Source organism: Stenotrophomonas sp. CCNWLW57 (assembly GCF_037203925.1).
Taxonomy (GTDB): Bacteria; Pseudomonadota; Gammaproteobacteria; order Xanthomonadales; family Xanthomonadaceae; genus Stenotrophomonas; species Stenotrophomonas rhizophila_A.
This window is the reverse complement of record NZ_JBBCBJ010000005.1, coordinates 113728-229070: the sequence shown is the minus strand read 5'-3', so window position 1 is coordinate 229070 and position 115343 is coordinate 113728. Positions and strand designations below refer to the sequence as shown.

Here is a 115343-nt window from a genome sequence, read left to right as displayed (position 1 = left end):
CGATCTCGCGCGACGGCCTGATTCCGAAGCTGTTCGGCAAGGTCCACCCGCGCTTCCGTACCCCGTACTGGGCCACGATCGTGGTGGGCGTGCTGGCCGCTGCGCTGGCGGGCCTGATGCCACTGAACGTGCTGGGCGAGCTGGTCTCGATGGGCACCCTGCTGGCCTTCGCCACGGTCTGCATCGGCGTGCTGGTGCTGCGCTACACGCGCCCGGAGCTGACCCGGCCGTTCCGGGTGCCGCTGGTGTGGGTGATCTGCCCGGTGGGCGCGCTGTCGTGCCTGTTCCTGTTCTGGCAGGCGTTCGTGGTGCATTGGCACCTGTTCGTGGGCTGGACGGTGCTGGGCCTGGTGATCTATTTCGGCTACGGCATCCGCCACAGCAAGCTCAACAAGGTGTCGTGATCCCATGCTGAAGCAACTGTGGGCCACCAAGCACCCGCACGCCGCCCATGAAGATGCGAACGGGCTGAGCCTGAAGCGCACGCTGGGGCCCTGGGGCCTGACCGCGCTGGGCATCGGCGCGGTGATCGGCGGCGGCATTTTCGTCATCACCGGGCAGGCGGCGGCCAACCATGCGGGCCCGGCGATCATGCTGAGCTTCGTGCTGGCGGCGATCTGCTGCGCGTTCTGCGCGATGGCGTATGCGGAGTTCGCGTCGATGGTGCCGGTCTCCGGCAGCGCCTATACCTATACGTATGCGACCTTCGGCGAGCTGGCGGCGTGGTTCATCGGCTGGATGCTGGTGCTGGAATACGGGGTGTCGGCGTCGGCGGTGGCGGTCAGCTGGACCGGATACTTCCTGAGCCTGCTGAGTCATTTCGATATCTACCTGCCATCGGCGCTGGTCAGTGCGCCGCTGGATGGGCAGCTGCGCCCCACCGGGGCGATCGCGAACCTGCCGGCGGCGATCCTGGTGCTGCTGCTGACATGGCTGTGCTATGTGGGCATCAGCAAGTCGTCGGCGATGAACATGGCGATGGTGGTGCTGAAGACAGGCCTGATCATTCTGGTGATCGTGGTCGGCTGGAAGTACGTGGACCCGGCCAACTGGACGCCGTTCATTCCGGCCAATGAGGGCCCGGGCAAGTTCGGGTTCGAGGGCGTGCTGCGCGGTGCGGCGATGGTGTTCTTCGCCTATATCGGCTTCGAGGCGGTGTCGGTGGCGGCGCAGGAATCGCACCGGCCGCAGCGCGACATGCCGATCGGCATGCTGCTGTCGCTGGTGATCTGCACGATCCTGTACATCGCGATGGCGGCGGTGATGACCGGGCTGGTGCCGTACACGCTGCTGGGCACGGACGAGCCGGTGGTGACGGCGGTGGCGGCGCACCCGACGCTGGGCTGGTTGCGGGTGGTGGTGGAGATCGGTGCGTTGATCGGGCTGTCGTCGGTGGTGCTGGTGATGGTGATCGCGCAGCCGCGCATCTTCATGATCATGGCCAACGACGGTCTGCTGCCGAAGGTGTTCACGACGATCCACCCGAAGTACCGCACGCCGCACATCAACACGGTGATCACGGGCATCGGCATTGCGCTGCTGGCGGCGCTGTTCCCGCTGGACGTGCTGGGCGAGCTGACCTCGATGGGGACGCTGATCGCGTTCGCGGCGGTCTGCGCGGGCGTGCTGATCCTGCGCCGCACGCAGCCGGACCTGCCGCGCCCGTTCCGCATTCCGGCGGCCTGGCTGATCTGCAGCCTGGGCGTGCTGAGCTGCCTGGCCCTGCTGTCGGCGATGACGATGCACAACTGGATGCTGATGGGGATCTGGACCGTGATCGGGTTCGCCATCTACTTCGGCTACGGCTTCAAGCACAGCCGCCTGCGCGGCTGAACGCCCGAGCTGACTGCAAAGGCCAGAGCCAGAGCGTTGGCTCCGCCTTTACCGTCGGTTTGGCGGTGCGGTGGGGGTTTGCGGGGGACGCCGTAAACCCATCCATGGGGGCTTGGTCGCGGCATCCATGCCGCTCACACCCCCGCAAACCCCCACCGCCCCACCCTTCGACACGCTACGGGTGACGGTGCCAAAGGCAAAATCGGGGTCCGGCGGCCTTTTTGCCGCCCGGGCCTGCGCTCGGAACCTGCTTTTAACGCGCTGCGCCGTTAAAATGCCCGCCATGAACGACACCCCTTACGACACGGCTCGTCTGAGCGAACTGGCCCAGGTGCTGATCGACAACATCCGCGAACTGGCGCAGGCCGGGTGGACGCCGGCGACCAGCAGCAATTTCTCGCACCGGCTGGATGACCGGCATGCGGCGATCACGGTGTCCGGCAAGGACAAGGGCCGGCTGATCGAGGACGACATCATGGTGGTGGACTTCGACGGCAAGGCCGTCGGCCGGCCGCTGCGTCCGTCTGCCGAGACGCTGCTGCATACGCAGCTGTATCGCCGGTTCCCGGAGATTGGCTGCGTACTGCATACCCATTCGCCGGTGCAGACCATTGCCTCGCGGCTGTATGCGGCCAATGGGCATATCCGGTTGGAGGGGTATGAGCTGCTGAAGGCCTTCCATGGCAACAGTACCCATGAAACCGCCGTGGACGTGCCGGTGTTCGCCAACACCCAGGACATGGACGAGCTGGCCGCCAAGGTCGAGCAGAAGCTCGACGAAGGCTGCATGTGGGGCTATCTGATCGACGGGCATGGCCTGTACGCCTGGGGCCGGGACATGGCCGAAGCACGCCGCCACATGGAGGCGTTCGAGTTCCTGCTGTACTGCGAGCTGGAGCTGCGTAAGCTGCGCGGGCCCTGAGCTACATACTCCAGCGTCATCAGGTCGCGCCCCCATTCAGGGCCGGCCGCTGATACTCTTTGAGGTCCCCCTCGCCGTTCAAGCTGCCGCCATGAGCCGACTGCGCATTTACGATCACGATGAACCCCAATCCCCGCTGCTGGATACCCAGGACGGCGCGCTGATTGCCGCCGAGCTGGAGAAGATCGGGGTGACCTTCGAACGCTGGCAGGCGGCCCATGAGGTTTCGCCGGGCGCGAGCCAGGACGAGGTGTTCGCTGCCTACCGCAGCGACATCGACCGGCTGGTGGCCCAGCACGGCTTCAAGAGCGTGGACGTGGCCTCGATCGCGCCGGACAACCCCAACCGCGCCGAGCTGCGGAAAAAGTTCCTGGACGAGCACTTCCACAAGGAAGATGAGGTCCGTTTCTTCGTGGCCGGCTCGGGGCTGTTCACGCTGCACGTGGACGACAAGGTCTATGAGATCGAGTGCGTGAAGAACGACCTGATCGCGGTGCCGGATGGCACCACGCACTGGTTCGACATGGGCGATGAGCCCAGCTTCGTGGCGATCCGCTTCTTCACAGAGCCGGATGGCTGGGTCGGGCACTTCACCGGCACGGACATCGCCCAGAAATTCCCCCGTTACGTTCCGACCAAGGCGTCCTGATCCATGCCCCACCCCACTGTCATCCTCACCGACATCGAAGGCACCACCAGCAGCATTTCGTTCGTGAAGAACGTGCTGTTTCCGTATGCGCGCAAGGCGCTGCCGGCGTTTGTCGCCGCGCATGGCCAGCAGCCGGAGGTGCGTCGCTGGCTGGATGCGGTGGCGGTGGAGATCGGCGGTGCCTGCCAGGACAGCCTCATCGTGGAAACCCTGCAGGGCTGGATCGACCAGGATCGCAAGCACACGGCGCTGAAGGCGCTGCAGGGCATGATCTGGGAAGATGGCTACCGCAACGGCGAGTACAAGGCGCACTTCTATCCGGAAGTGGCGGCAGTGCTGAGCGGCTGGCATGCCGAGGGCAAGCCGCTGTATGTGTACTCCTCCGGTTCGGTGCCGGCGCAGAAGCAGTTCTTTGGCTTCAGCGAGGCCGGCGACCTGACCGGGCTGGTGTCGGGCTGGTTCGACACCGAGATCGGCGGCAAGCGCGAGGCGGAAAGTTACCGCAACATCGTAAAGGCCATCGGCGTGCCGGCCGGGCAGATCGTGTTCCTGTCGGACGTGGTGGAAGAGCTGGATGCAGCCCGTGAAGCCGGCCTGCAGACCCGCCTGCTGGACCGCTTGGACGATTACCCGCTGCCGCGCACCGGCGAAGCCACGCACGGCCACGACCGCGTGGAAAATTTCCAGCAGATCACGCTGTAATCCAGGCCACGCGATCAGTATCGGAATATCGCACGAACGATTTCGGTAGGGTCGGTTCCCAAACGACTGCCGATAGCGGTCGTGACTTCTTTAACGCATGACCTCCGGCGAAAACGTCTCTCCGTTTGAGGTCATGCGTCCCAGCGCCGATCATCGTTACGTGCAGTCGTTTGGGAACCGACCCTACCGATCCCCAGCCCCAAATCCATCACGCCGCCCATCCCGCACGATGCCGGATGGTCACTGAACCGCCATCGCGTCGGCTACTGAGCGGATCCGCAGCGCGTTGCGCAGCGTTTCGAGTTCGGCATCGGCCTTGACCTTGATCCGCACCGGTTCACCCGGCACCAGGTCGATGGCGTTGTCGTCCAGGGTGGCGTCCATTCCATCGAAATCCACCCACACGCCGCGGGCCAGCTGCGCCGCGCGCAGCTCCAGCACGATGTCATCGCCGTCCTGGATCCAGCGGCTGTCGATCTGCACCTTTGGCAGCTGCATATCCTTGGCCGCCGCGAAGTAGACCACCTGGCGCGACCGCACACGCTTACCTTCCAGCAGTTCCACCACCGCGACCGTACGCGCGGGATCGGCCCTGCCCAGCAGCTGCGCGTCGGTGAAACGCCCGACGTCCAGCGCCGACAGTGCCGGCACCGTCACCGCATGCTGTTGTTGCGAAACCTGGCGACCATCCACATCCATCACCCGCAACCGCCACCGCGCTTCCAGCGGCTGCTGCAGGTCATTGAGCAGGCTGACGCGGGTGACGCCCTCATCGCGCAATGCCGCAACCGCATGGTCCGCAAAGAACCGTTTCGCATGGAAATGCAGCGCCTTCCAGCGCCCGGCGTAATCGATGCTGGACCAGGACGCACCCGGCCACACGTCATTGAGCTGCCAGTACAGCGAACCCATCGTGTACGGGCGTGAGGCACGGTGGTGCAGCGCGGCCAGCGCGATGCCTTCAGCCTGCATCACCTGGCTCAGGTAAACGAAATCAGCGAAGTCGCGCGGCGTGCCGAATTCCCGCTCGACGTACTGGAGCAGGCGCTGGTTGCCCTCGCCTGCCATGAATTTCTGGTGGGCCTTTACGGTAGCGCTGTCGACCTTCCGTTCGCCCGCGGGAATGATGCCGTCCAGCGTGCGCAGCACCGGCCACGCCTGCAGGCCGTATTCGGACATGAAACGCGGGGTCTCACGCAGGTAGGCCTGCACCGGCAGCGCCGGATTGCCCCATACCTGCCAATAGTGCTTGTCGCCGCGGGTGGAGTCGTTGGCCACGGTATCGAGGTCGTTGCTCGGCGAGCTGGACCAGTACGGCACGCCCAACCCTTCCTCGGCCACCACCTTGCGCAGGTCGTTGCCGAACAGGTCTACGTAACCCTGCCAGACACGTTCGGCAAATGCCGGATCGGCCGCCTTCAGGTCGCGGCCGTGGCCCCAGTCCTTCCACGCGGTCTCTTCTTCGTTGTTGCCACACCACAGCACCACGCTGGGATGCGCACGCAGCCGACGCACGTTGTCGCGCGCCTCGGCCACGACGTTGGCGCGGAACGCCGGGTCGTAACCCGGCTGCATGCCGCCGCCGAACATGAAGTCCTGCCAGACCAGCAGGCCCAGTTCGTCGGCGATGTCGAAGAACACCTGGTCCTCGTAATAACCACCGCCCCAGTTGCGCAGCATGTTCATGTTGGCGTCGCGCGCGGCGGTCAGCTCGCGGCGGATGCGCGCCGGATCGACCCGCGCGGGGAACATGTCGAACGGAATGACGTTGGCGCCCTTGGCGAAGATCGGCACGCCGTTGATGACGAAGGCGAAGCCCTGCCCGCCCTTGGCGTCGTTCTCCCGGCGCAGCTCCACCGTGCGCAGCCCGGTGCGCATGCGGTATTCGACCTCATCGGTGGTTCCCGCGTCGGCAACGACGCGCACGGTGTAGCGCGCCTGTTCGCCATGGCCTGCCGGCCACCAGCGCCGCGGCCGGTCCAACGTCACCGGCACCGACAGCACCTGCTGGCCTGCACGCAGCAACGCCGTCTGCTTCACCGTCGCCGCCACCTGCCCATCCGGATCAATCAGCGACACACCGAGAGGCAGGTTGCGCGCTGCCGCGCTGTCCACCTCCACCGCCACCGTCAGATCCGCGCGGCGCGCATCCAGCGCCAGCGTCTGCACGGCCACGTCGGTGATCCTCTGCGCGTTCCAGCTCTCCAGCTGCACCGGGCGCCAGATCCCGGCGGTCACATAACGCGGGCCCCAGTCCCAGCCGAAGTGGTACCCGGGCTTGCGCACGAAGTTGCCGACCATCGCATCGCGCGGCTCATCGCCATACGGCGACGGGTAATTGCCGGCGATCCTGTGCGGCATCGCCTGCACGCCGGGCAGCAGCGTGGTGATCGGCGAACGGAACACGATCCGCAATACGTTGCCGGTGGCCTTCAGTTGACCATCCACCCGCGCCCGCCAGGTGCGGTGGCTGTTGTCAGCGCGCAGCAGCGCCCGATCGTTGAGGCTCACTTCCGCAAAGGTATCCAGGCCTTCAAATGCCAGTTCGGCATGCGCGTCGGCCAGGGTGGCGGCGTCCACGTCGAAACGCGCCTGGTACTCCCAGTCGGCCAGCCCGATCCACTGCAGTCCGGCTTCGGGCGCACCGGCGTAAGGGTCCGGAATGAGTTTGCTCGCCAGCAGGTCGGTATGCACCGACCCCGGCACCGACGCGGGCCGCCATTGGCCTGCCTCGGGATGCGCCTTGAGCTGCGCGTTGACCGGCAGCAGCCGGAACGACCATTGCGCACGCAGCTGCGCCGCGCCCGCGGGGAGCGCATGAAGCGCAAGCAACAGAACCAATCCAACGCTCCACGCCCAACGCTTCATGCATCGCCTCACTGTAAGGTCAACTCAACGCACCACGTTGAGTACTTCGTAGCACGCGCCCATGGTGTGGTAGTCGGTCTTGCCGGCCGGGCTCTTTTCGTTGCTGTACTTGCGGTTGTCCGCATCCAGGATGCGGTACCACGCGCCGTACTGGTGGTCGATCATGTGCTGCCAGGCGTACGCCCAGAGCTTGTCGTACCAGTCCCAGTAGACCGCGTCACCGGTACGCGCGGCCAGCAGCGCGGCGGTGGCCAGCGATTCGGCCTGCACCCAGAAGTACTTGTCGTCATCGCACACCGTGCCATCCGGCGCGAAGCCGTAGTACAGGCCGCCGCGCGCCTGGTCCCAGCTGCGCGCCACGGCGGTATCGAACAGGTGGCGCGCGGTCGGCACCAGCCAGTCGGCCTGCACATGGCGGTCCAGGATCAGCAGCAGCTTGGCCCACTCGGTCTGGTGGCCGGGCTGGAAGCCCCACGGGCGGAACAGGTGCTTGGGGTTGTCGAGGTTGTAGTTCCAGTCGATCTGCCACTGCCGGTCGTAGTGCTCCCACACCAGCCCCTCGCCCTGCGCGGCCTGGCGGCGCGTCATGTGGTCGGCCAGCAGCAGCGCACGGTCGCGGTAGCGGGCTTCGCCACTGGCCTCGAAGGCGGCCAGCATCGCTTCGCACATGTGCATGTTGGCGTTCTGGCCGCGATAGTCGCTGAAGTTCCAGTCGGCGTCCGCTTCGTCCTTGTACAGGCCGAATTCGGGTTCCCAGAAGCGCGTTTCCAGCAGGGCCCAGGTTTCATCCATCCACGCACGGGCTTCGCCGATGCCGGCCTTCAGCGCGCAGCTGTAGGCCAGCAGCACGAAGGCCACGCCGTAGCAGTGGTTGGTGGCATCTTCGACCACGCCGTCGCGCAGGGTCCAGGCGTAGCCGCCGGTGGCCGGGTTGCGGTGCACCTCGCGCAGGTAGCGGATGCCGTGTTCCACCGCCTTCAGGTCGTCCGCCTTGCCGAATTCGCGGTAGGCCATGGCGTGGTTGAACACGAAGCGGGTGCTGCTCACCAGGTGGCGGTGGCTGGCGTCGTAGACCGTGCCATCGTCCAGGTAGTAGTGGAAGAAGCCGCCGTTGGGGTCGATCTCGTGCGGCTGGTAGAACGCCATGCTCTGCGCGATGTGCGCGCGCAGGAATTCCGGCGAGCGGAAATCAGGCTGGGCGGGAATGGCGGTAGTCATGCGGCGGTTTCCTGTTGTTGCTGCAGCAGTGTCTGGACATCGGCCAGGCTCGGCATCGCGGCGAACGCGCCCTTGCGGGTCACGGCCAGCGCGCCGACGGCGGCGCCGAAACGGATGGCGTCCTGCAGCCTGGCCGCGTCGCGGCAGAAGTCGACGAACGCATCGCCATCGGCACCGCGCTCACCGAGCGCGAACAGCAGCCCGCCCACGAACGCATCGCCTGCGGCGGTGGTGTCCACGGCAGGCACCTGGAAGCCGGTGACCACGCCGCTGCCATGGCGGGTGTGCCAACGCATCGGGGCGGCGCCATCGGTGACCACCACGGCCTGCGCATGGGCCGCCAGCAGGCGCTGGATGACCACGGCATTGCCGTCGGCGCCCAGCGGCGCGGCCAGGTATTCAAGTTCCTCGCGCGAGAGCTTGACCAGGTCGGCCAGCACCAGCGCTTCCCACAGCTGCGCGGTCGGGTCGACATCGGCCGGCCACAGCGCCGGGCGCAGGTTGAGGTCCAGGCTGACCATCGCGCCGGCGGCGCGGGCGCGCTGCATGCCGTCGAGCGTGGCCTGGGCGATGGCCGCTTCAGTCAGGCTGTTGGAGCAGACGTGGAAGCTGCGGGTGCCGTCGAAACAGGCCGGGCTGAAGTGCTCGGCGCGGAACAGCAGGTCCGCGGCCGGCGGCCGGTAGAAGCTGAAACTACGCTCGCCGTGCGCGTCGAGTGCCACGAACGCCAGCGCGGTCTTGGCCGCGTCGGTGCGCACGATGCAGTCGGTGGCGACCCCGGCACCGGCCAGGCTCTCGGCAAGGAAGTCGCCGAACATGTCCTGGCCGAGCATGCCGGCGAAATGGGTGTCTGCCCCCAGCCGCGCGGCGGCCACGGCGACGTTGGCCGGGGCACCGCCGGCGTACTGCAGGAACGCGCGAGGCGTGTCCGGCGTGGCCGGCGGCTGCGCAAGTAGATCGATCAAAATTTCGCCGAAACAAACAATCTTGGTCATGACGCGCTCAGCCCCCCTGGCTGAAACCGGCGCGCGGGCGCGAGCCCCACACGCCGTAGAAGAGGATGTAGCCGTAGCACAGCAACGGCAGGATGAAAGACAGGTGCAGGCCGATGCGGTCGGCCAGCAGGCCCTGCAGGAACGGGATGATCGCGCCACCGACGATGGCCATGATCAGCAGGCTGGAGGCCTTGTTGGTCAGCGCGCCCAGGCGCTCGATGCTGAGCGCGAAGATGGTCGGGAACATGATCGAGTTGAACAGGCCGATGGCCACCACCGAGTACATCGCCACCTGCCCTTCGCTGGCCATGGTCACTGCCAGCAACACGGCGTTGGCGGTGGCAAACAGGGTAAGCAGGAGGCGCGGGGAGAAGCGGGTCATGATCGCCGAACCGGCGAAGCGGCCGATCATCGCCATCGTCCAGTAGGCCGACACGTAGCCGGTGGCCTGCTGTTCGGTCAGGCCGCCGATGTTCGGCATCGACAGGTAATTGACCAGGAAGCTGCCGATCGAGACTTCCGCACCGACGTAGAAGAAGATGCCCAGCACCCCGAAAGTCACATGGCGGTGGCGCAGCGCATCCATCAGGGTGTGCTTGACCGGGTCGGCCTGTTCGGTGGTTTCATTCAACGCCGGCAGGCGGAACAGGTAGACGAACACCGCCAGCAGCGCCAGCGCGATCGCCAGGCCCACGTAAGGGCCCTGCACCGACTGAGCTTCCTGGGTGCGGTAGGCCAGCTGTTCGGCCGCGCCGAGTGCGGCCAGTTCATCGGCACTCTTGACCGTGTTGCCGAGGATCAGCAGGCCGCCGAAGATCGGCGCGATTGCCGTACCCAGCGAGTTCAACGCCTGCGCCAGGGTCAGGCGGCTCGAGGCGGTCTGTTCCGGGCCAAGCAGCGCCACGTACGGATTGGCCGCCACCTGCAGCACGGTGATGCCGGTGGCGAGCACGAACAGCGCGCCAAGGAAGGCTTCATACACCCGCAGTTCGGCGGCCGGCCAGAAGCCGAGCGCGCCAACGGCGGCGATGGCCAGGCCGGCCACGATGCCCTTCTTGTAGCCCAGGTGCGCCACCAGCCGACCGGCCGGCAGCGACATCAGGAAGTACGCGCCGAAGAAGGTGAACTGCACCAGCATCGCCTTGGCGTAGTTCAGTTCGAACACCGCCTTCAGGTGCGGAATCAGGATGTCGTTGAGGCAGGTCAGGAACCCCCACATGAAGAAGATCGTGGTGGCCACCGCCAGCGCCATGCGCGTGTTGACCACGGGCGCGGTGGATGACGATGTGGGCAGGCGATGCGTTGGGGAAATGGGCATGCGTAACGCGCCTCAGTGTGCGGGCAGGTGAAAGGGAACGGAATCAGCCGACGGCGGGGCCGCTGCTGTCACGGATACGGAGCTGCACCGGGGCCACGGTATGGCGCGGTGCGGCGGTGGGATCGTCCAGCCGCTGCAGCAGCAGTTCGGCCGCCTGGCGGCCGCGCTCGCGCGGATTGACGGTAAGCGTGGTCAGCGGCGGCAACGCCACCGCTGCTTCGGAAATATCATCGAACCCGGTCACCGCGAAATCGCGGCCCGGCTGCACACCGCGCGACGCCAGGCCCAGCATCAGGCCCAGGGCCACCGTGTCGTTGTAGCAGACCGCTGCGGTGGGCACGTCGCCGGCGAACAGTTCGCCCGAACGCGCTGCGGCTTCCAACCGGTTGGGCGCCGATTCAATGAGCCAGTCCGGCTTCACCGACAACCCCGCCTCTGCCAGGGCCTGCGCGTAGCCAGTACGGCGCTGGTGGCAGGAGCTGGACTCAGCATGGCCGCCGAAGAAGGCGATGCGGCGATGGCCCTGCTCGATCAGGTGGCGGGTGGCCAGGTAAGCGCCCTGCTGGTTGTCCAGGGTGAGGAAATCCCAGTCGCCGCCCTTGAGCTCGCGGTTGAACAGCAGCACGTTGGCATAGCCCACGGCTTGGCGCACTTCGGTGGCATCGCTGCCTTCGGCCGGCGACAGGATCAGGCCGGCCGGGGTGTGTTCCATCAGCGTGGTCAACACCGCCTGCTGCCGCACCGGCGATTCGCCGGTGCTGCCCAGCAGGGTCACGTAGCCCTTCGCGCCAAGCGCCTCGTCTACACCGGAAGCGAATTCGGCGAAGAACGGGTTGGACAGGTCGTTGATGACCAGTGCCACGCTGGTCGAGGTCCGGCGGCGCAGGTTGGCTGCGCCGCGGTTGTACACATAGCGCTGCCGGCGCAGTTCGGCTTCCACCCGCGCGCGGGTGTCGACATTGACCAGCGGGCTGCCCCGCAGCACCAGCGACACCGTGGCGCGCGACACGCCGATGGCATCGGCGATGTCGGTCACGGTGACCGCACGTGCGGCGCCGGCACGGGGCGTGCTGGCGCGGGTTCCCTTGGCAGCGGAAGTGTCCTTTTTCATCGTGGCGTCGGCGTCCTCATGGTCCTGCAAGCCTAAACGATCACATCGGTCAACGGATCGCGGCCGGCGGGCTCATTCCAGCGCGGCCCCCGGGGTGGCGCAGTACGACACCGGCAGGGCGTCTACCTGGGTACCCCAGCCGGTTTCCGGTGCCGTGTCGCCCAGGGTGTAGGCGATGGTGCCGCCCTGCTGCAGGCGGTTCCAGTCCAGCCAGACCGGGGCATGCGCCTGGCCATCGACCTGCACGCCCTGCACGTACTGCAGCTTGCGGCCGTCGGCACCCGGGGCCTGCAGACGCAGCGTGCGGCCCTGGCCGAGGTCGACCTCGACCTTGGCAAAGCGCGGGGTATGCAGCAGGAACTCGCCGCTGCCCGGCACCGCCGGGTACAGGCCCAGCGCACTGAACAGGTACCAGGCCGACATGGTGCCCAGGTCATCGTTGCCGGTGACGCCATTGGGCGCGTTGGTGAACAGCTGCTGCGCGGCGCGCACCACCGTGGCGGTCTTCCACGGCTGGCCGATCAGGGTGTACATCCACGGCGCATGCAGGTCCGGCTCGTTGTTGGGGTTGTAGCGGTACTGGTTGTAATAGCTGTACGGGCCCACCACCCATTCCTTGCGGGCGGCCTGCAGCGGCGACTGCAGCAGCGCGTCGTAGGCGAAGAACGCATCCAGGCGCTTGCCGGCGTTCTCGCGGCCGTGCATGGCCTGGACCAGGCCGGGGATGTCCTGCTGGGCCAGCCACTGGTACTGCCACGCCGTGCCTTCATGGAACCCATGGTGCGAGCGCGGGCTGTAGTGGCCGTCGGCCGGCAGGTACCACTTGCCATCGTCCATGCGCGGGCGCGGGAAGCCGCTCATGCCGGTTTCCTCGTCACGCACGCTCGGGTCCCACACCTTCTGCCAGTTGCGGCCGCGCTGGCGCAGCACGCCGGCATCGTCGGCATGGCCCAGGCCATCAGCCATCTGCGCCAGCGCGCAGTCGGCCAGGGCGTACTCCAGGGTGGCCGAGCCGCCGTGGTGCGGATCGACATCCATGCCCTTGGACGGGAAGGCGCGGTCGTAGGCGACGTAGCCGTTCTCCACATAGCCCGGGTTGCCCGAGCGGCCGGCATGCCGCGAGTTCATCGGCGGCAGTTCGAAGGCATTGCGGCGCAGTGCGGTGTAGGCCTCGCCTTCGCGCCCGGCCAGCGCGCCGAAGCGCCACAGGTCCACCATGAAGGGGGTGACCGGGTCGCCGGTCATGATGTTGGTTTCGAAGTTCGCGTAGCCCCAGCGCGGCAGCCAGCCGCCCTGCTCGTTGATCGCCAGCAGGCTGCGGCCGATATCCCTGGTCACCTGCGGGCGGGTCAGCGCCAGCCACTGGTTCTGCGCACGGTAGGTATCCCACAGCGAGAAATACTCGTAATAGGTCCAGCCCTCGGCGCGGTGGATGTTGTCGTCGTAGCCACGGTAGCGGCCGTCGGCATCGCTGCCGGTCAGCGGCTGCAGCAGCGCGTGGTACAGCGCGGTGTAGAGCACGGTGCGATCGTCGGCATGCTTGCTGTCCACGCGCACGGTCGACAGTTCCTTGCGCCACTGCTGCTGCGACAGGCTGCGCATGCGCTCGAAGCCAAGCAGGCGGCCATCCTGCATGCCATCGCTGCGCAGGTTGGCGCGTGCGCCTTCGGCATCCACGTGCGAAATCGCGCTGACCGCGGTGACCGCGCGGCCCTTGGACAGGTCGAAGCTCAGCCACGCGCCGCTGGGCTTGAGCTCGCCTTCCATGCCATGGCGGGCGCCGGGCAGGCCACCGCCCTCGCCCCAGGTGCCATGGGCCTTGAACGGGCGGTCGAATTCGATGCGGAACCAGGTGGTGTACTGGTGGCCACCGCAGAAGCTCTTGGTGACCAGCTTGCCTTCGACCACGCGGTCGCCAACCACGTCGATCACGCTGCCGATCACCGAATGGCGCTCGTTGGCCTGGCCCACGTTGACCAGCACGTGGCCGGTCCCGGCGTCGGCCGGGAAGGTGTAGCGCTCGGCGGCGGCGCGGGTGCGTGCGGTAGCTTCGGCGTCGATGCCGCCGTAGCTGGTGAGGCGCACCTTGTAGTAGCCGGCCTGGCCGACTTCGCCTTCGTGGGTGTAACCGGAGGCGTAGGCCTTGTGGTCGAAGCTCTTGGCGTTGTCGGTATCGAAATCACCGCCCGGGCCGATGGTGCCGGTCACCGGCAGCACCGAGACCTGGCCGCCCTGCTCCCAGCAGCCGGCGCCGGACAGGAAGGAATGGCCGAAGCCGCGGATCTTGGGATCGTCATAGCGCCAGCCGGCATAGTGTTCGCCGATGGGGCTCACCTGGATCAGGCCGAACGGGGCCGAGGCGCCCGGGAACGTATTGCCGTCATCCTTGCTGCCGATGAAGGTGTTGACCTCCCGCTCGAGCGCGGCCGGGGCGGCCTGCAGGATCGGGGTGAAGGCCAGCACGGCCAGGCAGGCCAGGCCCGCCAGCGGGCGGCGCAGGGGCGGAAGGGCAAGGCGGGACGGCAATCGGCGCATGCAGTGGGTCCTATGGTTTGGATCGCTCCAAAGTCACGACGACGTGAATTTAGATCGATTTAAGTAAACCATGGACAAATTGCGGGATGCATTCTGCGGCGCAACATAACAAACCACCCACCAGGGGCCATAGGCACATCTGCCCCCTGCCCGTCCATATTGCGCAGCAGCATGCGTCCCGCGCCCGGCCGTGTTAAAAATTCGCCGCCAGCGGTTTAGATCGATCCAACTCCAAACCGTCACAGAACCGGCCACGGCGGGCGTGGAACCCTGTAACCCCACGCCATTCGGCCTCCGAATTTAGATCGATACAACGTGTCAGCCATACGCTTCAATCCAAGGGAGAGAGTGGAATGAACCAGATGTCCCGCAAACACGGCCGCGACGCGTTGTCGGCCGCCATCACCTTCGCATTGGCCGCCGCCGCCTTCGTGCCGGCCGCCGCGTTCGCCCAGCAGGCCACCACCCCGTCCGAGACCCCCTCGGCGACCACGCTCGACAGCGTGCAGGTGACCGGCTACCGCTACGCCATCGAGAAGAGCCTGCAGCAGAAGCGCGACGCCAACGCCGTGGTCGAAGTGATCACGGCCGAAGACGTGGGCAAGTTCCCCGACAAGAACGTCGCCGATTCGCTGCAGCGCGTGCCTGGCGTGGTGATCACCCGTGACGGCGGCGAAGGCAAGAGCGTCAGCGTGCGCGGCCTGGACCCGGACCTGACCCTGACCCAGTTGAACGGCAATTACATCGCCACCTCGGAAACCAATGACGAGGCGAGCCGTTCGTTCAATTACACCCTGCTGCCGTCGAACATGCTGTCCAGCGCCGAGCTGTTCAAGTCGCCCGAAGCGCGCATCGACGAAGGCGGCATCGGCGGCACGGTCATCCTGCACACCCGCCGCCCGCTGGAGATGGAGTCCAACTCCGGCTACGTGACCCTGGAAGGCACCTCCTCGGACAACAGCCGCGACGTCGACCCGCAGGCGTCGGCGCTCTACTCCTGGCACAGCGACGACGAGCGCTTCGGCGTGCTGGTCGGCGTGACCCAGCAGAAGCGCACCAGCCGCACCATGGAAGCCACCACGGAAAACTACCAGTGGTATGGCACCGACACCACCGCGCGCGACGTGTTCGGCAATGACATGAACCAGGGAGGTGTCAACTACTGGTGGGGCAACTCGGGCTTCAACGACCAGAACGGCCGCAACTACACCGACTTCTACATGCCGACCTCGGTGAACTTCGCGGTCAAGGAAGAAGAGCGCCAGCGCAAGGGCGGTCAGCTCACCTTCCAGTTCAAGCCGACCGACAACGTAACGCTGACGGCGAACTACTTCCGCTTCGAGTTGGAGGGTGATTACACCCAGAACATGCTCAAGATTCCGGAATGGAACATGGCCCGCTACAACCAGGACGGCAACTGGGCCGGCGGTCGCCTGCTCAACGGCCTGACCATGGATCCCAGCGGCTCCATCGTCACCGGCGCGCAGTTCGAGAAGATCCCGGGCAAGACCTACTACTGCAGTGAAGACGAAGCTGCCGCCGCCGGCCTGCCGCCGGGTGGCTGGGGTCCGGACGATTGCACCATCCCCACCCCGCAGCTGACCGGCGATTACAGCCGCGAAAAGGCGCTGTCGCAGACCGCCGACCTGAGCGTCGACTGGGACATCAGCCCGCTGTGGAAGGCGTCCTTCAGCGGCGGCCGCACCTGGTCCGAAGGTGGCCCGTCGATGAAGTTCCGCATGTCGGCCAAGCCGCGCCGCCGTGTCGATGGCGTGTGGCAGACCGGCAACCAGTACTCGGCATGGGACCTGACCGGCACGCCGTCGGCCACGTTCTCGCCCGACCTGCAGCAGCAGCTGATGAACGGCATTGCTGAAGTGGACACCGGCTCGACCGATTCGTCCTGGATGCAGACCGAGATCAAGCAGAACCACTTCCAGGCCGACTTCACCAAGCTGTTCGAGACCGGCTGGCTGGATTCGTTCCAGTTCGGCGCCAAGTACAGCGATGGCAAGGTCCACCGCAATACCGGCAACACCTACTGGGTCTGCCCGGGCACCGACCCGGCGGACTATGACAACAACCGCTACCAGGCGGGCTGCGACAACACGGCCGGCATTGCGCAGCCGGGCTTCTTCCTGTCCAACCCGATCAGCGGCATCAACGGCGGTTTCAACGCCAACGTGTTCCCGGGCATCAACTACCCGGCGTACATCAACTACCTCAACGACCGCTACGGCGGTTCGCACAACCGCACCGAAGAAGATTTCGTCTACAACGTCAACGAGAAGGTCTACGCCGGCTACTTCCAGGCCAACTTCCGTACCGACCGCCTGCGCGGTAATGTCGGCCTGCGCGTGGTGCGTACCGAGCAGTTCGCACAGTCCAGCGATGCGATCGAACGCTTCAACGACTACTTCCTCGACAACGCGTCCGGTGCACCGATGTCGTGTACCGACCCGGCGGCGGCAGCGTTCCCGACCTACGGTTGCGAAAGCGGCTTCGTCCGCCTGCCTGACAGCCTGGCGCGGCAGAAGTCGTTCGAGCTGATCGGCACCGACAAGACCTACACCGACTTCCTGCCGAGCTTCAACATCGCCTGGGACATCACCGAGAACCTGGTGCTGCGCGGCGCGGCGTCGAAGGTGATCGCGCGCCCGAGCTACACCAGCATTGCCGCACCGGGCGCACTGAGCTATTACAGCGCCGAGTACGTCAATGACCGTCGCGTCGCCGGTGGCGCGCCGCAGGAAGGCTGGCAGGGCCACGGCAGCAACAAGGACCTGGAGCCGTTCGAGGCCACCCAGTTCGACGTGGGCCTGGAGTGGTACTTCAAGCCGGGCGCGGTCGCGGGTATCGGCCTGTTCCGCAAGAACGTGGACAACTTCACCGTGCCGGTGGTGCGTGACGTGCAGATGGTGGTCGGCGGCGAGTCGGTCACGGTGCAGGATTACGAGACCCAGGCCAATGGCCGCGATGGCGTGTCGCAGGGCGTGGAGCTGTACGGTCAGTACACGTTCGACATGGGCTTCGGTGTGCAGGCCAACTACACCTACAACGACACCAACCTGGCCTCGATCGTGCTCGACGGTGAAAGCATCGGTTCGTCGCCGCTGGTCGGCAGCGCCAAGAACCAGGCCAACGTGACGGTGTTCTACGAGAACGAGAAGTTCCTGGCACGTGCCTCGTACAACCGTCGCGGTGAAGTGGTCGGTGGCCTGAACGGCGGCATGACCGAGTACACCGAGCCGTACGCACAGCTCGACCTCAACGTGGCCTACAACTTCACCGACGCGCTGACCTTCACCGCCTCTGTGTTGAACGCCACCAAGGAAGAACAGCGCATCCACCTCGGCAACGATACCGATGCCCGTCTGATCTCCAGCCTGTACTCGGGCCGCCAGCTGTACTTCGGCGCGACCTACAAGTTCTAAGCGTCAACCCACCCCTGCCTTCGGGCAGGGGAAACGCTCCTCCACGGCAACCGCGCTGTCATAGGCGGTTGTCGTTTTTTTTGGGGTTTGATGTAGAGGCCAAAGCCGAAGCCGAAGCCAACGGAACAGCCAAAGCAAAAGCCGTCGTTTGCCCGGGTACGCGTGCAGGGCCGGCGGGTGTGGGGGTACGGGGGGCGCCGTGAACCCTTCCATGGGGGCTCTTACCAAACATCCATGTTTGGTAAAGCCCCCGTACCCCCACACCCGCCGACCCTCTGACAGTGTGTTGGTGGCCATCGGAAAGGCAACGGCAACTGCGTAGAGCCACGCCCTGCGTGGCTGCTTCTTCCAACCGCACACGCAATCCGTCGGGGAGGCAGGCGGGTGGCCCCTGTAGGGACTGTCAAAAACATGGATGTTTTTGCCAAGCCCCCAAGGATGGGTTTACGGCGTGTCCCGTAAGGGGCTGCCCGACTGCCTCCCTGCTCGTAGCATTGAAGACGCTGCTGTTGCTGTTGCCTTACGAGACGAAACCGTCCAGCGCAGCGCGCAACCCAGCCACGATGTTGGCATCCGTTTGCGTCCAGTCGTTGTCCAGGCCACGCAGGTCGTCATTGCGATAACGCATGCCCGAGACGCGGACCGCCTTTGCAGAGGCGTGCAGTTCACGGCATCCGGTAGCCGTGGCAATGCCCGCAACGTTGCCCGGACCAATACCCGCGCCCGCCATCACTGAAAGGCGATCACGTGCCTGGGCGACCAGCCTGGCCAGCATGTCACTGCCCGCTTCGGCGCTGGACTGGCCACCGGAGCTCAGCACCCGCTGGCAGCCCAGCGCGATCACCTGCTCCAACGCGGTGGGCAGGTCACGCGCAGCGTCGAACGCCCGGTGGAAGGTGACGCCCAGCGGGCCGGCAGCGGCGACCAGTTCGCGGCACAGCGCGGTGTCGATGTTGCCGTCGGCATCCAGCGCGCCGATCACCACCCCGTCGCACCCCAGCTGCCGGCACTGTGCGATATCGCGCAGCATGATGTCCGTTTCGAGGGCGTCGTAACGGAAGTCGCCCGGGCGCGGGCGGATCAGCACGAACAGCGGAATCCGTAACCGATCCCTCGCCACCGCGATGCTGCCGTGGGACGGCGTGGTGCCGCCCTCTGCCAGGTTGTCGAACAGTTCGATGCGGTCGGCACCGCCCTGCTGCGCCGCCAGGGCCGATGCAACGGAGTTCGAGGCGATCTCGAGGGTGCGCCGCTGCATGCTCAGGTCTGCTCGCTGGTGTATACCGAGGCCGAATCGCGCAGGTCGTCCTGGCGGTCCTTGTCGCATACCGCGTAGACGAAACCGCGATGCAGCGCGTACGCGCCGACCTCACCATTGCGGTCCAGCGCCAGGAAACAGACCTGCAGCGTCCTGCTGGCTTCGGGGCGCTTGCGTACCACCCGTGCGATCGCTTCGCGGCAGGCTTCTGCCGGAGAGCGGCCCTGGCGCATCAGTTCCACCACCAGGAATGACGCTGCGTTGCGGATCATTTCCTCGCCCACGCCCGACGCGGTTGCCGCGCCTACCTCGTTGTCCACGTACAGGCCGGCACCGATGATCGGGCTGTCACCCACCCGCCCATGCAGCTTCCACGCCATGCCGCTGGTGGTGCAGGCCCCGGCCAGCTGGCCCTGCGTATCCATGGCGAGGATGCCGAGCGTGTCGTGGTTGCTGCTGTCGCCCGGCCGCGTGCGCCGTTCGGCGTTGATCTCGGGGGTGTACTGCGCGGTCTTCAACCACTCCCGCCAGGCTTTTTCCGCGGCCGGAGTGAGCAGTTTTTCGCGCTTGAAACCCTGCTGCACCGCGAACTGCTGGGCACCCTCGCCTACCAGCATCACGTGCGGGGTCTGTTCCATCACTTTGCGGGCCACCGATACCGGGTGCAGGATCTCGCTCAGTGCCGCAACCGAACCACAGCGGCCGTCGCCGGCCATGATGCTGGCATCCAGGCTCAGCACCCCGTCGCGGTCGGGGTTGCCGCAGCGCCCCACGGTCGGATTGCACAGTTCGCTTTCCGCCCAGCGCGCTCCGGTTTCCACCGCATCCAACGCACTGCCGCCGGCGGACAACACCTTCCACGCGGCCTGGTTGGCGCCTACGCCGAAATCCCAGGTGGACACCACCCGCGCGCGCCCGCTGGCCCGGGCCTGCACGCGCGGAAACGCCATCACGCCTGCGGCCAATGCACCGGCCTGTAGGAACTGTCTACGATCAGTCACTGGTTGCTCTCCCAACGCCGTGAACCAGCCCGGGAGGGCCGGGAAAATGCTTATGCGGCCGCGCAGCGATGTTCGGCGTGCCATACGGCCGCGCCCACCACGCCCAGCTCGCCATGTTCGACCCGCCACACCGGCACCTGCTCCAGCACCCGGCGCATCACGCCCTTGGCCAGGAAACGGGTGCGGAAATGGCCATCGTCGAGGAAACGGGCCACGTGGCTGGAGATGCCGCCGGCCAGGTACACCGAGCGCGCCCCGAAGGTCACCGCCAGGTCACCGGCCAGGCTGCCCAGCCAACCGCAGAACACCTCCATCGTCTCGACCGCCAGCGCGTCGTCGCCCGCGTGCGCGGCGGCGATCAAGGCTTCCGGCGTGGTCCACTGCGGTTCCGCCCCGCGAATGCCGCACAGGCAGGGATACAGGTTCATCAGGCCGCTGCCGGACAGGATGCGTTCGTTGTCCACGTGGTCCCAGCGCGCCAGCATCTGCTGCAGCACCTGCAGTTCCAGTGCGGTGCCGGCGCCGAGCGCGGCATGTCCGGCCTCGCTCGCCAGCACCGCGCGTGCACCGGCCTCGAAGCGCAGTGCGCCGCCCAGCCCCGTGCCCGGGCCCAGCACCAGGGCGGGCCAGCGGTTGCCGTCGGCCGGCTCGCCGTTCAACGCCACCAGGGTTTCCGCTGCCACGTGCGGAATCGCATAGGCGACGGCTTCGAAATCGTTGATCAGGTCCAGCGTGGCGAGCCCTGCGTCCCGGCGCGTGTCCGCCACCGAGACCGGCCACGGCAGGTTGGTGTTGACCAGGTGGTCGCCTTCCAGCAACCCGGCAATGGCGACCACGGCGCTGGCCGGCGCCAGGTGCTGCGAGGCCCGGAACGCGGCGAGGATGGCGGCCAGGCTGGGGAACTCGGCGCAGGCAAAACGACGCAGGTTGCGGATGCGCGGCGCCTGGCCGGGCACTACGTCGGCCAGGGCGAGGCGTGCGTAGGTACCGCCGACATCGGCGACGATCAACGTGTCGCCTTGGGAACCCGGGCGCGGGTGGACCGGATGCGCGTCCGGGAACGGTATTGCAACGCTCACGCGCAGGCCTTGGGTGGATTCGATGTCATTGCCGGGATTTTCGGTGATCGTGCTGGCTTTGCAAAGCCGGGGTTTGCCGTACCCGGGCGTATTGCGGTGTGCGTGCTGGACCGTTACGGGTTGGCTACCTGCAGACGGTAGGTGGTGCTGGCCGTTGCCGTGGGGCCGTCGGCGTGGACGGCGCGGACGTCCACCTTGTGGGCGCCAGCGGCCAGATCCGTCGGCAGCGCGCCCCGCCAGAGGTGCGGCGAGGGCGTGGCTTCGGGCGAGCGGTCGAAACCGCGCAGGCGTTCGGCGGTGTCGTCAGCGACGTTCTCGACCACCAGGCGGGGGTCCGGCTGCTCCACCCGCTTCATGCTCTGCCACGCGCCATCGTCGACGCGATACTCCACGAGCGTGTCGGCCTGGCCCATGAACACATTGGCGTACACGCCCCAGGCCGGGTAGGCGCCCTTGCGCAGCACCTTGGGCGCGTGCAGGGCGATCTGGTAATCATCCGGCGCGCGCGCCACGTAATAGCGCAGGCCGTACTCGCCACCCGGCTTCACCGAGAGCACTGCGTACCCATTCGGGGTGCCGTCGCTCATGGTCGCATCTGGAATGCCGCTGCTGTCTTTTACGCCTGACCAGAACGCACCGCAGGCCGCGCCCACGTTGTACTCATGCAGTGGCTTGCTGCCCTCCCAGCCTTCGGCCACACCGTGGTAGTAGTGCTGCTGGGTGTGGCTGTGCCCACTGAGAACCAGCACGTTCGGGAAATCCTTGAGCAGGGCGAACAGGCGCGCGCGGTCGGCGTGGCGGAAGGTCTCGCGGCCCGGCGCGGCATCGAACAGCGGAATGTGCATGCCGAGCACCAGCAGGCGGTCACGCGGCACGCTCTTGAGGTAGTTGGCCAGGAAGGTGAACTGGTCCGGGCGCAGGCCGCCGACGTACTTCGGCTTCGCAGCCGGGTCATACACCACGTCATCCAGGAACACGAAGCTGGCGCCGCCCTCCTCCACCGCATAGGTGTCGGGGCCATAGACCGCGCGCCAGCTGTCCAGCGAATGGCGGTCATCGCCGGCATCCATGTCCAGGTCGTGGTTGCCCGGCACATGGAACCACGGCACCTGCAGCTGTGCGGTGGCTTTGTTGATCTGCGGGTACAGCGACAGATCGTCGTTGACGATGTCGCCCAGCGTGGTGCCCAGCCGCGCCGGATGCTTGCCGATGATCGGTTCGACGATGGCGCGATGGTAATAGCCTACGTCCTGGCGGCTGGCGGTCTGCGAATCGGTGAATACCAGCATCTCGAAACCGGCGCGTGCGGCGTCGGCGTCCTTGACCGGCTCCAGCGCGAAATCCCAGTTGCGCACATTGCCGCCGGTGGCAGCGATGCCGTCGTACTTCAGCCGCGGCGACCCCTGCGGGGCGTAGTGCCGCCAGTAGCTGGGCATGCCGTTGGCGGCGGCCGGGAAGCGGAATTCGTCGGGCTTGATCACGAACACGGTCTGGCCATCGCGCACCGGCAGGCTGTAGCTGCCGTCGGCGGCGGTGCGCACGATCTGCTCACCGTTGGAGACCTGCACCCCTGCCAGCGCCGGGTCGGTAGGGCCGCGGCCGGGCTTGCCGTCGCGCTCCTGGTAGACCTTGCCGGTCACGGTGGCCTCGCTGGCCCAGGCAGGTGCGGACATCAACAGCAGGCAGGCCAGCCAGGCAGCAGTGCGGGTCATCGAGGCGTTCCGTTGGAGGTGGGCGATTGTAAAGCCGCACATCATCCCCTGTGGCCCGTTTCAACGACGTTAAATGACGTGCTTCCCGCTCAACCGGCGTGGCGGGCCACCAGCACGCCCACCGCATCCTGCAGCGACAGCCCACGGGCGCGCAGCAGCACGGTGAGGTGGAACAGCAGGTCCGCCGATTCGCCAAGCAATGCGCCGTCGTCCTGCACCACGCCGGCCAGCGCCGTCTCCACGCCCTCTTCGCCCACTTTCTGCGCGATCCGGCGCAGACCCTGCTCGAACAGGGTGGTGGTGTAGCTGTTGGCCGGGCGCTGCTGTTCGCGTTCGCGTACCAGCGCGTCGAGGCGACCGAGGAAATTGCCGGGCGCCTGGGCGAAGCAGCTTTCGCTGCCGGTATGGCAGGTCGGGCCGGCCGGGCGCGCGCTCACCAGCAGGGTGTCGCGGTCGCAGTCCACGCGCACGGCCACCACCGCCAGCACGTTGCCGGACGATTCGCCCTTGGTCCACAGCCGCTGCTTGCTGCGGCTGTAGAAGGTCATGTGCCCGGTTACCAGGGTCAGGGCCAGCGATTCGGCGTTGGCGTAGCCCAGCATCAGCACCGCGAGCGTATCGGCGTCCTGCACCACCACCGGCAACAGCCCATCGCCCTTGGCCCAGTCCAGCTGTTCCAGCGACTCACGGGAGGGCAATACTTCAATAGACATCACGAACCTCGATCTGCTGCTCGCGCAGGAACTGCTTGAGCGCGGGAATGGCGATGGCGCCACTGTGGAACACGCTGGCGGCCAGCGCACCGTCGACATCGGCCTGGTCGAATACATCGGCGAAGTGCTGCATGTCGCCGGCACCGCCGGAGGCGATCAGCGGCACGCTGCACAGCGCCCGCGCCTGGCGCAGCTGGGCCACGTCGTAGCCGCGGCGCACGCCGTCGCTGTCCATGCAGTTGAGCACGATCTCGCCGGCGCCACGGCGCTGGGCTTCCACCAGCCAGTCCAGGGTCCGCACCGGCACCGCCTGGGTCTTGTCCGGGTCGCCGCTGAAGCGGCGCACTCGCCACTCGCCATCGGGCTCCCGTACCGAATCGATGCCGACCACCACGCACTGCACGCCGAAGGCATCCGCCAGCTCTTCGATCAGCGCGGGGCGGCCCAGCGCCGGCGAGTTGATCGAGATCTTGTCCGCGCCGGCGTACAGCACGCGGCGGGCGGTCTCCACTTCGCTGATGCCACCCGCCACGCAGAACGGAATGTCGATCAGCCGCGCGATGCGCTCGATCCAGCCCACGTCCACCGCGCGCCCTTCCGGGCTGGCGCCGATGTCGTAGAACACCAGCTCGTCGGCGCCCTGGTCGCGGTAGCGCAGCGCCAGTTCGGCGATGTCGCCCATGTCCACGTGATCGCGGAACCGCACGCCCTTGACCACGCGGCCATCGCGCACGTCCAGGCACGGAATCAGCCGGCGGCTCAACATGCCAGCGCCTCCTGCAGGGTCATGCGGCCTTCCAGCAGCGCCTTGCCCAGGATCGCCCCGCCGCAGCCGACCGCCTTGGCGTCGGCTACGTCAGCGGCACTGCGTACCCCGCCCGAGGCCTGCACCGCTACGCCAGGCAGCAGCTTGGAGAGATGACGGTAGAGGCCGATGTTGGGGCCGGACAGCATGCCGTCGCGGGCGATATCGGTGCACAGCAGGTGGCGCATCCCGGCCTGCGCATAGCGCTGGGCCAGCTCGTCCAGGGTCACGTCGGCAGTTTCAGTCCAGCCATGTACCGGCAGCAGCCAGCGGCCGTCGTCGGCCTGGCGCGCGTCCAGGGCGATGGTCAGGCGGTCGGCGCCGAACGCCTGCAGCCAGCCGATCACGGTCTCCGGCTCGCGTACCGACACCGAGCCCACCACCACGCGCGCCGCGCCGGCATCCAGCAGCCGCGCCACATCGTCGCGGCGACGGATGCCGCCACCGGTCTGCACCTTCAGGCCACTTTCGCTGGCAATTGCGTTGAGCAGCGGGGCCAGGGTGTAGCCGCCGGCACGCGCGGCGTCCAGGTCGACCAGATGCATCCAGCTCGCGCCCGCTGCAGCGAACGCCTTCGCGCGCGGCAGCGGATCGTCGCCGTAGGTGGTCTGCTGGGCGTAGTCGCCCTGCAGCAGGCGCACCACGCGCCCCTCACGGATGTCCAACGCGGGATAGACGGTGAAACTCATGCGGGTTCGTTCTCGAGGAAGTTGCGCAGGATCCGCGCGCCGGTGGCGGCGGAACGCTCGGGGTGGAACTGCGCGCCGCTGTGGCGGCCGCGCTGCACCACCGCGGCGAACAGGCCGCCGTGATCGCAGGCGGCCACGGTGTGTTCGTTCAAGGGGGCGGCATAGCTGTGCACGAAGTAGGCGCTGGCGCGGTCGGCAACGCCGTCCATCAACGCGGCCTGGCGCAGCGGGAGCAGCCGGTTCCAGCCCATGTGCGGGACGCGGATGCCGGTCGCCGGGTGCAGGTGGCGGACCACGCCCGGCAGCAGGCCCAGGCATTCCACGTTGCCCTCTTCGGAGTGTTCGAACAGCAGCTGCATGCCCAGGCAGATGCCCAGCAGTGGGACCTGCAGCTCACGCAGCGGCTGCACCAGGCCCTGCGCATGCAGGCGTGCCATGCCGTGCGGCGCCGCGCCCACGCCGGGCAGGATCACCCGCGATGCGCCGCGCAGGCCCGCCGCATCTCGCACCAGTTGCACGCGTGCCCCCAGTCGCTCCAATGCGTAGCGCACCGAGCCGAGATTGGCGCCGCCGGCATCGATGAGGGCAATGTCAGTCACAGCGCCCCCTTGGTGCTGGGCAGCGCCGTGCCCTGCCGCGGCAGCGCCTGGCGCAGTGCGCGGGCCAGCGCCTTGAAGCAGGCCTCCACCTTGTGGTGGTCGTTGTCGCCGCGCACGCTCAGGTGCAGGTTCAGGCCCGAGGCATCGCACAGCGAGCGGAAGAAGTGCGGCACCAGCTCGGTCGGCATGTCGCCTACGCGCTCGCGCTTGAACTCGCCTTCGAACACGAAGTACGGGCGGCCGCTGAAGTCCAGCGCAGCGCTGGCCAGGGTCTCGTCCATCGGCAGGGTGAAGCCGTAGCGGCCGATCCCGCGCTTGTCGCCCAGTGCTTCGCGCAGGGCCTGGCCCAGCGCCAGCCCGGTATCTTCGATAGTGTGGTGCTCGTCGATGTGCAGGTCGCCTTCAGCCTGCACGCTCAATGCAAAACCGCCGTGCTTGCCGATCTGCTCCAGCATGTGGTCGAAGAACGGTAGCCCGGTGTGCGTCTGCGGTTCGGCGGTGCGGTCCAGGTCGACCTCGACCCGGATGCGGGTTTCCTTGGTGTTGCGCTGCACGGTGGCGCGGCGTGGCGCATCGGCCAGTTCATGGGCGATGCCGTTCCAGTCCCACTCACCACCAAACTGTCCGGTGCGCAGCTGGAAGCCACGGATGTTCATGTTCTGCGCGAACTGGATGTCGGTCGGGCGGTCACCGACCATGGCCGAGCGCGCCCAGTCGATGCTGCGGTCCTGCAGGTACGGCAGCATCATGCCGATGCCGGGCTTGCGCGTGGGCGCGTTGTCGTGCGGCCAGGTGCCATCGATCAAGACGTCACGGAACACGATGCCTTGGCTGGCGAAGATCTGCAGCATCAGGTCGTTGGGGCCGTCGAAGGAGGCCTGCGGATAGCCTTCGCTACCCAGCCCGTCCTGGTTGCTGACGATCACGAACTGGTAGCCGGCATCGCGCAGCTTCAGCATCGCGGGGATCACATCGCGCACGAAGCGGATCTTTTCGTACGCGTCGATCTGGAAATCGGCGGGCTCTTCGATCAGGGTGCCGTCGCGGTCGACGAACAGGATGGGGGTCATGCGGCGGCCCTCCGGGCGCTGAGTACCTGGAGCACGCGGTCGTTCTCCTCCGGGCTGCCAACGGTGATGCGCAGTGCATCGTGCAGTTGCGGCGCGGCGCGTTGGTCGCGCACCACCACGCCAGCGGCGAGCAGCGCGTCGAACGCGGCCTGGGCGTCACTGAACCGCACCAGCAGGTAGTTGCCCTGCGAGGGGTACACGCGGACCACGCCGGCAGCCTGCTGCAGGGCCGCCGCCAGGCGGCCACGTTCGGCCTTGATCTGGGCCACGCGGGACGCGGTGACCTCAAGCGCGGCCGGTTCCAGCGCAGCCAGGGCCAGTGCAGTGCACGGCGCGGGCACCGGGTACGGGGCCTGGCAACGGCGCAGCGTCTGGATCAACGCGGGGGCGGCGATCAGGCTGCCGATCCGCACGGCGGCCAGGGCGTGGGCCTTGGACAAGGTGCGCAGCACCGCTACGTTGTCACGGTGCGCCAGCAGGCTGGTGGCCGATGCCTGCTCCGCGTACTCGCCGTAGGCCTCATCCACCACCACCAGTGCCCTGCCCTGCAGCGCCCGGGCAACGCGTTCGATGTCGTCCAGCGAGATCGTGCTGCCGGCCGGGTTCGACGGCGTGCACAGGAACACCAGCTTGGCATTGCCGGCCAGGGCGGCGGCGATGATGGCGTCGATATCCGCCTCCAACGCATCCCCGGCATCCCGCAGCGGCACTTCCAGCAGCGGTGCATTCTGCAGGCGCGCGCACACCGCATACATGCCGAACACCGGTGGGGTGACCAGCACGGCGTCGCGGCCGGGTTCGCACAGTGCGCGCACCAGCAGGTCGATGGCTTCATCGCTGCCACGGCCGATCAGCAGCTGGTCGGCGGAGCAGCCGTACAGCGCGGCCAGCCGCGCGCGCAGCGCTTCGGGTTGCGGTTCGGGGTAGCGGCGGGCGATGCCCTGCGCGTCGGCAGGATTGGCCCAAGCCGATTCATTGGCGTTGAGCCATACGTCACCCACCAGCGCGCTGCTGCGTGCCGAGGAATACCCGGCGAACGCGCGCAGGTCGCTGCGCACCAGGTCGAGCACGGTACCGTCGCTCATGCGGCCGTCTCCATGCGCAGTGCCACCGCGTTCTCGTGCGCGTCCAGCCCTTCGGCACGCGCCAGCACGCGCGCGCAGTTGCCGATGGCGGCGATGCCCTGTGCGGTGGCGGCCTGCACGCTGATCATGTTCTGGAAGCTGGCCACGCTCACCCCGCTGTAGGCGCGCGCGGCGCCGGCAGTGGGCAGCACGTGGTTGGTGCCGCTGCAGTAATCGCCCAGCGCTTCGGGGGTGTAATCGCCCAGGAACACCGAACCGGCTGCTTCCACCTGCGCCAGCCAGTCGCGCGGTTCGCGCAGCGCCAGGATCAGGTGCTCGGGGGCGTAGCGGTTGCTGATCTGGAAGGCCTGTACCAGCGAATCGACCAGGATCAGGCGCGAGGACTGCAGTGCCTGCGCGGCGATGTCGGCGCGCGAGAGCTGCGCCAGCTGTACCTGCACCTGCGCCTCGACCCTGGCCAGCATGTCGGCATCATCGGTGAGCAGCAGCACCTGCGAATCGGGCCCGTGTTCGGCCTGCGAAAGCAGATCGGCGGCGACGAAGGCGGGGTTGGCGCCGGCATCGGCGATCACCAGGACTTCGGAAGGGCCGGCCGGCATGTCGATCGCCGCCGCGCCATCCTGGGCCACCTGCTGCTTGGCTTCGGTCACGTAGCTGTTGCCCGGGCCATACAGCTTGTCGCAGGCAGGTACGCTGGCCGTTCCGTAGGCCATGGCGGCAATCGCCTGCGCACCGCCCAGTTTGAACACGCGGTGCACGCCGGTCAGGCGCGCGGCCACCAGCACGGCCGGATCGGCGCTGCCATCGCGGCGCGGCGGCGTGCACAGCACCACTTCACGGCAGCCGGCCAGCTGCGCCGGCACGCCGAGCATCAATGCGGTGGACGGCAGCGGCGCGCTGCCCGCCGGAACATACAGGCCGACGCGGCCAATCGGCCGCACCATGCGTTCGCAGCGCACGCCCGGCGCGGTTTCCACCGCATAACCCTGGCTCATGCCGGCCTTGTGGAACAGGCGGATGCGCTCGGCGGCCTCGGTCATCGCCTGGCGCAGCTCGACCGGTACCGCACGCTCGGCGGCGGCGAATTCCTCATCATTCACTTCAAACGAGGCCGGGGCCACGCCGTCGAAACGCAGGCTGATTTCGCGCAGGGCGGCATCACCATCATCACGCACCGCCGCGATCAGCGCGGCCACCGATTCGCGGGTACGCGCGGCCACGGCCTGCACCGGACGCTGCAGCGCCTGTGCCTGTTCGCTGTCGCTCAACTGGGACCATTGCAGACGATTCATGCCAGCGACCGCTCCACGCTCAACACCATCAACCCCTGGGCGCCTGCGCGCTCCAGCTCTTCCAACCGCTGCCAGGTCAATGCGCCGTGGCACATGGTCTGCAAACGCAGGTGGCCGCCATCATCGGGCAACTGCACCAGCGGGTCGGCATCGGGCAACAGGCGGGCCAGTTCAGACACGCGGTCCAGTTCGGCGCGGAACATCAGCAGCTTGCTGTCCTGCAGCTTCACCACGCCGTCGAGGCGGCGCAGCAGCATGGCCATCAGGCCAGCGCGGGCATCGTCGGGGGTTTTCACCGGGCCGGCCAGCACGGCTTCGCTTTCCAGCAGCGTTTCCACCGGCTTGAGCTGGTTGGCGGCCAGGGTGGCGCCGCTGGAGACCAGGTCGCAGATCAGGTCGGCGGTGCCCAGCCGGGGAGCGATCTCCACCGATCCGGACAGCTCCACCACCTGGGCATCCACGCCGCGCTCGGCCAGCCAGTCGGCCAGGATCGCGGGGTAGCTGGTGGCGATGCGCTTGCCGGCCAGCTGCTGCACGCCCTGCCAGTTCCATTCCTCGGGCACGGCCAGCATCAGCCGGCACTGGCCGAAGTTCAGGCCGCGCAGCGCCTGGTAGGCATCGGGCAAGCCGATGCGGCGGCGCGCGGCGCCCTGCTCGTCCAGTTCATTGCGGCCGACGATGCCGAAATCGCAGACGCCGTCGGCGATCAGGCCGGGGATGTCGTCATCGCGCACCAGCAGCAGGTCCACCGGCAGCGATTCGCCGTAGCAGAACAGCTTGTCGCGGCTCTGCCGCCAGCTCAGCCCGCAGGCGGTCAACAGGCTGCGCGCCGGTTCGGCCAGGCGCCCGCTCTTCTGGATGGCAATACGCAGCCGGTCACGTGCCGGGGCGGTCTGGGTTGCACTCATGGGGGAGGTCTCTACTCGGATTCGGGGGCTGCAGGCGTGGCGGTCGCGGCAATGGCGGCGGCATAGCCGCCGTGGCCATGGTCCAGCGAGCGCGCCACGCGCCCGGTGGTGGTCACGCTGACACCGGTCAATTCATGGATTTCGCGATACGGCACGCCCTGCCGCAGCAGCGGCACCACCTTCCAGCGGTCGGACAGCGCCTCCAACTCGGCCGGGGTGCACAGGTCGCGGAGGAACGCAGTGACCTGCTCGGCGCTGGACAGGCCGGCAAAGGCGCCAGCCAGGCTGTCCAGGTCGGCTTGGGGGTCTTTCTCACGGGGGACGGGGCGGATTTTCATCGTATCAATGTAATAGCGTGCTATTACATTAGCGCAAAAGCGTCCTGATGCCAAATCGGCTTGAGCTTTCTGGTTCCTCCGTTCAGGTTAAGGCCCTCATTCCAGCGGGGAGCGAGCTAAGCGATCCGTCGCCGGGCGCTGCCCGGCTGGCGATGGATCTGCGCGAACAGCTGGTGGCCTTTGCATGGCCCGAGCTGGGCCGGCGGGTGCGGGTATGCGGGACACGCCGTGAACCCGTCCATGGGGGCTCGTAGAAAACATCCATGTTTTCTACGGTCCCGCATACCCGCCCCCGCCGACCCTCGACGGTGTGTTGGTGGCCACGGAACGTCAAAGGCCGGGTTCGATGTTTTTCTTGCGTTACCGGACGTTGAGTTGTTCAGTGCGGTCGTCTGGAAACCAACCCTGCCGCTGCTATCCATGACGTCCGCAGCGGTAGGGTCGGTCGTAAGACGACTGCCAGGAAGCCATCCACATGCGATAACGCATGACCCGGAAACGAAGACGCTTTCGCCGTTACCCATGGCCACGTGCAAACAGGCTGTTCGCCGGGATGCATGGAAGCACCGGGCAACGCCCAGTGCACAGTGAAATCCCGCAATCAGACACCCAAAAACAACAACGGCACCCGAAGGTGCCGTTGCCAGACAAGCATCAACCAAACCAGACTCACGCCATCGCGCGCGTCTGCTCCAGCTCCACCTGCAATGCACTGGCCAGCTCATCGCGGGCAACGTCGAACTGCTGCTCGCGCAGCAGATCCTTCACCGCCACCACGCCGCGCGCCAGCTCGTCTTCACCGGCCAGCACCACGAAGCGGATGCCTGCCTTGGCCGCGTACTGGAACTGCTTGCCGATCTTCTTCGGCTCCATCTGCACTTCCGCGTTGATCCCGCCCACGCGCAGGCGACGGGCGATATCCAGCGAATCGGCCAGGCCGTTGTCGTCCATCAGCGCCACCAGCGCGTGCACGCTGCTGTCTTCGATGCCTGCGATCAGCCCCGCCTCGCGCAGCTGCCAGAACAGGCGGGTCAGGCCGATGGAAATGCCCACGCCCGGCAGCTTGGACTTGCTGTAGTGGCTGGCCAGGTCCTCGTAACGGCCGCCCGAACAGATCGACCCGATCTGCGGGTGGTCGGTGAGCGTGGTTTCGTACACCGTGCCGGTGTAGTAATCCAGGCCGCGCGCGATCGAGAAGTTCAGGCAGTACGCCGTTTCCGGCACGCCCAGCGCCTTCACCAGCTGCAGCACCTCGCGCAGCTCGGCCACACCCAGCTTCAGCGTCTCGCTGGCAGTGCCATCGGCGATCAGCGCGTCCAGCTGCGCCAGCGCGTCAGCGTGGCTGCTCGAGCGCACCGCCACGAACGCCAGGATCCGGTCCACCTGTTCGGCCGGGATCGCAAAGCCTTCGCCGGTCAGCGTTTCGCGCACGTAATCCGGGCCGCGCTTGTCGAGCTTGTCGACCTCGCGCAGCACCGCCATCTGCCGCTCGCCGTCGGCCACGCCGAGGCTTTCGAAGAAACCGCGCATCAGCTTGCGGTTGTTCAGCTGCACCGAGAAATCACCGATGCGCAGCTCCGCGAACACCGCATGGATGACCGCCAGCACTTCGGCGTCATAGCGCGTGCTCAGGCTGTCCTTGCCGATCACGTCGATGTCGCACTGGTAGAACTCGCGGAAGCGGCCGCGCTGGGCGCGCTCGCCGCGGTACACCCGCTGCATCTGGTAACGGCGGAACGGGAAGGTCAGGTCGTGTTCGTGCTCGGCCACGTAACGCGCCAGCGGCACGGTCAGGTCGAAGCGCAGCGCCAGCTCCGGCAGGCTCTTGTCACCCGCTTCGGCTGCATTGGCCAACGCGCCGGTCGACTGCACGAAATACACCTGCCGCTCGGTCTCGCCACCGGACTTGGTCAGCAGCACGTCTGACAGCTCGAACACCGGGGTTTCCACCGGCAGGAACCCGAACCGCTCGTAATTGCGGCGGATGACGTCCAGCATGCGCTGGAACGCGATCTGCTCGCGCGGCAGCAGTTCCATGATGCCGGGCGGCGTACGGGGCTTGATCACTTGCGGGACTCCTGCGGGGGAACTTGGGGGAAGAGCGAGCTGCATATTCTAGCCGCAGCCGGGCCGCGCGGCCGTCATCGGCTGCGCCGAACTTGGCCAACAGCCGCATGACGTATCATAGGCAGGCCCCGCTCCCTGGTTCGACATGACCCGGCCCCACTCCGGAACCGCCGTTGCCGCTGTAGAAGATCCCGCACCGGGCTGCTCGCCGCTGCGTGACTGCCTGCACTGCTCGGTGCGCCACCTGGCCGTGTGTTCGGCGCTGTCTCCCGATGAAGTCCAGGCCCTGGAACGGGTCACGGTGTCGCAGCCGCTGCCGCTGGGGGCCACCCTGGTCCGCGCTGGCGAGGCCCGCCAACATGTCTATACCTTGACCGAAGGCGCGCTGCGGCTGGTCCGTACCCTGGCAGATGGCCGCCGCCAGGTCAGCGGATTCGTGCTGCCCGGTGATTATCTCGGGCTGACCGGCAGCGACCATCACCGCTACGACATCGAAGCCATTGCCGACAGCCGGGTCTGCCGCGTGGGCCTGGCCCCGATGAAGGACCTGCGCGCACGCTACCCGCACCTGGAGCGCAAGCTGCTGCAGCGCGCCTGCCAGGCGCTGGACGAAGCAGCCGATGCCGCGCTGGCGCTGGGCCGCCTGCAGCCCGCCGAAAAGCTGGCCGATTTCCTGCTGCGGCTGGCCGCGCGTGAAGCGCGGCTGGGCGGGGATGGGTTGCGGGTGATCCTGCCGATGGGGCGCAGCGACATTGCCGACCATCTTGGCCTGACCATGGAAACGGTGAGCCGCACATTCACCAAGCTGCGGCAGCAGGGCTTGATTGCCCTGCCCCACCTGAACACCGTCGAGATTCTGGATGAGGCTGGGTTGCAGGTGCTCTGCGGGGGCTGAGGGGCGGCTTCGGTCATCTTTAAACTCCGGACGGGTGTGGATCAGCCGAAACAGCACGGTTTTTGAGGCTTGCGCCGCGCGTTGCGCGGTGGTCGACCAACGGTCGACCCTACGAATTGTTACGTTCCGGGTTGGGATCTGGTTACATCAGGACAGCAGGAATTCGCGCAGCGCCGCGTAATGCGGTGGGCAGGGTTCGGCGTGCGCGGGGCGTTCCAACAGCGCCGACAGTGCTGGCGGTACTTCGATGGGGCGGCCGATCAGCGGTTCGACCACCGATTCGAATTTGGCTGGATGAGCGGTTGCGGCGACCGCCCAATCGCCCTGCACGCCTTCGGCGCGCAGGTGTTCCAGCAGCTTCACCGCCGTGGCGGTATGCGGGCAGAAGACCTCGCCCGCTGCCGCATGGCGCCGGGCGATCAGTTCGCGGATCGCCGCATCGTCGACCGCCTCGACGCGGAACGCCGCGCGCAGTGCATCGTCGTCGTCTTCATACAGCCAGCGCAGCCGCTCGAAGTTGCTGGGCGCGCCGACGTCCATCGCATTGGCCAGGGTGGCTACGCTGTGCAGCGGCCGGTATCCACCGCCGTGGAAAAAGCGCGGCAGCACGTCGTTGGCATTGGTGGCCAGTGCGATCTGCCCCAGCGGCAGGCCCATCGCGCGGGCAAGTACCGCTGCCATCGCGTTGCCGAGGTTGCCGGTGGGCACCACCAGGTTCAGTACCTCGCCGGTCGCCTCATGGTGGGTCAGCGCCGCGTCGGCGTAGTAGCTCATCTGGGGCAGCCATCGGCCGAGGCTGATGCTGTTGGCCGAGCTCAGGGGAACCTCTGCCTGCAGCTCGCGGTCGCCCAGGGCCTGCTTCACCATCGCCTGGCAGTCGTCGAACGAACCGGCCACGCGCAGCGCGTGGATGTTGTCGCCGAAGCAGCCCAGCTGGTGCGCCTGGCGCGGCGATACCCGGCCATCGGGATACAGCACCACCACGCGGATGCCCGGCTGGCGATGGAACGCCGCCGCGACCGCCGCGCCGGTGTCGCCCGAGGTGGCCACCACGATGGTCAGCGGGCGGGCACGGTCACGCTGGAGCTGGGCCAGGCTGGCCGCAAGGAAACGCGCGCCGAAATCCTTGAACGCGGCGGTCGGCCCATGGAAAAGCTCCAACACGTGGTCGCCCGGGGTAGCCAGCGCACGCAGCGGTGCCGGGAAGTTGAAGGCCTCCCCGCACAACGTGGCAAGGTGCGGCGCGAGCGCGTCGCCGGCGAAGAACGGCGCAAGCACCGCTTCGGCGTTGCGCGCCAGGCTGCCCTGCGCCTGCCAGCGTTGCGCCTGCGGTCGCTGCTGCGGAACATACAGCCCGCCATCGGGGGCCAGGCCGGCGGCGATGGCCGCACTCAGGGTGGCTGCAGGGGCGGCGTGACGGGTCGAAACGAATTGCATGGAAGATCCTGGCAGAAGAGTGGAAAGCGCGCTCACAGCAGGCATGCCCCGGGCGCGTCCAACGGCGATACCCAGCCCTGGCTGTCGAAACCAGCCACGGCAAAAGCGGCCTGCACGGCGTGTTGCGCGGCCTGCGCCGCCGCTTGGCTGTCAAACCACGCGAACACGCTGGGGCCGGCCCCCGAGATGCTGGCGCCCAGTGCACCGGCCGCCAACGCAGCGTCGCGCGCCGCGTTGAAGCCCTCGATGAGGCCGGCGCGACGCGGTTCCACCAGCACGTCGCGCAGGCCGGCGCGCACCAGATCGGCATCACCGCGGAAGCAGCCGCTCAACACCAGCGCCAGGTTCGCGCTTTGCGTGACGAATTCGGAAAGGCGGTAGCTGCCCTGCAGCGCCGCGCGCGCACGGCGGGTTTCCAGGACGGCGTCTGGATGCACCAGCAGGCTGTACCACCCGGCGGGCACCGGGATGCTCACCAGCCGGTCCGCCGTGCTGAGCACCAACCCGCCCAGCAGCATCGGCCCGAGGTTGTCGCCATGCCGGCCGCCACTGGCCACCGCCTCACCGGTCAGCGCGAACGGATACAACGCCTCGCGCGACAGCGGCGTATCCAGCAGCGCATTGGCCGCCACCAGCGCGGCCACACACGACGCCGCCGAGCCGCCCATGCCCGAGCCCAGCGCGATGCCCTTGTCGATCTCCAGTTCGAAGCCGAACGGCAGCGCAAGCACGTCGATCATCGCCAGCAGCGCCGCCCCTGCAGTGTTGTCGGCCGCCACCAGCGGAAGATCCACCGTGGTGCCGCGGATCGCGAGGATCCGCACGCCCGGCACGTCAGTGCGGCGCACGGTCACGGTGTCGCCTACGCCCGCGATGACATGGCCGAGGACATCGAACCCCACCGCGACATTGCCCACCGATGCCGGTGAGAACGCGCGCGCCTCCAGTACGTCGTCTGGATTCACAGGCGCGCTCCTTCACCCGCAGCGACCCGCAGCACATCGGCAAACACGCCCGCAGCGGTCACTTCCGGACCCGCACCGGGGCCCTGCACCACCAGCGGGTTCTCGCAGTAGCGACGCGTGGTGAACTGCACCACATTGTCGGTCAGGCGCAGGTTGGCAAACGCATGGCCAACCGGCAGCTCCACCAGCCCCACCTGCGCCGCACCCGCTGACAGCCGTGCCACGTAACGCAGCACCGCACCGCGCGCACGCGCCTGCTCCAGCCGTTCGGCGAACACGCTGTCCACCGATGCCAGCCCGCTCATGAAGTCGTCCACGCTGGCCTGGCGCAGGGCCTCCGGCACCAGGCTTTCCACGCTGACCTGTTCCAGGCTCAGTTCACGGCCGGCCTCACGCGCGAGGATGACCAGCTTGCGCGCCACATCCACGCCGGACAGATCGTCGCGCGGGTCCGGTTCGGTGTAGCCCATGCCGCGCGCCTGCGCGACCAGTTCGGAGAACGGCACCTGGCCATCGTACTTGTTGAACAGCCAGGCCAGCGTGCCGGAGAAGATGCCATCGACGGCCAGCACTTCATCACCGGTATCGACCAGGTCGCGCAACGTGGTGATCACCGGCAGCCCCGCGCCGACCGTCGCTTCGTAGCGGAACCGCGCGCCGGTGGCAGCGGCCGCCTCGCGGATGGCGTGGTAGCGCTGCAACGGGCCGGCGCCGGCCTGCTTGTTGGGAGTGACCACATGGATGCCGGCCGCCAGCCAGCCGGCATAGCGGTCGGCGACATCGGCACTGCCGCTGCAGTCGACGATCAGGGCGTGCGGCAGGTGCGCCGACAGCAGGTGCTCGGTGAACTGGTCCAGGTCTGTCGCCTGGGCCTGCCCGGCGAGCGCAGCGCGCCAGTCGCCCTTCACGCCCCGCGCATCCAGGTGCATGCGGCTGCGCGATGCCACCGCACGCACGCGAAGGTCCACGTTGGCGCGCGTCAGCAGGGTGGGCTGCGCGACCAGCAACTGGTCAAGCAACGCCGCGCCCACGTTGCCAGGGCCAATCACGCCGACCGAGAAGGTCTGCGGCGACAGCCAGAACCCGGCGTGCGCCGCGCGCAGCGCCTTGGTCGCGTGGCGGCTGTCCACCGCCACCGAGATGTTGCGTTCAGAGGAACCCTGCGCGATGGCGAGGATGTTCACCTGCGCGCGTCCCAGCGATTCGAACAGGCGCGCGGCCACGCCTGGCTGCCCGGCCATGCCATCGCCCACCGCCGCCAGCACGCTGACATTGTCGGTGAGCTGCACGCGCTGCACCTGGCCCAGGCTGAGTTCGTGCGCGAACGCCTGCAGCAGCGCATCGCGCGCCCGCTGCGCTTCAGCCTGGCGCACCACGCAGCAGATGGAATGTTCCGACGAGCCCTGCGAAATCATCACCACCGACACGTGCGCGTTGCGCAGCGCGGCAAACACGCGCTCGGCCGTGCCGGGCACGCCGATCAGGCCGGTGCCTTCCAGGTTCAGCAGCGCCAGCTCCGGGCTCAGGGTGAGGCCCTTGATCGGGCCGGAACTGGTGCGTTCGGCGGTGATCCGGGTACCGGGATGGTCCGGATGGAAGGTATTGCGGATGATGATCGGCAGGCCGCGCTCGATGGCGGGTGACATGGTCTGCGGGTGCACCACCTTGGCCCCGAAATAGGCGAGTTCGCAAGCCTCATCGTAGCTCAGCGCTTCCAGCTGCACGGCTTCGGGCACCACCCGCGGGTCGGCCGAAAGCACGCCGTCTACATCGGTCCAGATATGCAGCTCATCGGCGTTGAACAGCGCGGCAAAGATCGCACCGGAGTAGTCACTACCGTTGCGCCCCAGGGTGGTCACCCGGTCGCGGCGGTCGCGGGCCACGAACCCGGTGGCCACCACGCGCGCCGCCGGATGCGCGTCACGCCACACCGCCAGGCGCTGTGCGCTCTGCACCCAGTCCACGTCCACGCCGAGTTCGCCACGGTCCACCACCAGCACCTCGCGCGCATCCAGCACCGCGCAGTCCTCGCCGATGCTGCGCAGGTAGTGGCCCAGCAGATGCGCCGAATACACCTCACCCAGGCCCTGCACGCGGTCGAGTACCTCGCTGGGCAGCTCACCGATCACCGCCAGCGCGCCCAGCACCTCGGCCAGGTGGTCGAAGCGCGCATCCAGCCATTCCACCGTGTCGCCTGCATGCTCGCCCAGCAGCGCAACGGCGGCACCGCGATGGCGGGCGCGCAGTGCATGCCAGTCGTCGCGCCACTGCGGCGCGTTGTCGGCAGCGGCACCGGCCAGCGCGATCAGCGCGTCGGTCACGCCCTTCATCGCCGATACCACGGTGACCTGCACCGCTTCGTCTCGGGCCAGCAGCAGCTGGGCCACGTGGCGGTAGCGGTCGGCGTCGGCCACGGAGGTGCCGCCGAACTTGTGCACGACCGTCGAGGTGGCCGCGCGCAGCGGCGCGGAGGAGGCAGGCGATGCAGCGGCATCGGGTGAAGCGGCGACAGAAGACATGCTGACCTCGATTCGAGGCCCCGCGTCATTCAGGCTGAAGGAGATCCCCCGCAACCTGATCTGGTGCGGGGCCGTTGTTTTCGGAAATTACGCGAAGACGACGGGCCGCACCAGGCGAGTGGTGACGGTGGTAATGGTGGTGGTACCGGTGGCCAGGGCACCGCTGCGCATGCCGCCGATGAGGGCGGTGGAGCGAAGCGTGACGGTGGCGGCGGTAATGACCATGGACCAAGAAAACTACGCCGACCGGGTGCTTGTCAAGTGTTGCACCGCAAAAAGTCAAACGCGACGAACAGCAGACATCGTCGGCCAAAAAGTTGCGAATGTGACCATCCAGGCCGCGCAACGGAATCAGCCGGCGTGCTCGGCCACCGCGCGTGGCGGCCGGTGTGCATGCGCGCACAACAGCACCCCGGAGACCAGGCAGACGATCGCCAGCGATTCCATCGGGGTCGGCCAGCGCCGCTGCCAGCCGAATCCGTACAGCAGCGCGAACAGCGTCTCGAACACGATCATCTGCCCGGTCAGGGTCAGCGGCAGGTTGCGGCTGGCCCGGTTCCAACAGGCGTTGCCGAACACCGAGGCAACCACGGCCACGCCCGCGCTGATGACCCAGAACCACATCCAGTCGACTGGCGCGTGCGAGGGGCCTGGGACGACAAACGCGCTGGGCACCAGCAGCAGCGCCAGCGCACCGGTGGCCACGCCGGTCAACAAGGACCAGTCGTGGCCGGAAATGTCCGGGCGCCGCGCCAGCCAGCGGCTGTTGCCGATGGAGTACAGCGCCCACGAAAACAGCGCACCGAACGCGCACAGCAGGCCCAGCAGGCGCTGGTTGGCCGAGCCCTGCGCATGCTCGGACTGCAGCGCTTCGTATCCCACCATTGCCACGCCGAGCAGGCACAGCGCCAACGCCGGTGCCAACTGCCGCAGCGGCACCGCACCCTGCTCGCGCACGCCAACCAGCGTCACCACCACCGGAATCAGCCCCACGATCAGCGAGGCGGCCGCGCCACCAGCCCACTGCACGGCGCGCGCCAGCAACACGAAGTACACCAGGTTGCCGGCAAGGCTCAGCCACAGGAGACCGCGCCACTCGGCCATGCCGATGCGCTGGCGCAGCTCCCGCCAGCGCGGCGCCAGCAGCACCACGGCGATCAGGCCGTAGACCAGGTAGCGACCGGCAGAGAGTTGCACGGCACTGAAGTGGCTGAGCACCGCCGGGGCCAGGAACACCACGCCCCATAGCGCACCCGCGGCAATGCCATTGGCGATACCCACGCCCATCGAACGATTCATCAACACCTGCGCGCATGCAGCAGAAAGACGCGGCAGTGTAAGCGCGTGCAGGCGCGCGTTATTGACCCAGGCTACTACGCGGGCCGGTGGCGACGACGATACTCGGCCGGCGTCATCCCCCACTCCCTGCGCAGGGCGCGGGTCAGCGCGCTCTGCTCGGAATAGCCCGCGTGCTGGGCGATGTCGGCGATGGCGTTGTCGCTGTCGGCCAGGCGTGCGCGTGCCCAACGCAGGCGGCTGGCGCTGAGCCATGCCTGGGGGCTGAGTGCAAATGCCTCCCGGAACAGGGCATGCAGCCGGCTGGCGCTGACCCCCACCGCTGCCGCCATGCGTTCGACCGGCCAGGCCTCCCCGGGCGATCGCTCCACCCGCGCGCACACCGCCTGCAGCCGAGTGGCACTGCCGGACAGCGAAAACGCCTGCAACAGCGTGGGCAGTTCCCGTTGCACCGTAGCGGCATCCATCTGCGACCGGGCCGTTGCGCCGACGCGCTGCGCCATGGCCCGGACCGGTGCCGGCAACGCCAGCACCGGCTGCCGCCTGAGCCGGTCCAGCGTGTCGTCGTCGAACAACGCAGCGGGGCAATCCACGATCAGGAAGCGGTCATCCTCGCCCGCCGCCTGCGCATGGCCGGTCATGGGTGCCACGAACGCGCCCTGCAGCCGGTCCAACCGCGCGCCCCGCCCTTCCAGTTCGAACGCCAATTCGCCGCGCAACGGCACCACCCACTGCGCGAACGCATGCTGGTCCACGTTCGACGAAGGTCCATAGCGACGAATGTTGAAGGCAGGTGAAGACATCACAGAATGACCCGATCGGACCGTAGCGAGTCTGCGCGCGGTTGCCAAAAGCTGCAACGCGTCACGGCAAGGGCCGGTGGGAGGGGTGGTATAACGGCATGGCAGGTTCGCGCAATGCCGTCGCCCAGTACAGGGAGTACTCGATGCCGTTCATCACCTTAAGCCAGGCCCCGCACCTGTTGCCCGATGTCGCGCGTTGGTACTTCGACACCTGGGGGCATCGAACGCCCGGGGCGACCCTGGAAGACGAACAGCAGCGCCTTGAAGTGTTCCTGCACGACAACGAGCTGCCCATGCTGCTGATTGCGATGCAGGATGACGTGCCGGTGGCCGCTGCGCAGCTGAAGTTCCACGAGCGCACCGAACGGCCCGAGCGCCTGCACTGGCTGGGCGGCGTGTTCGTACACGAAGCGCATCGCGGACAGGACCTGGCCGCACGCCTGATAGAAACACTGATGGCGCGCGCGAAAGGCTACGGCGTACGTGAAGTGTTCCTGCAGACCGAACGCGACGACGGCGGCCTGTATGCCCGGCTGGGCTGGGAACCGCTGGAGCGGCAGACCCATCGCACCGGTGTGCCGGTGCGGGTCATGCGCAGGTTGCTGCCACTGACGGGCAAGCCGCCGGCGTGAACCTCAGCGGAAGCGCACCGGCTGCGGCGCTGGGCGATCGGCAAGCGAGCCCATGGTGAAGGTATAACCGGCTTTTTCCAGCAGCTCCCGCATGCGCAGCTCGGCCCGCTTCGGGTAGGCCAGCGAAGTGGGCGCGTGCAGCGCATAGGCGGTCGAGCGGCCGTCCGTATCGCGGGTCACCGACGACTGGTTCGTCTCGCACGCGTTGGACCAGAGGTCCTTGAGAACGCCAGGACCGATGGACTGGTTATTGCCAAGACGAAGCGTGAGCCAACGCATGTGTTCCATGAGCAATTCCGCCGGTAACTGTGATCGAGTATGCACCATATCCGACAGGGCCGTACGCGGGTGTGTGGAGTCGCTTCGACGGCCGATACGCAGACGCCCCGGCTGAACCGGGGCGTCTGCTTACGGGAGGGGCGACCGGGGTCGCCGCGACCGGTTAGTGCTTCATCGCGTGCTTGCGGTTACGCATCACGTCGTGGGTTTCCTGGACCAGCGGCAGCAGGCGGCTGACTTCCGCGCGGGCGGCCGGCGGGGTATCGCTGTCGGTCAGGGTGTCCTTGAACGCCTTCAGCAGGCGATCTTCGGATTCCTCGAGCTCGGCAACGTAGCCGTACTGGGTATCGCCCAGCGTGGCGCGGACCTTGCCGTAGAACTGCTGCATGGAGCCCACCACGGTGCCATGCTCGGCCGGCTTGGCGCCGGTGGCGGCAACGGTGCTGCTCAGCGAGGTGACAATCTGCGACTTGACGCCGGCAATCTTGGTAAACAGCGCGGACAGCTCAGCATCTTTTACCTTGTCGGCCGCTTCGGTGTAGAAGTCCTGGCCATCGCGGGCAATCTCGATGATGTCGTTGAGGGTATGCGCGGTCTTGGATTCGGTGCTCACTGATTTCTACTCCTGAAAGAATTTCGTGTTGACCCGTGTCGGGGTGAGTCCACTTTTCCGCAACTGCAATGAAGTCGGCGTGACCTTTGAGCGCTTGGAAAATGCGGCGTTAAGTGATGTCTGCATCATGGAAAGCCGGCGTCGTCGTGACGTGTTCGCACCGCGACGGCGAAATCACATCGACGTGCAACCCATCCTCGCCACAACAAAAAACGCCGCATTGAATGCGGCGTCTCAGCAACAAGCGTGTCATTCCTGGCGGGAAGGAACCGGTGCCTCCAGCGGCGGCTCCGCCGGTGGAGGATCGCCTTCGGGCGGCGCTTCGCTGGGTGGCTCAGTGACCGGCGGCTCGCGCAGAGGCGGCTCTTCCATCGGCGGCTCTGGCGCAGCAGGAGACGGCTCGGGCGCAGGCACCTGTGAAACCGGTTGCCACGGAAATTCGAGACGGTTGTCCAAGGTCGACATGGGGGTTCCTTCGGTGGCGTCGAAGCAACCGTGACACGTCGCTCGTCAATGGATGGCGAGGGGAGCGTGCAGGAAGTGTCCTGCAGAAGATGTTGGTGACCCCGGCCCGATTCGAACGGGCGACCTTCCCCTTAGGAGGGGGCGCCCCCCCTATATGCACCAAGGGATGCGCCCTTCCGTGTGCCAGAGCTGTGTCAAACCAGGCCAACTTCGCGCTGAAACGGGTCACTGCACAGTAGCTTGGGAAGTTCTTGGGGATTGCTTCACAATCAACTAGTTAACATCATCTCCGCCCCCCCAATCGCTCACTGAAGCGCTTGCTATTTCCCGGTGAATTCCTACGCGGGGAACTGATTGCGGAGCGGAATGGGGTGGGGTAGGCCCTAGCCTAGGGAGCCACCCGGATCACGGGAGGCCGAAGCCGTTCTCCAAATTCTGCTTCACCAAATACTTCACGATCAGCGTCGCGATTCCGCCAGACACCATCTTGAAGTCCCATGCAGGGCCTTTCGTTCCGAAGTCAATTCTCTCGCCGCCCCGGCTGTGGAGCTGGATAGACGATTTGCGCATCTCATAGGACGCAGGGTCGAGAGCTGCTCGCGCCGCCTCGTACTTGTCGACCAACTTCTGGATATCCTCATCCTTAAGAGCCCAACCCGCCTTGTGCGCGAACTTGTTCCTGATCTGATTCAGCGCGTTCGCCGCAAAGCACAGCTCCTTCGGGAACCCAAGCGCAGCCGCCAGAGCTACCTTCTGCGCAAAGCTCTGAGGGAGGGAATCGACAACCTCCCACATGTCGTCTGCAACATTCGCGTTGAGGAAAAGCTCAATGGTCTGCTCGACCTGAAGCTGCGCCCTCAGGACCGCACCGAGTACGTCTTCCGTCTCCAAGGCGGCTACCAAGTGCTCAAAGCCAGCCTGAGACTCAATGTCGATCCGCTTTGCCATCCATGCCTCCAAAGGTTGTGCCGAGACGGCACCTAAGCTCAGCGTGCCATGGCAGTCCCCTGCCCTGTCAAGGTCGCGGAAGATCAATAAAAACAATGACTAAGCCGATCTCCCGCGATTAAGTACGCTCTCGCGGAATCAATGGGTTAGCTGTGGCGCGGGGTCAGTTTGGGGCCACCGCTTGCCGGCGGCGCGGGCAACCCGCAGCCGGTGAATCTCCGCCCGTAGCCGCGCCTGGTGTCGGATGACCCAGAGACATCGGCCTGCGCATGCTCAAGCCCCACGAGCTTTACCGCGCGCAGGGCTTCCCGGCTGGCTACATCATCGATCGCACGGCCAACGGAACTCCCCTCAACACCAGCGCTGCGGTGCGCATGGTGGGTAAGCGTCAGCCCGCCGCCACTGCGGGCCCTTGCCGAGGCAAACCTTGACTTGGCATCCATTCCGCTGGCGATCGCGGCGTGATCGCGCATTTCATTCGCTCGCGACTCTCAATCGCACCCAGTCCGTGGCGATCGTCAACGCGGCGCGCTCTGCATCTACCCGTGTTGCGTGTCGAGCGGCAGTTTCGACCGTTTGCAGCTGCTCGCCGCCAGGGCCAGCGATGCGTACGAAACCCTGCCAGTGCGTCCCGCAGGTCCGGGAGAACACCGACAGCTCATAGCCCTCCACGTTATTCCTCAACGGCATCAGCCAACCCCGTACGCAAGGTTGGCGGATTGTCCCACCTAACTTCGAAACCGTCTCGCTGTTTTTTCCTGCAGCAACACAAGCGCCCTGCCGATCGGAACCCCTTATGACCCCGCGACACATCAGCCACCCTGAGGGCCTGCCCAAGTGCGCAGCCGGCCACAGCGCGCGCCACATTCAAGATCTGCTAGGCCTCGCCGCCGGCGGCGGCCACCTGGTCGAATGCCGCTGCCGGGCTACCAGCAAGCACGCGGAGCCGGAGGCCGCCCTTGCCGCATGGCGGCGAATCAACCGGACACTCCGTGGCACCCGGAAGGTGCTGCCCGCGATCGCGGTGCCTTCGCAGGACAACGTGGTGCAGCTCGATTTCGGCTTGGCCTCGCCCACGCCGCCCTGGCAGCGCATTGCAGAAGGTGCCCATGGGCGCCGCTGAAAAACTCGACCTGTCCGGCAAGGACTGGCTGACGGTCGAGGAAGCCGCCCACTATTGCGGCGTCTCCAACAGCCAGTGCCGCAAGAACGCCCTGAACTACGGCCTCACACCCCGGCGCTTCATGGGAATGCGGTTGTATGAGAAGGCGGCGCTCTACGCCGCGATCCAAGGTGCTGAAGAATGGCAAAGGTTCGACTCTACTGGCGTGGCAGCAAGGCCTACCTCGACTGGGTAGAGCTTGATGTAAATCCGGCGGCATCAATGAAAGCACCCCGCGGGGTGCGGAGCGTCGCTGTCAGATTCTACGACCGAGCGCGATGCGCCGGCTATACCGAGCCAATCCAGCGCGCGCGCCATTGTGGTTGTTCCTGGCTCACACCGGCCTGCGCCGTGGCGAGATCATCGGCTTGGAGAAGAGCTCAGTGGTGGCCGGCCGTCTACTGGTCTAGAGCGACCCCGACGAGACTGGAGCAGGACGCACAAAGTCTGGGAAGTGGCGAGAGGTTCCGCTTAACCGCTATGCCAGGTGGGCGTTGCGCCGCCTGCCGGATCCACTGGTGGCGGTACACAAAGACAATGTGTCGGACTGGTTCAAGAAGGATTCCGAGCTGGCAGGAGTCGGCGGACACCTGCACCGGCTTCGCCACACCTTCTGCGCGCACATGGTCATGGCTGGTATTCCACTACGGCGGGTACAGCTACTGCTGGCCATGCCGACTGCGCTAATACTGAAAAATACTATACACATCTCACACCTGAGGGCGACGATGACGCTGTTGCCAAGCCGCGGTTCTAAGTTTCATCGATATGAGGCGAGGGAGCGGCGAATCGTGACATCTCGGTGTCCCACAGTACTTAGCATGCGACGAATCGCCAACTCGCTTACGTTTGCACGCGGGCCTATCACTATCTCCTTAATCGCTCCGGCCGGCAGCGGAATGTCTAGACAGCAAACTGGGACAGAACCCTTCATGCGAAACCCTAACGAAGCATCGCGCCCCGAGACCCAGGCATCCTCTTCCGCTGAGCTAGAAAACAGAGACACCACATCTCCCGCCTCTCGATCAACTTTCAAAATGTGCACCAAGCGCACCTCTGACTCTTCCTCGAATGCAGGACTCTTAAAGGACGCCAGATCGTAAGTAGCATGGTGAACTTTCCGCGCAATCTTGGAAACCTGGCGCGCGATCAACCGATCCGAGTCGGTCGCATCATCTGGGTGTTCCTCGGTGGCGACTTCATAGAGGGGACCAGGATCGTAGTCAGCATCCCCAAGCCTAGAGTAGTCGGCTTCGATCGAATCAAGGAATTCATCAATTAGCTGATCCTGCCTGTCGACTGAATAACAGACCTCCAATAAATTGATTGGAAGGTCAGTTAGACACTCCGGGTCAAACCCCACTGCAAAGCCGGACCCGTTGTCCGCATAGGCGCGCCACTGACTAAGCACATCCCACTTGGTGGAAAAGCAAGTCGCGACGCACATCGAATCAAACTTAACGTCTGCTCGTACAGAGGCGACTTTTTCGGCGAGCACTTGTGGTAACCCGGCATGACCCTCGATCAGGCGGTCCAAAGCTTCCAACCCCCAATCCATCTCCATTGAGTCGTTCATTTCCCTAATGTCGGAAAGTCGAAGGGTGCTATTGCTAAGGATCGCGTGCAAGGTTGATGGGCTGCAATAGTGATAGAGCAGCGCCCCTGCGGTTGGCACGTAGCGAACGTCGCTTAGCATCCTGCCTGCTTCCTCAATGTTGAAAAACTAGCTGTGCCAACTGTGCCAAATCATGCCGTAAAAGGGCAGAAATATGGCATTGAGCCACAGGTGCCGTCGCCTTAACTCATTGATTTATGGTGACCCCGGCCCGATTCGAACGGGCGACCTTCCCCTTAGGAGGGGGACGCTCTATCCAGCTGAGCTACGGGGCCATGTGCGGGCCAGGCGAGCGTGCCTGGCCGCAGGCTGCGCGCACATTGCGTGCGTGCAGCGGTGAAGGATACCCACATTCAGCGGCAGGACCAAGGCCGATGGCGCCGCGCGGGTACGCCCGGGTCAGCGGATTTCCAGCTCCGCGAAGCCCTTGACCAGCTCGTCCACGGCCTTGATCTGGGCCAGGAACGGTTCCAGCGCGCTCAGCGGCAGCGCGCTGGGGCCGTCGCAACGGGCATGGTCCGGGTCGCGGTGCGCTTCCAGGAACAGGCCGGCCAGGCCCAGTGCCATGCCCGAACGGGCCAGTTCGGCCACCTGGCGGCGGCGGCCACCGGAGGCTTCGCTGCCGGCATCGCGGCGCTGCAGGCTGTGGGTGACGTCGAAGATCGCCGGCAGCCCCCCGGTGGATTCAATCATTTCGCGGAAGCCGAGCATGTCCACGACCAGGTTGTCGTAGCCGAACTGCGAACCGCGTTCGCACAGGATGATGTTCTCGTTGCCGGCTTCGCGGATCTTGGACACGATGTGCTTGATCTGCGTGGGGCTGAGGAACTGCGGCTTCTTGATGTTCACGGCACGGCCGGTCTGGGCGATGGCCACCACCAGGTCGGTCTGGCGGGCCAGGAACGCCGGAATCTGCAGCACGTCGACCACTTCGGCCACCGGGGCGGCCTGGGCCACTTCATGCACGTCGGTGATCACCGGCACGCCGAGCTGGCGCTTCACTTCCTCGAAGATGCGCAGCCCTTCGTCCAGGCCCACGCCACGGTAGGAATGGATCGAAGAGCGGTTGGCCTTGTCGAACGAGGCCTTGAACACGTACGGGATGCCCAGCTTGGCCGTGACCTTGGTGAAGTGTTCGGCCGCGTGCAGGGTCGAATCGAGGTCTTCGAGCACATTCAGGCCGCCAAACAGCACGAACGGGAGACGGTTCCCGACGACCACGCCTTCTGCAACGGTAACGTTCATTCAGATTCCTGGGGGGCGAACAATGGTGTCCATTCTAGCGGTCGCCGCGACCGGGCGGGCGGCGCCGTGTGGCGCTGCGGCAATGCCGGCGGGACGCTCCTGATAGAATGGCGGGTCTGCACGCCGCACCCCCACCCTGCCAGCGGCTGCGCCCTTTTCGATCCGCAACAGGAGTTTGCATGTCCTCTGACCTGCTCAAGGCGCTCGGCCTCGACGCGACCAACGCTGGCACCTACCTCGGCAACGGCGAGTGGTCCTCGGCCACCAGCGCGGGCGTGATCACCTCGGTCAACCCGACCACCGGCGAGGCCATCGCCCAGGTGCACGCCACCACCGACGCCGACTACGAAACCATCGTGGCCCGTGCCCAGGAAGCCTTCAAGGTGTGGCGCACCACCCCGGCCCCGCGCCGTGGCGAAGCCGTGCGCCTGTGCGGCGAAGCACTGCGCGCCAACAAGGATGCGCTGGGTTCGCTGGTTGCGCTGGAAATGGGCAAGAGCAAGCCGGAAGGCGACGGCGAAGTGCAGGAGATGATCGACATCGCCGACTTCGCCGTAGGCCAGAGCCGCATGCTGTACGGCTACACCATGCATTCCGAGCGCCCCGGCCACCGCATGTACGAGCAGTACCAGCCGCTGGGCCTGGTCGGCATCATCAGCGCGTTCAACTTCCCGGTCGCCGTGTGGGCATGGAACTCGTTCCTGGCCGCGATCTGCGGTGATGTGTGCCTGTGGAAGCCGTCCAACAAGACGCCGCTGACCGCCATCGCGTCCATGCGCATCTGCAACGAAGCACTGCGTGGCGCCGGCTTCCCGGACATCTTCTTCCTGGTCAACGACGCCGGCACCGAGCTGTCGCAGAAGCTGGTGGCCGACAAGCGCGTGCCGCTGATCAGCTTCACCGGTTCGACCCAGGTCGGCCGCCAGGTCGCCGAAAAGGTTGCCCACCGCCTGGGCCGCTGCCTGCTGGAACTGGGCGGCAACAACGCCATCATCCTGGATGAGAGCGCGGACCTGAAGCTGGCCATCCCGGGCATCGTATTCGGTGCGGTCGGCACTGCTGGCCAGCGCTGCACCACCACGCGCCGCCTGATCGTGCATGAATCGATCTACGACAACGTGCTGGCCACGCTGGTCAAGGCGTACAAGCAGGTGGAGGGCAAGATCGGCGATCCGACCGATGCGGCCAACCTGATGGGCCCGCTCAACAGCGACAGCGCCGTGCAGCAGTTCCTGGCCTCGATCGAAAAGGCCAAGGCCAGCGGCGGCACCATCGAAACCGGCGGTACCCGCATCGACCGCGCCGGCAACTTCGTGCTGCCGGCCATTGTCACCGGGCTGAAGAACAGCGACGAAGTGGTGCAGCACGAAACCTTCGCGCCGATCCTGTACGTGATGAAGTACAGCACCCTGGACGAAGCCATCGACATGCAGAACGGCGTGCCGCAGGGCCTGTCCTCGTCGATCTTCACCCAGAACCTGAAGGTGGCCGAGCGTTTCCTGTCGGCAGCCGGTTCGGACTGCGGCATCGCCAACGTCAACATCGGCACCTCCGGTGCGGAAATCGGCGGCGCGTTCGGCGGCGAGAAGGACACCGGCGGTGGCCGTGAGTCCGGTTCGGATGCATGGAAGGTCTACATGCGCCGCCAGACCAACACCATCAACTACTCCGATTCGCTGCCGCTGGCCCAGGGCATCAAGTTCGACCTGTGATGGTTGAACGCCCCAGCCTGGATTACACCGGCCGCCGCGTACTGGTGGCCGGTGGCAGCAAAGGCATCGGCCGCGCGATGGCGCTGGCCTTTGCCGCCGCCGGTGCCCGTGTCTCGGTGTGCGCCCGCGGCGAACCCGGCCTGGCCGCACTGCGCGATGACGCCGCTGCCCAAGGACTGTCGCTGCACACCGCGGTTGCCGATCTTTCGCGCCTGGCCGATATCGAGCACTGGCTGGCCAGTGCCGCCGATGCCCTCGGCGGTATCGATGTGCTGATCAACAACGCCACCGGCTACGGCATGACCGACGATGAAGCCGGCTGGGAAGCCAGCCTCGGCGTCGACCTGATGTCGGCGGTGCGTGCCTCCCGCCTCGCCCTGCCCTGGCTGAAGCAGTCGGCCGAGGCCTGCATCCTCAACCTGGCCTCGATCGCCGCCCAGCAGCCGCGCCCCGGCGCCGCCCCGTATGGCGCCGCCAAGGCCGCACTGATGCACTACACCACCTCGCAGGCGCTGGCGCTGGCCCCGCACCGGATCCGGGTGAACGCCATTGCCCCGGGCTCGATCGAGTTCGAGGACGGGCTGTGGGCACGCCGGCGCGAGCTGGACCCCGACCTCTACCACGGCACCCTGGCCAGGATCCCGTTCGGGCGCTTCGGGCAGCCGCAGGAAATCGCCGATGCCGCCCTGTTCCTGTGCTCGCCGATGGCGCGCTGGATCACCGGGCATACCTTGAATGTCGATGGCGGCCAGGTCCTGATGGGATAAACCCGTCGCTGGCCCTATGATTCCCTTGTCCCACCTTCCCCCAGGAGCCGCATGAGCCTCCCGCCCCGCCAAACCAGCGCCATGGCCCTGATCAGCCTGATCGCCGGCATCCTCGGCTGGACCGCCCTTCCCTTCCTGGGCAGCGTGGTCGCCATCGTCACCGGGCACATGGCCCGCGCCGAAATCCGCCGCCGCCCGCTGGAAGTGGAAGGCGACGGCCTGGCCTTGGCCGGGCTGATCATGGGCTGGGTGGTGGTGATCGGCAGCCTGTTGGCGCTGCTGGCCATCGTGCTGTTCTTCGGCGGGCTGGCCTGGTTCGTTTCCCTGCAATCGTGAGGTGCCCATGAGCGGATCGGACGCAACCGGACGTTTCAGCAACCGCGTGGCGGATTACGTCCGCTACCGTCCCGACTACCCACCGGCGCTGCTGGACTGGGTGCATGGCGAGATGGGCGTGCCCACCGAAACCCTGGTCGCCGACATCGGCGCCGGCACCGGCATCTCCACACGCCTGTTCCTGGCCACCGGGCATCCGGTGATCGCGGTGGAACCCAACGCGCCGATGCGCGAGGCGGCCGGGAAGCTGCTGGCCGCCGAGTACCTGCGCCTGAAGCTGGTGGACGGCACCGCCGAAGCCACCACGCTGGCCGACGACAGCGTCGGCCTGGTCGCAGCGGCGCAGGCCTTCCACTGGTTCGACACCGATGCGGTGCGCACGGAATGGAAGCGCATCCTGCACCCGCAGGGCGTTGCGCTGGTGTTCTGGAACTCGCGCCTGCTTGACGCCTCGCCGTTCCTGGTCGGCTACGAACAGCTGCTGCTGGAGTTCGGCACCGATTACACCCAGGTGGCCGAGCGCTACCAGGACGACGATGCCATGCGCGCGTGGTTCGGCGCGGGCCTGCGCGGCACCGCCCGCTTCCCGAACGCGCAGTACATGGATGCCGACGGCCTGCGCGGTCGCCTGCTGTCGTCGTCCTATGCCCCGCCGCCGGGCCACCCCCGCCACGCCCCCATGCTGGAGGCGCTGCAGCAGCTGTTCGATGCGCACGCGGTCGATGGCAGAATCGCTTTTGAATACCAAACCCGTGCCTTCATCGGCACGCTGGACTGACTGGACGCCATGTACTCGCTTGCCCGACCCTTCCTGTTTTCCCTGGACGCCGAACGCGCCCATGGCCTGGGCCTGAGTGCGCTGGACCTCGCCTACCGTACCGGCACCACGCCGCTGCTGGCACGCCGTCCGGCCCCCTTGCCGACCAATGTGTTCGGGCTGAGCTTCCCCAACCCGGTCGGCCTGGGCGCCGGCCTGGACAAGAACGGCGAACACATCGACGCGCTGTTCGCGCTGGGCTTCGGGTTCGTGGAAATCGGCACCATCACGCCGCGACCGCAGGAAGGCAATCCCAAGCCGCGCCTGTTCCGGCTGCCCGCCCACCAGGCGATCATCAACCGCATGGGTTTCAACAACCTCGGCGTGGATGCACTGGTGCGCAATGTTGAACGCGCGCAGCGCCGCAGCGGCCTGCTTGGCATCAACATCGGCAAGAACAAGGACACTCCCAACGAGCAGGCGTTCGACGATTACCAGCACTGCCTGCAGAAGGTGTACCCGCTGGCCGATTACATCACCGTCAACATCTCCTCGCCCAACACCGCCGGCCTGCGTGAACTGCAGGAAGAAACCGCGCTGCGCCAGCTGGTCTCGCAGCTGCGCGAAAGCCAGGAAGCGCTGGCGGCCAAGCATGGCAAGCGCGTTCCGATGCTGGTCAAGGTCGCCCCGGACCTGAGCGACCGCGACATCGATGCCGCAGCGCGCGTGCTGGGCGAATTGAAGGTGGACGGAGTGATCGCCACCAACACCACCATTGACCGCAGTTCGGTTGCCGCCGACCGGCATGCCAGCGAAGCCGGCGGCCTGTCCGGCGCGCCGCTGCTGGGCCAGTCCACCCTGGTGCTGCGCCGCCTGCGCGCGCGGCTGCCCGAATCCACCCCGTTGATCGGCGTCGGCGGCATCCTGTCCGGTGCCGATGCCGTGGCCAAGATGGCTGCTGGCGCCGCGCTGGTGCAGTGCTACAGCGGCCTGATCTTCCGCGGCCCGGCGCTGGTGCACGACTGCGTGGAGGCGATCCGCCGACGCCGCGAAGCACCGAGCCGTGGCGCGGTGGCCCCCCTATGAGTACTGCAATGCCTGCCTGGTCACTGACCGAAAACGCCTCACTGAAGGCCCTCAACACCTTCCACGTCGACGCGGTTGCCGAACAGCTGCTGGAGCTGCACGACGCGGCCCTGCTGCCCGATGTGCTGGCCCTGCCCCAGGTCGCCGGCCACCCGCTGCTGGTACTGGGCAGCGGCAGCAACGTGCTGATCGCCGACGACGTGCCCGGCACTGTACTGGTATTCGCCAACCGCTCGATCGAAGTGCTGGAACACCGCGCCGACCACACCGTGGTGCGTGCCGGCGCCGGCGTGAACTGGCATGGGCTGGTGATGTGGTCGCTGCAGAACGGCCTGTCCGGGCTGGAGAACCTGGCACTGATTCCCGGCACGGCCGGTGCGGCCCCGATCCAGAACATCGGCGCCTATGGCGTGCAGGTTGATGAGTTCATCCAGGCGGTGGAAGCCTGGGACCGCCAGAACAACGAATGGGTGCGGCTGGACGCCGACGCGTGCGCCTTCAGTTACCGCGACAGCGTCTTCAAGCACGATGCGGACCGCTACCTGATCAGCGCCATCGAACTGCGCCTGCCCCTGTTGCATGACCTGCGCCTGGGCTATGCAGGCATTGCCGAGGAAATGCAGGCGATGGGCGTGGAGCTGCCGGTGGCCGCCGACGTGGCCAATGCGGTGATCGCCATCCGCCGGCGCAAGCTGCCCGACCCGGATGTGCTGGGCAATGCCGGCAGCTTCTTCAAGAACCCGGTACTGCCGCTGGAACAGGTGGAGGTGCTGCTGCAGCACTTCCCCGGCCTGCCGGTGTACCCGGCCGACCAGGACGACCGGCGCAAGCTCTCGGCCGCCTGGATGATCGAAGCCTGCGGCTGGAAAGGCTTCCGCGAAGGCGATGCCGGCGTGGCGCCCCAGCATGCCCTGGTGCTGGTCAACCACGGCAACGCCACCGGTGCCGAACTGCTCGCGCTGGCGCGGCGCATTTCCGCCTCGGTGCTGGAGAAATTCGGCGTTCCCATCGAACCGGAGCCGCGCCTGATCGGCGCGCAGTGGTGACCGTCCAGCTTGCCCTTCCCGCGCCGACACCGATGCGTGCGGCGCTGCTGATGCTGGGCAGTACCCTGGCCTTCGGGTTGATGGCCGTGGCGATCCGCTATGCCACCCGCTACGTGCCCACCCAGGAAGTGGCGTTCTTCCGCAACGCGTTCGGCCTGCTGGCGCTGCTGCCGTTCCTGTTGCGCCCGGGCAGCTCGCCGTTCCGCACGACACAGTTGCCCCGCTATTTCGTGCGCAGCCTGATCGGGCTGGCCTCGATGCTCTGTGCGTTCTGGGCCATCGGCCACCTGCCGATGTCGCAGGCGATCTCGCTGTCGTACTCCACGCCCCTGTTCGTCACCATCGCAGCCGTGCTGTTCCTTGGCGAGAAGGTACGCGCGCGCCGTTGGGCGGCCGTGGTCTGTGGCTTCATCGGGGTCCTGATCATCGTTCGCCCCGGCGCCGCCACCTTCAGCCCGGGCGTGCTGGTGGCGGTGCTGGCCGCCGTGCTCAGTTCGCTGGTTGCCATCCAGATCAAGCAGCTGACCCGCGTGGACGGGGCCGATACCGTGGTGTTCTACACCTACGTGTTCTGGGTTCCGCTGTCGCTGGTGCCTGCCCTGTTCGGCTGGGTCTGGCCCAGCGGCGTTGCGTGGGCCTGGCTGGCCGCTACCGGCGTGCTGGGCACGTTGGGCCAGCTGTTGTGGACCCGCGCGTTGCGGTTGGGCGAAGTCTCGGCGCTGACCCCGATCAGCTTCATGCAGCTGCCGCTGGTCAGCCTGCTGGGCTGGCTGCTGTTCAATGAAACGCTGGACCGCTGGACCGTCATCGGGGCGGGCATCATTCTTGCCGCAAATGCCTACATCGCGCACCGCGAGGCGGTACTGGTGCGGCGCGCGGCATCCGAAGCCGCTACGGCCGGCGCCAAGCCGGGCGAGTAAGCACGGTCGACGCCCCGCGCTACGCCACGGCAGCCCAACTGCGGGCAGCCGCATCGATCACGTTGCCCGGCGCGAACTGCTCCTCCATGAAACGCAACGCCTGGCGGCGCTGGCTGGGCGGACGCGAGGCCGCACCCGGCTCGAGCAGCAGGTCGTGGAACTCCTGCAGGTCGTGCAGGATCCGCCAGTGGCGGTAGTACGCCAGCCGGACCGGATCCAACGCCACGGCGCCATAGCCTTCGCGGAACCGCGGCGGATCATCGCGTCCCCAGCGACCGCCCACGCCTGCGCCGACGAACATCAGGTCGCGCTCACGTGGCGCCAGCACCATGTCGTCCCAGTCGATCAGGTGCAGCCCGCCATCGGCGCGCAGCAACAGGTTGCCGGCGTGCAGGTCGCCATGGCACAACCCCCGTGACCAGCGCTGCCCGGCAAGGCGCTCACGCAGCGCCATGCAGTGCTGCCAAACCTCGACCACCCGCGCCTGCCGCTGCCGCCAGACCCGTCGGTATTCCTCCGCCAGGGCATCGGGAATGGGCCAACGCTCATCACCGCGCTGCAGCCACGACCCCACCCGCTCCACCGCCGTGTCATCGTCGAACCCCGGTTGCGCAAGACCGGACGCCAACCGGGCCGGCAACGCGGTGTCATGCACCTGGCGCAACACCTGGCCCAGCCGGTGCCACTGCGCCTGCGACAGGGCCACTTCGAACCCCGACTCGCCCTCCACATAGGCAAACAGCGTCCACTGCAGGCCCTCGGCGTACGTGGCCGGGGCACCATCAAGCGCGGGCTGCGGGTCCACCACCTCGTCCAGGCCGAGCGCGCAGCGCAAATGCTGCATGACCTCCCACACGGCATCGGCCACGGCATAGCGGCGGCACTTCAACCACCAGCGCGTGCCGTCTTCGGAGGTCACCTGGTATACCGTGGCGCCCGCATCGGCACCCGCCGGCCGCTGCATGACGTGGCTGACCTGCAGGCCGTAGGCCTGGGCCAGCACGGCGCCGATCTGCGACGAAGACAAATCCTGTGGATGCAGCATCAACTCCGCCGTGGCGCACGAACATCGCACCACTATCCCAGAATCGCGTCGATACACACAGGGAAATGCGTCACGAAGAGACGTAATCTCTCATTCGTTATATTGATACGGGAGTCATACCGCCGCGCCCGCCGCAAGCGCCTGCAGTTCGCGCTGCAGCAGTGCCTGCACTTCTTCACGCTGGAACTGGGTAACGAACACCGGCACCGCAAACACGTAGGGCAACCCATCGGCGTCACGGCGAACCACATACGCCAGCTGCAACCGTGCCAGGGCGTGGCGGACCTGCTCCGGATCGACCCGCGCACCCGCCGCATCGAATGCAGCCAATAGTTCCACCAGGGTGATGCCACGCTCGCCGCTGCCGACCAGCTGCGCACCGGCGACCTGGTACACCACGATGCGGTCGATACGGCACGCCAGGGGATCGGGACTCAGCCGCGCCCAGCCGGCCAATGCATCGAACATCGGCTCGCTCACCAGCGCCGCGTGTACCTGCGTTGCATCCAGTACGCGCTGGCCACGGTCCAGCTGGCCAAGCAGCTGCTGGCAGGCAATGGCGACCAGGTTGGCGCGGCGACCACACGCCGCCACCAGCCGCTGCGGCAGGTCCGGGCTGGCGAAGTGCACGCCCAGGCGCGCCATCGGTTCGGTCGCCAAGGCCACGCAGGCGTCCTGTTCCAGCCCACCGATATGGATCACTTCGCCGAAGTTGCGCAACGGCGAGGCGAAATCCAGGGTGACCGCTTCGTACAGGTCCCAGAACCCGGCCAGCATGAAGTGGCAGCGTCCCTCTTCGCTCAGCGCGCGCAGCGCCGCCAGCTGCGGGTAGCCCTGTGCCGCTTCCGCGCGCAGGAACAGGTCGGTCTCGTCGATCAGCAGCAGCAGGCCGCGCCCCGCCGCCCGCGCGGACAACTCGGCGACCAGCGCATCGATCCCGGTGTCCTCGGCCAGACCCAGTTCCAGCGCCAGCCGCATTGTCAGCCGATGATCGCGCAGCGACAGGTACACACAGTGCACGCGCGGGTGGCCGACAAAGCGCCGCTCGATGGCCTTCATCAAACTGGTCTTGCCCAGCTGCCGACCGCCCACCAACAGGTAGTTGCCGGGCTCGCGGTTGAGCACGCGCGCCAGCAGCGACTCGCGTCCAAAGAAGGCCGCCGGACGGGTGATGCCGCCGTGGGTCTGGTAGGGCGAGATGCGGGTCACCCGGAGCTGCCGCGCCAGCAGCCCGACCAGCGCGTCCAGCGCGCCCGGCTGCAGCAGCCAGCGGGTCTGGGCGGCCTGGCCAAGGCACACGCACAGGTTGGCCGGATCCTCGGCGTAGGCAGCCAGTTCGGCCTCGACCGCCAGCGATGGGCTCACCACCAGCACCACGTCCTGCCCGTTGGGCATGGCGCGCAACTGCTGCACGATGGCATCGGCCGCCAACGCCGGATCGGGCTGGTACAGCCACAGCCGTTCCAGGGCCAACGGCAGCTTGTCCGGCAGGGTCCATTCGCGCACCAGGCCGGTGAGCGCCCAACCCGTTGCCGGCGCATCGATCGCACCGATGCGCGCGGCCAGCTGCAACGCGCGTGTGGTTGGGGTGGCCTGCAGGTGGCGCAGCGCATCGCGCCAGCGCACCGTGGCGATCCCGGCACCGGCGAGGACCCGATCTTTGAGCCGCAGCCATCCCAGCTGGCGGTCGATGGCGGGCAATGCCTGCAACGGCTGGGCAAGCAGCCGTTGTGGCTCGCGCACGATGTCGGCCACCGCCGGTCGCACCCAGTACCAGAGCATGCCAAGCCCGGCCAGGCCCAGCACCGACAGCCCCAGCACCACCGACAGCCACTGCACGATGCCCCACGGTACCTGCGCCCGGCAGTTGGCCGGTAGCCAGCGGGACGGTGGCGCAGGATCGCCAGGGCGGCAACGCCAGTACTGGGTGCGCGGCTCCAGCGTCTGCTCGATCACCGCACCGCGCAGTCCGCTGTTGGCCGGGAAGCGGTCGGTGAAGCGCAGGCGCAGCACGAACGGCTGCGGCAGTTCGGCAACCACCAGCGTTTCTTCCGGATCATGCACGCCCGGCACGTGTACCTGCTGCGGCCAGGTTTCATGCTGCAGCCAGTACGACAACGCCTCTTCGCGCAGGAACATCATGTCGATGTTCGCCCGCTGCATGAGCATCATGCTTTCGCCGTCGCGCTGCATGCGCAGCAGCTGCACCGGGTTGAGCCAGGGCACGAACAGGTAGCTGCCGACGAACCACGTCAGGCCGGCCACCAGCAGCAGCCACCACCAGCGCAGTACCGGCTGCCGGCGCGGTGGCCTGCTCATGCGGTCTGCACCTGCATGCCATCGATCACCTGCCGCACGGCGCGGCGGATCGCCTCGCAGCGCCATTCCAGGCAGTGCCCCTGCGGTTGCGGGCGCGCGGTCAGCAGGTTGTTCCAGTACAGATGGCGAAGCAGCGGATCAGCCAGGTACGGCCGGGCCGGTGCCACCACCGGCTGTGCCAGCCAGCCCTGCACGGCGGCACGCGCCGCGTCATCCCGCAACAGCGGTACCAGCCCTTCCCACAGGCGCGGATGGCTGGACAGCGTATCGGTGACCGCCTCATCGTCGAGAGTGGTGTCAACGAGCAACGTCAACGCCGCCTGCGCCAACAGCGGATGCCCGCCGGACAACCGCAGCGCGCGCGACAGCGTGTCATCGCCAATGCCAGGGGCACTGCGCCGCATGTCCTCGATTCCCAGCTCCGGCCAGCTCTCGCTGGCCGCGATGTTGAGCAGCGAAAGATCGCCGCCCTGGTACTTCAGGTCGGCCAGCGCGGCCCCGCCACAGATCAGCAGGTGCAGCTTGCCGCTGTACATTTCGCTGAGGCTGCGCAGGATGCCGGCCAGCACGTCGCGCGGCCCGGACTCCCCCTGCTCGAACCGGCTCACCAGGCAGAACAGCGCACCGGGCTGCTGCAGCCGACGCGCCAGCGCCATCTCGAAACTGGCATCCGAGCCCACGCCGTCCAGCCCGCACTGCGCGGCCAGCAAGGCAAAGTAGTCCTGGTCGCCCTCGCCGGAGCGGAACGGCGGCTGCAGGTGCAGCACGCGCTCCTGCCCATAGCGTGTGGCTGCTTCAGCGAGAATCGCCGCGCGCTCCGGGGGCTGCCCCCAATGGGCCTGGGTCAACAGCAGGCTCACCGGATACGGGCGCAGCAACTGCAGCCGGTCGAACAACCGGGTGACGGTGGGCGGCACTGAAACGGCGGGATCGGCCTGCTCTTCCCGTGCCGAGACCGGCTCCACCGGGAATTCCGGCTCGAACCCCACCGACTGCAGCAATGCATTGCATTCGGTTTCGGTCAGGCGCAGGTAATTGGCGCAGGCCAGTACCCGGTCGCGGTGCCGGCGGCTGGGCCGCGAGGTGCCGGCCCGCCAGTTGTTGACCGCCTCGCGGCTGATGCCGATCTCGGCGGCCACGCCGCCGGCACTGGCCCGGATCCGCCGCATGTGTCGAGACAGCAGGTCCGCGAACTCAGGGGCAGGCATGGGAAACGACCAGAACGGAAGAGAGTCGCACACCCTACCGTGACCGTATGGACTGTCAACCATGCCTGCGCTCCCCTGCCTGCCGCCGGCTCAGACCGCAGGAAGCGCAGGGGCCTGGCGCACGAACAGCTTGCGCGTCACCAGCAGGTGCACCACGAAGGCCAGGATCGCCAGCATGCCCAGCGCCACGATCACCCGGCCCAGTACCGAACCCAGCCCTTTCTGGCCTTCGAGCCGATCAAGCCGGTCGAACTGCGCGGGGTTGCTGCGTGCGTAAGCCACGTCGACCTGCGGCGCTTCGCCCAGGTACGGCGTGGCGTTGTCCTCGGAGGTGGAGAAGTGGCCGGTGTACTGAACGCCATCAACGCTGAAGTCGTAGCGGAAGTGGTACTGGTAGGACACCCGCCCCTTGCGGCGCTTTTCCTCGATGTGGTCGACCTGTACCGGTGCCTGCACGGTCACCGCATCCTTGAGGATGGCTTCGGCCTGGCGGTGTCCGCTCAGGGCCGACCAGGCAAAGAACACTGCAAGGAAGGCGTAGCCGATGCTGCACAGCCACCGCGAAACGCGGGACAGGCGGGCGTGCGAGGTGTCTGAAACTGGAATGCTGATCATCTGGTTTTCCCCTTGATGGTTCGACTGCGTCGACAGCCGGGTGGCTGTGACTTCGTGAACCAGTCTGGGGAAAGCGCGGCCATGCATGAACCAGCAGCCCGTCAAGTCGCGGCCTGCACCACTTGACGATTCGTCAAGGCAGGCAGGCGCTCAGTTCGCTCCGGCAGGATTCGACCGGGAAAGCCGCATCCCTTCCTTGGCGACATTCACTTCAAGCGCTGCCCGGGCAACCTCCACAAGGCCTTCGGTCAACGCATAGCCACCGCGTGCCTGCAGCCAGGCAAGGACATCGGCCAGGTGCCAGATCGAGGTGCTGCCGTCGTGTACGGGGAGGGGAAAACTGTCTGGATGGGACAGCATCAGTTTCCGCATGTTCTGCCGCGACACCCCGACCAGGGCAGCGACGTCGGTGAGGCCGACCAGATCGGGCGTCACCTCGATCAGGGTCGCGCCTGGCAGGGCACGCCGCACATCGTCAAGCGCACTGCGCACCGCAGCGTCAGCATTCCCGGCCTCACGCGTGAACTCCAGCGCGATGCGGCCTGGCAATCCGGTGCCGACCAGGGCGTCATCGCACCCCTGCTCCCCGAGCTGTTCAACCAGCGCCTGCAGGTCGCCATGGGCGTCTGGCAACTGGTATTTCAGGGTGAAGATGTACTCCATGATCCTGCTCCTCGGACATTGATCACCTGCGTTTCGCGCAGTTGTTTACGACGCGACGCAATGCTTCTGCGTGGTTGCCTGGATTTTTCGGCGTACTCCAGATGCTGGAAATGCAGAATTCACCACAGCGGCAGTCCTTGTCGTTGAAGGGGCAGTAGATGCGCCCCCATGCATGGCTCCCGCCAACTACTACCCGCCAACCCATCAGTTCGGCGTGCGCGATGGCAGCTTCTACTTCCCGCTTTGGATGCTTCGGTCTTGCCATCGGACGGCTCCAGTGTGGTGGTGCGGGCAACAGTTGTCAACTGACAACCATTACCCTCTTCCGTGAACAGGTGTCCTGATCGTGCTTTGCTGGTCGGCCTCCTTCCACCGCCATGTGAAGAATGTGTGGAGTACCGCACCTTTACGCGGGTCCCGATATTGCATCGCGTCGTGTAACCGATTACAGCGCCTGATAGCGTTGGCGCTGCCTCATTGGCGAGGCATATCAGGCAAGGACCTTTTGATGGGTTTGCACATCGCTCGTCGCGCCGCGCTGCTTCCGGTACTCGGCCTGGCCTTCGCTTCGGCCAGCCTGGCCCAGGACCTCCCTGGCCGTGGTCAGTGGCGTGCCAGCAGTTCCTCCCAGCAAGTCCCGGCCATGGCGGTCAGCCACCTCATCGACGGCGATCCCAAGACCGTCACCGGCGGAGCGTTCAGCCCGGGCCACTGGTTCCAGGTGGATCTGGGAAAAACCAGCACGCTCAGCGGCGCGCGCCTTACCTGGGACGTCTCCAATCCGGAGGGCTACAGCCTGCAGACCTCACTGGATGGGAGGCAGTGGCAGACCGTTTACACCATGCGCGACTCGCTCGGCGGCATCGAAACCCTCTACTTCGCGCCGCGCCAGGCCCGCTACCTGCGGCTGGCCAGTCCTGAGCGGACCTCGGACTGGGGCGTGTCCATCTTCGAACTCGAGCCGCTCGACCAGCGCGCGACAGCACGCATGCCCGGATTGGACGCGACCCAGGCAGCGGCCGTGTGGCAAGGCGGCAGCGCCGTGGCCATCCCCGCCGGGAAAGACGGCAGCCACGTATTGGAGATCGCCCTGCCGAGGGCCCTCTCCACCACCGGGTTGGCAGTGGACTGGGCAGGCGCACACGGCGGCGCGCGCCTTCAGGTACAGGATGCACAGGGCTGCTGGAGCGAACTCGCGCATGACCCGCAGGCCGGCAGCCGGCAGCAGAGCTGGCTGGCCGGAAGCGCGCCGGTAACAGCACAGGCGCTGCGCCTGCAGGTGCAGGGTGATGCGCCGAAGATCGCGCGCCTGCGGCTGCTCGGTCCGGCGGCAGTGATGACGCCGATGAAGCGCTACCAGAACGCGGCCAACGGCGCGCAGCGCGCTCTGTTCCCGGCCTCCCTGCACCTGCAGCAGACCTACTGGACCGCCGTGGGCGTGCACGGCGGCCTGCAGAAATCGATCTTCGACGAGTACGGCAACATCGAAGCGTTCAAGGGCGCACCGTTGGTACAGCCGATCTGGCGCAATGCCGATGGCACCGCCGCCGGCGCCGCCGACCAGCCAGTGCAGCACGCGCTGCGCGACGGTTGGAAGCCGATACCGTCGGTGACATGGAAACCGCAACCCGGCCTGGAATTGAAGAGCGAGGCCTTCGCCGTGGAGCTGGGTGGCCAACCGGTCACGCTGGTGCGCCACCGCCTGCGCAACGTGGGCACTGCGCCCATCGCGGGCAGCCTGTCGCTGGTGACGCGCCCGATGCAGATGAACCCCCCGTGGCAGAACGGCGGCCTCTCGCCGATCCGTTCGGTGGCCATCGAAGGCACCACGGTGCGGGTGAACGGACGCTCCCTGCTGCATTCGCTGACGTCGGTGGATGCGTCAGGCGTGGCGCCGTTCGGCCCCGATGGCAGTACCGAGATCACCGCTGCGGTGGCGCAGGGCGATCTGCCCAATGCGCAACAGACCGATGACCCGAATGGCCTGGCAGCGGCCGCCCTGGCCTACCGCATCGACCTCGCCCCGGGTGCCACCCAGTCGGTCGTGGTCGCGTTCCCGCTGGGTACCGCGGCTGCCAACAGCGACGGCGCGCTTCCGGAACCGCCAGCGGTAGCCTTCAGCACGAAAACGCAGAACCCGGATGCGATCTTCGACGCCCTCGCTACCGGCGTTTCCAACGACTGGCAGACGCGCCTGGGCCAGGTCGGCCTGCGCCTGCCCGACCCTTCGCTGGTGGATATGCTGCGCGCCCAAGCGGCGTACATGCTGATCAACCAGACCGGCCCGGCGATGCAACCGGGGCCGCGCAACTACAACCGCTCCTTCATCCGCGACGGCATGGCCACCTCGGCAGTGCTGCTGCGCATGGGCGAATCCCAGATCGCGCGCGACTACCTGGCCTGGTACACCGAACATGGCGTGCACGCCAACGGGCTGGTTTCGCCGATCCTCAACAACGACGGCAGCGTCAACACCGGCTTCGGTTCGGACATCGAATACGACAGCCAAGGCCAATACGTTGCGTTGGTGGCCGATGTCGCGCGTCTGGACGGTGGCCCCGAATCGGTGCGCGCCTACCTGCCGAAGGTGAAAGCAGCCCTGCGCTTCCTGCAGGAGCTGCGCGAGCGCACGCTGGTGCCCGGCTACATGGCCAGCCAGCCCGCGCCGGAGCGGTTCGCCGGCATCCTGGCACCGTCGATCAGTCACGAAGGCTACCCCTCGCCGACCCACAGTTACTGGGACGACTACTGGGGCCTGAAGGGCTGGCATGACGGCGCCTGGCTGGCCGAATCGCTGGGTGATCACGAAACCGCCGCGTGGGCGCGCGAACAGTACCGCTTGCTGCACGACGCGCTGGCCGCTTCGATCCGCGCCACCATGGCGTGGAAGGGCATCGACTTCATCCCCTCCTCCGCCGACCTGGGCGATGGCGACCCTACCGGCGTTTCGATCGCGCTGGACCCCACCGGCGCGCAGGACGTGCTGCCCGAGCAGGCCCTGCGCACCACCTTCGCGCGCTACCTGGATGACGTGCGCAAGCGCAACCTGCCCGACGCGCTGTATGCCTACACCCCGTATGAAATCCGCAACGTGCTCAGCTACGTGCACCTGGACCAGCCCGACGCCGCAGACGAACTGCTGCAGGGCCTGCTGCGCGACCGCCGGCCGCTGGAATGGCAGGTGCTGGCGGAAGTCGTCCACTCACGGCTGCGCTTCCCGCGATACCTGGGCGACATGCCGCACACGTGGATTGGTGCCGAGTACGGGCGCACGTTGTTCGGCATGTTGATGCGCGAAGACGACGATGCGCTGTCGCTGCTGCCGGGTACGCCGCCGTCGTGGCTGGTGGGCGACGGGTTGGCCGTGGAGCGGTTGCCAACGGCGTTCGGGACGCTGCAGATGGACGCGGTGCAGCGTGGCAACTCACTCAAGGTGACGTTGGGCAAGGGGCTGCGGAAGGACGCTGCGGTCCGGGTCTGGTGGCCTTCGCGCACGCGGCCCAGCCAGGTGCGGGTGGATGGGCGCGCTGTGCAGGACTTTGATGCGAAAGGGGTTCTGATCAGCAAGCCGTTCCGGACGCTGGACGCAGTCTGGTAGAGCCGGGCCCTGCCCGGCTGCACGTCACTCCATGCGCCTGTTGCGCGCATGGATCATCCAGCCCTGCGCGGCGATGCCGATGAGGAACACGACGAAGCAACCCAGCAGGGTCTGCAGCACTACCGGCGCCATCGGTGCGGCGGCCAGCGGATGCGACACCGGCAGGCGGGTCAGCGATTCATTGACGGCAGGCACCAACCCGAGCAGGAAACTGAAGGACAGCGCGAACGCGGACAGGTACGGTCGCAGTCGCCCAAGGAAGCCGATCCGGTTCACCAGCACCCCGCCGAACGCCACCAGCAGCACCACAATGCCGAAGGCGTGACCGGGGTTGAGACCACCGGTGCTGGAGACGGTAAACGAGGTCGCCACAGCAAGCACCAGGCCGACCAGATAGAGCTTTCCGGCCCCGGTGGCGGGGTCGATTTTCCGATGGCGCACGAAGCCGTACAGACCGGCGAACACGGGGATGAGGCTGATGGCGGTATGCAGTACACCGAGTGCGGAGAGCGGGTGTGTCATGGGAGCGATCCTCGAGTAAACCTACTAGTAGGTAGGGTGGACAGTCATGAAAAAGCCCGCACAAGGCGGGCTTACGAAAAACGGTTCAAAGCTGTGCAGTCACCCGCGCAACCGACAGCCGCGCCAGGGCTGCGAACGTCTGCGCATCACCAAACCCACGCGCGGCCAGCATCGCCCCGTGCACGGAAGCCATGAATGCCTTGGCCTCGTCCGAGGGTGCGCCCTGCAGCTGGAACTGCCCCTGCGCTACGCCCTTTTGCAAGGTGGCGGTCAGCCAGCCACTGAGATCCTCGAAATGCCCGCGCACTTCTTCGGCAATTTCGGGTGGAATCATCGGCGACTCCGCCGCCAGCATGGCGCAGATGCAGAACGAGGCCGTGCCACCGGCGATGCAGCTGGACCAGTAGTCGACGTAGGCATTGAGCTCTTTCAGCGGATCACCCAGCTGCCGGTCCAGCATGGCCAGGCCTTCGCGGGCCTCGGCGCGGTACAGCGCCACCACCGTACGAACCAGCTCGGCCTTGCTCGGAAAGTGATGATGAATGCTGGCCTTGCTGATGTTCACCCTGGCCGAGATATCGGCATAGCTGAAGCCGTTGTAGCCGCCGGCCTCCAGCAACGTGCGGGCGTGGGCGACGATTTCAGCGGCTTTGGGGGAGAGATCGTAAACCATTCCTCATCCTACTAGTTGGTAGTCTGCTGATCAAGGCCGCTTGCACGTGTCCCGTCGGCTGGAGGATAGTGCCGAAAATGAACCGGGGGTAAGGGAATGGATACCGTTACGGAAGCCGCTTCCCGCCCGACCATACTTGCGGTCGACGATTCGCCGGAGAACCTCTGGCTGATCTCCGGCCTGCTGAAGTCGCGTTATCGAATCAGGATGGTCAACTCCGGCGAGGCAGGCCTCGAGGCCGCTGGCACCGAACCGCTTCCCGACCTGATTCTCCTGGACGTCATGATGCCCGGCCTCTCAGGACATGATGTCTGCAGGGCACTGAAGGCATCACCGGTGACCCGGCACATTCCGATCATCTTCCTCACGGCAATGGCCGAACCCGAAGATGAAAAGAAAGGGCTGGAACTCGGGGCGGCGGACTTCATCACCAAGCCGATCAATCCGCCGGTCCTGATCGCCCGTGTCGCCACGCAACTGCAGGCCAAGGCAGCAGCCGATTTCCTGCGGGACCAGAACGCATTCCTTGAAAACGAGGTACAGCGGCGCACGCGCGAGCTGACCGCGATCCAGGACGTCACCATCCATGCCCTCGCGTCGCTCGCCGAAACGCGCGACAACGAAACCGGCAATCACATCCGCCGCACCCAGCATTATGTCCGTGCCCTGGCGACTGCGCTCCAGAACCACCCGCGTTTTCGTTCGCAGCTGGATGACGCCACCATCGACAGTCTGTTCAAGTCCGCCCCCCTGCATGACATCGGCAAGGTGGGCATCCCGGACAGCATCCTGCTCAAGCCCGGCCCGTTCGAACCCCACGAGTTCGAGATCATGAAGACCCACACCACGCTGGGGCGCGACGCGATTCAGCACGCAGAAGACGCGCTTGGCATGCCGGTGGAGTTCCTGGCGTACGCAAAGGAAATCGCCTACGGGCACCAGGAGAAATGGGACGGCAGCGGGTATCCGCAGGGGCTTGCAGGCGAGGCGATCCCGCTGTCGGCACGGATCATGGCGGTCGCGGATGTGTATGACGCGCTGCTCAGCCGTCGGGTCTACAAGAAGGCCATGTCCCAGGAAGAAGCGGTCGCGATCATGCGTGAGGGCCGCGGCAGGCATTTCGACCCTGACATCCTGGATGCTTTTCTCGGGCTGCTCCCCGAGCTGGAGCGGATATCCCGTCAGTTCGAGGACACTTCGCGATGAACGCCCTGAGCCGCTACCTGCAGGGTGCGTCGCTGGGCCACAAACTGGCGGCGGCCTTCGCCGTCATGCTGTTGCTGGCCGTGGGGCTGGGCATCCTCGGCGTCCACGCGCTGGGCAGGTTCAGCGCGGAGATCCAGCGCATGTACGAAAAAGACCTGCAGGGGGTCTCCAACGCGCGCGCCGTGCAGTTCCACTACGCGACCATGGGCCGCCACCTGCGCCAGGCGCTGCTCACCGCCGATCCGTCGCTGCAGGCCTTGGCGTCACAGCAGATCGAACGCGAGCACGCGCAGCTGCAGCGAGAGCTGGACCAGCTGCACCAGCGTGTCTTCCGCGACATCAACCGTGCGCACCTGGCGGCGTTCGAGCGGGACTACGCCACCTACCGGCGGAACATGACCGCCGTACTCCAACTGGCGCGCCAAGGCAGGCTCCAGGAAGCGCGTGCTCAAGCATCGAGCCCGCAGTTCGCCGATATGGGGGATGCGGTAGCCAACGCCATGGAAGCGGTCGCCACGACCAAGGAAGAAGGCGCGCGGCTGTCGTTGCAGAAGGTGCAGGCACTGGCCGTTGATACGAAGCGGTGGGTGTGGACGATCCTGCTCCTGGGTGGTGTGTTCAGCACGATCTTCGCCTGGCTGATCACGCGCTCGATCGGCATCCCCGCAGTCGAGCTGAGGAAGGCGGTGGAGCGCATTGCGGGCGGGGACCTCCAGCACGAGGTACCGCATACCGCATACCCCAATGACATGGGCGCCCTCGCCCGCGCCGTTGCCGTCCTTCAGGTGGCCGCGCGTGAGCTGGAAGACCAGCGGTGGGTCAAGGCATCGTCGGCCGCCTTGTCGGCCGAACTGCAGTCTGCGACGAGTACCCAGGAACTCGCCAAGGTTTTCTTTGCGTTCATGGCGCCCCTGCTTGGCGTCGGCCGGGCCGCCCTGTATCTCCATGACGAAGTGCATCACAGGCTGCGCCTGCTCTCGGGCTTCGCCAACGATCGCCATGACGCCCCGCCGGGCCAGATCCGCCTGGGCGAGGGCCTGGTCGGCCAGTGCGCGGCAAGCAGAGCGCCGATCCTCCTTGCCGATCCGCCCGCCGACTACCTGCGCATCGGCTCCGCGCTGGGCAGCGCGGCGGCAAGGTCCGTAAGCGTGATCCCACTGATCCGGGGTGCCCGACTGCTCGGCGTACTCGAAGTCGCCAGCCTCGACCTACCCAGCCCTGCGCGGCAGGCGTTGCTCGACGCCGCCTTGCCTACGCTTGCGGGCAATCTGGAGATCATGCAACGCGCCGAGCATACCCAGCTGCTGCTTGAGGAAACCCGGGCCCAGGCCTCGGAACTGGAGATCCAGTCCACCGAATTGGCCGCACAGAAGGATGCGATCCAGGCGACCGAAGCATGGTACCGGGGCATCTTCGATTCCTCCCCCGATGGGTTGCTGGTGGCCGGCGCGGACGGCCGCATCACCATGGTCAACCCACAACTCGAGCGCATGTTCGGCTATGCCACTGGCGAGCTGCACGGCAAGCTCATCGAAACGCTGGTGCCCGATGCCGTGCGCGCGGCCCATCCCGGATTGCGAGACGGTTTCATGCAGGCCGGCGGCATGCGTTCCATGGCGGTGCGCAACAACGAACTGTCGGGGCGACGCCGGGACGGCAGCACATTCCCGATCGACGTGGGCCTGTCGCGGCTTCCCGCGTTCGGGGGCGGCGGGGTCTGCGTATGCGCGGCAGTGCGCGATGTCACCCGCCTGCGTGCCACCGAGCAACGGTTGGGCTTCGCCCTCCGCGGCGGCAACCTTGGCCTGTGGGACTGGGACGTGGCCACGGGCACCAGCGAGGTCAACACGATCTGGGCGCAGATGCTGGGATACACCCTGGATGAGCTGAGCAGTGCCGGTGGTGCGGCGAAAGCGTGGAACGCGATGCTGCATCCGGATGACAGCGTCGAGGTCCATCGGCAGTTCGACCATTGCATCAACGACCCCGAGGCCGACGACTTCGACGCCCATTTCCGCATGCGGGACCGTTCGGGCGCGTGGCGCTGGATCCACTCGTTGGGTCGCGCCACCGAACGTGACCACGGCGGACGCGCCGTACGCCTGGTCGGCATCCACCAGGACGTGACCGAGCGCAGGCAGCTGGAGGATGAAACGCTTCGGGCCAAGGAAGCAGCCGAAGAAGCGACCCGCGCCAAGAGCGAATTCCTGGCGAACATGAGCCACGAGATACGTACGCCGATGAACGCCATCATCGGCATGTCCCACCTTGCGCTGCAGACCGAACTCGCGCCACGGCAGCGAAACTACATCGAAAAGGTGAATCGCTCTGCCGAAGCCCTGCTGGGCATCATCAACGACATCCTGGACTTCTCCAAGATCGAGGCCGGCAAGATGGGGATGGAGCGCCTCGACTTCCGGCTGGAGGACGTACTCGACCACGTAGCCAATCTGGTGTCGATGAAGGCGGAGGACAAAGGGCTCGAACTTCTGTTCAGCTGCGCTGCGGACGTCCCTACCGCGCTGGTCGGCGACGCGCTGCGTCTTGGCCAGGTGCTGCTGAACCTGTGCAGCAACGCGCTCAAGTTCACCGAGCGTGGCGAAGTGATCCTGGGCATTGAAACCGCGGCCCGCACCGAGGACGGTATCGCGCTGCACTTCTGGGTGAAGGACACCGGCATCGGGATGACCCCGGAGCAATGCGCCCGCATGTTCCAGTCCTTCAGCCAGGCCGACGGTTCGACAACGCGCCGGTACGGCGGCACCGGGCTGGGGCTGGCGATCTCGCGCACCCTGGTGGAGCTGATGGGTGGCCGGATCTGGGTGGACAGCATGCCGGACCAAGGCTCCACCTTCCACTTCCATGCGCACTTTGGCCTGCAGGCGGACCCTGCCCCGCGCCGCATGTTCCGGGCGGAGGAACTGCAGGGGCTGCGCGTACTCGTGGTCGACGACAACGCGGCGGCGCGCGAGATCCTGTCGACGATGGCCAGGCAGTTCGGGCTCGAGGTGGATACCGCGCGCAACGGCACGCAGGGGCTGCGCATGGTGCGCCAGGCCTACGCAAGGCAGCTTGCTTACGACCTGGTACTGATGGACTGGAAAATGCCGGCGATGGACGGCGTGGAAGTCGTCCGCAGGCTGCAGTCGCTCAGCGAGGGCGAGGCACCGGCGGTCATCATGGTGACCGCCTTCGGGCGGGACGAAGCGATTGCCGAAGCGGCGACCACCGGGGCGCGCCTGAAGGGTGTGCTGACCAAGCCGGTTACGCCGTCAACCCTGCTTGAGTCGATCGGCCAGGCACTCGGCACGGGCACCGTGGGCGATGACCGCATTGAACTCAAGGCGTCAGCCGGTTCAACGCGGTTCGAGCAGCTGCGGGGTTCGCGTGTGCTGCTGGTCGAGGACAATGAACTGAACCAGGAGGTTGCGCGCGAATTCCTTGGCCAGGCCGGCATCGAGGTCACGTTGGCGGTCAACGGGCAGGAAGCATTGGACATCCTGTCGCGCGAATCCAGCTTTGATGGCGTGCTGATGGACTGCCAGATGCCGGTGATGGACGGCTACGAGGCGACCCGTCGCCTGCGCGCCCAGCCGCGGTTCCAGCACCTTCCCATCATCGCCATGACCGCCAATGCGATGGCAGGCGACCGCGAAAAGGTGCTGGCCGCTGGAATGGTCGACCATATCGCCAAGCCCCTGCGCATGGAGGCCATGTTTGCGTGCATGGCAAAGTGGATCGGCACCGACCGCGCCTTCAGTGCGGCGTCCGCGGTACGCGTCAGCGACCCACCCGCTTCCGCGTTCCCCGCCATCACAGGCATTGATGTCGCCCGGAGCCTGGCCGGCGTCGATAACGATGTGAAGTTCTACCGGCGCCTGCTGGGCCTGTTCCGGACCGAGAACATGAGCTTTCTGGGCGATTTCACCCGGGCCCTGCGCGAGGGCGATGCCGAAGCCACGATGCGCCGTGCCCACACGCTTCGAGGGACGGCCGGAACCGTGGGCGCCACTGGCGTTGCAGAAGCGGCGGCCAGGCTGGAAAGGGCATGCCTCGACCGCGCCGACACGGACAGCCTGGAAGCCCTCCTTGCCGAGACGGCGGGGCGGCTGCAGCCGGTACTTGACGCGATTGCGTCGGCAGGCATCGATGAACGCCGGACAGCAGCCGACGCTCCCGTGACTGGCGTGCCAACGGCCGCTTCCGGGCCAGCCGCAGCGCTGCTGCTGACGCGACTGCGCGCGCTGCTGTCGGAGAACGATGCCGACGCCCAGGAGGTATTCGAACGCCTCACGCATCAACTGCACGCAGAAGGCAATCCATTGGCGGCAGCGTTGGCGCCAATGGCCCGCTTGATCGACACCATCCGCTTTGGCGAAGCGCTCGACTGTCTGGATGCAGCGATGCGCGCCGATGGGCCATGACCCGTTTCGGCAGGGCGCAGCGGGGCAGAGCCCCGCGCTACCGGGTGGTTACTCCCACTCGATCGTTGCCGGCGGCTTGCCGGAAATGTCGTAGACCACGCGCGAGACGCCACGCAACTCATTGATGATCCGGTTGCTCACCGTGCCCAGGAAGTCATATGGCAGGTGCGCCCAGTGCGCGGTCATGAAGTCGATGGTTTCCACCGCGCGCAGCGCGATCACCCACTCGTACGCACGGGCGTCGCCCACCACGCCCACCGACTTCACCGGCAGGAACACCGCGAAGGCCTGGCTGGTCTTGTCGTACAGGTCGGCCTTGCGCAGCTCATCGATGAAGATCGCATCGGCCTTGGCCAGCAGCTCGGCGTACTCACGCTTCACTTCGCCCAGGATGCGCACGCCCAGGCCCGGGCCCGGGAACGGATGGCGGTAGACCATGCTGCGCGGCAGGCCGAGCTCGACGCCGAGGCGGCGCACTTCGTCCTTGAACAACTCGCGCAGCGGTTCCACCAGGCCCAGCTTCATGTGCTCGGGCAGGCCGCCGACGTTGTGGTGGCTCTTGATCACGTGGGCCTTGCCGGTCTTGCTGCCGGCCGACTCGATCACGTCGGGGTAGATGGTGCCCTGCGCCAGCCACTTGGCGTTGCTGAGCTTGTTGGACTCTTCGTCGAAGATGTCCACGAACAGGTTGCCGATGATCTTGCGCTTGGCTTCCGGGTCGCTCACGCCTTCCAGCTTGGCGAAGTAGCGGTCGGCGGCGTTGACGCGGATCACCTTGACGCCCATGTGCTCGGCGAACATCGCCATCACCTGGTCGCCTTCCTGCCAGCGCAGCAGGCCGGTGTCGACGAACACGCAGGTCAACTTGTCGCCGATCGCCTTGTGCAGCAGCGCGGCAACCACCGACGAATCGACGCCGCCGGACAGGCCCAGGATCACTTCGTCATCGCCCACCTGCTCGCGCACGCGCGCGATCTGGTCGTCGATGATGTTGGCCGCGGTCCACAGCGTCTGGCAGCCGCATACGTCCACCACGAAGCGGCGCAGCAGCGCCTGGCCCTGCAGGGTGTGGGTCACTTCCGGATGGAACTGCACGCCATACCAGCGCTTTTCCTCGTTGGCCATCGCGGCCACCGGAATGCGATCGGTGGTGGCGGTGATGGTGAAGCCCGGGGGCGCCACCGAGACGTGGTCGCCGTGGCTCATCCACACATTCAACTTCGGCTCGCCGCCATGGTCGCTCAGGCCCTTGAACAGCGCGTCCGGGTGTACGACGTTGACTTCGGCATGGCCGAACTCGCGCTGGTCGGCCGCTTCGGTAGCGCCGCCGAGCTGTGCGGCCAGGGTCTGCATGCCATAGCAGATGCCGAAGATCGGCAGCCCGCTGTCGAACACTTCCTGCGGCGCGGCCGGCGCGCCCGGCAGCGTGGTCGATTCGGGGCCGCCAGACAGGATGATGCCCTTGGCGCCGAACGCGGCAATGTCCGCCGGGTTGTGGTCCCAGGCCCAGATTTCGCAGTACACGCCGAGCTCGCGGATGCGGCGCGCGATCAGCTGGGTGTACTGCGCGCCGAAATCGAGGATGAGGATCTTGTCGTTATGGATGTTGGTCATGGCGCCCGGCAATGCTGGATGGAAAACGGAGGAACGAAAATCAGGCAACGAATGGCAGATAGAGAAAGAGGAACGGGAATCAGCTTCCTCGTTCCTCTTCGCTCATGCCGCGTCAGGCGCGGTAGTTCGGCGGCTCTTTGGTGATCTGCACGTCATGGACGTGGCTCTCACGTTGGCCGGCGCCGCTGATCTTGACGAACTTCGGCTTGCTGCGCATGTCTTCGATGGTGCCGCAGCCCACGTAGCCCATGGTGGCGCGCAGGCCGCCCATCAGCTGATGGATGATGCCGCCGACCGGGCCGCGATACGGCACGCGGCCTTCGATGCCTTCGGGCACCAGCTTGTCTGCACTGGAAGCATCCTGGAAATAGCGGTCCTTGGACCCCTTCTCCATCGCCGCCAGCGAACCCATGCCGCGGTAGCTCTTGTACGAACGGCCCTGGAACAGCTCGGTTTCACCGGGCGATTCCTCGGTACCGGCCAGCAGGCCGCCGATCATGATGGTCGATGCACCGGCGGCCAGCGCCTTGCCGATGTCGCCGGAGTAGCGGATGCCACCGTCGGCGATCAGCGGGATGCGGTCCTGCAGCGCTTCGGCCACCAGGTCGATGGCGGTGATCTGCGGCACGCCGACACCGGCGACCACGCGGGTGGTGCAGATCGAGCCCGGGCCGATGCCGACCTTGACCGCGTCTGCGCCGCTGTCCAGCAGCGCCAGTGCGGCTTCGCCGGTGCAGATGTTGCCACCCACGACCTGCACCTGCGGGAAGTGCTTCTTGACCCAGCTGACGCGGTCCAGCACGCCCTGCGAATGGCCGTGCGCGGTGTCCACGACCAGCACGTCCACGCCGGCAGCGACCAGCGCTTCGACGCGGCGATCGGTATCGCCGCCGACGCCCACCGCGGCACCCACCAGCAGGCGCGTGGCGACGTCCTTGGCGGCGTTGGGGTAATCGGTGTTCTTCTGGATGTCCTTGACGGTGATCAGACCGCGCAGGGCGAAATCATCGTTGACCACCAGGATCTTTTCGATGCGGTTGCGATGCAGCAGCTGCAGCACTTCCTCGGACGCGGCGCCTTCCTTGACCGTGATCAGGCGATCCTTCTTGGTCATGATGTGGCGGACCGGATCGTCCAGCTCGGTTTCAAAGCGCATGTCGCGGTGGGTCACGATGCCCACCAGCTGGCCGCCATCGACCACCGGCACGCCGGAGATGTTGCGCGCCTGGGTCAGCGCGAGCACGTCGCGGATGGTGGTTTCCGGGCCGACCGTGATCGGATCGCGGATGACACCCGCTTCGAACTTCTTGACCTTGGCCACTTCGGCGGCCTGCTGGTCCACGCTCAGGTTCTTGTGGATGATGCCCATGCCGCCGAGCTGGGCCATGGCGATGGCCAGGCGTGCTTCGGTGACGGTATCCATGGCAGCCGACAGGATCGGAAGCTTCAGCCGCAGGTCGCGCGTCAGGCGCGTTTCCAGGGTGACATCCTTGGGCAGGATGATGGAATGGGCGGGGACGAGCGAGACGTCGTCGTAAGTCAGTGCTTCAGCCTGGATGCGCAGCATCGGCATACCCGAGATGTGGGGAAGCGCGACATTTTACCCTGATTTCGCCCCGTTGGGCAGGGGGCGGATGCGACGCTGTGTCGCGCCGGCGCAGCGCGTTCACGCAGCGGTTCGGCGGCCGGGCCGCACGACCAACGGTCGTGCGCTGCCGGTAGGTGACGACCATTGGTCGTCACGGCGGTCCTGCGTCAGGACGCTTCGGCGGCTTCTATCGTGTTCTGCATCAGCGTAGCCACGGTCATCGGCCCTACTCCGCCCGGCACCGGGGTGATCCAGCTGGCGCGTGCGGCCGCTGCCTCGAAGCCCACGTCGCCGACCAGGCGGCCATCGTCCAGGCGGTTGATGCCCACGTCGATGACCACCGCGCCCGGCTTGACCCACTCGCCCGGCACGATGCCGGGGCGGCCTACCGCTACCACCAGGATGTCGGCATTGCGCACCGACTGCTCCAGCACGTCCTTGGGGGTGAACTTGTGGCAGCTGGTGACGGTGCAGCCGGCGATCAGCAGCTCCAGGCCCATCGGCCGGCCCACGTGGTTGCTCACGCCCACGATGGTGGCGTTACGACCACGCACCGGCTGGTCGGTATGGCCCAGCAGCGTGGTGATGCCACGCGGGGTGCACGGGCGCAGGCCGAATTCGCGCAGGGCCAGGTGGCCGACGTTTTCCGGGTGGAAGCCGTCCACGTCCTTGCGCGGGTCGATCCGGTGGATCAGGCGGCTGGCGTCGGGGATCCCCGGCAGCGGCAGCTGGACCAGGATGCCGTGGATCTTCGGGTCGGCATTGAGCTGGTCGATCAGGGTCAGCAGCTCGGCTTCACCGGTGCCGGCCGGCAGGTCGAAATCGAACGCCTCGATCCCGACCTTCTCGGCGGCACGGCGCTTGTTGCGCACATACACGGTCGAGGCCGGATCGCCGCCCACCAGCACCACGGCCAGCCCCGGCCGGCTGCCACCGGCCGCCAGGCGGGCGTCGACGCGCACCTTCAGGCTGTCCAGCAGGTCTTCGGCGATGCGGCGTCCGTCCAGGATGCGGGCGGAATGACGGGGGGCGGAATCGTTCATCGAATGCGGGGCGTGCGGCGGCGGGGACGGTATTGTCCCCTATTCCTCTTCTTCCGGCACTTCGTCGGCGTTGAGGGTGCGTGCCTTGCGCTTGGGCGCGGTGAACGGGGTCGGCGTGGGCACGCCCGGCAGCGCGCTGCCGAATACCATGTGCGCACCGGCACGCAGGTCGCCGCCGGCCATCTCCAGCTCGAAGCGCTCGGCGTCGCGTTCGCGGATCTGCTCGGCGATGTCGCGTGCGTCGTCCTCGTCCGCGCCCAGCTCGACCAGCGCGGCCTGGCCGAACATCAGCGCGGATTCGAAGGTTTCGCGGATCTGGAAGTCCACCCCGGCGTGGATCAGGCGCAGCGAGTGTTCACGGTCGAACGAACGCACCAGCAGCTTGGCCTGCGGGAACTCGTGCGCGACCAGTTCGACGATGCGGTCCGCATCCTGTGCGTTGTTGACGCACACCGCGATCGCGCGCGCGGTGGCCGCGCCCGATGCATGCAGCACGTCCAGGCGGGTGCCGTCGCCGTAGTAGATCTTGAAGCCGAAGCGCTCGGCGTTGTGGATCATGTCCACGTCGTTGTCGATGATGGTCACGTCCACGTCGCGGGCCAGCAGCGACTGGCTGGCCACCTGGCCGAAACGACCGAAGCCGATCATCAGCACGCTGCCGGACATGCCCTCGGCGGTGTCCACGCCTTCCAGCGAGACTTCCCGCGCCGGCATCAGCTTGTCGTGCAGCAGCACGAACAGCGGGGTGAGCGCCATCGACAGCACCACGATGGCGGTCAGGTTGGCGTTGACCTCGATACCGATGACACCGGCAGCAGCGGCGGCCGAGAACAGCACGAAGGCGAATTCGCCGCCCTGCGCCATCACCACGCCACGATCCAGCGCCTGCCGGTGGTCGCTGCCCAGGATGCGCGCCACGGTGTAGATGCACACCGCCTTGGCCAGCATCAGCGCCAGCACGCCGGACACGATCAGCGGCCAGTTGTTGGCCACCACGGTCAGATCCAGCGCCATGCCCACGCTGAGGAAAAACAGCCCGAGCAGGATGCCGCGGAACGGTTCGATGTCGGCTTCGATCTGGTGGCGGAAGGTGGATTCGCTGAGCAGCACGCCGGCCAGGAACGCGCCCATTGCCATCGACAGCCCGCCCAGCTGCATCAGCAGTGCCGCGCCCAGCACCACCAGCAATGCGGCGGCGGTCATCACCTCGCGCGCCTTGGCGGCGGCCAGGATGCGGAACAGCGGGTTGAGCAGGAAGCGGCCCACCAGCACCAGCCCGACGATCGCGCCGGCGGCGATGGCCACGCTGATCCAGCGCGAGCCGGTACCGGCATCGGCCTGCACCGGCGCCATGAAGGCGACCACTGCCAGCAGCGGCACGATCAGCAGGTCCTCGAACAACAGGATCGAGACGATCTTCTGCCCGGACGGCAGCGCGATATCCCCGCGCTCGGCCAGCAGCTGCATCACCACGGCCGTGGAGGTCAGCACGAAACCGGCCGCACCGATGAAGGCCACCGGCAGCGGGAAGCCGAACAGCATGCACACGCCGGTGAGTACCGCACCGCAGACCACGATCTGCAGCGTGCCCAGCCCGAAGATTTCCCTGCGCAGGCTCCACAGGTGCGACGGCCGCATTTCCAGTCCGATCACGAACAGGAACATCACCACGCCCAGTTCGGCCGTATGCAGGATCGCCTGCGGATCGGAGAACCAGCCGAAGCCGAACGGACCGATCGCCAACCCGGCGGCGAAATAGCCCAGCACCGAGCCCAATCCCAGCCGGCGGAACAACGGCACCATCACCACTGCTGCACCCAGCAGGGCGACTACTTTCACCAGTTCACTGGCACCTGCTTCCACCGCCATGCGGTTTGTTCCTTGCAACTCCGATCAGCCATCACGATAGGACAAGTTGATGCAGGAACATAGCACGCAGGTGCGCAAGATCGTGCCGGGAATGGAACGATCGGTCAGCAAATCGCCATATCATCCTACGGACCTGCGCAGAACGCGGCGTAGTCGATGTAACCCGGGAACGCCTGCCCGGGCGCGCACAGCGGGCAGGCGGGGTCCGGCCCGAGGCGGATCTCGCGGAACCGCATGCCCAGCGCGTCGAAGGTCAGCAGGCGCCCCACCAGCGGCTCACCGATCCCGAGCAGCAGCTTGAGCACTTCCGTGGCCTGCAGCAGGCCGACCATGCCCGGCAGCACGCCCAGCACCCCGGCCTCGGCACAGTTGGGCGCGAACTCCGGCGGCGGCGGCTCGGGGAACAGGCAGCGGTAGCACGGCGCCTGTCCGCGATGGCGGCCGGCGTCGAATACCGACACCTGGCCGGTGAAACGCTCGACCGCGCCGTAGACCAGCGGGATCGCGTGCTGGATGCAGGCATCGTTGAGCAGGTAGCGCAGCGGGAAGTTGTCCGAGCCGTCCAGCACCACGTCCACGCCGTCGAGCAGCGCGTCGATGTTGTCCGAGGTCACCCGCGCCTGCACCGCTTCCACGTCCAGCCGGGGGTTGAGCGCCAGCAGCCGCGCGCGGGCCGACTGCACCTTGGGTTCGCCGATGCTGGCGTCGGTATGCAGGATCTGCCGCTGCAGGTTGCTGCGCTCCACCACGTCGTCGTCAGCGATGCACAGGTGCCCTACCCCGGCGGCGGCGAGGTAGAAGGCGGCCGGCGAGCCAAGCCCGCCCGCGCCAAGCAGCAGTACCCGGGCGCCGAGCAGCGCCTGCTGGCCGGCAACGCCGACCTGCGGCAGCAGCAGGTGGCGTGAGTAGCGTTCGTTGAAATCGCGCTCGTCGTCGCTCTGCAGCGGCTGCACGAGTGGCAGCCCCGCAGCACGCCAGGCAGTGGTGCCGCCGTGGACCGACGCGATGTGGGTGTAGCCGAGGTCACGCAGCACCGAAGCAGTGTCCAGCGAGCGTTTGCCGCTCTGGCAGATCAGCAGGATCTCGCGGTCGAGCGCTGGCAGCTGCGTGCTGGCTTCGCTCAGGAGATCGCCCTGCGCGATTCCCCTTGCGCCCTCGGCCATACCGGTGGCGCGCTCGTGCGGTTCACGCACGTCGATCAGCAGCGCGCCGTGGAGGGTGCGTTGGCGGGCGTGCTCGGGGCTGAGTTCGGGTACTGCGGTCATGGCCCATTATGGGCGGGTTGGGTCCGCCTGGGACACGCGTGGCGTGTCGCTACCGAGGGATGGCGTCCCGGCTTGCCGGGACGCCACGGGCTTCAGCGGCCCTTTACGTGCTTGATCAGGCGCTTCTTCTTGGCAATCTGGCGTTCGCTCAGCACGTTCTTCTTGCCTTCGTACGGGTTGGCACCCTCGCGGAAGATGAACTGTACCGGCGTGCCGATCAGCTTGAAGCGCTTGCGGAAGAAGTTTTCCAGGTAGCGCTTGTACGACTCCGGCAGCTCCTTCAGGCGCGTGCCATGCACGATGAAGGTCGGCGGATTGGAGCCGCCCGGGTGCACGTAACGCAGCTTGGACACGTGACCACGGATCGCCGGCGGCGGGTTGGTCTCGTAGGCGATTTCCAGCGCCTTGTTGACTTCGCTGGTGCTGAACTCGTGGGTCGCCGAGGCATGCGCCTGGTGGATCGCACGGAACAGCTCGCGCAGGCCCGAGCCGTGCTTGGCCGAGATGCGCACCGTTTCAGCCCACGGCACGAAGCCGAGCTTGCGCGAGACCAGCGCTTCGGCCTGTTCGCGCTGGTAATCGGTCAGGCCATCCCACTTGTTGATCGCCACCACCAACGCGCGGCCCGCATCCAGCACCGCGCCCAGCACGGTAGCGTCCTGGTCGGTCACGCCTTCGCTGGCATCCAGCATCAGCACCGCCACCTGGCACTGCTCGATGGCCTGCAGGGTCTTGATGACGCTGAACTTTTCCACCACCTCTTCGACCCGGCCGCGGCGACGCAGGCCGGCGGTGTCGATCAGGCGGTATTCGCGGCCGTCACGCTCCAGGTCCACCGCGATCGAGTCGCGGGTGGTGCCGGGCACTTCCGAGGCGATCATCCGTTCTTCGCCGAGAATGCGGTTGACCAGGGTCGACTTGCCCACGTTGGGGCGGCCGACGAAGGCAATGCGCATCCGGTTCGGATCGTTGTCCATCTCCTCGCCGCTGCCCTCTTCGGGCAGGCGCTGGACCACTTCTTCAAGCAGGTCGTCCAGGCCCTGGCGGTGGGCCGCGGACACGGTCAGCATTTCGCTGAACCCGTAGCGGGCGAATTCCGCGCGCACGGTGTCTTCGTTGGTGCCGTCGATCTTGTTGATCAACAGCAGGGTCGGCCGCGACAGCTTGCGCAGCCACGACAGGATCTCGTCATCCAGCGCGGAGGTCCCGTCACGGGCATCCACCACGAACAGGATCAGATCGGCTTCGCCGGCGGCAGCACGTGCCTGGTCGGCGGTTGCGCCGGCCAGGCCTTCGTCATCCTCCGAGATACCGCCCGTGTCGACGACGAGGAAAGGGTTGTCCTCGTCCAGACGGCAAACACCATAGTTGCGGTCCCGGGTGACGCCGGGCTGGTCATGGACCAGGGCGTCACGGGTACGGGTCAGCGCATTGAAAATGGTGGACTTGCCGACGTTCGGCCGTCCAACCAGGGCGACCAAGGGCAGCATCGCGGTAACTCCTTATTGTGCCAACCGGAATGCGGTCAGCTTTCCATCAACGTTCTGCACCAGCAGAATCCCATCGGCGACCACCGGCTGCGCCAGCAGGGCATCGCCGCCACTCTTGGCGCGCGCGGCCAGTTCACCATTGTCTGTCCGCAACCAGTGCAGGTAACCCTTGTAGTCACCCACCACAACGTAATCGCCGTGGATGGCCGGCCCGGTCAGCGAGCGGCGGGCCAGGCCGGTCTGCGACCACATGGCACTGCCGCTGGCCTTGTCGAGGCCGAACACGCCGCCCTTGTTGTCGGTGACGATCACATTGCCCGAGGTCAGGGCCACGCCACCGGCGCCGCCATGGTCACGTGCCCACAGCGGGCGGCCGGTCGGGCCTTCGATCGCCATGGTCTGGTTCTTGAAGCTGCTCACGAACAGGGTGTTGCCTTCCAGCACCGGCGCGCCGTCCACGTCGGACATGCGCTCCAGTTCGGTGCGGCCTTCACCGTTGGAGACCATCTGGTCCCACACGGTACGGCCGTCCTGCATGCCCAGCGCGGCCACGCTGCCGTCATCGTTGCCGATGAACAGCACGCCCGGGCCGGCCACCACCGGCGCGTTGCCGCGCACGGTCAGCATGGGCAGCTCACGCGGGTTGAACCACTTCTGGGTGCCGTTGCCGGCATCGAAGGCGGTCACCCGGCCATCGTTGCTGCGCACGAACACGATGCCCTGGGCGATCGCCGGCGCGGCGATCACTTCGCCCGGCACCTTGGCGCGCCACTTTTCGCTGCCGTCGTTGGCGTCCAGCGCGATGACCTGGCCATCCAGCGTACCGATCACCACTAGGCCTTCGCCGACGCCCGGGCCACCGGACAGACGCAGCTTCGGCTGCTTCTTGACCTTGGCCGGCTCGTAGGTCCAGACCGTCTTGCCGGTCTGCAGGTCCAGCGCATGCACGCCGCCGGTGATCGCGGCCGCGTACACGCGGCCATCGGCCACGACCGGGCCCTGGCGCACGCCGATGCGCTTCTCGCCCTTGCCCAGGTTGGTGCTCCAGATCCGGTCGACCTTGGCGGTCGGCTCGAACTTGACCAGCTCTGCCGGTTCCAGCGCCTTCTTGGCCTCCGCGTCCTTGCCGGCGAACCAGCCCTTGACGGTGGTGCAGCCGGACAACGCCACGCCCATCAACACCAGGGTGGCTACGCGCTTGATCATGACCATCTGCTTCATTACACCGACTCCGCAGGCTCGGTGACGGTGCCACCGGCATCCATCACTTTGGTTTCCAGCACGCGCCGCTGGGGCGCTGCCACATCCAGCGTCTTGAGCGCCTTCTCATACTGCCCGCGGGCTTCGTCACGCTTGCCCAGCGCCATCAAGGCGTCGCCATGGATTTCCAGGCTCGCACTGTCGGTGGCACTGCCCAGCAGCGTGATGGCTTCATCGTTCTTGCCGGTGGCGATCAGCAGGCGCGCAATGCGCTGGTCGATCGCCGCCTTGTATTCCGGGTCGGCCTTGATGGCACGAAGGGTGGCCAGGGCCTCCTCGTTCTTGCCTGCATCGACCTGCGCCTTGGCCAGCTGCAGCGCTGCCAGGTCGCCGTAGACCTGGACCTTGCCGCCTTCCAGCGTCTTCACGCCCTTGGCCGCTTCGTCCAGCTTCTTGTCCTCCAGCTGCTTGAGCACCACCTGGTACTCACCGTGGGCACCCGCCAGGTGGCTGCCCTGTTCTTTCTGCCACCACTGCCAGCCGGCGATGCCGCCGATGGCAATCGCCACGCCGGCGATGATGCTGACACCATTCTTCCGCAGCCAGCTGCGGACGCGTTCACTTTGTTCGTGCTCGTCGAGCAGGTCGTCGATCGCCATGCGTACTCTCGCCCCTGCCCGTCAGGAGGGACTGTTTGAATTGGATTGTCGAAATGAATCGGGAAACGCGGCTCAGTGTGAAACCGGAGCCACGGAGCCGTCAGAGGATACCGTAAAGCGTGCCACGTTGGCTCGCTGGTAGGGCGAAAGGTCGATGATGGTGCCGGCCTGCTGAACCTCCACCGCCGACGCATTGCCGAGCACCATGCGGGCCACCTGGCCCGGGCTGAAGGCGCGGGTTTCACCTGATTTGATCAGGGCTTTCTCGACGGTGCTGCCGTCGGGCGCGACGATATCCACCCAGCTGTCGCCCTTGAACTGCAGGCTGAGCGCACCGGCCGGCGCCGGCGCCGGCGCGGCGGCCGTGGGACGGGGCACCGGGGTCAACGAGGCCAGGTAGGGGGCCGACGGCGCGGTTGACGGCGCAGGCGTCACCACGGGCGCCGCCTGGGCAGCCGGCGCGGTGCCCGCCACCGGTACGGCGGCGGGAATCACATCCAACGAAGCAGTATTGGGGGTAGTCGAGGCACTGTCGAAGTGGCCGCGGGTGGCGAACCACACCGGCACGGCCAGCACCGCGGTGATGCCGACATACAGGGCACGGCGGCCGAGGCTCTCGGCGATACGGCGGGCCCGCGGGGTATGGGTGTGGCTGACCAGCTGCGGCGGCACCACCGGCCCGATGTGGGCCTGGTCCAGCACATCGCCCAGGTCGACCTTGAGCAGGCGCGCATAGCTTTTGAGCTGGCCGCGGACGAACACCGGCGCACCCAGGCGGTCCCACTGCTCGGCTTCCAGTGACTTCACCACCTGCACCGGCATGCGCAACTGCTGCCCCACTGCTTCGAGCGTCAGTCCTGCCGCTTCCCGCGCCTGCCGGAGACGTGCTCCACAGCCGGCTGCGGTGTCAAAAGCGTTCACAGTCTGGTCATCAATCACAATGCTTCAACCCCGGGAATTAGGAGCCGCATCCTGCGGAAATTCGTCGCGAATTCGCTGCAGATAGCGACCGGATGCCACTGTGTCGCCAAGCTGCGCCTCGATTTGAGAGGCAAGTTGTAACACGGAACGTGTGGCCGGTGCAGCCGCGAGACGACGTTGCACGAAGGCCCGGGCCTCGAAAAAGCGGCCCTGGGCATGCTCGTTGCGGGCCATGGCCTCCAGCGCATAGGGGTTGGCCGGATCCAGCGCCAGGGCCCGGCGCAGGTCCCGCACGGCGCGCTCGGGCTGGCCGGCGTCAAGCGCACAGCCGCCTGCGTTGGCCAGGGCTGCGGCCGGCGTGCGGTAACCCGGCGCGGCAACGGCCCGGTCGAACAGTGGCAACGCTTCGGTGGCGCGGCCATGACCACATAACCACGCGCCATAGTTGTTGAGCACCTCGCCGCTGTCCGGCGCCAGCTCGGCCGCCTTCTGGAACAGCGGACCGGCAGCGGCATCGTCACCGCGCCGGTTGGCCAGCGCCGCCAGCATGATGTAGGCATCCGGCCGGCCCGCGTCGAGCTTGAGCGCGCTTCGGGCGCGCTTTTCGGAAGCATCCAGCGCTCCGGCGCGGAACGCCTCGGCCGACAATGTCATCTGGTCCTGGTAGCTGACCCGGCGACGGGTGTCAGCGTTGTCGCGCGCCACATACTCGGGCGCTACGCCCAGCGGGGCGGTCATGGGTTTGACGCCTTTGTTGCCACACCCGGCGAGTGCCAGCGCGACGAAAAAAACGGCTGGCAATCGGCGGTCAGGCAGCGGCATCCCGGTTTTTCCCGTCCTGGAGCGTCTTGTTGAACTCGGCCTGGCGGCGGGTACGATCCATCACCTGGCCCTTGAGCTGGCCACAGGCGGCATCGATGTCGTCGCCACGGGTCCGCCGCACCATCGTCAGCACCTGCTGGTCGAGCAGGATCTTCTGGAAGGCGCGGATCTCCGCATCACCGGAGCGCTCATAGCGGGTACCGGGGAACGGATTGAACGGAATCAGGTTGACCTTGCCCGAATGCGAGGCCTGTACGGCATTGTCGAACTGGCGCATCAGCCGCGCCAGCTGGCGGGCGTGCTCGGGCTGGTCGTTGATGCCCTTCATCAGGGTGTATTCGAAGGTGACCGATTCGCGGCGCTTGTTCGCACGCAGGTAGCGCGCGCACGAGGCCATCAGTTCCACGATCGGGTACTTCTTGTTGAGCGGCACCAGGGTCTCCCGCAGCGCATCGTTCGGCGCATGCAGCGACACCGCCAGCGACACATCGCTTTCGGCCGACAGGCGATCGATCTGCGGGACCAGGCCGGAGGTCGACAGGGTCACGCGCTTGTTGGCCAGGCCGTAGCCCAGGTCGTCGCGCATCACGCTCATGGCGCGCACGACGTTGTCAAAATTCATCAACGGCTCGCCCATGCCCATCATCACCACGTTGGTGAGGCGACGCTGCTTGTGCGGGATGTTGCCCAGGTGGCGCGCCGCCACCCACACCTGCCCGATGATCTCGGCGGTGGAGAGGTTGCGGTTGAAGCCCTGGGTGGCGGTGGAGCAGAACGTGCAGTTCAGTGCACAGCCCACCTGCGACGACACGCACAGCGTGCCGCGGTTCTTGTCCGGGATGTAGACCGCTTCGATCGCGTTCTTGCCATCGGTGCCCATGGCCAGCAGCCACTTGTGGGTACCGTCGGCCGACGGCTTGTCGAAGACGATGTTCGGCACGCGGACTTCGGCATGCTGCTGCAGCTTGCTGCGCAGCGCCTTGCCCAGGTCGGTCATCTGGTCGAAATCGGTGACGTAGTGGTGGTGGATCCACTTCATGACCTGGTGGGCACGGTAGCGCGCTTCGCCGAGTGTCTCGGCGAAGAAGCGCTCCAATCCCTCGCGATCGAGGTCGAGCAGGTTCTGCTTGGCCACCGGCGCGCCCTGGGCGAGCACGATGGGGATGGCGTTGGGCTGTACGACCTCGTTCACGGCATTACTCTCAGCGCGAGACCACTTCGGTCGCGGCGAAGAAGTACGCGATTTCAATCGCGGCATTCTCGACCGAGTCCGAGCCGTGGGCGGCATTGGCATCGATGGAATCGGCGAAGTCGGCGCGGATGGTGCCCGGCGCAGCGTCCTTCGGATTGGTGGCGCCCAGCAGGTCGCGGTGGGCCAGCACGGCGTTGTCGCCTTCCAGCGCCTGGATCATCACCGGGCCGGAGATCATGAACTCGACCAGCGCGTTGAAGAACGGACGCTCCTTGTGCACGGCGTAGAAGCCTTCGGCTTCACGGCGCGACAGCTGCTTGTACTTGGCAGCCACGACCTTCAGGCCAGCCTTTTCGAAGCGGGCGTAGATTTCACCGATGACGTTCTTGGCGACGGCGTCCGGCTTGATGATGGAAAGGGTGCGCTCCAGCGCCATGGGAATTCTCCGTTGGGCGGGCCACTGATCGGCCCGAGAGTAACATGAAAAAAACCCGCGTCGAAACGCGGGCTTAGCCTATATACGTGGCGTGATTCTACAACCTCTCGGTACGTCTTGCCACGCCCTGCGCGGGAACCTCGCGCTGGCGGCGACTGCCCGCCGTTCAGGTTGATGGGCATGAACGAGGACCAACATCTTGTGCGCCGCAGCATGCCACCGAGGATGCCGGGGTCTAATATCAAACAATCGTTTGATTGAACCCCTGCCCCGCCCATGGCCAAACCCGCCCACTTCTCCACCAAGGACCGCATTCTCGGCGCCGCCGAGGAGCTGTTCGCCCTGCACGGGTTCGCCGGGACGTCGCTGCGCCAGGTGACCAGCCAGGCCGATGTGAACATCGCTGCGGTGAATTACCACTTCGGATCCAAGGAAAACCTGGTCAACGAGGTGTTCCGCCGGCGCATGGACGAAATGACCGCCGCCCGGCTGTCGCAGCTGGACAGCGCCCGGCGCGACCACCCCGGGCAGCTGCGGCCGGTGCTGGCTGCGTTCGTCGAACCGGCGCTGGCCATGGCCCAGGACCGCCAGACCGGGGGCGCGTTCGTGCGTGTCATCGCCCGCGCGTACGCGGAAAAGAACGACAACCTGCGCAAGTTCCTCTCCGACCACTACGGCCACGTCCTGCGCGAGTTCGGCAAGGCGATCGCCGCCAGCGTGCCGGGCCTGAGCAAGGAAGAGCTGTATTGGCGACTTGACTTCCTGGCCGGCGCACTGACCTACGCCATGGCCGATTTCGGGCTGATCAAGCGACCCGCCGGTGTCACCGAAGCGGCGCATCGTGCCCATGCAGCCCAGGAACTCATCCATTTCGCCGAAGCCGGTTTCCGCGCCAGCGCGGCCACCGCCCCTGCGGCGGCGACCCTTGCCACCCCGTAACGCCGGGCCCCATATCACCCCCGTAGAGCCGGGCCCTGCCCGGCTTCCAGACCAACAAAGGCTTATCGACATGTCCAATTCCCTGCTAGTCCGCCGCGCCGCCGTGCTGGGTGCCGGCGTCATGGGTGCCCAGATCGCGGCCCACCTGACCAATGCCGGCGTCGACACCGTGCTGTTCGACCTTCCCGCCAAGGAAGGTCCTGCCGACGGCATCGTGCTCAAGGCCATCGCCAACCTGGGCAAGCTCAGCCCTGCCCCGCTCGCCAGCAAGTCCTACGCCGAAGCGATCACCCCGGCCAACTATGAAACCGGCCTGGAGCAGCTGCGCGACTGCGACCTGATCATCGAAGCCATCGCCGAACGGATGGACTGGAAGCAGGACCTGTACAAGAAGATCGCCCCGTTCGTGGCCGATCATGCCGTGCTGGCGTCCAACACCTCCGGCCTGGGCATCAACAAGCTCGCCGACGTGCTGCCCGAACAGCTGCGCCACCGCTTCTGCGGCGTGCATTTCTTCAACCCGCCGCGCTACATGCACCTGGCCGAGCTGATCCCGGCCACCACCACCGACGCCGCCGTGCTGGAAGGCCTGGAAAGCTTCCTGGTCACCACCCTGGGCAAGGGCGTGGTGTACGCCAAGGACACCCCGAACTTCATCGGCAACCGCATCGGCGTGTTCTCGATCCTGTCCACCATCTTCCACACCCAGCAGTTCGGCCTGGGCTTCGATGAAGTCGATGGCCTGACCGGCCCGCTGGTCGGCCGCCCGAAGTCGGCCACCTACCGCACCTCCGACGTGGTCGGCCTGGACACCATGGCCCATGTCATCAAGACCATGGGCGACACCCTGCCCAACGACCCGTGGCACCAGTACTTCGCCTCGCCGAAGTGGCTGGACGCGCTGATCGCCAAGGGTGCGCTGGGCCAGAAGACCGGCGCCGGCATCTTCCGCAAGGTTGGCAAGGACATCGTGGTGCTGGACCTGGAGAAGCAGGACTACCGCGCTGCCGATCGCACCGCCGCCCCGGAAGTGGTCGAGATCCTGAAGATCAGGAACCCGGCCGAGAAGTTCGCCAAGCTGCGCGAAAGCCAGCACCCGCAGGCGCAGTTCCTGTGGGCGACCTTCCGCGACCTGTTCCATTACAGCGCCTACCACCTGGCCGACATCGCCGAAACCGCGCGCGACGTCGACCTGGCCATCCGCTGGGGCTACGGCTGGTCGCTGGGCCCGTTCGAAACCTGGCAGGCCGCCGGCTGGAAGCAGGTCGCGCAGTGGATCGCCGATGACATCGTGGCTGGGAAGAGCATGAGCAACGCCCCGCTGCCGGACTGGGTGTTCGATGGCCGCGATGGCGTGCACGCCGCCGAAGGCAGCTACAGCCCGACCCGCAACGCCAAGCTGCCGCGTTCGGCGCTGCCGGTGTACCAGCGCCAGCGCTTCCCGGATCCGCTGCTGGGCGAAACCTTCAGCCCGGGCGAAACCGTGTTCGAGAACGACGGCGTGCGCATGTGGCACGACGGCGACGGCATCGCCGTGGTCAGCTTCAAGACCAAGATGAACACCGTGTCCGACCACGTGCTCAACGGCCTGCAGGAAGCCATCAAGCGCGCCGAGCAGGGCTTCAAGGGGCTGGTGATCTGGCAGCAGAAGGAACCCTTCTCCGCCGGTGCCGACCTGGCCGGCGCGCTCGGCCTGCTGCAGGCCGGCAAGGTCGACCAGTTCGAAGAAATGGTGCACAACTTCCAGCGCACCAGCCAGGCCATCAAGTACGCGCTGGTGCCGGTGGTGACCGCCGTGCGCGGTCTGGCCCTGGGCGGCGGCTGCGAGTTCCAGATGCACAGCGCCAAGAGCGTGGCCGCACTGGAAAGCTACATCGGCCTGGTCGAGGCCGGCGTCGGCCTGCTGCCGGCCGGTGGTGGCCTGAAGGAACTGGCGGTGCGCGCCTCCCAGGCCGCCGGCCCGGGCGGTGATGTGTTCGCCGAACTGAAGAAGACCTTCGAAACCGTGGCCATGGCCAAGGTCTCCAACTCCGCGGTCAACGCCAAGGAACTGGGCCTGATGCGCGCCACCGACAAGGTGGTGTTCAACAGCTTCGAAGCGCTGCACATCGCCAAGGCCGAAGTGCAGGCACTGGCCGAAGGCGGCTACCGTCCGCCGATGCCGGCCCGCCGCATCCAGGTGGCCGGTGACGTGGGTATCGCTACCTTCAAGATGATGCTCGTGAACATGCTCGAGGGCCGTTTCATCAGCCCGTACGACTACGAAATCGCCGTGCGTATTGCCACCGTGCTGTGTGGTGGCGAAGTGGACCGCGGCACGCTGGTGGACGAAGAGTGGCTGCTGACCCTGGAGCGCAAGCACTTCGTCGAACTGGCCCAGCAGGAAAAGACCCAGGCCCGCATCGCGCACATGCTGAAGACCGGCAAGCCGCTGCGCAACTGACCCATAAGAGACCACCACAATGACCAAGCAGATCCAGGACGCCTACATCGTCGCCGCCACCCGTACCCCGGTTGGCAAGGCGCCCAAGGGCGTGTTCCGCAATACCCGTCCCGACGACATGCTGGCCCACGTGCTCAAGTCCGTGGTCGCGCAGGCACCGGGCATCGACGTCAACCGCATCGATGACGCCATCATCGGCTGCGCCATGCCCGAAGCCGAGCAGGGCATGAACGTGGCGCGCATCGGCGTGCTGCTGGCCGGCCTGCCGGACACCATCGCCGCGCAGACCGTCAACCGCTTCTGCTCGTCCGGCCTGCAGGCCGTGGCGATGGCAGCCGACCAGATCCGGCTCGGCAACGCCGACCTGATGCTGGCCGGCGGCACCGAATCGATGTCGATGGTGCCGATGATGGGCAACAAGATCGCGATGGCGCCGAGCGTGTTCGACAACGACCACGTGGCCATCGCCTACGGCATGGGCATCACCGCCGAGAAGGTCGCCGAGGAATGGAAGGTTTCCCGCGAAGAGCAGGATGCGTTCGCCCTGGCCTCGCACCAGAAGGCCATCGCCGCGATCCAGAACGGCGACTTCAAGGATGAGATCAGCCCGTACGACGTGCGCACCCGCCAGCCGGACCTGGCCGACGGACGCCGCATCATCACCCGCGACCGCATCGTCGACACCGACGAAGGCCCGCGCCTGGACTCGTCCGCCGAAGGCCTGGCCAAGCTGCGCCCGGTGTTCCGCAACGGCCAGTTCGGCGGCACGGTGACCGCCGGCAACTCCTCGCAGATGAGCGACGGCGCCGGTGCGGTGCTGCTGGCATCGGAACAGGCGGTCAAGGACTACGGCCTGAAGCCGCTGGCCCGCTTCGTGAGTTTCTCGGTCGCCGGTGTGCGCCCGGAAGTGATGGGCATCGGCCCGATCGCGGCCATTCCCAAGGCGCTCAAGCAGGCTGGCCTGACCCAGGACCAGCTGGACTGGATCGAGCTCAATGAAGCGTTCGCCGCGCAGTCGCTGGCGGTGATCCGTGATTGCGGGCTGGACCCGTCCAAGGTCAACCCGCTGGGCGGCGCGATCGCGCTGGGCCACCCGCTGGGCGCCACCGGTGCGATCCGGACCGCCACGCTGCTGCATGGCCTGCGCCGTCGCCAGCAGAAGTACGGCATGGTCACCATGTGCATCGGCACCGGCATGGGCGCAGCGGGTATTTTCGAATCGCTGTGATCCGGGATCCAGGTACCGACCAACGGTCGGTACCTGCCGGCCGCAAGAGATGGCCGCCTGCCGTTGGCAGGCGGGCGGAGAAGCAAAAAGGCGACCCGTCCGGGTCGCCTTTTTCATGCGCGTGCATGGGACGCGGGGCTTACCCCTCGTCTTCTTCCAGCATCTGCGCCAGCTTCTCGCGCGCCGGCTTGCCCAGCTTGTGGCTTTCCAGCGCGAAGCGGATGGTGGCTTCCACCAGCCCGAGGTGGGTGCCGCAGTCGAACCGGGTACCTTCGAAGCGGTACGCGTTGACCTCTTCGGTTTTCAGCAGGTCGGCAATGGCGTCGGTCAGCTGGATCTCACCGCCCGCGCCCTTGCCGGTGGCTTCAAGCAGTTCGAAGATCTTGGGGCTGAGCACGTAGCGGCCAACCACGGCCAGATCGCTCGGCGCGTCTTCCGGCTTGGGCTTTTCCACGATCTGCGCGATGCGCCCCTTGCGGCCGTCGAAGGCCTCGGTCGCCACGATGCCGTAGCTGGCCGTGTTCTCGTGGGGCACGTCTTCCACCGCGATCACGCTGGCGCCCGTGGCCTGGTTGAGATCGGCCATCTGCTTGAGGGCGCCGTCGCCGCGGTTCCAGATCAGGTCATCAGGCAGCAGCACCGCGAAGGGCTCGTCGCCCACCACGGATTTGGCACACAGCACCGCATGGCCCAGGCCCAGCGCTTCGGTCTGGGTCACGAACACCGCGCGCACGCCTTCCGGCAGCACGTTGCGCACCAGTTCAAGCAGCTCGGTCTTGCCGGCGCGCTCGAGCTTCTGCTCCAGCTCGTACGCCTTGTCGAAATAGTCCGCGACCGCGTGCTTGTAACGATTGGTGACGAAGATCAGGGTGTCGCACCCTGCTTCGATCGCCTCATCGACGGCGTACTGGATCAACGGCCGGTCGATGATCGGCAGCATTTCCTTGGGAACCGTCTTGGTTGCGGGAAGGAACCGGGTGCCCAGCCCCGCCACCGGGAAAACCGCCTTGCGAATGCGCTTGTTCGTCACAGCCTGTTGGCCTCTCGTGCCGGAAAGGGAAGCACCTTAGCCGACTCGACGTGAGATTCGTGTTGCAACGGCGCAAATTCCGGCATGGTCGCGAACAGGATACTGTTGATCGCATCGGTATCGTAGTTGGCGATGGCCTCGCGCAGCCGCGGCACGTTGCCCAGCACCTGCTCGCGGGCGAAGGTGCGCACACCGGCCTCGAGGATCTTGGGATGCGCGGTCGGGCGGTAGTCCTCGTCCGAATAGAACAGGGTCTCGTGCAGCTTTTCGCCGGGACGAAGGCCGGTGTAGATGATGGCGATGTCCTTGTACGGCTGCTTGCCGGCCAGGCGGATCATCTGCTCGGCCAGCACCCGGATCGGCACCGGTTCGCCCATGTCGAGCGTATAGATCGCGCCGTGCGAGGCTGATGCCGCCGCCTGCAGGATCAGCTGGCAGGCTTCGGGAATCGTCATGAAGTAACGGGTTACTTCCGGGTCGGTGACCGTGACCGGGCCGCCCTTGAGGATCTGCTCGCGGAACACCGGCACCACGCTGCCCGCCGAGGCGAGCACGTTGCCGAAGCGCACGGTGACGAAGCGGGTATGGCTGGTCTTCTGGTCCAGGCTCTGGCAGATCATCTCGGCGTAGCGCTTGCTGGCACCCAGGGCGTTGACCGGGTCAACCGCCTTGTCGGTGGAGATGAACACGAAATGTTCGATCCGCGCTTCCACGCAGGCCCGGGCCACCGTTTCGGTGGACAGGATGTTGTTGCGCACCGCTTCGCGCAGCTGCCGTTCCAGCACGGGCACCTGCTTGTAGGCCGCCGCATGGAACACGGCATCCACCTGCGACAGTGACAAGGCGTGGCGGATCACCGCCGGGTCGCCACAGTCGCCCAGTACCGCCTCCACGACCAGGTCGGGGAAGCTGCGCTTGAGTTCGGCCTCGATGGTGAGCAGCAGCAGCTCGCTCATTTCAAGCAGTACGACCCGCCCTGCCCCGTGGCGCGCGCACTGGCGGCACAGTTCCGAGCCGATCGAACCACCGGCGCCGGTCACCAGCACGGTGCGCCCGCCCAGCCAGCCGCGGATCAGCGACCAGTCCGGCAGGATCGGCTTGCGCCCCAGCAGGTCCTCGATCGCCACTTCCTTCAGCTCACCGGGCAGCGAATGGCCCAGCAGCACGTCGTTGAGCTTGGGCACCATGCGGAACGGCACCCCGGTGCTTTCGCAGATGGCCACCACCCGCTGCATGCCGGCGGCATCCAGCGACGGAATGGCGATCACCAGCAGCCTGGCCGCGGTTTCGCGTACCACCGAGGCGGCATCGTCCAGCGTGCCCAGGATAGGCAGGCCCTGAAGCTTCGCACCCTGCAGGTGCGGCGCGTCGTCGAGCAGGCCAACCGGTTCGAAATCTCCCGACCGGCGAAGGTCGCGGACCAGCGCTTCGGCAGCCTGGCCGGCGCCCAGGATGAGCACCCGGCGCGCGGTCGCATCCGACTGCAGCGCCTGGTAGTCCTTCCATGCCCGGTACAGCAGGCGGGGCGCGCCCAGCAGGGCCGACAGCGCGAAGGGATAGATCACCAGCACCGACATCGGCACGCCATTGAAGCGCTTGTAAGCCAGCACCACCACGATGGCCAGCAACCCGATGAAGCTGGATTTGAAGATGTGCAGCAGGTCGGCCACGCTGGCGAACCGCCACAGCCCGCGGTACAGGCCCACGCGCCAGAAGACGATGGCCTGGATCACCAGCACCAGCGAGGTATCGATGTTCCACAGCGGCAACGAGGGCGCATCGGCCAGCATCGAATAGCGGCCGGCATGCAGCAACTGCCAGCACGCCCAGACCATGAACAGGTCGTGGGCCACGATGGCGGCACGGGGAAGCAGACTCGTGAAACGGTCCTGCCAAGGCGTCATAAAGCGGGCAATCCTTCTAGTAGCGCATTCCCTTGCGCAGGAGCAGCCAAAGACCGGTCGCGAAGAATATCCACGCTACGGCCACGGCAGCCTCCCACCTCGGCTGCAAATACGTGCAAGCATTAAACACTGTAATACTGAACAGACCAAAAACAAAGTACGTCCCTGTAACCGAAGTGTGCGTTGCACCACTTTTGACGGCACGTTGATACAGATGTTGGGTGTGGGGCTCCATCCATCTTTGCCCCGACAGCATGCGCGAAAGCAGTGTGAAGCCAGCGTCCACGAGGAACGCCGTCAGCGGCACCAGCAGCAGCAGCCACGAGATGTCGGTTGCCACGCTGGCCAGGCAGACCAGGGCTGCGACGGCATAACCTAACGCCCCGCTGCCCACATCGCCCATGAAGATCCTTGCATTCGGAAAATTGAACGGCAGGAAACCCAGGCAGGCCAGTGCCAGGACAATCCCGGCCAACGCCAGCGGACCCGGCAGGACAAGCGCGAACGCGGCGCCGGCCAGAATGGCCTGGCTGGTCGCGATCCCGTTGATCCCATCCATGAAGTTCCAGATGTTGATCAGGGATGTCGTAAACAGCAGCGCCAGCAGCGCCTGCCAAGGGTTGCCCGTTGCATCCCACACCAGACCTGCCAGCAGGCCGGCAGCCAGCAGATGGACCAGCAACCGGCGCACCGCCGGCAGCGGCCGGTGGTCGTCCCACCAGCCGATCCCAGCCACCAGCACCAGGCCCAGCCCCGACACCAGCAACAGCGTCCGGGCGCCCGGCCAGATGACCGCCGCCGCGGCCAGCGCCAGCAGCAGGGTCACCACGATGGCAATGCCGCCCCCGCGTGGGGTCGCCACGACATGGCTGCGGCGTTCCCCGGGCTGGTCGAACAGCTTGCGCCGCAGCGCGTACCGGCGGGCGCACCAGGTGAGCACCGCCGCCACTGCCAGCACGGCCGGCAGCCCCATCCACCACCCTGCCGGCATGGCTCAGAGCACCGCGTAGTTCAACAGCGGCTTGACCGTACCCCACTCCTTGCAGCTGGGGCATTGCCAGTGGTGGGTGCGCGCACCGAAGCCACAGCGCGTGCAGCGATAGGCCGGATTGCGGACCAGCAGCTGGTCGGTGATGTGCTTGAGGTCATGCAGGGTGGCGGTGGAGTCGGCGCCTTCGGCCAGGGTCAGGTCGATCAATGCCGACTCGCCGCGTACCGACGGGCGATCCTTCAGCTGCCGGCCCAGGTAGGCGCGCGCCGGGGCCACGCCCTCCTGCTCTTCCATCAGCTGGGTCAGGGCCAGTACCGGGGCGATGCCGCGATAGTGCTCGGTCATTTCCGACAGGAACGCGCGCGCGCCGCCCAGATCGCCGACCTTGCGGTAGTTCTGCATCAACGGCTGCAGCACCTCGGGCAGGTATTCTGGATCGTTGCGGGCGGCCCGCTCGAACGCGCGCACGGCGGCTTCGGCATTGCCGGCATCGGTTTCCAGGCGTCCTTCAATGATGCCGGCACGCACCGACATCGCATCGGCCTGGTAGGCACGGGCAATGGCCGCGCGGGCTTCATCGATCTTGCCGGCGCCACGGAAGCGTTCGGCCAGCTCACACTCGAACTGCCCCACCAGCTTGCCCATCGGCTCGCCGGTGACTTCTTCGTAACGGGTGGCGTTGTCGATCGCCTTTTCCCAGTCGCGCTCGGCCTGGTAGATGCCGATCAGGTGCTTGAGCGCCTGCGGGGCGCGCTGGTCGATCTGGGCCAGTTCGGTAAAGACGGTTTCGGCACGGTCGAGCAGGCCGGACTTCATGTAGTCCTCGCCGAGCGCCAGCAGGGCCTGGACGCGCTGTGCGTCGCTGAGGTCGGTCCGGTTGACCAGCCCCTGGTGCAGGCGGATGGCGCGATCAACCTCGCCCCGGCGGCGGAACAGGTGGCCCAGCGCGACCTGGGTCTCGAAGGTTTCCTTGTCCAGCTCGGCAATGTGCAGGAACAGTTCGATGGCCTTGTCGGGCTGCTCGTTGAGCAGGTAGTTCAAGCCACGGAAGTAGGTGCTGGACAGGTGGCTGACCTGGTTGTCGCCATGGCGCTGGCCACCGCGACGGCCGATCACCCAGCCCGACAGTGCTGCCAGCGGCAGGAACAGGAAAAACCAGAACCACTCGGATACAAATTCCATCGGCGCTCAACGTCCGTCGAAAGGTGAAGAAGAAGACGCCACGGGGGCGGCGGCCGGAGCCGCTTTCTGCGCTTTGCGCAGTCGGGAATACAACGGGATCACGACGCCGACCAGGACCAGCCCGGCACCGATGATCGCACCGGTCAACAGGGCCACGGTAATGGCCAGGCCGGTGCTGGAATGGATGGCAGTGAACCCCAGGTTGAGGGTCATGTCCTGCGAATTGAGGGCACCGATGACGAGCCCGGCCACCAGCACGGCGAGCAGGATCAACAGACGTGCGACTTTCATTGTGGCAGCTCCCATTCCCTTTGAGGTAGAGAGTAGCGGACTAACCGTCCGCTCTACTAGGCCGGATCGCTTTCCAGCGGTACCACGGCGCTTACGCGCTCACGGAGTTCCTTGCCCGGCTTGAAATGCGGGACATGCTTGCCCGGCAGTGCGACCGATTCCCCGGTCTTGGGGTTGCGCCCCAGCCGCGGCGGCCGGTAGTGCAACGAAAAACTGCCGAACCCGCGGATCTCGATGCGATCCCCGCCGGCCAGCGCCCCGCCCATCATTTCCAGCAACGACTTCACCGCCAGATCGACATCGTCCGACTTCAGATGCGCCTGTCGGCGCGCCAGGATTTCGATCAACTCGGATTTGGTCATTGCGGACTCGCGTCGAGGGTCTCAAACCCTGAAACGGCCCGGACAATTGTCCGGGCCGTCCAGGAAACTACTGCTACGGGTAAGGCCGATTACTCGGACTTGTTGCCGTTCAGCTGTGCACGCAGCAGCGCGCCGAGCTGGGTGGTGCCGCTGGAAGCCGAAGAGGACTGGTATTCCTCCAGCACTTCGCGCATTTCCGCGTCGTCCTTGGCCTTGATCGACAGCTGCAGGGTACGACCCTTGCGATCCATGCCCACGAACTTCGCTTCAACCTTGTCGCCGACCTTCAGGAACTGGGTCGCGTCGTCGACGCGCTCGTTGGCAACGTCACGCGCAGCGACGTAGCCTTCGATGCCGTCAGCCAGTTCGATGGTAGCGCCCTTGGCGTCCACTTCCTTGACCACGCCTTCGACCTTCGAACCCTTCGGGTTGGCAGCCATGTACTGACCGAACGGATCCTGCTCCAGCTGCTTGACGCCCAGGCTGATGCGCTCGCGCTCCGGATCGACGGCCAGGACGACGGCGTCCAGGTTGTCGCCCTTCTTGAAGTTGCGGACCACGTCTTCGCCGGTGGTGTTCCAGCTGATGTCGGACAGGTGCACCAGGCCGTCGATACCGCCGTCCAGGCCGATGAAGATGCCGAAGTCGGTGATCGACTTGATCTGGCCCGACACCTTGTCGCCCTTCTTGTGGATGGCAGCGAAGGTTTCCCACGGATTGGCGGCAACCTGCTTCATGCCCAGCGAGATGCGGCGACGCTCCTCGTCGACGTCCAGGACCATGACTTCAACTTCGTCACCGACCTGCACAACCTTGGACGGGTTGACGTTCTTGTTGGTCCAATCCATCTCGGAGACGTGCACCAGGCCTTCGACGCCCGGCTCGATCTCGACGAACGCGCCGTAATCGGTGACGTTGGAGACCTTGCCGAACACGCGGCTGTTGGCCGGGTAACGACGGGCGATGTTGTCCCACGGATCCTCGCCCAGCTGCTTCAGGCCGAGCGAAACGCGGTTGCGCTCGCGGTCGAACTTCAGCACGCGCACGTCCAGCTCGTCGCCGACGTTGACGACTTCGGACGGATGGCGCACGCGCTTCCAGGCCATGTCGGTGATGTGCAGCAGGCCGTCGATGCCACCCAGGTCCACGAACGCGCCGTAATCGGTCAGGTTCTTGACGACACCCTTCAGGATCGCGCCTTCCTGCAGCTTGTCCATCAGCTGCTCGCGCTCTTCCGAGTGCTCGCTTTCGACGACAGCGCGGCGCGAGACCACGACGTTGTTACGCTTGCGGTCAAGCTTGATGAGCTTGAATTCCAGCTCCTTGCCTTCCAGGTAGGCCGGGTCGCGCACCGGGCGCACATCCACCAGCGAACCGGGCAGGAACGCGCGGACATCCTTGATGTCCACGGTGAAACCACCCTTGACCTTGCCGCTGATGCGGCCGGTGATGGTTTCGTTCTTTTCCAGGGCTTCTTCCAGCTCGTCCCACACCATGGCGCGCTTGGCTTTCTCGCGCGACAGGACGGTTTCACCGAAGCCGTTCTCGATCGAGTCGAGGGCGACCTTGACGACATCGCCTTCGGCGACGTCGATTTCGCCGGCGTCGTTACGGAACTGTTCGATCGGCACGATGCCTTCGGACTTCAGGCCGGCGTTGATCACCACGACGTCGCCGCGGACTTCAACGACAACACCGCTGACGATGGCGCCCGGCTTCAGCTTGGCCAGATTGGCCTGGCTGGCTTCAAACAGTTCGGCAAATGATTCGGTCATTAGATTTACTCTGTTGGACACATGGGCATTGGTCCCCGCGAGGGTTCCGTTTACTGCCCGCCTGTTGGTCGACCCCGGAAACGCAGGTCGTGTGTGAAGTAGGAAAACCGCCACGCATCATTGCGGGACGGAGCTTTTACTGCATTGCATTGGTGCGACTACCGCCGATGGATTGGCGGCCTCCTTGCCACGGATCAGGCACCCGAAACCGGAAGCAGATCCAGTACCTTGACAACGACTTCGTCGATGCCGATACCACTGGTGTCGATGACGACGGCATCGTCTGCCGGCTTCAGGGGCGCCACTGTGCGCTGTGCATCACGGGCGTCGCGGGCCATGATCTCGCGCAGGAGGTCATCAAAGTTAACAGAAACCCCCTTGTCTTTCAACTGGTTATGCCGGCGCTCGGCGCGCTCCTCGGCACTGGCCGTAAGGAAGACCTTGAATGGGGCGTCGGGGAAGATGACGGTCCCCATGTCCCGCCCGTCGGCCACCAGGCCGGGGAGAACCCTGAATGCGCGTTGACGCTCTTTAAGCGCGGCGCGGACCTCGGGAATGGCGGCAATGGCCGAGGCCAGGGCCCCCGTGGTTTCCAGCCGCAGCTCGTCGGTGGCGTCGGTCTCATTGACGATGACACGCAGGCTGCCATCGTCGGCCTCGACGAAGCGGACATGGGTGTCGAAGGTGCAGCGGACCAGCGCCGAGGCGTCGGAGGTGTCGATATCGGCCCAGCTGGCAGCCACGCCCACGGCGCGATAGAGGGCGCCCGAATCCAGGTAATGCCAGCCCAGCCGGCGTGCGACAATGCGACTGACGGTTCCCTTGCCGGCCCCGGACGGGCCGTCGATGGTGAGCACGGGAGAAGGCTGGTTCATGGGGTTCCCTGTGGATTTGACCCCCCATTCTAGCCCCTGCCCGGCCCCGTCCAAGACATTTTTAGTGCAAGCACTTGAAAGGATGGAAAAAAGCCCGGTAGAATGGCGGGCTTGAACGGGCGTCACCTGCCGATTGTCATCTGCATATCGCGGCCGCGCTCCAACCGAATCCACGTTTACGCCGAGGTATGCAATGAAAGTCCTGTCTTCCCTGAAGTCGGCCAAGTCCCGTCACCGTGACTGCAAGGTCGTCCGTCGTCGCGGCAAGATCTTCGTGATCTGCAAGTCGAACCCGCGTTTCAAGGCTCGCCAGCGCTGAGCCTGGGCCGTCGCGGCCACCGGTCGCGACCTGCCTGAATAAAAAGCCGCCTCCGGGCGGTTTTTTATTGCCAATTTTGTTGTAATCGCCGGGTAGGCCACGACCGTCGGTCGTGGTTCCTTTCTTGACCACTGGGGAGTAGATCGAGATGAAGCGTTACCTGACCACACTGCCGTTGCTTGCCCTGCTGGCCTGCGCCAGCGCCCACGCCGACACCCTGTTGATCGACCGCACCAAGGAACAGGTGGCGCCGGTGGTGCCGGTGCGTGGCGAGACCACCAGCCAGGTCCTGAGCCGCTTCGGTGAGCCCAGCGAGAAGCTGGAGCCGCGCGGCGGCCAGAAGCGCCAGTGGCCGACCATCAACCGCTGGGTCTACCCGATGTTCACCGTCTACTTCGAAAAGCAGAAGGTGATCGACGTGGTGGCCAACAAGGCTGACAGCAACGAAGTCGGCCCGAAGCCGCCGATCCGCTGATCCATCAGAACGCCCGCCGCCCGGCGGGCCATCGCACCGAGACCATGAACGATACGCTCCGCTTTCCGGCCGAATGGGAATCCCAGTCCGCCATCCTGATCGCCTGGCCCCACGCCGACACCGACTGGGCCGACCGCCTGGGTGACGTCGAGGACACCTACATCGCGCTGGTCGCGGCCATCACCCGCTTCCAGCCGGTGGTGATCATCGTGGCCGATGACGACCTGGAGGCGTACGCCGACGCGCGCCTGCGCTCCAACCGGATCGACACCGACCGCGTGCGTTTCGTCACCGCGCCGTACGACGACACCTGGCTGCGCGATTCGGGCCCGATCACGCTGCGCCGCGCCGACGGCGGCTTCCGCCTGCTGGACTTCCGCTTCACCGGCTGGGGCGGCAAGTTCGAGGCCAGCCTGGACGACCAGCTGGTGGGCGTGCTGCACGCCGCCAACCTGTTCGCCGACGCGGAGCTGCAGAGCATTCCGTTCGCGCTGGAAGGCGGCGCCATCGAGACCGACGGCGCGGGCACCCTGCTCACCACCTGGAAGTGCCTGCACGAACGCCACCCGGACCGGGATCGTGCGTCGCTGAGCGCGGACATGGCAAGCTGGCTGGCGCAGGACCGGGTGCTGTGGCTGGACCACGGCTACCTGGAAGGCGACGACACCGACGCGCACATCGACACGCTGGCGCGGTTCGCGTCGGTGGACAGCATTGTCTACCAGGCCTGCGATGACGCCAGCGATTCGCACCATGCCGAGCTGCAGGCGATGGGCAAGGAACTGGCCGCGCTGCGCACCGCCGATGGGCAGCCGTACCGACTGTTCCCGCTGCCGTGGGCACGCCCGGTGATCGACGAAGGCCGCCGCCTGGCCGCGTCCTACGCCAATTACCTGATCCTCAACGGCGCGGTACTGATGCCGGCCTACGGTGACGTGGCCGACGACGCGGCACGCGACGTACTGGCCCAGGCCTACCCGGACCACGAGATCGTGCAGGTGCCCTGCCGCTCGCTGATCTGGCAGAACGGCAGCCTGCACTGCATCACCATGCAGTTGCCGGCTGGGTTGCTGGCGGCGTAACGCACTTCGGCAATCGCGAGTTTCCCAGGCGCCGGGCTTTGCCCGGCGCTTTTTGTTTTGGGCGAACAGCCGGTGGGCCTCGCATGGTCTGAGCTGGGCCGGCGGGTGCGGGGGTACGGGGGGCGCCGTGAACCCATCCCTGGGGGCTCTTGCGAAACATCCATGTTTCGCAAAGCCCCCGTACCCCCGCCCCCGCCGACCCTCGACGGTGTGTTGGTGGCCATGGGAGATCAACGGCGGTGCCGGTCATGTTCACGCGTTACCGGGAGTTTCGCCGAGCCGTAGAGCCACGCCCTGCGTGGCTGCTCTTCCATGCGTAGCCGACCCACTATCGGGGCCGGCCGGCGGGCAGCCCACGTAGGGACTGTCAAAAACATGGATGTTTTTGCCAAGCCCCCATGGATGGGTTTACGGCGTGTCCCGTAGTGGGCTGCCCGTCGGCCGGCCCAGCCCGTAAAGGTGAACAGCTGCTCTTCGCGACCAGAGACGCACCCCATTTATCGCCCAGCACGCCGCACACACCCATCCGCGATAAACTGCGTTTTTCCCCCTGCAGGACCCGCCCCGGATGAGCTCACGCCACACCCTTTCCGTCGCCCTGATCCAGGAGCGCAACCACGGTGACGCGGCCGCCAACCTGGCCGTGATCGAAACGCGCGTGGCTGAAGCGGCTGCCCAGGGTGCCAAGCTGGTCCTGCTGCAGGAACTGCACAACGGCGCGTACTTCTGCCAGCACGAATCGGTGGATGAGTTCGACCTGGCCGAACCGATCCCCGGGCCGAGCACCGAGCGCCTTGGCGCGCTTGCGAAGAAGCATGGCGTGGTGATCGTCGGCTCGCTGTTCGAGCGGCGCGCCGCCGGCCTGTACCACAACACCGCCGTGGTCTTCGAAAAGGACGGCACCCTGCTGGGCAAGTATCGCAAGATGCACATCCCGGACGATCCCGGCTTCTATGAGAAGTTCTACTTCACCCCCGGCGACATCGGCTTCAAGCCGATCGATACCTCGGTGGGTCGCCTTGGCGTGCTCGTCTGCTGGGATCAGTGGTACCCCGAAGCCGCGCGCCTGATGGCGCTGGCCGGTGCCGAACTGCTGCTCTACCCCACCGCCATCGGCTGGGATCCGGATGACCAGAAGGACGAACAGGGCCGCCAGCGCGATGCCTGGGTGCTCAGCCACCGCGGCCATGCCGTGGCCAACGGCGTGCCCGTGCTGAGCTGCAACCGCGTCGGCCATGAGCCGTCGCCGCTGGGCGCCTCCGGCATCCAGTTCTGGGGCAACAGCCACGTGCTGGGCCCGCAGGGTGAGTTCATCGCCGAAGCCGGTGGCGAACCGACCGTTCTGGTCTGCGATGTCGACCTGCAGCGCAGCGAACACGTGCGCCGCATATGGCCGTTCCTGCGCGACCGCCGCATCGACGCCTATGGCGACCTGCTCAAGCGCTACATCGACTGACCTTCCCACAGGAACCCTGCCCCGTGACCGTGCTGCTGCGCGACGCCACCGATGCCGACATTGCGGCCATCACCGCCATCTATGCGGTGGAAGTAACCGACTTCGTCAACACCTATGAGTACGACGTTCCGGATGCGGCCGAGATGCAGCGGCGCATGCACGACATCGTCGCACGCGGTTTCCCGTACATCGTGGCCGAGGTTGACGGCCACGTGGCCGGCTACGCCTATGCCAACACCTACCGAGGGCGTATCGCCTACCAGTGGACGGTCGAAAACTCCGTCTACGTCGATGCCGCGTTCCAGGGCAAGGGCGTCGGCACCGCGCTGATGCAGGGCCTGATCGACGCCTGCGTCGCGCGTGGCTACCGGCAGATGGTGGCAGTGATCGGCGAACCGACCAACACCGCATCGATCAAGCTGCACGAACGCTTCGGCTTCCACCTGGTCGGCATTTTCCGTGGCTTGGGCCGCAAGCATGGGCGCTGGCTGGATACGGTGCAGATGCAGCGCGCGCTCGGCGACGGTGCCGACAGCGCCCCTTCGAATGAATGATGAAATGACTGAAAACCTGATGGACGACAACGGCGACACCCTGTTCGCCGGCCAGCCCGTGCGCGTGGTCGAGCGCGACGGCGTGCGCTATACCCTGCTGGGCACCGCGCACGTCTCGCAGGCCAGCGTGGAGGTGGTGGAACGGGCCATCAACAGCGGCCGCTTCGATGCGGTCGCGGTGGAGCTTGATCCGCAGCGCCTGCAGGCGCTGACCAATCCCGATGCGTTGGCCAAACTGGACCTGGTCGAAGTGATCCGCAAGGGCCGCGTGGCGCTGTTCGCCGCGAACCTCGCCCTGGCCGCCTACCAGCGGCGGCTGGCCGAGCAGCTGGGCATCGAGCCCGGTGCCGAGCTCAAGCGCGCAGTCGGCCTGGCCAACGCGCACAACCTGCCGGTGCACCTGATCGACCGCGAAGTGGGCCTGACCTTCAAGCGCGCCTCGCAGCGGCTGGGCTTCTTCGGCAAGATCAAACTGGTCATGGGCCTGGGCGCCGGCCTGTTCGCCTCCGACGACGTCGGCGAAGACGAGATCGAGAAGCTCAAGCAGGGTGACATGCTCGAAGCAAGCTTCGGCGAGTTCGCCAGCGAAAGCCCGGCACTGTACGAAACCATCATCGGCGAGCGCGACCGCTACATGGCCACCCGCCTGCGCGAAGTGCACGATCCGGCCCAGCGCGAAGTGCTGGCCGTGGTCGGTGCCGGCCATCTGGCCGGGCTGGCGAAGTACCTGGAATCGGACACCGAAGCGCCCGGCCCGCTGCGCGCGTCGCTGGAAGACGTGCCGAAGAAGCGCAACATTCCGTGGATCACGCTGACCATCCTGGCAGTGGTGTTGGCCGGTATTGCCGTGGGGTTCTATCGCGGTGGACTGGGCGTGGGCACCGAGCTGCTGGCGGTGTGGGCGATGTACACCGGCGGCCTGGCCGGGTTGGGCTGCCTGCTGGCCGGCAGCCATCCGCTGAGCATCCTCACCGCCATCGTGGTGGCACCGTTCAAGCCATTCCGCCTGAGCATCCCGACGGGCGCCTTTGCCGCGCTGGTCGAGGCGCGCCTGCGCAAGCCGGCGTACGAGGATTTCCTCAAGCTGCGCGATGACGCGCAGAGCGTGCGCGGCTGGTACCGCAACCGGGTCACCCGGGTGGTGCTGACCTTCATGCTGACCAACCTGGGCAGCATGCTGGGTTTGTGGCTCACTGGCTTCCAGGTCTGGAACAAGGTCGGCGGCTGACGGCGCCGTACCGACCAACGGTCGGTACCTACCCACGGGGATCGGAACCGTAGGTATCGACCGTTGGTCGATACGAAAAGGGCCACGCATTGCGTGGCCCTTTTCATTCATGCCGGTTCGATCACCGCGCCGCTGCCCTTGGGCGGCAATCCCCTCGCCCGCCGCACGATGCGGGCCACGTTGATGCTCATGTCGTCGAGCATGGCGTAGATGGTCGGCAGGAACAGCAGGCTGACCACGGTGGAGAACGCCAGGCCGCCGGCAATGGCGCGCGCCATCGGATAGTACGGCGGGCCATCGCCCAGCAACTGGGTGTCGGTGAGCGAGATCGGGACCATCGCCAGGATCGCCGTGCCCATCGTCATCATGATCGGGCGCAGGCGCTCGCGCGAGCCTTCCACCAGCGCCTGGGTGCGGGCCAGGCCGCGCCGGCGCAGGTTGTTGATGTGCTCGATCATCACGATGCCGTTGTTCACCACCACCCCCATCAGCACCAGGATGCCGATGAAGGACATGATCCCGAACGAGGTACCGGTGAGCCAGAACAACCAGAACACCCCGAAGATCGAGAACAGCACCCCGCTCATGATGGCGGCCGGGAACAGCAGCGATTCGAACACCGCCGCCATCACCACGTAGATCATCACCAGCGCGATGACCAGGTTGAACAGCATCTGCTGCATGGCCTCGTTGTCGTCACCGAAGTCACCGCCGTCGAAGGTGAAGTTGTACCCGGCCGGGAAGCTCATCGGCTTGAGGGTTTCCTCCATCGCCTTGCGGCCTTCCGGCGCGGTCACCTTCTCGGCCAGGTTGGCCTTGATGGTCAGCGTGGTCTGGCGGTTGGTACGGCCGACGCGGGTGGCGGACGGCTTGATGCTGACATCGACCAGGCTCAGCAGCGGTACCGAGCGACCGTCGCCGGTGCGCACGGTGAAGCTGGCCAGGTCTTCCGGGCTGCTCTGTTCGGCACCGGCAAAGCGCACCCACACCGGAACTTCACTGTCACCGCGACGGAACTCGCGCAGCGGTGCACCGCGCAGCGCCAGGCCGACAAAGCTGGCAACCTGCTCGGCATTGAAGCCGAACGCAGCGGCACGCTCGCGGTCCACGTGGATGGACAACTCGCTGCCCTTCTCGCCATTGTCGATGCGTACATCGCGCAGTTCCTTGCGCTGGGCCAGCAACGGCACCACGTCTTCGCCGATCTCCTGCAGCATCTGGGTCGAATCACCGACCAGCTGCACTTCCACGCCCTTGCTGCCACCGCCACCGCCGCCATCGCCGCCCTGGTTGCCGACGATGTAATCGGCGCGCGCCGAGCGCGGCAGTCCCTTGCGCAGCGACTCCTGCACGGCGGCCATGTTGCCCGCGTGCTTCTGGTCCAGAGTGACAATCGTGCTGCTGCCTTCCTGTTCGCTGTACCAGGAATACACCTGGGTTATGTGCAGCTTCTCGCGGTTCTGGTCCAGGTACTGCTCCACCCGCAGGATCTCGTCGGACATCTGCGCGCGGGTGAAGGCCCCCTTCCAGTTGTAGCCGATGAAGACATCGGTGCCACCTTCGCCACCGAACATGTCGATCTTGGTCAGCTTCATCGGCACCAGGCTGACCAGCACCACCATGATGATGCCGAACACGCTCCAGCCGCGGTGTTCCAGCGTCCATTGCAGCAGCTGGGCATAGCGGCGCTGCAGGCGGGCGATCACGCCGGTCTGCGAGTGCACCAGCTTGGGCGTCTGCATGCGCGCGGACAGCATCGGGATCAGGCTCACCGCCACCAGCCACGAGGCCATCAGCGAGACCGAGATGGTGATCGCGATCTGCGCCATGAAGATGCTGATGTTGTTGGTTTCGCCAAACAGGTTGGGCACGAACACGATGCAGTGGCACAGGGTGCCGGCGCTGAGCGCGATGGCCACGTTGCGGGTGCCGATGATCGAGGCCTGCACCGGCTGGTCGGGCATGCGTTCGCGTTCCTGGTAGATGCTTTCCACCACCACCACGGCGTTGTCCACCAGCATGCCGACCGCCAGCAGCAGGCCCATCATGGTCAGGATGTTGAGGGTCACCCCGACGAAGTACATGAAGCCCAGGGTGATCACGAAACAGATCGGGATCGCCAGGGTCACCATCAGCGTCGACGGCCAATGGCGCAGGAAGAAGAACAGCACCGTCACCGACAGCAGCAGGCCGACCGCGCCGGCTTCGGCCAGCTCCAGCAGCGAGGACGTCACCGTCTTGCCCTGGTTGTCGATCACCTTGATGTTCACATCGCGCATCGACGGCTGCCGGCGGATGGCTTCCACCTCGGCCAGCGCGCCTCGCGAGACTTCCACCAGGTTGGCGCTGCGCTCCTTGTAGATGTCCAGGCCCACCGCCGGATTGCCATCCAGGCGACGGCCGTAGTTCATCCGCGCCGCCTTGAGCCGCACGTCGGCAATGTCGCCCAGGCGCAGACCCTTGGTATCGATGACCAGGTCGCGCAGTTCCTGCAGGTCGGTGATTTCACCGACCGGCTGGATCCGTACCCGCTGGCCGTTGTCGTCGATCTGCCCGGCCGAGATCGAGAAGTTGAGCGTGCGCAGGCGGTCGCTGAGTTCGTTGATGCTCAGGTTGTGCGCGGTCAGGCGATCGGCATCGATCGCGATTTCCACCTCATTGGGTGGCGCCCCGGAAATCTCCACCCGGGCCACGCCGGGAATGCGCTCGATCCGCCGCTTGAACTCACGGTCGAGCATGTCGTAGGCACCGGTCAGGTCCGACGCACTGGCCAGGCGCACCTTCAGGACCGGCTCGTCGCTGCTGGACCACTTGAACACGTTGTAGCGCTGCAGGTCATCGGGCAGGTCGCTGCGGATCGCGTCGATGCGCTCGCGTGCGTCGGAGGCGGCGATGGCGATGTCGCGGTCCCAGTCGGTGAACTCGATGAAGATGCTGGCACCTTCGGCGGTCGCCTGGGAGCGCATGCGCTTGATCCCGGTCATCGTGGCCAGCGCTTCCTCGGTTGGCCGGATGATGGTGCGCTCCACTTCCTCCGGGGTCGAGCCGGTGTAGGGCACCTGCACGAACAGGAACGGTGCGGAGATGTCCGGCAGTGCCTCCAGCGGCAACCGGAACGAGGCGATCAGGCCCACCACCACCAGTGAGACGAAGCACATGATGGTGGTGATGGGACGGCGGATGGAGAACTCGGCGATGCTCATGCCGGCTCCTGGGCCGCACCACCGGCGGTGCTGGCATCGGGCGTACCGCGGTGGTGATGGCGGCCACGTTCGCGGTAATAGGCATCGCCACGGCGATCAAGCAGGTCGTACACCACCGGGATCACCAGCAGGGTGAGCAGCGTGGACACCAGCAGGCCGCCGATCACGGTGATCGCCATCGGGGCGCGCACTTCGGCACCCTCGCCCATCGCCACCGCCAGCGGCAGGAAGCCGAACAGCGTGCACAGGGTGGTCATGATGATCGGGCGCAGGCGCGAGCGCGCGCCCTCCACCAGCGCCTCATGCTTGGCCACGCCGGCCTCGCGCAGCTGGTTGACCTTGTCGATCAGGATGATCGCGTTCTTGGTCACCAGCCCCACCAGCAGGATCAGGCCGATGAACACCACCACCGAGATCGGCTTGCCGGTGAGCATCAGCGCCAGGATCGCACCGACCAGCGCCAGCGGAATGGTGAACAGGATGACGAACGGGTGCAGCAGCGATTCGAACTGCGACGCCATCACCAGGTAGACCAGGAAGATCGCCAGGCCGAAGGCGAAGATCAGCGAGCGCGCCGATTCGGCCAGCTCCTCGCCCTGCCCACCGATGTGCATGCTGACGCCGGCACCCAGCGGGTCATTGGCGACCATGTCCTGTACTTCGCGCACCGCGCCGCCCAGGTCGATGTCGCGCAGATTGGCCGACACCACCGCCACGCGGGTCTGGTCGGCCCGGTGGATCTCGCTGGGGCCGTTGGTGGCCACCACGTCGGCCACCGCGTCCAGCGTCACCGGGCGTGTGCTGCCCGGGTTGACGATCAACCGGCGGATGCTCTCCACGCTGGCGCGGTCGCCTTCCTGGGCGCGCACCAGCACGTCGATCTTGCGGTCACGGAAGCTGTAGCGCGTGGCCACGTCGCCGCGCACCTTCTTGACCACCACGTCGGCGATCTGCCGCGTGGTCAGGCCCAGCGCACCGGCGCGCTCCTGGTCGAAGCGGATCTGGATTTCCGGGAAGCCCTCTTCCACGGTCGATTTCACGTCGGCGTAGTGCGGGTTGCTGCGCAACCGCGCGGCCAGCGCCTGCCCGGCACGTTCCAGGGTGGCCATGTCCTGCCCGCGCAGCTCCACTTCCAGCGGCGTGGAGAAGCTGAACAGTGCGGGCCGCGCGAAGTCGACCTGCACGCCCGGGTGGCCCTGCATCGAAGCGCGCAGGCGCTCGGTGATGGCCGCCTCGGTGCGGGCACTGCCGCCGTCGGCCATCACCACGGTGAGCTTGCCGATGTTCTCGCCGCTCTCGGTCGGGCTGGCATCCAGCCGCGTGCCGCTGCCGCTCACCCCGTACAGCGAGGTGATGCTGTCGTCCTTGGCGTGGGCCAGCTGCAGCTCGCGCACCAGCGTATCGGTCTGCTTCAGCGGCGTGCCGGCCGGCAGCTTTGCGGTCATCTCAAAGCGATCCTGGGCCAGCTGCGGAATCAGGTCCGCGCCCAGCATCGGCACCAGCGCCAGCGTAGCCACGAAGGCCAGCGCCGCCATGCCCAGTACCTTACCCGGGTGGGCCAGTGCGTTCGGCAGCAGGCGCAGGTAACCGCGCTCGGCACCGGCGTACGGCTTCATGGCCAGGTCGCTGGCCTTGCGCATCACCGGGCCGATCACCGCCACCAGCAGGCGCCACACGCGCACGATGGCCCACGCGATGCCGAACACGGTCCAGCGGACCAGCGCGCCGAAACCGCGGCGGCTCCCGGCGACCGGCTTGAGCCAGCGACGCTGCGGCTGCCATGCGGCATGCGCGGGCTCTTCCGGGAACGCCAGCGGCGGGCGGCCCTTGAGCGAGCTCAGCATCGGGATCAGGGTCATCGCCACCAGCAGCGAGATCGCGATGGCGATCGCCACGGTCAGCGCCTGGTCGCGGAACAGCTGGCCGGCGATGCCGTCGACGAACACCAGCGGCAGGAACACCGCGATGGTGGTCAGGGTGGAGGCGACCACGGCCATGCTGACTTCGCGGGTGCCGGTGATGGCCGCCTGCAGGATGCCCAGGCCGCGTTCGCGCGCCTTGGCGATGCTTTCCAGCACCACGATGGAATCGTCCACCACCAGGCCGGTGGCCAGCGCCAGCCCGCCCAGCGACATCACGTTCAAGCTCAGCCCCAGCTGGCCCATGAAGAAGAACGTGGTGATGATCGAGACCGGCAGCGACAGGCTGATCACGAACGTGCTCCAGCCATCGCGCAGGAACAGGAAGATGATCAGGATGGCCAGCAGGCCGCCGATCACCGCATCTTTCTTGACGTCGCTGATGGCGTGCTCGATGAAGCGCGACTGGTCCTCGATGGTGGTCAGTTCGGCATCACCGGGAATCTGCGCCTTGATCTGCTCAAGCTTTGCGCGCAGTGCTTCGGCGGTGGCCACCGTGTTGGCATCGCCTTCCTTGTAGATGGCCAGTTCCACCGCTTCGCGGCCGCCCAGGCGGATGATCGCTTCGCGTTCCTTGAAGCCCTGGCGCACCGTGGCCACGTCCTTCAGCCGCACCGGCACGCCGTTGGCCACGGTGGTGGAGCTGCTGCTGGAAGCGCTCTGCGCGGCGGACGCGGCGGCGACCGCGGCATCCGAACCGGTCGAGGCGGCGATGGCGAACATCTGCTGCATGGCCGCGTCGGCGGCACTGCCGTTGCTGCCCTGGGTGGTCACCAGCAGGTTGCGGATGTCTTCCAGGTCGGCGAACTGGTTGACGGTACGCACCAGGAAGCGCTGCGACCCTTCTTCCAGGCGGCCGCCGGAGATGTTGATGTTCTCTTCCTTCAGCCGCTTGATGACGGTATCGATCGGCAGGTTGAGCTGGGCCAGCTTCTGCTGGTCGATGTCGACCTGGATTTCATCTTCCAGGCCGCCGCCCACCTTCACCGCCGCCACGCCGGCCACCGGTTCGAGCTTCTTCTTCAGGTCTTCATCGGCATAGCGGCGCAGCGCGGTGAGCTGGCGCACGGCGTCGGCATCGCTGGCCGGGTCGTCCTTGGCCGCGATCACCAGGCGCATGATCGGCGCGGTGGAGGGATTGAAGCGCAGCAGCACCGGGGCCTTGGCCTCCAGTGGCAGGTTCAGCGCTTCCATCTTGTCGCGCACCTCCAGGCTGGCCTGGTCCATGTTGGTGCCCCACGCGAATTCAAGCACCACATCGCTCTGCCCGGTGCGCGAGATCGACTTCAGCTTGCGCAGGTTCTTGACCACGCCCACCGCCTCTTCGACCGGTTCGGTGATCAGCGTTTCGATCTCGGTCGGCGCCGCGCCGGTGTATTCGGTGCGCACGGTCAACGTGGGATAGCTCAGGTCCGGCAGCAGGTTGACCTTGAGGTTGCCCAGCGCGATCAGGCCGAACAGCACCAGGGTGATCATGAACATGAAGATGGTGACGCGGCGGCGGGTGGCGAATTCCACCAGGCCGCCACCAGGCGCCGCCGGGCCTTCGCCCGGCTGCGGCTCGTTACCGTGGTCGTGCCCGGCCGAACTCATTGACGGGTCTCCGCCTTGGCCGGGGCGGCCTTGCTGGCCACCGCGGTGGCCGGCTTGTCGCCGATCACCTGCACAGCGGTGCCGTCGCGCAGGGCGACCTTGCCGGCCGTCACCACCTTGTCTCCCTCGGCCAGGCCCTCGCGGATCTCCACCCACGGGCCTTCGGCGTAGCCCAGCTTGACCGGCACGCGGGCAACCTTGCCCGCGCGCACGCGGAACACCGCCGGGTCACCGTCGTCGAGCAGCGCCAGGCGCGGCACCACCAGCGCGTCGGCGCGCTGGTCGTAGTCGATGCGGATCCGCCCGAACATGCCCGGCTGCAGGCCGGCGGCATCTTCGCCGAAGCCGCTGACCACGCGGAAGGTGCCGCTGCCGGCGTCGACCACCGGGGAAATGCGGTCCACGGTGCCGGGGAAGGACTTACCCGGCAGCGCGTCGGCCACCAGGGTTACCGGCTGCCCGGCACGCAGCGTGGCCAGTTCGCGCTCGGGCACGTTGAGCGTGGCTTCCAGCCGCGAGTTGTCGACGATGCGGAAGATCGGCGTATTGATCTGCACGAAGTTGCCGGTCTTGATCGAGCGCGATGCGATCACGCCGGAGATCGGCGCCACCACCGTGGTGTAGGACAGTTCCAGGGTCGCCAGGCGGTACTGCGCGCGCGCGTTTTCCAGGTCGTAGCGCAGCTGGTCGACATCGGCGGCGCTGACCATCTGCTGGCCCACCAGTTTCTGGGCGCGCTGGTAGCTGTTCTCCAGCTTGCGCATCTGCGCTTCGCTCTGGGCCACGGCCAGGCGCGCCCGGTCCGGGTCCAGCCGCACCAGCGGCTGCCCGGCGCGAACCTGCTGGCCCTCCTCGACCATTACGGCCAGGGCCACGCCCGACGTTTTCGCCACCACCTGCGATTCGGCGCGCGCTTCCAGCGCGGCGGTGCCGGTGTAGCTGGCGGCGACCGCACGGCGGCTGGCCGCTACCGCCTCCACCGGGACGGCGTCGGGAGCTTTTTCGGCCTTGGGATCCTTCTCGGCCGCCGCGGCATCGCCGGCGGGGCCACCGGCGCCGCAACCGCCCAGCAGCAGGGTCGTAGTGATCAGCAGCGCCGCGGCGCAGGTTCCGGTGCGGCCGGGCAGAAGAGAGATTCGCAACATCGTCGTGTCCCTGAAGGATGCGTGAGCAGGTGTGGTAGCAAAGTAATGCACCACGTCACGACAACACCATATCCCAAAGGTCATGGTGACCTGCGACCACTCGTCGGCACTGCCCGGTTTCAGCTAGATGAAAACGCAGGCTATACTCGGGACAGTTCCGTACCCCACGCCGGAACGACCAGAACCCGTATACCGGAAACGACATCATGCGCCCGCAGCCGCTCGCCGCTTGTCTTGCTCTGGCCGTCCTCCTGCCCTTCGGGGTTGCCGTCCAGGCCGCACCTGCTCCTGCCGTACCCGCGCCACCCGCCGCTGCCCCGGCAGCCGCGCCCGCCGCCCCGCCTGCCCTGACCGGCAGCTTCGACAATGGCCGCGTGCTGGCCTACACCTGCCAGGGGTGCCACGGCATCACCGGCTACAAGAACGCGTACCCCAGCTACCGGGTGCCCAAGATCGGTGGGCAGACCCAGCAGTACCTCAGCCAGGCCCTGAGCGAGTACCGCCAGGGCAAACGCCGGCATCCCACGATGCAGGCGCAGTCCATGAGTTTCTCTGAACAGGAGATCGCCGATCTCGCTGTTTACCTGTCCACCGTCAAATAAGCGCGCTCATGACGAAAGCCACGCCCTTCAAGCGTCACGCCATCGCCCTGTCCGTTGCCCTGCTGCTGGCTGCCTGTTCGCAGTCGCAGGTGGAAAACAGCGCAGATTCCGCCGCCGACCCGGGCCACGCCAGTGGCGAGCACGGGTCAGGCTCCTCCGCCGGCCTGCCGGCGGGCCGCATCGCCGCCGGTGAAGCGCGGGCCAAGGTCAAGGGCAAGGCGACCGGGCAGAGCTGCATCGACTGCCACGGCGCCGACGGCAACCAGCCGATCGACCCTACCTACCCGAAGCTGGGTGGGCAGTACGGCGATTACCTGGCCCACGCCCTGCAGGCCTACCGCGCCGGGGACCGCCAGCATCCGCTGATGACCGGGCAGGCCACCGACCTGAGCGACCAGGACATTGCCGACCTGGCCGCGTACTTCGGTTCGCGGCCGAGCCAGTTGCGGGATCTGCACGGGCTGAAGTAGCGCCACGCCCTGCGTGGCTGCTCTCCGTTCCGGGGTCATGAACGCCGGAAGGAGGGTTTCGGTCGGGTTTGAACGCCGGCAGGATATTGAGCGCGTGTCGATCACGCGCCGGGATGGTTTGCCGCGCTGCGCGCGGTCGCCGACTGACAGTCGGCGCTACGAATTGCTGGCGATCGCATGACGATTTGGATACGTCCGGAACGAACGCATGACGATCCGGATGCGTCCGGAACGAACGCACGACGATCCGGATACGTCCGGAACGAACGCATGACGATCCGGATGCGTCCGGAACGAACGCACGACGATCCGGATGCGCCAGCGCCGGTAGAGCCGACTGTTAGTCGGCTGCCTTTACCCGGGGACGCGCGTCAGGAATCCAGCTCTTCCCACCGCTTGTACGACGCATCCAGCTCAGCCTGCACCGCACCCAGCTTCTGGGTGTGTGCGGCCATGTCCGGCGCGCTGCGCTGGTAGAACGCGGGATCGTTCATCGCGGCGGTCAGGCCTTCGACATCCTTTTCCAGCGTTTCGATCTTCAACGGCAGCTGCTCCAGCTCGCGCTGGTCCTTGAAGCTGAGCTTGCGCCTGGGTGCTGCCGATGCCGCCTGTGCCGCCGCTGCCGGCGCGGCAGCCGGCCTGGCCGCAGGCACCGACGCCGCGGCCGTTGCCGCTTCCACGCGTGCCGCATGCCGTTGCCAGTCGGTGTAGCCCCCCACGTACTCGCCGACCACGCCATCGCCTTCCATCACCATCGTGGAGGTCACCACGTTGTCGAGGAAGTCGCGGTCATGGCTGACCAGCAGCAGCGTGCCGGTGTAATCACCAAGCAGCTCTTCGAGCAGCTCCAGCGTTTCCACGTCGAGATCGTTGGTCGGTTCGTCCATCACCAGCAGGTTGGACGGCTGCGCGAACAGCTTGGCCAGCAGCAGCCGGTTGCGCTCGCCGCCGGACAGGCGGGTGATCGGCGCGCGCGCACGCTCGGGCGTGAACAGGAAATCCTGCAGGTACGCATGCACGTGCTTGCGCTTGCCGTTGACCTCGAGGAAATCGCGGCCTTCGGCCACGTTCTCGATCGCGGTCCAGTCCTCGCGCAGCACCGAACGGTACTGGTCGAAGTAGGCGATCTGCAGGTTGGTGCCGGCGCGCACTTCGCCGCTGTCCGGCGCCAGGTCGCCCAGCAGCAGCTTGAGCAGCGTGGTCTTGCCGCTGCCGTTGGGACCGATCAGGCCGATCCGGTCGCCGCGCAGGATGGTGGTACTGAAATCCTTGACCATCACCCGCTCGCCGAACGCGAACGAAATGTCCTTGACGTCGATGACCTTCTTGCCGGAATTCTCCGCCTGCGAGGCTTCCATGCGCACGTTGCCGCCGAGTTCACGGCGCTGCGAACGCTCGCTGCGCATCGCCTTGAGGCGGCGCACGCGGCCTTCGTCGCGGGTGCGGCGGGCCTTGATGCCCTGGCGGATCCAGACCTCTTCCTGCGCCAGCATCTTGTCGAAGCGCGCGTTTTCCTGTGCCTGCGCGTTCAAGCGCTCTTCGCGGCGGCGTTCGTAGTTGGCCCAGTCGCCCGGCCAGCTGGTGACCTGGCCGCGATCGATCTCGACAATGCGGGTGGCCAACGCACGCAGGAAGCGGCGGTCATGGGTGACGAACACCACGCTGCCGTTCCAGTTCTTGAGGAACATTTCCAGCCAGTCGATGGCTTCGATGTCCAGGTGGTTGGTCGGTTCGTCCAGCAGCAGCAGGTCCGGCGCGGACACCAGCGCGCGGCCGAGCAGCACGCGGCGCTTCATGCCGCCGGACAAGCGCGCGAATTCGGCATCGCCGTCCAGGTCGAGCTTGGTCAGCGTTTCGCTCACACGCTGGTCCAGTCCCCAGCCGTTGGCGGCATCGATCTTGGCCTGCACCGCCGACAGCGCATCGCCATCGAACTCGTCGGCCACGCTGAGGTGGTGGAATTCGGCCAGCCACTGGCCCAGCTCGCCCAGGCCATCGGCGACCACGTCGAACACGCTGCCGGCCGCGCCGTGCGGCACTTCCTGCTCCAGCCGGGTGATGCGCACCCCCTGCTGCACGCGCACTTCTCCGTCGTCGGGCTTGTGGTCGCCGGACAGCAGCTTGAGCAGGGTGGATTTGCCGGCGCCGTTGCGGCCGATCAGGGCGATGCGTTCGCCCGGCTCGATCGACAGTTCGGCTTTTTCCAGCAACAGCGGGCCGCCGACGCTGAAGTCGACGTTTTGCAGAGTAATCAGAGGCATCCCGCCATTGTACGGGCTGGCGGCCTGCGGCGTCGCTCAGCCGGACGCAAAAGCGGATGCCGGCAGTCCCAGCAGTGCGGCCAGTTCCGCCGGCACCCGCTTGCCCGGGTGGCGCACCACCCACAGCTGACGCGACAGGGGCGGCAGCGGCGTCTGCAGGACCCGCAGGCTGCCCAGCGCGACCAGATCGGCCACGGCGTGCCGCGACAGGCAGGCCAGGCCCAGCCCCGCCGCCGCCGCCTGCTTGATCGCCTCGGTGCTGCCCAGCTGCATGGCGCGCCCGAAGTGGTGCAGGTACGGCAGGAGGGCCTGCTCAACCGCCTCGCGGGTGCCCGAGCCGGGCTCGCGAAGCAGCCAGCGCGCCGCGGCCAGTGACGCGACATCCACCGCATCCGGCAACGGCGAGGCGGCCGCCGCCACGATGACCAGGGCATCGCGCTGCCAGGGCAGCACCTCCAGGCCGCTTTCGTGGCACGGTCCTTCGATCAGGCCCAGGTCGACCTCCAACCGCTGCACGGCCGCCACCACGTCGGCGCTGTTGCCGATCCGCAGGTCCACCTGGGCCTGCGGATTTGCCGCCAGCAGCGAAGCCACCCGGGTCGGCAGCAGGTAATTGCCGATGGTAGTGCTCGCGCCTATCCGCAATTGCAGGGCCAGCGTGCCGGCCGCGTGCGACTGCCCCGCCCCGGCCTGCTGTTCCAGCTCCCTCGCCGCCACCAGCAGCGCGCGGGCCGGGTCAAGCAACGCGCGCCCGGTGGCGTTGAGCACCAGCCGGCGCCCGATCCGGTCAAACAGAGGTGCGGGAAGCTGCCCCTCCAGTTCGTTGAGGGCGGCGCTGGTGGCCGACTGCGAAAGCTGGAGCTGGGCGCCCGCCGCAGCGGTGGATCCGGCATCGGCCACGCTCAAGAAAACCTGCCATTGGCGCAGCGTCAGACGCATCGTGGATTAACCTTCTTTGTCGGTTGATTCGACAAAAACAATGCGTTTTACCAGTTGAATGGTCAAGGGCACGCTGTAGCCCTGTTTCGACGAGAGCGAACCGTGACCATCTCAATGGTGAGCGCACCCACCGCGGGTGCATTCCAACGCTGGCGCAGCCGGGTGCCCGGCCTGCTGCTGACCGCCAGCCTGGCGGCAGCGGGCATCGGCCTGTCCTCCGTGCCATGGCTGCAGGCGCACGGCATCAGTGCACTCACCCTGGCCATCGTGCTGGGCATCGCACTGGGCAACACCGTGTACCCGCACCTGGCCGCATCGTCGGCAGACGGTGTGGGCTTCGCCAAGCACTGGCTGCTGCGCGCCGGCATCGTCCTGTACGGCATGCGCCTGACCTTCCAGGACATCGGCCAGGTCGGCGCAGGCGGCGTGCTGATTGACGCACTGGTATTGATCAGCACCTTCGGGCTGGCGTGCTGGGCCGGCACGCGCTGGCTTGGGATCGACCGCGATACCGCGATGCTGATCGGCGCCGGCAGCGCGATCTGCGGGGCGGCCGCGGTGATGGCCGCCGCGCCGGTGGTACGCGGCCGCGCCGAACAGGCCACCGTGGCGGTGTCGACCGTGGTGGTGTTCGGCACGCTGGCGATGTTCCTGTATCCGGCGCTGTACCAGCTCAACCTGGAACACGCCTGGCTGGCGCTGGGTGAACAGGCCTATGGGGTGTTCACCGGCTCGACGGTGCATGAAGTGGCCCAGGTGGTGGCGGCCGGGCGCGCGGTCAGCGAAAGCGCCGCCGATACCGCCGTGATCGCCAAGATGGTGCGCGTGATGATGCTCGCCCCGTTCCTGGTGGCGCTGTCGCTGCTGCTGGCCCGCGGCCATGCGACGCAGCCCGGCACGGCGCGGGCCAGGATCGTGGTGCCCTGGTTTGCGTTCGGTTTCGTGGCGGTGGCGGGCATCAACTCGCTGCACCTGCTGCCGCCCGCCGTGGTCGGCGCGGCCATCG

The 115343-nt window shown here is 66.6% G+C and carries 97 protein-coding genes, 2 tRNA genes and 1 pseudogene (2 of these 100 only partly in view); 34 read left to right on the top strand and 66 right to left on the bottom strand.

Annotation, left to right across the window (positions count from 1 at the left end):
- The 5 genes from V9K91_RS13785 to mtnC all read left to right on the top strand — a co-directional run.
- Positions 1 to 404 carry the 3' portion of an amino acid permease gene (locus V9K91_RS13785; RefSeq protein ID WP_068851479.1) on the top strand. Its footprint begins 1072 nt before the window's first position, so only the last 404 of its 1476 coding nucleotides appear in the window; its start codon lies beyond the left edge, outside the window; the stop codon is at positions 402 to 404.
- A gap of 4 nt (positions 405 to 408) precedes the next feature.
- Positions 409 to 1833: an amino acid permease gene (locus V9K91_RS13780; RefSeq protein WP_249834205.1), complete on the top strand. Its 1425-nt coding sequence runs from the start codon at positions 409 to 411 to the stop codon at positions 1831 to 1833.
- A 283-nt stretch (positions 1834 to 2116) separates the two neighbouring features.
- A complete protein-coding gene (locus V9K91_RS13775) occupies positions 2117 to 2755 on the top strand; it encodes a methylthioribulose 1-phosphate dehydratase (RefSeq protein WP_249834204.1) in 639 nt (212 codons plus the stop codon).
- 91 nt (positions 2756 to 2846) lie between these two features.
- On the top strand, positions 2847 to 3404 hold the full coding sequence (locus tag V9K91_RS13770; protein WP_093534507.1) for an acireductone dioxygenase: 558 nt from the start codon (positions 2847 to 2849) through the stop codon (positions 3402 to 3404).
- A 3-nt stretch (positions 3405 to 3407) separates the two neighbouring features.
- On the top strand, positions 3408 to 4106 hold the full coding sequence (mtnC, locus tag V9K91_RS13765) for an acireductone synthase (protein ID WP_249834203.1): 699 nt from the start codon (positions 3408 to 3410) through the stop codon (positions 4104 to 4106).
- A gap of 240 nt (positions 4107 to 4346) precedes the next feature.
- On the opposite strand, the gene V9K91_RS13760 is transcribed toward mtnC, so the two are convergent.
- The 6 genes from V9K91_RS13760 to V9K91_RS13735 form a co-directional block, all read right to left on the bottom strand.
- Positions 4347 to 6938 (bottom strand): glycoside hydrolase family 2 protein, encoded by a 2592-nt coding sequence (locus V9K91_RS13760; protein ID WP_336443409.1) that lies wholly within the window; start codon positions 6936 to 6938, stop codon positions 4347 to 4349.
- Positions 6939 to 6998: 60 nt separating this feature from the next.
- Entirely contained in the window at positions 6999 to 8192 is a 1194-nt protein-coding gene (locus V9K91_RS13755) for an AGE family epimerase/isomerase (protein WP_095363851.1), read from the bottom strand.
- Positions 8189 to 9187, bottom strand: coding sequence for a carbohydrate kinase (locus V9K91_RS13750; protein ID WP_249834201.1), 999 nt, complete (start codon positions 9185 to 9187; stop codon positions 8189 to 8191). Before V9K91_RS13750 ends, V9K91_RS13755 begins: the two co-directional genes overlap by 4 nt.
- A 7-nt stretch (positions 9188 to 9194) precedes the next feature.
- The gene (fucP, locus tag V9K91_RS13745; protein WP_237334350.1) at positions 9195 to 10439 is read right to left on the bottom strand and encodes an L-fucose:H+ symporter permease; all 1245 of its coding nucleotides are present in this window, start codon (positions 10437 to 10439) and stop codon (positions 9195 to 9197) included.
- A 109-nt stretch (positions 10440 to 10548) separates the two neighbouring features.
- Complete coding sequence (locus V9K91_RS13740) at positions 10549 to 11616, bottom strand: LacI family DNA-binding transcriptional regulator (RefSeq protein ID WP_093534539.1); 1068 nt, start codon at positions 11614 to 11616, stop codon at positions 10549 to 10551.
- Between the two features lie 72 nt (positions 11617 to 11688).
- Positions 11689 to 14151, bottom strand: coding sequence for a GH92 family glycosyl hydrolase (locus tag V9K91_RS13735; RefSeq protein WP_336443408.1), 2463 nt, complete (start codon positions 14149 to 14151; stop codon positions 11689 to 11691).
- Between the two features lie 353 nt (positions 14152 to 14504).
- Here V9K91_RS13735 and V9K91_RS13730 point away from each other — a divergent pair, with 353 nt between their 5' ends.
- Positions 14505 to 17585, top strand: a complete 3081-nt coding sequence (locus V9K91_RS13730) for a TonB-dependent receptor (protein ID WP_336443407.1) — start codon at positions 14505 to 14507, stop codon at positions 17583 to 17585.
- Between the two features lie 520 nt (positions 17586 to 18105).
- On the opposite strand, the gene V9K91_RS13725 is transcribed toward V9K91_RS13730, so the two are convergent.
- From V9K91_RS13725 to hisS, 14 genes are all read right to left on the bottom strand, one after another.
- The gene (locus V9K91_RS13725; RefSeq protein ID WP_336443406.1) at positions 18106 to 18843 is read right to left on the bottom strand and encodes a copper homeostasis protein CutC; all 738 of its coding nucleotides are present in this window, start codon (positions 18841 to 18843) and stop codon (positions 18106 to 18108) included.
- Between the two features lie 2 nt (positions 18844 to 18845).
- Complete coding sequence (locus V9K91_RS13720) at positions 18846 to 19844, bottom strand: N(4)-(beta-N-acetylglucosaminyl)-L-asparaginase (protein WP_336443405.1); 999 nt, start codon at positions 19842 to 19844, stop codon at positions 18846 to 18848.
- A 50-nt stretch (positions 19845 to 19894) separates the two neighbouring features.
- Positions 19895 to 20911, bottom strand: a complete 1017-nt coding sequence (locus tag V9K91_RS13715) for a glucokinase (RefSeq protein WP_336443477.1) — start codon at positions 20909 to 20911, stop codon at positions 19895 to 19897.
- 125 nt (positions 20912 to 21036) lie between these two features.
- Positions 21037 to 22635 (bottom strand): calcineurin-like phosphoesterase family protein, encoded by a 1599-nt coding sequence (locus V9K91_RS13710; protein WP_336443404.1) that lies wholly within the window; start codon positions 22633 to 22635, stop codon positions 21037 to 21039.
- 89 nt (positions 22636 to 22724) lie between these two features.
- On the bottom strand, positions 22725 to 23348 hold the full coding sequence (gene hisIE / locus V9K91_RS13705) for a bifunctional phosphoribosyl-AMP cyclohydrolase/phosphoribosyl-ATP diphosphatase HisIE (protein ID WP_336443403.1): 624 nt from the start codon (positions 23346 to 23348) through the stop codon (positions 22725 to 22727).
- Positions 23338 to 24114 carry an imidazole glycerol phosphate synthase subunit HisF gene (gene hisF, locus V9K91_RS13700; RefSeq protein ID WP_336443402.1) on the bottom strand — a complete coding sequence of 259 codons (777 nt, stop codon included), beginning with the start codon at positions 24112 to 24114 and terminating at the stop codon, positions 23338 to 23340. The genes hisIE and hisF overlap by 11 nt, the downstream gene beginning before the upstream one ends.
- On the bottom strand, positions 24108 to 24842 hold the full coding sequence (gene hisA / locus V9K91_RS13695) for a 1-(5-phosphoribosyl)-5-[(5-phosphoribosylamino)methylideneamino]imidazole-4-carboxamide isomerase (RefSeq protein WP_336443401.1): 735 nt from the start codon (positions 24840 to 24842) through the stop codon (positions 24108 to 24110). The genes hisF and hisA overlap by 7 nt, the downstream gene beginning before the upstream one ends.
- Positions 24839 to 25441, bottom strand: coding sequence for an imidazole glycerol phosphate synthase subunit HisH (gene hisH / locus V9K91_RS13690; protein WP_336443400.1), 603 nt, complete (start codon positions 25439 to 25441; stop codon positions 24839 to 24841). Before hisH ends, hisA begins: the two co-directional genes overlap by 4 nt.
- Positions 25438 to 26511, bottom strand: a complete 1074-nt coding sequence (gene hisB, locus V9K91_RS13685; RefSeq protein WP_068851426.1) for a bifunctional histidinol-phosphatase/imidazoleglycerol-phosphate dehydratase HisB — start codon at positions 26509 to 26511, stop codon at positions 25438 to 25440. The genes hisH and hisB overlap by 4 nt, the downstream gene beginning before the upstream one ends.
- Positions 26508 to 27596 carry a histidinol-phosphate transaminase gene (hisC, locus tag V9K91_RS13680; protein ID WP_336443399.1) on the bottom strand — a complete coding sequence of 363 codons (1089 nt, stop codon included), beginning with the start codon at positions 27594 to 27596 and terminating at the stop codon, positions 26508 to 26510. The genes hisB and hisC overlap by 4 nt, the downstream gene beginning before the upstream one ends.
- Positions 27593 to 28888 (bottom strand): histidinol dehydrogenase, encoded by a 1296-nt coding sequence (gene hisD / locus V9K91_RS13675; RefSeq protein WP_336443398.1) that lies wholly within the window; start codon positions 28886 to 28888, stop codon positions 27593 to 27595. Before hisD ends, hisC begins: the two co-directional genes overlap by 4 nt.
- Positions 28885 to 29796 (bottom strand): ATP phosphoribosyltransferase, encoded by a 912-nt coding sequence (hisG, locus tag V9K91_RS13670; protein ID WP_336443397.1) that lies wholly within the window; start codon positions 29794 to 29796, stop codon positions 28885 to 28887. Before hisG ends, hisD begins: the two co-directional genes overlap by 4 nt.
- Positions 29797 to 29807: 11 nt before the next feature.
- Complete coding sequence (locus V9K91_RS13665; RefSeq protein WP_093534471.1) at positions 29808 to 30134, bottom strand: YerC/YecD family TrpR-related protein; 327 nt, start codon at positions 30132 to 30134, stop codon at positions 29808 to 29810.
- A 669-nt stretch (positions 30135 to 30803) separates the two neighbouring features.
- Positions 30804 to 32201 (bottom strand): histidine--tRNA ligase, encoded by a 1398-nt coding sequence (hisS, locus tag V9K91_RS13660; RefSeq protein WP_093534469.1) that lies wholly within the window; start codon positions 32199 to 32201, stop codon positions 30804 to 30806.
- A gap of 145 nt (positions 32202 to 32346) precedes the next feature.
- On the opposite strand from hisS, the gene V9K91_RS13655 reads away from it, so the two are divergent.
- On the top strand, positions 32347 to 33096 hold the full coding sequence (locus V9K91_RS13655) for a helix-turn-helix domain-containing protein (RefSeq protein ID WP_068851409.1): 750 nt from the start codon (positions 32347 to 32349) through the stop codon (positions 33094 to 33096).
- 147 nt (positions 33097 to 33243) lie between these two features.
- On the opposite strand, the gene thrC is transcribed toward V9K91_RS13655, so the two are convergent.
- The 6 genes from thrC to V9K91_RS13625 all read right to left on the bottom strand — a co-directional run bounded on the left by thrC (position 33244) and on the right by V9K91_RS13625 (position 40116).
- Entirely contained in the window at positions 33244 to 34533 is a 1290-nt protein-coding gene (thrC, locus tag V9K91_RS13650) for a threonine synthase (protein WP_336443396.1), read from the bottom strand.
- A gap of 32 nt (positions 34534 to 34565) precedes the next feature.
- The gene (locus V9K91_RS13645; protein ID WP_336443476.1) at positions 34566 to 35480 is read right to left on the bottom strand and encodes a homoserine kinase; all 915 of its coding nucleotides are present in this window, start codon (positions 35478 to 35480) and stop codon (positions 34566 to 34568) included.
- 14 nt (positions 35481 to 35494) lie between these two features.
- Complete coding sequence (gene thrA, locus V9K91_RS13640; protein WP_336443395.1) at positions 35495 to 38017, bottom strand: bifunctional aspartate kinase/homoserine dehydrogenase I; 2523 nt, start codon at positions 38015 to 38017, stop codon at positions 35495 to 35497.
- A gap of 87 nt (positions 38018 to 38104) precedes the next feature.
- Positions 38105 to 38242: a hypothetical protein gene (locus V9K91_RS13635; RefSeq protein ID WP_336443394.1), complete on the bottom strand. Its 138-nt coding sequence runs from the start codon at positions 38240 to 38242 to the stop codon at positions 38105 to 38107.
- Positions 38243 to 38368: 126 nt separating this feature from the next.
- On the bottom strand, positions 38369 to 39316 hold the full coding sequence (locus tag V9K91_RS13630) for a DMT family transporter (RefSeq protein ID WP_336443393.1): 948 nt from the start codon (positions 39314 to 39316) through the stop codon (positions 38369 to 38371).
- 74 nt (positions 39317 to 39390) lie between these two features.
- Positions 39391 to 40116, bottom strand: a complete 726-nt coding sequence (locus tag V9K91_RS13625) for an AraC family transcriptional regulator (protein WP_336443392.1) — start codon at positions 40114 to 40116, stop codon at positions 39391 to 39393.
- 98 nt (positions 40117 to 40214) lie between these two features.
- Between V9K91_RS13625 and V9K91_RS13620 the strand changes: the two genes are divergently transcribed.
- On the top strand, positions 40215 to 40748 hold the full coding sequence (locus V9K91_RS13620) for a GNAT family N-acetyltransferase (protein WP_336443391.1): 534 nt from the start codon (positions 40215 to 40217) through the stop codon (positions 40746 to 40748).
- Positions 40749 to 40751: 3 nt separating this feature from the next.
- On the opposite strand, the gene V9K91_RS13615 is transcribed toward V9K91_RS13620, so the two are convergent.
- Positions 40752 to 41036, bottom strand: coding sequence for a hypothetical protein (locus V9K91_RS13615; protein ID WP_068851393.1), 285 nt, complete (start codon positions 41034 to 41036; stop codon positions 40752 to 40754).
- 154 nt (positions 41037 to 41190) lie between these two features.
- Positions 41191 to 41640 (bottom strand): PA2169 family four-helix-bundle protein, encoded by a 450-nt coding sequence (locus tag V9K91_RS13610; protein ID WP_093534455.1) that lies wholly within the window; start codon positions 41638 to 41640, stop codon positions 41191 to 41193.
- Between the two features lie 25 nt (positions 41641 to 41665).
- Between V9K91_RS13610 and V9K91_RS13605 the strand changes: the two genes are divergently transcribed.
- Entirely contained in the window at positions 41666 to 42139 is a 474-nt protein-coding gene (locus V9K91_RS13605; RefSeq protein ID WP_336443390.1) for a hypothetical protein, read from the top strand.
- A 59-nt stretch (positions 42140 to 42198) separates the two neighbouring features.
- Here the strand turns inward: V9K91_RS13605 and V9K91_RS13600 are convergent.
- Both V9K91_RS13600 and V9K91_RS13595 read right to left on the bottom strand, forming a co-directional pair.
- Positions 42199 to 42278: transfer RNA gene (locus V9K91_RS13600), tRNA-Arg, on the bottom strand.
- Positions 42279 to 42510: 232 nt separating this feature from the next.
- Positions 42511 to 43053: a hypothetical protein gene (locus tag V9K91_RS13595; protein ID WP_336443389.1), complete on the bottom strand. Its 543-nt coding sequence runs from the start codon at positions 43051 to 43053 to the stop codon at positions 42511 to 42513.
- A 796-nt stretch (positions 43054 to 43849) separates the two neighbouring features.
- Between V9K91_RS13595 and V9K91_RS13590 the strand changes: the two genes are divergently transcribed.
- From V9K91_RS13590 to V9K91_RS13580, 3 genes and pseudogenes are all read left to right on the top strand, one after another.
- Entirely contained in the window at positions 43850 to 44176 is a 327-nt protein-coding gene (locus tag V9K91_RS13590) for a hypothetical protein (RefSeq protein WP_336443388.1), read from the top strand.
- Positions 44163 to 44411, top strand: coding sequence for a hypothetical protein (locus tag V9K91_RS13585; protein ID WP_336443387.1), 249 nt, complete (start codon positions 44163 to 44165; stop codon positions 44409 to 44411). Before V9K91_RS13590 ends, V9K91_RS13585 begins: the two co-directional genes overlap by 14 nt.
- A gap of 322 nt (positions 44412 to 44733) precedes the next feature.
- Positions 44734 to 44823, top strand: a pseudogene (locus tag V9K91_RS13580) (recombinase XerD); the annotation flags it as partial.
- Positions 44824 to 44975: 152 nt separating this feature from the next.
- On the opposite strand, the gene V9K91_RS13575 reads toward V9K91_RS13580, so the two are convergent.
- The 3 genes from V9K91_RS13575 to kdsA form a co-directional block, all read right to left on the bottom strand.
- Positions 44976 to 45911 (bottom strand): DUF2971 domain-containing protein, encoded by a 936-nt coding sequence (locus V9K91_RS13575; RefSeq protein ID WP_337308193.1) that lies wholly within the window; start codon positions 45909 to 45911, stop codon positions 44976 to 44978.
- Between the two features lie 117 nt (positions 45912 to 46028).
- Positions 46029 to 46105, bottom strand: a tRNA-Arg gene (locus V9K91_RS13570).
- Between the two features lie 124 nt (positions 46106 to 46229).
- Positions 46230 to 47075: a 3-deoxy-8-phosphooctulonate synthase gene (kdsA, locus tag V9K91_RS13565; RefSeq protein WP_184123810.1), complete on the bottom strand. Its 846-nt coding sequence runs from the start codon at positions 47073 to 47075 to the stop codon at positions 46230 to 46232.
- A gap of 179 nt (positions 47076 to 47254) precedes the next feature.
- Between kdsA and V9K91_RS13560 the strand changes: the two genes are divergently transcribed.
- Genes V9K91_RS13560 through V9K91_RS13530 form a run of 7 tightly spaced genes read left to right on the top strand, consistent with a single transcriptional unit; the run spans position 47255 to position 53699 of the window.
- Positions 47255 to 48787: an aldehyde dehydrogenase family protein gene (locus tag V9K91_RS13560; protein ID WP_095364601.1), complete on the top strand. Its 1533-nt coding sequence runs from the start codon at positions 47255 to 47257 to the stop codon at positions 48785 to 48787.
- Positions 48787 to 49554: an SDR family oxidoreductase gene (locus tag V9K91_RS13555; protein ID WP_095364602.1), complete on the top strand. Its 768-nt coding sequence runs from the start codon at positions 48787 to 48789 to the stop codon at positions 49552 to 49554. Before V9K91_RS13560 ends, V9K91_RS13555 begins: the two co-directional genes overlap by 1 nt.
- Before the next feature lie 51 nt (positions 49555 to 49605).
- A complete protein-coding gene (locus tag V9K91_RS13550; RefSeq protein ID WP_336443385.1) occupies positions 49606 to 49890 on the top strand; it encodes a DUF4190 domain-containing protein in 285 nt (94 codons plus the stop codon).
- A gap of 7 nt (positions 49891 to 49897) precedes the next feature.
- Positions 49898 to 50668: a class I SAM-dependent methyltransferase gene (locus tag V9K91_RS13545; RefSeq protein ID WP_336443384.1), complete on the top strand. Its 771-nt coding sequence runs from the start codon at positions 49898 to 49900 to the stop codon at positions 50666 to 50668.
- Positions 50669 to 50677: 9 nt separating this feature from the next.
- On the top strand, positions 50678 to 51733 hold the full coding sequence (locus V9K91_RS13540) for a quinone-dependent dihydroorotate dehydrogenase (RefSeq protein WP_336443383.1): 1056 nt from the start codon (positions 50678 to 50680) through the stop codon (positions 51731 to 51733).
- Positions 51730 to 52779 carry a UDP-N-acetylmuramate dehydrogenase gene (murB, locus tag V9K91_RS13535; protein WP_336443382.1) on the top strand — a complete coding sequence of 350 codons (1050 nt, stop codon included), beginning with the start codon at positions 51730 to 51732 and terminating at the stop codon, positions 52777 to 52779. Before V9K91_RS13540 ends, murB begins: the two co-directional genes overlap by 4 nt.
- 32 nt (positions 52780 to 52811) lie before the next feature.
- Positions 52812 to 53699 carry a DMT family transporter gene (locus V9K91_RS13530; protein ID WP_068851364.1) on the top strand — a complete coding sequence of 296 codons (888 nt, stop codon included), beginning with the start codon at positions 52812 to 52814 and terminating at the stop codon, positions 53697 to 53699.
- Between the two features lie 19 nt (positions 53700 to 53718).
- Here V9K91_RS13530 and V9K91_RS13525 read toward each other — a convergent pair whose 3' ends face one another.
- From V9K91_RS13525 to V9K91_RS13500, 6 genes are all read right to left on the bottom strand, one after another.
- Positions 53719 to 54744, bottom strand: a complete 1026-nt coding sequence (locus V9K91_RS13525) for an aminoglycoside phosphotransferase family protein (RefSeq protein ID WP_336443381.1) — start codon at positions 54742 to 54744, stop codon at positions 53719 to 53721.
- A 114-nt stretch (positions 54745 to 54858) separates the two neighbouring features.
- A complete protein-coding gene (locus V9K91_RS13520; RefSeq protein WP_306988933.1) occupies positions 54859 to 57063 on the bottom strand; it encodes a hypothetical protein in 2205 nt (734 codons plus the stop codon).
- Positions 57060 to 58271, bottom strand: coding sequence for a helix-turn-helix transcriptional regulator (locus V9K91_RS13515; protein WP_336443380.1), 1212 nt, complete (start codon positions 58269 to 58271; stop codon positions 57060 to 57062). Before V9K91_RS13515 ends, V9K91_RS13520 begins: the two co-directional genes overlap by 4 nt.
- A gap of 90 nt (positions 58272 to 58361) precedes the next feature.
- Entirely contained in the window at positions 58362 to 58886 is a 525-nt protein-coding gene (locus V9K91_RS13510; RefSeq protein ID WP_336443379.1) for a DUF3592 domain-containing protein, read from the bottom strand.
- A gap of 150 nt (positions 58887 to 59036) precedes the next feature.
- Entirely contained in the window at positions 59037 to 59549 is a 513-nt protein-coding gene (locus V9K91_RS13505) for a DNA-binding protein (RefSeq protein ID WP_210132350.1), read from the bottom strand.
- Positions 59550 to 59571: 22 nt separating this feature from the next.
- Positions 59572 to 59814: a hypothetical protein gene (locus V9K91_RS13500; RefSeq protein ID WP_336443378.1), complete on the bottom strand. Its 243-nt coding sequence runs from the start codon at positions 59812 to 59814 to the stop codon at positions 59572 to 59574.
- A 243-nt stretch (positions 59815 to 60057) separates the two neighbouring features.
- Between V9K91_RS13500 and V9K91_RS13495 the strand changes: the two genes are divergently transcribed.
- Entirely contained in the window at positions 60058 to 63147 is a 3090-nt protein-coding gene (locus V9K91_RS13495) for a discoidin domain-containing protein (protein WP_336443377.1), read from the top strand.
- Between the two features lie 24 nt (positions 63148 to 63171).
- On the opposite strand, the gene V9K91_RS13490 is transcribed toward V9K91_RS13495, so the two are convergent.
- Both V9K91_RS13490 and V9K91_RS13485 read right to left on the bottom strand, forming a co-directional pair.
- Positions 63172 to 63669 carry a hypothetical protein gene (locus V9K91_RS13490; RefSeq protein WP_336443376.1) on the bottom strand — a complete coding sequence of 166 codons (498 nt, stop codon included), beginning with the start codon at positions 63667 to 63669 and terminating at the stop codon, positions 63172 to 63174.
- Positions 63670 to 63754: 85 nt separating this feature from the next.
- The gene (locus V9K91_RS13485) at positions 63755 to 64342 is read right to left on the bottom strand and encodes a TetR/AcrR family transcriptional regulator (RefSeq protein WP_336443375.1); all 588 of its coding nucleotides are present in this window, start codon (positions 64340 to 64342) and stop codon (positions 63755 to 63757) included.
- A 96-nt stretch (positions 64343 to 64438) separates the two neighbouring features.
- Between V9K91_RS13485 and V9K91_RS13480 the strand changes: the two genes are divergently transcribed.
- Entirely contained in the window at positions 64439 to 65548 is a 1110-nt protein-coding gene (locus tag V9K91_RS13480; RefSeq protein ID WP_249834113.1) for a two-component system response regulator, read from the top strand.
- Positions 65545 to 69972: a response regulator gene (locus tag V9K91_RS13475; RefSeq protein ID WP_336443374.1), complete on the top strand. Its 4428-nt coding sequence runs from the start codon at positions 65545 to 65547 to the stop codon at positions 69970 to 69972. Before V9K91_RS13480 ends, V9K91_RS13475 begins: the two co-directional genes overlap by 4 nt.
- A gap of 48 nt (positions 69973 to 70020) precedes the next feature.
- Here the strand turns inward: V9K91_RS13475 and guaA are convergent, their stop codons facing one another.
- The 12 genes from guaA to ndk form a co-directional block, all read right to left on the bottom strand.
- The gene (guaA, locus tag V9K91_RS13470; RefSeq protein WP_093534421.1) at positions 70021 to 71586 is read right to left on the bottom strand and encodes a glutamine-hydrolyzing GMP synthase; all 1566 of its coding nucleotides are present in this window, start codon (positions 71584 to 71586) and stop codon (positions 70021 to 70023) included.
- A 112-nt stretch (positions 71587 to 71698) separates the two neighbouring features.
- Positions 71699 to 73153, bottom strand: coding sequence for an IMP dehydrogenase (gene guaB / locus V9K91_RS13465; protein WP_068854633.1), 1455 nt, complete (start codon positions 73151 to 73153; stop codon positions 71699 to 71701).
- Positions 73154 to 73341: 188 nt separating this feature from the next.
- On the bottom strand, positions 73342 to 74217 hold the full coding sequence (gene folD / locus V9K91_RS13460) for a bifunctional methylenetetrahydrofolate dehydrogenase/methenyltetrahydrofolate cyclohydrolase FolD (RefSeq protein WP_336443373.1): 876 nt from the start codon (positions 74215 to 74217) through the stop codon (positions 73342 to 73344).
- 39 nt (positions 74218 to 74256) lie between these two features.
- The gene (locus tag V9K91_RS13455) at positions 74257 to 76086 is read right to left on the bottom strand and encodes a monovalent cation:proton antiporter-2 (CPA2) family protein (RefSeq protein WP_095364617.1); all 1830 of its coding nucleotides are present in this window, start codon (positions 76084 to 76086) and stop codon (positions 74257 to 74259) included.
- 125 nt (positions 76087 to 76211) lie between these two features.
- Positions 76212 to 77351 (bottom strand): molybdopterin-synthase adenylyltransferase MoeB, encoded by a 1140-nt coding sequence (gene moeB, locus V9K91_RS13450; RefSeq protein WP_336443372.1) that lies wholly within the window; start codon positions 77349 to 77351, stop codon positions 76212 to 76214.
- 92 nt (positions 77352 to 77443) lie between these two features.
- A complete protein-coding gene (gene der, locus V9K91_RS13445) occupies positions 77444 to 78841 on the bottom strand; it encodes a ribosome biogenesis GTPase Der (RefSeq protein WP_068851324.1) in 1398 nt (465 codons plus the stop codon).
- A gap of 12 nt (positions 78842 to 78853) precedes the next feature.
- Complete coding sequence (gene bamB / locus V9K91_RS13440; RefSeq protein WP_095364619.1) at positions 78854 to 80062, bottom strand: outer membrane protein assembly factor BamB; 1209 nt, start codon at positions 80060 to 80062, stop codon at positions 78854 to 78856.
- Complete coding sequence (locus tag V9K91_RS13435) at positions 80062 to 80700, bottom strand: tetratricopeptide repeat protein (protein WP_068851318.1); 639 nt, start codon at positions 80698 to 80700, stop codon at positions 80062 to 80064. The genes bamB and V9K91_RS13435 overlap by 1 nt, the downstream gene beginning before the upstream one ends.
- 72 nt (positions 80701 to 80772) lie before the next feature.
- Entirely contained in the window at positions 80773 to 81639 is an 867-nt protein-coding gene (locus V9K91_RS13430; protein WP_095364620.1) for a RodZ domain-containing protein, read from the bottom strand.
- Between the two features lie 6 nt (positions 81640 to 81645).
- The gene (locus tag V9K91_RS13425; RefSeq protein WP_068851312.1) at positions 81646 to 82443 is read right to left on the bottom strand and encodes a tetratricopeptide repeat protein; all 798 of its coding nucleotides are present in this window, start codon (positions 82441 to 82443) and stop codon (positions 81646 to 81648) included.
- Positions 82430 to 83635, bottom strand: a complete 1206-nt coding sequence (gene rlmN / locus V9K91_RS13420) for a 23S rRNA (adenine(2503)-C(2))-methyltransferase RlmN (protein WP_093534407.1) — start codon at positions 83633 to 83635, stop codon at positions 82430 to 82432. Before rlmN ends, V9K91_RS13425 begins: the two co-directional genes overlap by 14 nt.
- 10 nt (positions 83636 to 83645) lie before the next feature.
- Positions 83646 to 84071 (bottom strand): nucleoside-diphosphate kinase, encoded by a 426-nt coding sequence (gene ndk / locus V9K91_RS13415; RefSeq protein ID WP_068851305.1) that lies wholly within the window; start codon positions 84069 to 84071, stop codon positions 83646 to 83648.
- A gap of 276 nt (positions 84072 to 84347) precedes the next feature.
- On the opposite strand from ndk, the gene V9K91_RS13410 reads away from it, so the two are divergent.
- The 3 genes from V9K91_RS13410 (at position 84348) to V9K91_RS13400 (ending at position 88681) form a co-directional block, all read left to right on the top strand.
- Positions 84348 to 85010: a TetR family transcriptional regulator gene (locus V9K91_RS13410; protein ID WP_093534404.1), complete on the top strand. Its 663-nt coding sequence runs from the start codon at positions 84348 to 84350 to the stop codon at positions 85008 to 85010.
- Positions 85011 to 85080: 70 nt separating this feature from the next.
- A complete protein-coding gene (locus V9K91_RS13405; protein WP_095364621.1) occupies positions 85081 to 87453 on the top strand; it encodes a 3-hydroxyacyl-CoA dehydrogenase/enoyl-CoA hydratase family protein in 2373 nt (790 codons plus the stop codon).
- A gap of 19 nt (positions 87454 to 87472) precedes the next feature.
- Positions 87473 to 88681 (top strand): acetyl-CoA C-acyltransferase, encoded by a 1209-nt coding sequence (locus V9K91_RS13400; protein WP_068851296.1) that lies wholly within the window; start codon positions 87473 to 87475, stop codon positions 88679 to 88681.
- Positions 88682 to 88820: 139 nt separating this feature from the next.
- Here the strand turns inward: V9K91_RS13400 and galU are convergent, their stop codons facing one another.
- From galU to cmk, 8 genes are all read right to left on the bottom strand, one after another.
- Complete coding sequence (gene galU, locus V9K91_RS13395) at positions 88821 to 89711, bottom strand: UTP--glucose-1-phosphate uridylyltransferase GalU (protein WP_068851293.1); 891 nt, start codon at positions 89709 to 89711, stop codon at positions 88821 to 88823.
- Complete coding sequence (locus V9K91_RS13390; protein ID WP_176472705.1) at positions 89708 to 91615, bottom strand: nucleoside-diphosphate sugar epimerase/dehydratase; 1908 nt, start codon at positions 91613 to 91615, stop codon at positions 89708 to 89710. The genes galU and V9K91_RS13390 overlap by 4 nt, the downstream gene beginning before the upstream one ends.
- 16 nt (positions 91616 to 91631) lie before the next feature.
- On the bottom strand, positions 91632 to 92606 hold the full coding sequence (locus tag V9K91_RS13385; RefSeq protein ID WP_210132336.1) for a glycosyltransferase family 4 protein: 975 nt from the start codon (positions 92604 to 92606) through the stop codon (positions 91632 to 91634).
- Between the two features lie 3 nt (positions 92607 to 92609).
- Positions 92610 to 93788 carry a lipopolysaccharide assembly protein LapB gene (gene lapB / locus V9K91_RS13380; protein WP_068851284.1) on the bottom strand — a complete coding sequence of 393 codons (1179 nt, stop codon included), beginning with the start codon at positions 93786 to 93788 and terminating at the stop codon, positions 92610 to 92612.
- A 6-nt stretch (positions 93789 to 93794) separates the two neighbouring features.
- Entirely contained in the window at positions 93795 to 94079 is a 285-nt protein-coding gene (locus V9K91_RS13375; protein ID WP_068851282.1) for a LapA family protein, read from the bottom strand.
- A 56-nt stretch (positions 94080 to 94135) separates the two neighbouring features.
- Positions 94136 to 94441 carry an integration host factor subunit beta gene (locus V9K91_RS13370; RefSeq protein WP_017355596.1) on the bottom strand — a complete coding sequence of 102 codons (306 nt, stop codon included), beginning with the start codon at positions 94439 to 94441 and terminating at the stop codon, positions 94136 to 94138.
- Positions 94442 to 94530: 89 nt separating this feature from the next.
- The gene (gene rpsA / locus V9K91_RS13365; RefSeq protein ID WP_068851279.1) at positions 94531 to 96216 is read right to left on the bottom strand and encodes a 30S ribosomal protein S1; all 1686 of its coding nucleotides are present in this window, start codon (positions 96214 to 96216) and stop codon (positions 94531 to 94533) included.
- Between the two features lie 194 nt (positions 96217 to 96410).
- Complete coding sequence (gene cmk / locus V9K91_RS13360) at positions 96411 to 97091, bottom strand: (d)CMP kinase (protein ID WP_095364622.1); 681 nt, start codon at positions 97089 to 97091, stop codon at positions 96411 to 96413.
- 193 nt (positions 97092 to 97284) lie between these two features.
- On the opposite strand from cmk, the gene ykgO reads away from it, so the two are divergent.
- The 6 genes from ykgO (at position 97285) to V9K91_RS13330 (ending at position 102205) form a co-directional block, all read left to right on the top strand.
- Entirely contained in the window at positions 97285 to 97410 is a 126-nt protein-coding gene (ykgO, locus tag V9K91_RS13355) for a type B 50S ribosomal protein L36 (RefSeq protein WP_017355593.1), read from the top strand.
- Between the two features lie 148 nt (positions 97411 to 97558).
- A complete protein-coding gene (locus tag V9K91_RS13350; protein ID WP_068851273.1) occupies positions 97559 to 97885 on the top strand; it encodes a hypothetical protein in 327 nt (108 codons plus the stop codon).
- Positions 97886 to 97929: 44 nt separating this feature from the next.
- Positions 97930 to 98967, top strand: a complete 1038-nt coding sequence (locus tag V9K91_RS13345; RefSeq protein WP_095364623.1) for an agmatine deiminase family protein — start codon at positions 97930 to 97932, stop codon at positions 98965 to 98967.
- 568 nt (positions 98968 to 99535) lie between these two features.
- Positions 99536 to 100423, top strand: coding sequence for a carbon-nitrogen hydrolase (locus V9K91_RS13340; protein ID WP_095364215.1), 888 nt, complete (start codon positions 99536 to 99538; stop codon positions 100421 to 100423).
- A gap of 23 nt (positions 100424 to 100446) precedes the next feature.
- Entirely contained in the window at positions 100447 to 100977 is a 531-nt protein-coding gene (locus tag V9K91_RS13335) for a GNAT family N-acetyltransferase (protein ID WP_095364214.1), read from the top strand.
- Positions 100970 to 102205, top strand: a complete 1236-nt coding sequence (locus tag V9K91_RS13330) for a TraB/GumN family protein (protein ID WP_068851262.1) — start codon at positions 100970 to 100972, stop codon at positions 102203 to 102205. Before V9K91_RS13335 ends, V9K91_RS13330 begins: the two co-directional genes overlap by 8 nt.
- A 107-nt stretch (positions 102206 to 102312) precedes the next feature.
- Here the strand turns inward: V9K91_RS13330 and V9K91_RS13325 are convergent, their stop codons facing one another.
- From V9K91_RS13325 to V9K91_RS13315, 3 genes are read right to left on the bottom strand one after another with little or no spacing between them, the layout of a single operon-like run.
- The gene (locus tag V9K91_RS13325) at positions 102313 to 105408 is read right to left on the bottom strand and encodes an efflux RND transporter permease subunit (protein WP_095364213.1); all 3096 of its coding nucleotides are present in this window, start codon (positions 105406 to 105408) and stop codon (positions 102313 to 102315) included.
- The gene (locus V9K91_RS13320; RefSeq protein ID WP_095364212.1) at positions 105405 to 108920 is read right to left on the bottom strand and encodes an efflux RND transporter permease subunit; all 3516 of its coding nucleotides are present in this window, start codon (positions 108918 to 108920) and stop codon (positions 105405 to 105407) included. The genes V9K91_RS13325 and V9K91_RS13320 overlap by 4 nt, the downstream gene beginning before the upstream one ends.
- Complete coding sequence (locus V9K91_RS13315; RefSeq protein ID WP_068851252.1) at positions 108917 to 110065, bottom strand: efflux RND transporter periplasmic adaptor subunit; 1149 nt, start codon at positions 110063 to 110065, stop codon at positions 108917 to 108919. The genes V9K91_RS13320 and V9K91_RS13315 overlap by 4 nt, the downstream gene beginning before the upstream one ends.
- Before the next feature lie 206 nt (positions 110066 to 110271).
- Here V9K91_RS13315 and V9K91_RS13310 point away from each other — a divergent pair, with 206 nt between their 5' ends.
- Entirely contained in the window at positions 110272 to 110667 is a 396-nt protein-coding gene (locus V9K91_RS13310) for a c-type cytochrome (RefSeq protein ID WP_068851249.1), read from the top strand.
- Positions 110668 to 110675: 8 nt separating this feature from the next.
- Positions 110676 to 111137: a cytochrome c gene (locus tag V9K91_RS13305; protein WP_068851246.1), complete on the top strand. Its 462-nt coding sequence runs from the start codon at positions 110676 to 110678 to the stop codon at positions 111135 to 111137.
- A 371-nt stretch (positions 111138 to 111508) separates the two neighbouring features.
- On the opposite strand, the gene V9K91_RS13300 is transcribed toward V9K91_RS13305, so the two are convergent.
- Both V9K91_RS13300 and V9K91_RS13295 read right to left on the bottom strand, forming a co-directional pair.
- Entirely contained in the window at positions 111509 to 113398 is a 1890-nt protein-coding gene (locus V9K91_RS13300; protein ID WP_095364211.1) for an ATP-binding cassette domain-containing protein, read from the bottom strand.
- 36 nt (positions 113399 to 113434) lie between these two features.
- On the bottom strand, positions 113435 to 114337 hold the full coding sequence (locus V9K91_RS13295; RefSeq protein ID WP_336443371.1) for a LysR family transcriptional regulator: 903 nt from the start codon (positions 114335 to 114337) through the stop codon (positions 113435 to 113437).
- Between the two features lie 114 nt (positions 114338 to 114451).
- Between V9K91_RS13295 and V9K91_RS13290 the strand changes: the two genes are divergently transcribed.
- Positions 114452 to 115343, top strand: partial view of a YeiH family protein gene (locus V9K91_RS13290; RefSeq protein WP_095364209.1) — the 5' portion only. 173 nt of this gene lie beyond the right edge of the window; the window shows 892 of its 1065 coding nt (coding positions 1–892); the start codon lies at positions 114452 to 114454; its stop codon lies off the right edge, out of view.

Excerpts from the sequence above, each read along its gene's own strand:
- V9K91_RS13780 (WP_249834205.1), top strand. The coding sequence starts at position 409 with ATGCTGAAGCAACTGTGGGCCACCAAGCACCCGCACGCCGCCCATGAA.
- V9K91_RS13775 (WP_249834204.1), top strand. The coding sequence starts at position 2,117 with ATGAACGACACCCCTTACGACACGGCTCGTCTGAGCGAACTGGCCCAG.
- V9K91_RS13770 (WP_093534507.1), top strand. The coding sequence starts at position 2,847 with ATGAGCCGACTGCGCATTTACGATCACGATGAACCCCAATCCCCGCTG.
- mtnC (WP_249834203.1), top strand. The coding sequence starts at position 3,408 with ATGCCCCACCCCACTGTCATCCTCACCGACATCGAAGGCACCACCAGC.
- V9K91_RS13755 (WP_095363851.1), bottom strand. The coding sequence starts at position 8,192 with ATGACTACCGCCATTCCCGCCCAGCCTGATTTCCGCTCGCCGGAATTC.
- V9K91_RS13750 (WP_249834201.1), bottom strand. The coding sequence starts at position 9,187 with ATGACCAAGATTGTTTGTTTCGGCGAAATTTTGATCGATCTACTTGCG.
- fucP (WP_237334350.1), bottom strand. The coding sequence starts at position 10,439 with ATGGCGCTGGCGGTGGCCACCACGATCTTCTTCATGTGGGGGTTCCTG.
- V9K91_RS13740 (WP_093534539.1), bottom strand. The coding sequence starts at position 11,616 with ATGAAAAAGGACACTTCCGCTGCCAAGGGAACCCGCGCCAGCACGCCC.
- V9K91_RS13735 (WP_336443408.1), bottom strand. The coding sequence starts at position 14,151 with ATGCGCCGATTGCCGTCCCGCCTTGCCCTTCCGCCCCTGCGCCGCCCG.
- V9K91_RS13730 (WP_336443407.1), top strand. The coding sequence starts at position 14,505 with ATGAACCAGATGTCCCGCAAACACGGCCGCGACGCGTTGTCGGCCGCC.
- V9K91_RS13725 (WP_336443406.1), bottom strand. The coding sequence starts at position 18,843 with ATGCAGCGGCGCACCCTCGAGATCGCCTCGAACTCCGTTGCATCGGCC.
- V9K91_RS13710 (WP_336443404.1), bottom strand. The coding sequence starts at position 22,635 with ATGACCCGCACTGCTGCCTGGCTGGCCTGCCTGCTGTTGATGTCCGCA.
- hisIE (WP_336443403.1), bottom strand. The coding sequence starts at position 23,348 with ATGTCTATTGAAGTATTGCCCTCCCGTGAGTCGCTGGAACAGCTGGAC.
- hisF (WP_336443402.1), bottom strand. The coding sequence starts at position 24,114 with ATGTTGAGCCGCCGGCTGATTCCGTGCCTGGACGTGCGCGATGGCCGC.
- hisA (WP_336443401.1), bottom strand. The coding sequence starts at position 24,842 with ATGAGTTTCACCGTCTATCCCGCGTTGGACATCCGTGAGGGGCGCGTG.
- hisB (WP_068851426.1), bottom strand. The coding sequence starts at position 26,511 with ATGACCCCCATCCTGTTCGTCGACCGCGACGGCACCCTGATCGAAGAG.
- hisC (WP_336443399.1), bottom strand. The coding sequence starts at position 27,596 with ATGAGCGACGGTACCGTGCTCGACCTGGTGCGCAGCGACCTGCGCGCG.
- hisD (WP_336443398.1), bottom strand. The coding sequence starts at position 28,888 with ATGAATCGTCTGCAATGGTCCCAGTTGAGCGACAGCGAACAGGCACAG.
- hisG (WP_336443397.1), bottom strand. The coding sequence starts at position 29,796 with ATGAGTGCAACCCAGACCGCCCCGGCACGTGACCGGCTGCGTATTGCC.
- V9K91_RS13665 (WP_093534471.1), bottom strand. The coding sequence starts at position 30,134 with ATGAAAATCCGCCCCGTCCCCCGTGAGAAAGACCCCCAAGCCGACCTG.
- V9K91_RS13655 (WP_068851409.1), top strand. The coding sequence starts at position 32,347 with ATGACCCGGCCCCACTCCGGAACCGCCGTTGCCGCTGTAGAAGATCCC.
- thrC (WP_336443396.1), bottom strand. The coding sequence starts at position 34,533 with ATGCAATTCGTTTCGACCCGTCACGCCGCCCCTGCAGCCACCCTGAGT.
- thrA (WP_336443395.1), bottom strand. The coding sequence starts at position 38,017 with ATGTCTTCTGTCGCCGCTTCACCCGATGCCGCTGCATCGCCTGCCTCC.
- V9K91_RS13635 (WP_336443394.1), bottom strand. The coding sequence starts at position 38,242 with ATGGTCATTACCGCCGCCACCGTCACGCTTCGCTCCACCGCCCTCATC.
- V9K91_RS13630 (WP_336443393.1), bottom strand. The coding sequence starts at position 39,316 with ATGAATCGTTCGATGGGCGTGGGTATCGCCAATGGCATTGCCGCGGGT.
- V9K91_RS13625 (WP_336443392.1), bottom strand. The coding sequence starts at position 40,116 with ATGTCTTCACCTGCCTTCAACATTCGTCGCTATGGACCTTCGTCGAAC.
- V9K91_RS13620 (WP_336443391.1), top strand. The coding sequence starts at position 40,215 with ATGGCAGGTTCGCGCAATGCCGTCGCCCAGTACAGGGAGTACTCGATG.
- V9K91_RS13615 (WP_068851393.1), bottom strand. The coding sequence starts at position 41,036 with ATGGAACACATGCGTTGGCTCACGCTTCGTCTTGGCAATAACCAGTCC.
- V9K91_RS13595 (WP_336443389.1), bottom strand. The coding sequence starts at position 43,053 with ATGGCAAAGCGGATCGACATTGAGTCTCAGGCTGGCTTTGAGCACTTG.
- V9K91_RS13590 (WP_336443388.1), top strand. The coding sequence starts at position 43,850 with ATGACCCCGCGACACATCAGCCACCCTGAGGGCCTGCCCAAGTGCGCA.
- V9K91_RS13585 (WP_336443387.1), top strand. The coding sequence starts at position 44,163 with ATGGGCGCCGCTGAAAAACTCGACCTGTCCGGCAAGGACTGGCTGACG.
- V9K91_RS13575 (WP_337308193.1), bottom strand. The coding sequence starts at position 45,911 with ATGCTAAGCGACGTTCGCTACGTGCCAACCGCAGGGGCGCTGCTCTAT.
- kdsA (WP_184123810.1), bottom strand. The coding sequence starts at position 47,075 with ATGAACGTTACCGTTGCAGAAGGCGTGGTCGTCGGGAACCGTCTCCCG.
- V9K91_RS13560 (WP_095364601.1), top strand. The coding sequence starts at position 47,255 with ATGTCCTCTGACCTGCTCAAGGCGCTCGGCCTCGACGCGACCAACGCT.
- V9K91_RS13555 (WP_095364602.1), top strand. The coding sequence starts at position 48,787 with ATGGTTGAACGCCCCAGCCTGGATTACACCGGCCGCCGCGTACTGGTG.
- V9K91_RS13550 (WP_336443385.1), top strand. The coding sequence starts at position 49,606 with ATGAGCCTCCCGCCCCGCCAAACCAGCGCCATGGCCCTGATCAGCCTG.
- V9K91_RS13545 (WP_336443384.1), top strand. The coding sequence starts at position 49,898 with ATGAGCGGATCGGACGCAACCGGACGTTTCAGCAACCGCGTGGCGGAT.
- V9K91_RS13540 (WP_336443383.1), top strand. The coding sequence starts at position 50,678 with ATGTACTCGCTTGCCCGACCCTTCCTGTTTTCCCTGGACGCCGAACGC.
- murB (WP_336443382.1), top strand. The coding sequence starts at position 51,730 with ATGAGTACTGCAATGCCTGCCTGGTCACTGACCGAAAACGCCTCACTG.
- V9K91_RS13530 (WP_068851364.1), top strand. The coding sequence starts at position 52,812 with ATGCGTGCGGCGCTGCTGATGCTGGGCAGTACCCTGGCCTTCGGGTTG.
- V9K91_RS13525 (WP_336443381.1), bottom strand. The coding sequence starts at position 54,744 with ATGCTGCATCCACAGGATTTGTCTTCGTCGCAGATCGGCGCCGTGCTG.
- V9K91_RS13520 (WP_306988933.1), bottom strand. The coding sequence starts at position 57,063 with ATGAGCAGGCCACCGCGCCGGCAGCCGGTACTGCGCTGGTGGTGGCTG.
- V9K91_RS13515 (WP_336443380.1), bottom strand. The coding sequence starts at position 58,271 with ATGCCTGCCCCTGAGTTCGCGGACCTGCTGTCTCGACACATGCGGCGG.
- V9K91_RS13510 (WP_336443379.1), bottom strand. The coding sequence starts at position 58,886 with ATGATCAGCATTCCAGTTTCAGACACCTCGCACGCCCGCCTGTCCCGC.
- V9K91_RS13505 (WP_210132350.1), bottom strand. The coding sequence starts at position 59,549 with ATGGAGTACATCTTCACCCTGAAATACCAGTTGCCAGACGCCCATGGC.
- V9K91_RS13500 (WP_336443378.1), bottom strand. The coding sequence starts at position 59,814 with ATGGCAAGACCGAAGCATCCAAAGCGGGAAGTAGAAGCTGCCATCGCG.
- V9K91_RS13495 (WP_336443377.1), top strand. The coding sequence starts at position 60,058 with ATGGGTTTGCACATCGCTCGTCGCGCCGCGCTGCTTCCGGTACTCGGC.
- V9K91_RS13490 (WP_336443376.1), bottom strand. The coding sequence starts at position 63,669 with ATGACACACCCGCTCTCCGCACTCGGTGTACTGCATACCGCCATCAGC.
- V9K91_RS13485 (WP_336443375.1), bottom strand. The coding sequence starts at position 64,342 with ATGGTTTACGATCTCTCCCCCAAAGCCGCTGAAATCGTCGCCCACGCC.
- V9K91_RS13480 (WP_249834113.1), top strand. The coding sequence starts at position 64,439 with ATGGATACCGTTACGGAAGCCGCTTCCCGCCCGACCATACTTGCGGTC.
- V9K91_RS13475 (WP_336443374.1), top strand. The coding sequence starts at position 65,545 with ATGAACGCCCTGAGCCGCTACCTGCAGGGTGCGTCGCTGGGCCACAAA.
- guaA (WP_093534421.1), bottom strand. The coding sequence starts at position 71,586 with ATGACCAACATCCATAACGACAAGATCCTCATCCTCGATTTCGGCGCG.
- guaB (WP_068854633.1), bottom strand. The coding sequence starts at position 73,153 with ATGCTGCGCATCCAGGCTGAAGCACTGACTTACGACGACGTCTCGCTC.
- folD (WP_336443373.1), bottom strand. The coding sequence starts at position 74,217 with ATGAACGATTCCGCCCCCCGTCATTCCGCCCGCATCCTGGACGGACGC.
- V9K91_RS13455 (WP_095364617.1), bottom strand. The coding sequence starts at position 76,086 with ATGGCGGTGGAAGCAGGTGCCAGTGAACTGGTGAAAGTAGTCGCCCTG.
- moeB (WP_336443372.1), bottom strand. The coding sequence starts at position 77,351 with ATGACCGCAGTACCCGAACTCAGCCCCGAGCACGCCCGCCAACGCACC.
- der (WP_068851324.1), bottom strand. The coding sequence starts at position 78,841 with ATGCTGCCCTTGGTCGCCCTGGTTGGACGGCCGAACGTCGGCAAGTCC.
- bamB (WP_095364619.1), bottom strand. The coding sequence starts at position 80,062 with ATGAAGCAGATGGTCATGATCAAGCGCGTAGCCACCCTGGTGTTGATG.
- V9K91_RS13435 (WP_068851318.1), bottom strand. The coding sequence starts at position 80,700 with ATGGCGATCGACGACCTGCTCGACGAGCACGAACAAAGTGAACGCGTC.
- V9K91_RS13425 (WP_068851312.1), bottom strand. The coding sequence starts at position 82,443 with ATGCCGCTGCCTGACCGCCGATTGCCAGCCGTTTTTTTCGTCGCGCTG.
- ndk (WP_068851305.1), bottom strand. The coding sequence starts at position 84,071 with ATGGCGCTGGAGCGCACCCTTTCCATCATCAAGCCGGACGCCGTCGCC.
- V9K91_RS13410 (WP_093534404.1), top strand. The coding sequence starts at position 84,348 with ATGGCCAAACCCGCCCACTTCTCCACCAAGGACCGCATTCTCGGCGCC.
- V9K91_RS13405 (WP_095364621.1), top strand. The coding sequence starts at position 85,081 with ATGTCCAATTCCCTGCTAGTCCGCCGCGCCGCCGTGCTGGGTGCCGGC.
- V9K91_RS13400 (WP_068851296.1), top strand. The coding sequence starts at position 87,473 with ATGACCAAGCAGATCCAGGACGCCTACATCGTCGCCGCCACCCGTACC.
- V9K91_RS13390 (WP_176472705.1), bottom strand. The coding sequence starts at position 91,615 with ATGACGCCTTGGCAGGACCGTTTCACGAGTCTGCTTCCCCGTGCCGCC.
- V9K91_RS13385 (WP_210132336.1), bottom strand. The coding sequence starts at position 92,606 with ATGCCGGCAGGGTGGTGGATGGGGCTGCCGGCCGTGCTGGCAGTGGCG.
- lapB (WP_068851284.1), bottom strand. The coding sequence starts at position 93,788 with ATGGAATTTGTATCCGAGTGGTTCTGGTTTTTCCTGTTCCTGCCGCTG.
- V9K91_RS13375 (WP_068851282.1), bottom strand. The coding sequence starts at position 94,079 with ATGAAAGTCGCACGTCTGTTGATCCTGCTCGCCGTGCTGGTGGCCGGG.
- V9K91_RS13370 (WP_017355596.1), bottom strand. The coding sequence starts at position 94,441 with ATGACCAAATCCGAGTTGATCGAAATCCTGGCGCGCCGACAGGCGCAT.
- rpsA (WP_068851279.1), bottom strand. The coding sequence starts at position 96,216 with ATGACCGAATCATTTGCCGAACTGTTTGAAGCCAGCCAGGCCAATCTG.
- cmk (WP_095364622.1), bottom strand. The coding sequence starts at position 97,091 with ATGAACCAGCCTTCTCCCGTGCTCACCATCGACGGCCCGTCCGGGGCC.
- ykgO (WP_017355593.1), top strand. The coding sequence starts at position 97,285 with ATGAAAGTCCTGTCTTCCCTGAAGTCGGCCAAGTCCCGTCACCGTGAC.
- V9K91_RS13350 (WP_068851273.1), top strand. The coding sequence starts at position 97,559 with ATGAAGCGTTACCTGACCACACTGCCGTTGCTTGCCCTGCTGGCCTGC.
- V9K91_RS13345 (WP_095364623.1), top strand. The coding sequence starts at position 97,930 with ATGAACGATACGCTCCGCTTTCCGGCCGAATGGGAATCCCAGTCCGCC.
- V9K91_RS13340 (WP_095364215.1), top strand. The coding sequence starts at position 99,536 with ATGAGCTCACGCCACACCCTTTCCGTCGCCCTGATCCAGGAGCGCAAC.
- V9K91_RS13330 (WP_068851262.1), top strand. The coding sequence starts at position 100,970 with ATGAATGATGAAATGACTGAAAACCTGATGGACGACAACGGCGACACC.
- V9K91_RS13325 (WP_095364213.1), bottom strand. The coding sequence starts at position 105,408 with ATGAGCATCGCCGAGTTCTCCATCCGCCGTCCCATCACCACCATCATG.
- V9K91_RS13320 (WP_095364212.1), bottom strand. The coding sequence starts at position 108,920 with ATGAGTTCGGCCGGGCACGACCACGGTAACGAGCCGCAGCCGGGCGAA.
- V9K91_RS13315 (WP_068851252.1), bottom strand. The coding sequence starts at position 110,065 with ATGTTGCGAATCTCTCTTCTGCCCGGCCGCACCGGAACCTGCGCCGCG.
- V9K91_RS13310 (WP_068851249.1), top strand. The coding sequence starts at position 110,272 with ATGCGCCCGCAGCCGCTCGCCGCTTGTCTTGCTCTGGCCGTCCTCCTG.
- V9K91_RS13305 (WP_068851246.1), top strand. The coding sequence starts at position 110,676 with ATGACGAAAGCCACGCCCTTCAAGCGTCACGCCATCGCCCTGTCCGTT.
- V9K91_RS13300 (WP_095364211.1), bottom strand. The coding sequence starts at position 113,398 with ATGCCTCTGATTACTCTGCAAAACGTCGACTTCAGCGTCGGCGGCCCG.
- V9K91_RS13295 (WP_336443371.1), bottom strand. The coding sequence starts at position 114,337 with ATGCGTCTGACGCTGCGCCAATGGCAGGTTTTCTTGAGCGTGGCCGAT.